This window comes from Acinetobacter sp. 2JN-4 (genome assembly GCF_003687745.1).
Lineage (GTDB): Bacteria > Pseudomonadota > Gammaproteobacteria > Pseudomonadales > Moraxellaceae > Acinetobacter > Acinetobacter halotolerans.
Genome location: NZ_RDNY01000003.1, coordinates 115,344 through 230,686, shown reverse-complemented (window position 1 = coordinate 230,686; position 115,343 = coordinate 115,344). Strand labels below are relative to the sequence as shown.

The window sequence follows — 115,343 nt, the reverse complement described above, 5'->3', positions numbered from 1 at the left end:
TACAAAAACGCAGAAAGCCTTTAAATCACAACCTATTGATAAGCAACGTTTACCCAATCAAATCAATAAAAATTTATTTGATCTTAGTTTGACTGAAGAACAGCAGATGACTGCTGATGCAATGTCACAATTTGCGCAAGAAGTATTGTACACACTGGCGCATGATGCTGATCACCATGCGCAGTTTCCAGAAGAACTATGGCAACATCTTGTGGACTTAGGCTTAAACTACTACGCTCTACCTGAAGCTTTAGGCGGTGTTGCGGCAGAACAAAATATCGTCAGCAATATTCTAATTGCAGAAAGCTTAGCAAAAGGCGATTTTAGTTTAACTGCGGGCTTACTGAGTACATTCAGTGTCATTAATGCCATTACCCGTTGGGGTTCAACTCAAGTCCAGTCGATGTATCTCCCATGCTTTGCTGAAGATACCGATGTGACAGCAAGTTTTGCGGTACAAGAAGCAACGCCTGCATTCAATCCTTTCCAATTGAAAACCACAGCGACAGAATCAAATGGTCAATTCTTCATTAACGGTGAAAAGACATTGGTCGTATTGGGTGATACCGCTGATGTGTTCTTAGTAAGTGCTGAATTTAATGGTCAGCCAGATGTCTTTGTCGTGCAGTGCAATGAAAGCATTTCGATTAAAGCCAATCCAGCTATGGGATTAAAAGCAACAGAAACTGCCACATTACGATTTAATCACACCCCTGCTTTGCGTTTAGGTGATGCAGATTTTGACTACACTGCATTTGTCGATCTCGGCAATCTCATGTGGTGTGCGATGGCTGTAGGTACTTGTGAAGCGATCAAGGAATACTGTATCAAATACGCCAATGAACGTACTGCATTTGGTGAGCCAATCTCTCATCGCCAAAGTGTGGCATTTATGATTGCAGATATGGCGATTGAAATTGATGCTATGCGTATGCTGGTTCTTAACGCGGCAAGCTTGGCAGAAGCAGGCCAACCATTCCACCGTGAAGCATATTTAGCACGTTTACTTTGTGCTGAAAAAACCATGAAGATAGGTACAGATGGTGTACAAATCGTCGGTGGGCATGGTTTCACTAAAGAACATCCAGTTGAGCGTTGGTATAGAGACATACGTGCCACTGCAATTTTACATTCTGGCTTACATGCTTAATTGATGACCTGAGGATAATACAATGAATTTACAAAATCCTAAAAAATTCAAAATGATGGTTGATCAAGCACATGAAGTTGCTTTAAATGTGTTGCGCCCAATTTCTCGTAAATACGACAAAGCGGAACATGCCTATCCAAAAGAATTGGATATGTTAGCCTCTTTGGTTGATGGCATGAATGAAGGTGGTGAAGGCATTAATGCAGGCGCAGCTGTTGGAAAAAAACGCGGTGAAGTTGAAACAGGTAATAAAAACGGCAACAACATGTCGACTGCACTTGGTGTCATCGAAATGTGTTATGGCGATACGGGTTTATTACTCAGTATGCCACGTCAAGGCTTAGGTAATTCTGCTATCGCTGCGGTCGCCAATGATGAACAACTTGAACGTTTTAAAAATACTTGGGCGGCTATGGCAATTACTGAACCAGGTTGTGGTTCAGACTCTGCGGCTATTCGTACCACAGCGACCAAAGATGGCGATGACTATATTCTAAATGGTGAGAAAATCTTCGTTACTTCAGGCGAACGTGCTGACTCGGTTGTCGTTTGGGCAACATTGGATAAAAAACTGGGGCGTGCTGCGATTAAATCCTTTGTAGTACCAAAAGGTACCGTAGGAATGAAGGTAGAGCGTCTAGAGCATAAGTTAGGTATCAAAGCATCAGATACCGCAGTGATTAGTTTCATTGACTGTCGTGTCCCTGCTGCAAATCTATTAGGCAATCCTGAAATTGATGTAGCTAAAGGTTTTGCTGGGGTAATGGAAACCTTTGACAATACTCGACCGCTAGTCGCTGCAATGGCAATTGGTTGCGCTAAAGCTTCATTAGAGCGAATCAAAGAGATATTTAAAGACCAACTTGATCCTGACTATAAAACGCCCTATCTCCAAACTTCAAATTTAGCTGCCCAAATTTATCGTATGGAAGCCGAATGGGAAGCAGCTCGTTTGTTAACGCTAAAAGCAACTTGGATGGCTGACAATAAAAAACCAAACTCTAAAGAAGCTTCGATTGCTAAAGCAAAAGCTGGACGTGTGGGTAACGAAATTACCCTGAAATGTGTTGAACTGGCTGCAAGCCTTGGTTATGGTGAGGATGAGTTGTTAGAAAAATGGGCACGTGATTCAAAAATTCTTGATATTTTTGAAGGTACGCAACAAATTCAGCAACTCATTATTGCTCGTCGTGAGTTAGGTAAAACATCGAGCGAATTGAAGTAATCGAAATCTGTAAAAATATTCCATTAGAAAAGGCTTTCGAGTCTTTTCTTTTTTATTTATTATCTAAGTAATAAGCATAAGTTAATTGATGAATAAAATTCGCCGCCACCCTTTAATTTCATTTCCAACAGTCCATTGCACATTAGACAGTGATATAAATTAGATTCTATATTATAAAAATAAAAATTAGATGAAAGATATTAAAAACATAGGCTAAAAAAATGAAAGTAGATTATACACAAGATGAAATTGATTCTCGCACCCTTAAACTGATTGTGGGGTTAATTGCATTATTTCTGGCGAGTTTAACAAGTTTTTTAACGCATGGAGAAATCCAATCTATTAGTGAATCTTATCATCATGATGGATTAGTGCGTAATATATTCGTAGGTTGTCTATTCGCAATAGCTTCTTTCCTATTCGCTTACAACGGTCAAGAACCTCAAAAAGAAGCTCTCATTAGTAAAATTGCAGCAGTTTCAGCACTTGGAGTTGCATTATTCCCTTGCAAATGTGAGGTGATGGGTAATGTTTGCAAAAATATTAATGAATATAATCAAATAGTTTTTGGAATTATGCATATTATATCTGCGATTGTTATGTTTCTCATTTTAGCTAGATTCTGTCAAATTTTTTACCAAAGGGCAAAAACCAAATTTCTACGAGATGGAAATATCATGGCAAAACGAAGATCTTATATATATCTTATCTCAGGAATTACAATTGTCTTATCAATGTTGATACTGATACTAGATATGTTAATTCAATATTTACCTAATCCCATCATTCTAAATCCTAGACTAGTGTACTGGTGTGAATTTTTTGGACTTGTCGCGTTTGGTATCTCTTGGCTAACATCAAGTAAAATTTTACCATTTATGGCAATGGAACACGAAGAGTTGCACATCTTAAAAAAATAATTATTCTTTCTTGTAGTTCCTGAGAAATATTTCCACACGGGAATTCAGTTTAATTTACGATGATACGGTAAATTAAACTGAGTCTTACCTATCGCATCGTCACAAACTCTTCAGCAGAGGTCGGGTGAATTGCCACGGTATTGTCAAAGTCCTGTTTAGTCGCACCCATTTTCAATGCCACAGCAAAACCTTGCAAAATTTCATCCATTGCCAAACCGATCCCATGAATCCCAACAATCTTCTCGTTTTCACCAACACAAACCAATTTCATTTTAGTCGGCTGCCTGTGTTGCGTGACTGCACTGAACATTGATGTAAAAGATGAACTATAAGTTTTGACGGATTGTTTTCCGTATTTTTCAATTGCTTCAGCTTCGGTGATTCCAACCGTGCCAATCGGTGGATGACTAAACACAACGGTTGGAATATTGTCATAATCCAAATATTCATTAGGTTTATTATTAAACAGTCTTTCGGATAAACGACGACCAGCCGCTACAGCAACAGGTGTTAATTCCATTTTACCGGTAATGTCTCCAACCGCATAAATACCCTCTTGCGAGGTATTCTGGTACTTGTCAACCTCGATATAACCTCTCTCATCTAACTTAATATTGGCTTGATCAAGATTCATACTCGATGTATTCGGCTCTCGTCCTGTTGCCCATATTAAGCAATCAACAGTATGCTGCTCACCATTTTCTAAATGTAACACGACCGAGCCATCTTCATTTTTTGTGACCCGCTTAGGCACCGCCTTCGTATGTACGATGATTCCATCTGTTTGCATCACTTCAAGCAAAGTTTCACTGATGAAACGATCAAAACGACGTACAGGTAAATCCTTACGAATAAACAATTCCACCTTTGAACCTAAGGCGTTCAGTACACCAGCAAGCTCAACTGCGATATAGCCAGAACCCACAACGGCTGTTCTTTTAGGCAAAGCTGTTAATTCAAAAAAACCATTTGAATCGATGCCATATTCAACGCCATCAAGCTTAGGTAAGGCAGGCTGCGTTCCCGTTGCAATTAAAATATGTTCCGCAGTGTAGCGCTCAGCATTGACTTGAATGGTATTTTTATCAATAAAAGTTGCAGCACCATGAATCATATCAACTTTATTATTACTTAGGCTATTTTGATAAGACTGATGAATTCGCTCAATATAGTCTTGTCTATTCTTGATTAAGATCTGCCAATCAAAAGACTCTAGCTTGCTATTGAAGCCATAATCAGCTCCGTATTTTTGGATAGTTTCAGCGACTTGTGCTGCATACCACATCACCTTTTTAGGTACACAGCCAACATTGACACAAGTTCCACCGATTTCGCTCCTTTCAATCAAGGCGCATTTTTTACCGTACATCGCTGCTCGATTCACCGATGCAATACCACCACTACCGCCACCGATCACAATATAATCATAATGTTTTGTCATTTCAGCCTCAATATCAGGATTTTTAGTTTTACGTTATAGATAGATATACAGCAAGAGGATTTAAAAACTGTCCTTTTTTATTTTTTTAATACAAGAAAATAAAAAAACACCGATCATTGCTGATCAGTGTTTTTTCTTTTGGAAGCTTAAAAATTAGTCTGTAACAGCAACTTCAATGGATGCTTGTTCTAAAGACTGGTCAGCCACACCAAATTTTTTCAAAATTTTAGCACGACGTTTTGGATAGATATTGGCTTTATTTAAATCACCTTTGTAATGATCAAATACACGCTTATCCATCATTTTGAACCAAAGTGGTGGAATCAACGCAGGAAGTAACATGCTTGCATAGCCACTTGGTAACTCTGGTGCTTCATCAAAATGACGTAATGCTTGGAATGGACGAGTTGGGTAAGCATGATGGTCTGAATGACGCTGTAACTGATACAGGAACAGATTGGTCACAATATTATTATTGTTCCAGCTGTGTTCTGGCATCGTACGTTGATACTTCCCATCTGCATTTTTCTGACGCTTCAAACCATAGTGTTCGATATAATTAATGATCTCGAACAAAGTAATGCCATAAAATGCCTGAGTTGCTAAATAAGGAATTACACCCTTACCAAATAAACCAATCATCGAGCCATGGAATGCTGCACTCATTCCCCAACCTTGAAGTAATTCATTATCTTTAGACCAGAATTCTAAGCCTTTACGTTTTAAACGATTGGTCTCGATCTCGATTGCTGACTTAAAAGAACCGAAGACTGTACGTGGCCAAAACTCATAAAATGTCTCACCCATTTGTGAAGATGCTGGATCTTCTGGTGTCGCTGCACGTTTATGGTGGCCATAAGGATGTTCTATACGGAAATGATTATAACCTGTCGGTACAAGTGCTAAATGTGACAGAATATGATCAATGCGATCATGTTTATGGCTAAGTTCATGCGCGGTATTAATCGCAATACCATTAATCGCACCCATTGAAATACCAAGGAAAATTTTATCAATGAATGATGTTTCTTTTCGACTTGTTAAGTAACATGCATAAATATTCGCTGCATACTGTATCGGAATGAAGCTTTTAACTAAACGCGAATAGTATGGGTCTTTTTCTAAAAGCTTAATATCTTCTTCAGTTGGGTTATTTGCATCTTTACCAATGATTGTATCAATTGTTGGAATAACAATATGCAAAACAATCGGTCCGCCCAATGCAAAAACTTTTTTCAATGGATGAGGTGCAAATTGATAACCAGCTAAAATTCCAATTCCAATTGCAGGTAAGGCTGGACTAATTGCCCATAAGTAACGTTTACGATCCAACGCTGTCTTTGATTTAGGAATGCTTACTGGCGTAAGTTCTTGCTCAACATTTACTGGCGCATTCATCATCTTTTCCATGTCTTTTCTATATACTTATATTTTCTAGGAAAATGTATTAGAAGACAGTTGCAAGCGTCCAAAAAACCTATGTTAAAGTCTTTGGCATATTTATGCCTGTTTTTGTCCTATAAGCACATAAACATGTATTGAGTTATCTCCATAGCACTCTATAATTTAAAGATAACGACATCATGTAAAAATCATATGGATGCCCTAAGTAAAATTTTTGCTGATATTCATTTAAATCATACTGAGTATATCTACTTGAAAACTCAAGGAGAATGGAGTTTTTTTTGCCAAGATCAAACCGCTTTGATTGTGCATATTGTTTTGGTAGGTTCAGTTTATATTCAAATTGATGCTCAGAACAGTTTAACTGCTCATGCAGGTGAAATTGTGATTATCCCTTCTGGAAAAGCACATATTGGTGCAGACAATGCGATTACCAAGCTCGTTGATGCGATTGATATTTCAAAATTCTTCGATGGTCACAAAGAAGATGCCTTAGAGTTTGGGACAGAATCTTCAAATAAAAATCTAATTTTAACGATCCGTTGCCAAATTGATACCATCATGGCGCGCCCTTTTGTTCAATCACTTCCGTTATTGATTCATCTGCAACAAGGAGATGCGGCTGCACCTGAATGGCTACAAATAGGATTACATTTCCTAGCTTTAGAAACTCAGAATATTCAGGCAGGTCGAGATATTATCATTGACCACTTGGTGAATATTTTATTGATCAAATGTATACGTGATCATATCCAGCAAATATCGACTCAACATGGTTGGCTCAGTGCGCTCAATCACCCTGAACTCAGTAATAGCTTGGCTGCAATTCACAACCATCCCGAAGATGCTTGGACAGTCGAATTATTGGCAGAACAATGCTGTATGTCACGCTCAAAGTTTGCCAGTTTATTCCATGAAGTTATCGGCGAATCACCGCTAGCTTATTTACAACAACATCGGATGCGTTTAGCCAGCCAATATCTACGAAAAAGCAGTTATTCGATTCAACAAATTGCAAATAAAGTCGGATATTCTTCTGAAAATGCCTTTAGTCAAGCATTTAAAAGAACCTTTGAATTATCTCCCAAACAATATCGACAACAATTTGTTGAGGGCGATGACTAAAATGCAAAAAAGACACCTCAGTGTCTTTTTTCTTATCTATTAACCGCACTGAGTCAATTAACGCACAATACCGCGCGTTGATTTTTCTAAAGAGTCAATAAATAGTTGTGCTTCTGGTGTATTCACCAGTACTTCATTACGAATCTGTTCGATAGCCTGTTCAGAGGTAAGACCTGACTTATAAATAAGTTTATAGGCAGCTCTTAAGCCTTGAATGGTATCTCTTGACCAACCTTTACGTCGCATACCTTCAATATTCATACCATATGCATGTGCTGGGTTTCCAGATGCCATCACATAGGCAGGAACATCTTTGAGAATCAATGCAGCGCCACCAATCATACTGTAGGAATCAATACGGCAAAATTGATGAATACCAGCATTACCACCGACAATAATATGATCACCAACATGCACATGTCCTGCGACGCCGACATTATTGGCAAAAATATTGTGATTCCCAATCACACAATCATGTGCGATATGAGTATTCACCATAAATAGGTTATGACTACCAATCTTGGTAATACCTTTATCCTGAACTGTACCTCTATGCAAGGTACAATGCTCACGGATAATATTATGGTCGCCAATTTCCAACCACGTTTCTTCACCTTGATATTTCAAATCTTGGCAAATTTCCCCAACACTAGAGAATTGGAAAATATCATTATTTTTACCAATTCGTGTAAAACCACCAATCACTACATGTGAGTGTAATTTTGTCCCCGTGTCAATACTTACATTTGGGCCTACAATACAATACGGTCCAATCTGCACATCTGATGCGATTACTGCAGATGGATCGATAATAGCTGTAGGATGTATTAAATTTTGACTACTCATGCCTGCTCAATTTTTTGGTGTGAAATAATAATCTCTGCCGTTGCAGCGATAATACCGTCAACGCTTGCAGTACAATTGTACTTGTAAATGCCGCGTTTTTGCATAACAAGTTCAGATTTTAAGACAAGCTGGTCACCAGCAACAACCTGTTTCTTAAATCTTATTTTTTCTGCACCTGCAAATAAGAACAATGAACCTGCTTTTGGCTTTTGATTGGTTAATACAAAACCTAATATACCAGAGACTTGTGCTAACGCTTCAATGATCAATACACCAGGCATAATCGGATAAGTGGGAAAATGTCCTTGAAGAAACTCTTCATTAATAGACACATTCTTATAACCGACAATGCTGTTTTCAGTCACTTCAGTCACACGATCAACTAATAAAAAAGGATAGCGATGAGGTAAATATTCGCGAATGGTAAGAATATCCATTGGCAATTCAGGCATTGTAAATGTTGGTAATGTAGATTCGGTCATAATAAATTATTTACGTAACTTAAGGGTTGATTCAAGGGACTCTAATTGAGCTTGCATATGATCGAGTCTTTTCGTGATTTGGGTCAATGGCACATCTGCTAATTGTCTTAAGCGCACAATGGTCTTTTTCCAATGACTATTTTCAAAAAGTCCAACACCAGAAGAATACGTTCCAGCCTCATAAATATTTTTTGTGACCATTGACATTGCTGTAAGTGTCACATTATCCGTGATTTCAAGATGCCCAACCACCCCACAGGCTCCACCTAGAATACAGTTTTTGCCAATTTTCGTACTGCCAGCGATTCCACATTTCGCGGCGATTGCTGTATTTTCACCAATATGTACATTGTGAGCGATTTGCACAAGGTTATCAATAATGACACCATCTTTCAAAATCGTGTCATCCAAAGCACCACGATCAATACTACAATTTGAGCCAATACGCACGTCATTACCGATCTTAACTGAACCAAGTTGAGCAATTCGATGCCATTTCCCTTCATAAGGTGCAAAACCAAAACCTTCAGTCCCAATCGCAGTATTTGCATGGATTCGAACACGGTCTTTTAATGTCGCTTGTCCAGTAATGGTGACATGCGCATCAATAAAACAATCTTTGCCGATCTCAACACCATCATCGATAAATGAATGAGCTTGAATAATTGTATTTGCTCCAACCACACAGTTTTCGCCAATGATCACATAATGTCCAATATAGACATCATCGGCAATGATTGCTGAGGGATGAATTTGAGCTGTGCTTTCAATACCACGCTGGAGGATTTTTACTTCGAATATATGCGTGAGAACTGCAAATGCTAAATAAGGATTATCAACAACAATAAAGTTTTTCTTTTGTGGAAGTTGCTGCTTCAATGTTTCCGTGACGATATAAACACCTGCATGACTTGCTTCTGCTTGGGCTAAATATTTTTCACCATTCACAAAACTAATATGCTGATTCTGAGCCAGCTCTAAACTTGCCAAATTAGAAATTTGAAAGTCTTTTTCACCAAAAAACTCACCTTTTACAAGGTGAGCAAGTTCTTCTAAACGATAACGACTTCTATTCATTGATTATTTCATTGCATTAACCTTTTGAATCATTTTATCAGTTAAATCATACTTAGCGTCAGAGGCAATCGTAGAATTTTTATTCATAATGAAGTCTAAATTATTTTCTTTACGAAGTTGTTCGGCTGCTTGCTTAACACGATTTTCAAAAGTCGTATTCATTGTTTGCAAACTTGATTGAACTTTAGTCTGTAAACCTTGTTGAGTCGTATTGAACTCATTTACTTTCGCTTGATATTGTGCAGAAAGTTTTTGTAAATCAGCTTGATTTGCAGATTGCGCTCTTTGTTGCAAAGTCTCGATTTCTTTACCTAACTGTTCCAATTTGGTCGATGTCGGTTTTACAGATTGACCTAGACTGGCGTTCTGCTGTTTCAAATAGGTACTACTTTCAACAACTTTTGCTAAATCGACGACAGCAATACTTGCTGCATTACTCATCGCAGATATCGTTAAACCTAAACCGAACATGACAGCGGTTAATGTTTTCATGATTCCATCCTTTGTATATTTTTCAAAAATTAAACAAGGTCGTACTTAGAAAGTACGACCAATTTCAAATTGGATTGATTTGGTGTCATCACCCTTCTTATCATTAAGCGGGAAAGCATAACTGAGTGATAACGGCCCAATCATGGTGATCCATGTAAAACCTGCACCAACACTGTAGCGCATATTGCCAGCATCAAAGTTGTAGTTGTCTTTACAGTATTGCTTTATATCGACATTGCTACCATTTACTGAAATGTTACCTCTAGGCACATCGCATTTCGTATCAAAGACTTGTGCACCTTCAGCAAACAATACAGGTCTGACTTGACGTGCCCAATCACCTTTAAATGGCACAGGCAATGCGAGTTCAGTACCAAACTGAACCAGTGCATTACCACCGACTTCTTCAGGATCTGGGTCATTTCGATTAGTTTCTTGGAAGATGACGCTTGGATATTTTGGACCTAAAGAGCTGTTGTCATAGCCACGAACCGAGCCATAACCACCTGCATAGAAATTCTTGTAGAATGGTAGATCATTACCAAAACCTAACTTACCATAACCCCGAAGTACAAAACCTTTTGGTAATGATTTAAATGCTTGCGCATCATAAGTTAGTTTTTGATAGTCAACATCACTACCTGGAAGACCCACTTCTAGACCAACACGATGCGACATACCTGATGTTGGGAAAACTGGTCGGTTAAGCGTATTATATGACCAACCTAGATTTAAATTATATGTAAGGAATTCACCTTCGAACTGATCACCAAATGTATATTTCTGATCTTCAGGACAAGGTTCATAGCCTGTAATATTACCATCTAGATCTTTAATTGGAATGAGATCAACTCTACAATATTCCCCTGATCTATGAGTCTCCTTACCGCCATTGTTTAATAAGTAGTCGCGAATATAGGTAGATACATTAGGACCTGTTCTTACTTTTGTTTTATCGACACCCAATGATGCACTTAAACTTTGGTTTTCATCAATCGGATAACCAAAGCTTAGACTTCCACCTAAACTATCTGTCACGTAGTTATTGACATTATAATCTTCGTTTAGCTTGGTTTTACGATAGTAAACGTTATAACCACGACTCACACCATCAATGGTAAAGTATGGGTCAGTCACACTTAGGTTGTAATAATCTTGTGTTTCAGAGCGTGATAGATCGACTGCAACACGGTTTCCCGTACCCATAAAGTTAGTTTGACTTAAACCTGCTTGGAAAGTCACACCACCATTTTGAGAGTAACCAACTGCCAAAGTTGTGGTTCCTGAATGTTGCTCCTCAACAGTGACATTTAAATCAACTTGGTCAGGTGTATTTGGAACACGTACAGGCTTAACATCAACAGTTTTAAAGAAACCTGTACGCTCTAAACGAATTTTGGATAAATCAATTTTTTCGTTACTTGCCAATGCACCTTCCATTTGGCGCATTTCACGACGTAAAACCTCATCCGCGGTCTTATTATTACCTGTGAAGTTCACACGACGTACCGTAACTTGTTGACCTGGATTGATATAGTAATTCAGATTTACCAATCCAGTTTGGTTATTAATCTCAGGTACGACATTTACCTCAGCGTAATAATAACCAGCATTACCATACTTTCTCAGTAATAGTTGCTTAACGGCATTCACTCTTTCTTGTGAATAGGTTTCGCCATCTTTATATAGTTTTAGTGCCTTTAGTTCTTCAGGCTTATAAAGTGCGTCACCCAAGAACTTGGTTTCGCCAAACTTAAATTGATTACCTTCATCAACAGAAACTTCGATAAAGATATTCTTTTTATCTTCACTGATATTCAATTGCGAATTAATAATATTAAAATTGATATAACCTTTGTTGAGATACAACGCACGTAAAGCTTCTAAGCTTGCTGCCATTTTCTCACGTGCATAGCGGTCATTACGAGTAACAATAGAAGCCCAGCCACTTTCTTTTACTGCGAAAGCTTGCTTGATATCACTATCGCTAAATACAGTATTACCAATGATATTAATATCGAATACTTTAGCTGCTGTTCCTTCGTTGAAGTTCAATAACAACTCAACACGGTTATTTGGTCGTGCAACTGTTTCTACTGTCACATCAGCATCATAACGCCCTTGCTGGGTATACTGTTGTTCAAGTTCAGTTTCAATGATCTGTAATGCAGACTTCTTGAACACTTCGCCCTCAGCGATTCCCATTTTTTTCAAGCCTTGTTCCAAAGCTTCTTTTGGAATCAGTTTATTTCCTTTAAATTCCAACTTGGAAATTACTGGACGCTCTACGACTTTAAAGACCAAGACATCACTTTCTTTATAAGCTTTGATGTCATCGAATAAACCTGATGCATATAAACTACGAATAGCCTCAGCAATCATTGGATCATTGACACGATCACCCGCATTTATTGGCAACATCGAATAAATACTTGCAGGTGTTAAACGCACTAGCCCATCAATTCGTATATCTCGTGCAAGAAACTCATCTGCTGCGTATGCTTGTTGTACCACTGCCATCGCACTGACCAGTGCCAAAGGCATTAATAAATGTGTGTGACGCATGCCCATATATTTTCCAGTAAGTTAAATTCCATTTGCGTTTTTTATAAACGCATGAAGTCGTTAAATAAAGCCAAAAGCATCATGCTACCGAGCAGTACCATACCAACTTTTAGACCCAATATCTGTATTTGTTCGGAAACAGGTTTACCACGAATAAGTTCGATAAAGTAATAAACCAAATGTCCACCATCAAGCATCGGAATCGGCAATAAATTCAAAATCCCTAAACTTACACTCATGAGTGCCATAAAGGAAATAAATGTCTGCCATCCCATTTCAGCACTTTGACCTGCAACTTTAGCAATGGTGATTGGTCCTGACAAATTATCTAGCCCGATTAGTCCGCGTACCATTTTGACGATCGAGTTAAAAATCATACTTGAAAGCTGTACGGTTTTATCAACCGCGACACCAAAAGCCTGCAAAGGTGAATACTGAATGGTTTGCTTATAGTCATTCGGAATCGTGACTTGACCTGCATCACTCTTCACTCCCAGTACACCAGTCACATTGCCCATATTGTCACGTTGACCACGGGGTATCATCTGTAAATGTACCAGCTCACCTTGACGCATCACATCAATATTTAATAGCTTTTCAGGTGATTTTTGAACCACACTCACCACATCAAACCAGTCTTTCATGGCAACATCATTAATCGCCACAATCTCATCACCTTCTTTCATCCCTTGGCGAATCGCAGTGCCATCAGCAGTCAATTCTTTCACGACTGCCGGGATCATTGGACGATAAGGTAAAAAACCCAATGCATCTAAAGGAGATTGGCTTTGATCTTTAAGAAAGTCTTGAATCGATAAATTAAATTGTTTCTCAGAACCATCACGGTCAACAAGTATCGACACTTGACCAGACTCACCTACTCGATTAATTAAAGCGAAGTTTAATTTTTCCCATGTCGGTGTCGTTTGACCATCCACAGCCAAGACTTTATCACCGACTTGTAGATCGACCTGAGCAGCAGGTGTATTTGGCATGATTTTACCAATACGCGTATTCAACTGCTCTTGTGCAGGTAGGAACAAAATCCAAAATAAAAAAACTGCAAAAATGAGATTGATTAAAGGACCCGCTGCGACAATTGCAATACGTTTCCAAGGAGGCTGTCGATTGAATGTATAAGGAAGGTCTTTTTCTGCGACATTTCCTTCACGCTCATCTAACATCTTGACATAGCCACCTAACGGCAATGCAGAAAGCTGATATTGAATACCTGATTTTTTAGATTGCCATTTCAGTAAAGTCGGACCAAAACCAATAGAATAAACTAAAACTTTTACACCAAGCTTACGTGCAACCCAATAGTGACCGAACTCATGAATTGCGATCAGAGGCCCTAACAATAAAATCGCTGCAACAATCATAAAAAGTGCATTCATACGATTTAGCCTCCTATATCCACAATATACTTCTCTGCGATCTGTCTAGCGATCATATCAGTATGCAAAATGATGTCTATGTTTTCTGCTTTAGCATTTTGTACAGCTTCTAGGGTCTGTTCGACAACTTGAGCGATTTGTGTAAATCGAATGCGCTGTTGTAAAAATGCGGCCACTGCGATTTCATTTGCTGCATTCAAGATGGTTGGTGCTAAACCACCTGCTCTCATCGCCTGACGCGCTAGATTCAAAGCAGGAAACCTAACCTCATCAGGTGCTTGAAAGTCCAATTGAGCTGTCGCAAACAGGTCCAAAGCTGGAACATGTGTTTTTAGGCGCTTAGGCCAAGCCAATGCATGTGCAATCGGCGTACACATATCAGGGTTACCCATTTGCGCCAAAGTCGAACCATCCACATACTGAACCATTGAATGAATAATACTTTGTGGATGAACGACGACTGTAACAAAATGTTCAGATATTGAAAACAAATGACACGCTTCTATCAGTTCTAGACCTTTATTCATCAAAGTCGCTGAATCAACCGAGATTTTTTGACCCATCGACCAGTTTGGATGCTTACACGCCTGCTGTGGTGTTACCGCATTTAATTGTTCTAAAGAGTGATTCAGGAAAGGTCCGCCAGAAGCAGTCAACAAAATACCAGAAACGCCTAGCTGTGGCTGTCCTGTTCGTTCAGTGCTTAAGTAATCATGCGGTAATGATTGAAAAATCGCATTATGTTCAGAATCTACAGGTAATAGTAATGCATTATGTTCACGTGCAGCCTGCATCATGATGTCACCTGACATCACTAATGCTTCTTTATTCGCAAGTAAAACACGTTTACCTGCTTTAACTGCGGCAAGCGTCGGCAATAAACCAGCTGCACCGACGATCGCGGCCATGACAATATCAACGTCAGGGTGTTCAGCAATCTCAATTAAGCCAGTTTCATCCGAAAGAATTTCAATTTGATTTAAATTTTCTTGGTTTAAACGCTGTTGCAGTTCACTGACTTTTTCATTCGGTACAACAACAATTTTAGGATGAAATTTTCTACAAATCTCTAAAAGTTCATCCAAACGACTATAAGCAGAAACCGCAAATACAGTGTATTGCTCTGAGTGCTGCTCTAATACTTTTAAAGTACTCTGTCCAATTGAACCTGTCGCACCCAATATACAAACAGCTTGTGTCATTTATAGATCTACACCAATAAGTTTTAAGATATACAACCCTGTTGCAAAAATAGGTGCAGCGGCCAATAAAGAGTCAATTCGATCGAGTACACCACCATGTCCAGGAAGTACACGGCCAGAATCCTTAATCCCCGCTCGGCGTTTAATCATCGATTCAAACAAATCACCCAATACAGAAGCAAACACAGTAATAATGGATAATATTAAGAATAAGACCAGCTGTACAGTAGTTAAATCTAAGTAAAAATATTGCACAACCAGCATAATAATCACAGTCGTTGCAATACCGCCATACAATCCTTCAAGAGATTTGTTTGGACTTACAAAAGGTGCAAGTTTCTTTTGACCAAATTTACGCCCAACAAAGTAAGCACCGCTATCCGCCCCCCAAACTAGCAAGAACAAATACATCAGCCACCACGGCGAGCTAAACCAAACAGCATACAAAGCGGTAACAGCGGCTGAAATTAAAATAAAGCCTATGATATATAAGGAAGAATTATACCAATTGTCTGATTCTGGAAATTTTTTAACCCAATAAATACTTCCCAACCAAGTGAGAATAGACGCAGCCCAAAGCAAGAGTGCTACATCACCGTAGAACAATGCCAGTGTAGATACAAGTGCTACACAACCACCATACAACCACGCCTTTGGTTTTGGCACAGTGGTTGTAGTACGCGGCATAAGCTTAAACCACTCATAGCCAGCCACCCCCGCAGCTAGAATCATAAGCATAAACATTGGATAATGTGATTGCGTTGCAAACATGCAACTTAAAACAACAGCAACTAACACCAATGCGGTAATAATCCGCTCTAACATTATTAATTCTCTATTTTCGCTTGTTGAATCTGTTCAGATGTCTTACCAAAACGTCTTTCACGTCCTGAAAAAACGCGAAATGCATAATCTAATTCTTTAATTGTAAATTCTGGCCATAAGGTTTCAGTAAAATACAATTCTGCGTATGCTGCTTGCCAAAGTAAAAAGTTAGATAGACGATAATCCCCACCAGTACGAATTAACAAATCAACAGCAGGTAGATCATTTAGACTGACATATTTATCAAATAAATCAACATTTATCTGATCTGTTTGAAGTTTTCCAGCAAGTGCATCTTCAGCAATTGATCTTGCAGCTTGAGCCATATCCCACATTCCGCCATAACTCACGGCGATAGAAAGTGTCATGGAATCAAATTTAGCGGTTTTCTGCTCTGCAAATTGCATTAAATCACGCAATTCATTTGACAGCCGAGAACGATCCCCAATGAAACGCAATGCAATGTTGAATTTTTCCATACGCGGAAGCTGCTCATGAATAGTTTCTTCAAGCAATTGCATGAGCAAATCAACTTCGTATTGGGGACGATTCCAATTCTCGCTGGAGAATGCAAAAACGGTTAACGCTCGAACACCCATTTTTTTACAATGTTCGACGATAGGATCTAAGACATTTTTGCCTTCACGATGCCCATCACCTTTCTGCATTTGCTTTTTTTTGGCAAAACGATTGTTGCCATCCATAATGATGGCAACATGTTGAGGAAGAAGCGGTTCTTCTTGCAAGGTCATAGAATTAGACCTTCATCAATTCTGCTTCTTTTGCCGCAAGACGTTTATCAACCTCTGCAACATATTTGTCTGTAATTTTTTGAATATCATCACCTGCACGACGATCATCATCTTCAGAAATTTCTTTTTCTTTCAATAATGATTTGATGTCACCCAAAACGTCACGACGAATATTACGAATCGCGATTTTTGCATTCTCAGCTTCTGTACGTGCTACTTTTTGCATATCACGGCGTGTTTCCTCAGTCAAAGCTGGTAACGGAACACGAATAGAATCAGCAGTGATTGGATTCAATCCCAAGTCACTTTCACGAATCGCTTTATCAATTGCAGAAACCATTGTACGTTCAAATGGCTGAACGACTAGCGTACGCGAATCTTCTACACCTACGTTCGCAACTTGGTTAAGTGGCACGTCAGAACCATAGTAAGAAACCATTACACCATTTAAAATAGATGGATGAGCACGTCCAGTACGAACCTTTGCAAACCCTTGCTCTAAAGATTCGAGGGTTTTCTGCATGCGCTGTTCGCTATCTTTTTTGAGATCGTTAATCATATGATCTTCCTTACTTATTCAATAGGTATTACAAAAAAATTATGCGTAGTATAAAGAGCTTTATGCTTCACGTATATTAGTTGGTGACGTGAGTACCTTCTTTTTCACCCATTACGACCGAAAGTAATGCCCCAGATTTATTCATATCGAATACTTGGAGTGGAACATTGTGGTCACGACACAAACAGATCGCTGTCAAATCCATAACACCCAATTTCTCATCAAGTACTTGATCGAAAGTTAAGTGATCATATTTAACCGCATCATCATATTTACTTGGATCTTTATTATAAACCCCATCCACCTTTGTTGCTTTCAGGATTAAGTTCGATTCGATCTCAATACCACGCAAACAAGCTGCCGTATCCGTTGTAAAAAATGGGTTGCCTGTACCTGCAACAAATACACATACTTCGCCTTGGCTTAGATAACGAATTGCATCACGGCTAGAATATGACTCAACCACTGTACCAATCTGTAACGCAGACATTAAGCGAGTTTTAATATTGCGGCGAACCAATGCATCTCGCATTGCCAAACCGTTCATTACTGTTGCCAACATTCCCATTTGGTCACCCGTTACGCGACCGACCAAACCATCTTTTTGTAATTGGCTACCGCGATATAAGTTACCACCACCAACCACGATACCCACCTGCACGCCTAAACCAACTAAGTGCGCAATCGACAATGACATTTGATCGAGGACTTGGGCATCAATACCCATATCTTTATTTCCTGCGAGCGCTTCACCAGAAAGCTTGAGCAAGATACGTGCATAACGTGGATTCTTAGAAGTTGACATACTTTTATACTCCAAACCGAACAATCTTAAAAATTCTTAAATTTAATCCAAAATCAAGCAGATTTAATCTGAATCAACTTTGCAAATAAATCATATTCATCTGCATCGGTAATTTCGACTTCAAGCAAATCCCCTGCTTTAATCAGGCTTTTATCAATATCTTCAACAAAAACATTCCCATCGATTTCTGGTGCATCTGCGTATGAACGTGCAACAGCAACAGGAAATTCGTCTTCTAAGTTATCAACAAGTACAGTCATGGTTTGACCAATTCGTTTTTGCAACTTTTCCGCTGAAATTTGCTGTTGGACTTCCATAAAACGTTCATAACGTTGTTGTTTAATTTCTTCAGGAACATGATCTGGAAGATCATTGGCTGTTGCACCTTCTACAGGTGAATAGGTAAAACAACCAACACGATCAAGTTGAGCTTCTTTCAACCAATTCAATAAAATTTGGAAGTCTTCTTCTGTTTCACCGGGAAAACCAACCACGAATGTTGAACGAATCACCAAATCAGGGCATTTTTCTCGCCACAATTTAAGGCGCTCTAACGTATTTTCACTATGTGCTGGTCGCTTCATTAATTTTAAGATACGTGGACTGGCATGCTGAAAAGGGATATCTAAATATGGCAAAATCTTGCCTTGACCCATCAGGTCAATTACTGCATCAACATGTGGATATGGATATACATAATGTAAGCGCACCCAAATACCAAGTTGACCCAGTGCTTCACACATATCATAGAATTTGGTTTTTACTGGCTGACCATTCCAAAAGTCCAACTTATATTTAGTATCCAATCCATAAGCAGACGTATCTTGAGAAATCACCAAGACTTCTTTTACCCCTGCACGTTTCAATGCAGCCGCTTCTTCCAACACCGAACCAACAGGACGAGAAACGAGATCACCACGCATGCTTGGAATAATGCAGAACGTACAACGATGGTTGCAACCTTCTGATATTTTTAGATAAGCATAATGTTTTGGTGTTAAACGAACACCTTGCTCTGGAACTAAATCGACAAATGGGTTGTGCTTTGGTGGTGCAGGTACATATTCATGTACTGCTTCCATCACATCTTGATATGCTGCCGCACCTGTTACTTTAAGAACATTTGGGTGCATTTGGCGTATTTTATCTTCGTCTTTGCCTAAACAACCTGTTACGATAACTCGACCGTTTTCGCTCATGGCTTCGCCAATCGCGTCTAAAGACTCTTGTACTGCAGATTCAATAAAACCACAGGTATTAACAACAACCAAATCTGCACCGTCATAATCTGATGCAACTTGATAACCTTCAGTCTTTAACTGAGTTAAAATTCGTTCAGAATCTACCAATGCCTTAGGACAACCTAAAGATACAAAACCGACTTTGGGGGTCTTCATGAATCTGCGCTCCACTTGAATCGGCGTATTGTATGACTTTTCTTGGCTTACGCATAGCTGCAAAAACATCTCTTTGTGTAATGCACCAAAATACAACCAATCTTTTAAATAAAATCCATTAATGCACTATTTTGGAACATGCTAATATATTAAATTAAAGCGGTGTATGTGAAAAATACCGTATAAATAGATCACTTCATAAATAAGCTATTGAAATTTAGCCAATACAAAGTTGGCGTGCATTTTGCATAAACTACACTTTAGAAGTTAATGGCTATTCATTCAAATTGATATTTATTGCGCCATTTTAAAACAGGACGATTCACAAATGGATCAACACAACACTATCGACTATCGACTCTTAGTAGATAATCTGACAACTGCCATTTTATTGGTCGATAGTAACCTTAATATTTTTTATTTGAATTCTGCTTGTGAAGCATTGTTTGATATCAGTCTACTCCGTGCCTCAAGACAACCCGTCTTGAATTTATTGCACGCTCATGATGATTCATTCAATACACATGAAGCTTTATTAAAAACATTAAAAAGCGGACAACATTACACACGTCGTGAAGCAGTGATCAATGTAAGTTTTAAATCAATTCACGTTGATTATACGGTTTCACAACTTAGTACTGGGAAAAACCATACTCCATTATTACTCATCGAACTCAACCCTATTGATCGCATGCTAAAGATTTCCAAAGAAGAAAACTTAGTTCAACAACATCAAGTCGCTCGCCAATTGGTTCGTGGTGTCGCCCATGAAATCAAAAATCCTTTAGCAGGCATTCGCGGTGCAACTCAACTACTCGCACGTAGCTTAAATGATGATCGTTATGGAGAGTTTACCGACATTATTATTAGTGAAGTGGATCGGCTCACCAATTTAGCAGACACCATGCTCGGTTCACGCCAATTGCCAAGTTATGAACTTGTGAATGTGCACGAGCCTTTAGAGCGCGTTAGATCATTAATCACGAATCAAACCAAGAAGAAGATTAAAATTACACGCGACTACGATCTTTCATTGCCCGATGTTATGGCAGACCGTGATCAACTCATTCAAGTCATGCTCAACATTAGCGTAAATGCCGTTCAAGCCATGACCGAAAATAAAGATTTCTTTGTGGATTCTGAACCTGAACTTATTTTACGAACCCGTATACAACGCCTAGTGACCATTAATGGTTCTCTTCATCGCTCAACCGTTCGTGTTGACATTGAAGACAATGGACCCGGTGTACCTGAAAGTATTTTAGAGTCTGTATTTTATCCGCTGGTCACTGGACGAGCGAAAGGTACAGGTCTAGGCCTCAGCATTGCACAAAACATCATGCATCAACATAACGGAATGATCGAGTGTCAATCCGTTTCTGGAAAAACCGTTTTTAGCTTATATTTACCTTGGGAGTCGGACCGTGTCACGAAATAAAATTTGGGTAATAGATGACGATCGTGCCATGCGCTGGGTACTCGAAAAAACTTTCAAAGAAGAAGGTTTTGACGTTACCAATTTTGAAGAGGCACAAACCGCACTAGATCGCCTACATGAAGATGCACCTGATGTCATTCTGACGGATATTCGCATGCCCGGTATTGATGGTTTAACTTTTTTATCTAAAGTTAAAAACACCCATCCTGACCTACCTGTGATCATTATGACTGCTCACTCTGATCTGGAGTCAGCAGTATCTAGCTATCAAACAGGTGCTTTCGAATACTTACCAAAACCTTTTGATATTGATGAAGCATTAGCACTGGTCAATCGTGCTATTTTGCATATCAATAAACTACAACAGCAAGAAGCGACCAAAACCGCAGCAGCAGCGCCTATTCAATCCACTGAAATCATTGGTGAATCACCTGCCATGCAGGAAGTCTTCCGTGCGATTGGACGTTTATCACAATCACATATTACAGTGTTGATTAATGGTGAATCAGGGACTGGTAAAGAACTGGTTGCGCATGCCTTGCACAAACACTCACCACGACGCGCTAAACCTTTTATTGCACTCAACATGGCTGCAATTCCAAAAGACTTAATTGAAACTGAGTTGTTTGGACATGAAAAAGGTGCATTTACGGGTGCGAACACCCAACACCAAGGACGTTTTGAACAAGCCAATGGCGGTACATTATTCCTAGATGAAATTGGTGATATGCCTTTTGAAACGCAAACTCGTTTACTTCGCGTCTTAGCAGATGGCGAATTTTATCGCGTTGGCGGACATGTACCTGTGAAAGTTGATGTCCGTATTGTTGCTGCAACCCATCAAGATCTGGAAAAGTTGGTGAATGATGGACGCTTCCGCGAAGACTTATATCATCGCCTAAATGTCATTCGTATTCATATTCCAAAACTTGCACATCGTAGCGAAGATATTCCTATGCTGGCGCAACACTTCTTAGCTCGTGCAGGTAAAGAGTTAGGCGTAAGCCCAAAAATCTTACGTACTGAGACAACTGACTATATGCAACAACTACCTTGGCCGGGAAATGTCCGTCAGTTAGAAAATACCTGCCGCTGGCTTACCGTCATGATCACAGGTCGTGAAGTCTATCCAGAAGATCTCCCTGCAGAACTTAAACAAGTTTCTGTGCAGAAAATCTCAAGTGACGCGACTTCAACAACTTCTACTACCAGCCCAGCCTTAGTTGACCGAATGGCAGTTCATCACTGGGATGAGTTATTGTCTCAATGGGCAATTCAAAAACTCAAAAATGGTGAAATGAAGATTCTCGATATCGCCACACCGATGTTTGAACGCACATTGATCACTGCTGCATTGCAACAAACCCGTGGTCGTAAACGTCACGCCGCTGAGCTATTAGGTTGGGGTCGCAACACACTCACCCGTAAGCTTAAAGAGCTAGGGATGGATTCCACCGAGGAAGATGAAGAAGAGGAAACTCGCATAGTCTAGCGATTCAATATATTTAGCAAAAAAAGCGAGTCATTTAGGTGCTCGCTTTTTTTGCTTTGTAGCGGGCGTGACATATACCTCATAAGATCACCATACAATACATATGGTTTTTGCTATAATGAGGATTACCCAACATATGAGTATCGAATACGATGACTGATATTTGTTACCCAAATTGTGAACGACCTCAAACCCGTCGAGGTCAAGAACGTCGCCTTGCCTTACTCCTTTGTGCAACCGACATGTTTCTTGAGAAAGGTTATGATGCTGTTTCTTTGGATGATATTGTCAATCATGCAGGTGGATCCAAGACATCCATCTATAAATATTTTGGAAACAAAGAAGGGCTTTTTAGCGCAATTTGTGATTACCGAAGAGAAGTTTTCTTTAATGGGGTCTGCTTACCTTATGCCTCAGAAAAGATTAGCTTAAAAAACTACTTATCTAAGACACTCCAACGCTTTTACCAACATATTATTCAACCTGAAAATATCGCATTTATGCGTATGTTTACTGAGCAATCTCAAAAAGATGCACAATTAGCGAATTATTTTTATAACAAATGCGCCTCCAACATTCAAAATACGATCGCTTTTGCGCTCGAACAAGCACATTCAGACAATGAGATTTTTTGTTCACAACCCCACTTTTCAGCCACGATGTATTTTGGGATTCTACGTGATGTAGAGTGGCGTATTTTGATGGGTCTAGACGTGTCAGATAATGATGCTGAAATATTTGATTATATTAATTATTCTGTAGAACTATTCTTAAAAGCTCATCAAAAGGTCTAATTCTTTTGCATTTTTTTAGACCTATAGTATAGTAGTCAATTCTTTTTTATTCACCACCCAATAAAGAGCAATTAGTTATTGTTTTTATTCAATAATTATTGTGGGAGTAACTATGGCGCTTCGGCATTTTCTAACTTTACGTGACCTATCTTCTTTGGAACTGCAACGCATTTTAGATCGCGCGCATGAACTTAAGCGTATGCAACATAGCAATACGGTATATCAACCTTTTGTTGGTAAAGTTTTGGGAATGATTTTTGAGAAATCGAGTACGCGTACACGTATTTCTTTTGAAGCTGGTATCGACCAGTTTGGTGGTAGTGCTATCTTTTTATCTCCACGCGATACCCAATTGGGCCGTGGTGAACCGATTGAAGATTCTGCACGTGTTATTTCAAGCATGCTTGATATCGTTATGATCCGTACTTTTGGTCATGACATTGTCGAACGTTTTGCTTCTTACTCAAAAGTTCCTGTCATCAATGGTCTCACTGATGACCATCACCCTTGCCAATTACTCGCTGACTTACAAACCTTCCAAGAGCATCGTGGCAGCATCGAAGGTAAAACAGTTGCGTGGATCGGTGATGGCAACAATATGTGTAACTCATATATTGAAGCAGCACATATGATGGGCTTTAAACTAAAAATTGCTGCGCCTGAAGGTTATGAACCACAAGCGAAATTTTTAGCCGAATTTGCCGATTGTGTAGAAGTTTTCAACAAAGCCGAAGATGCAGCCGTTAATGCTGACTTGATCGTGACCGATGTTTGGGCAAGCATGGGCCAAGAAGAAGAGCAAAAACTTCGTGAGAAAGCGTTTGCTGACTTTCAAGTCAACGAAAAACTCATGGGCTTGGCTCACCCTGATTGCTTATTTATGCATTGTTTGCCAGCACATCGTGGTGAAGAAATTTCTGAAAATATGCTTGATCATAAAAATGCCGTTGTCTGGGATGAAGCAGAAAACCGTCTACATGCTCAAAAAGCATTGATGGAGTTCTTACTAAACGAGAATCTCAAAAAAGACTAAATAGTAAAAATAAAAACAGCATCATTTGATGCTGTTTTTTTGCGTCTTATATTTTTATTTGAGCCTTATAAATTGAACACTTAAATAAAAACACTTATAGTAATCCATGCCCTTTAGATTAAGTTTCTCTTTATAAGAAAACTTCAATGACGACACAGCGGATCTTATGACAACACTTGAGCAAGCTTTATCTGAAATACCAAGTTTCTCCGTGGTGCATGAGCATTTATTTAGCTCTGCTCAACCAACTGCAGAACAATTACAGCAGATCAAAGAGTATGGTTGTAGTACAGTCATTAATCTCGCAACTAGCAAATCAGAGAACCACTTAACTAAGCAAGATCAAATTTGCTTGGACCTTGGTTTAAATTACATTCATATTCCTATTGATTGGGATATGCCTTGTTCAGAACAATGCCTTTTTGTTTTAGATCTCATTGATCATCTGGTACAGAATGAGGTCGTTTGGTTGCACTGTGCTAAAAATATGCGTGTGAGCAGCCTGATGTATTTATATCGCCAATTCTATATGAATATTGACCTTCCCGCTGCCCAAGAGCTGTTACACCAGATTTGGGAACCGAACGAGACTTGGACAGGCTTAATCCATAGTATTGCTTTACAACTTCAAGGTCGTAAAGCAACCCAAGAACTACAGCAAGCATTAATTGATACAGATCATTTTGCTTGATGTGAAATCAATACAGTCGCAGTCGCCAAGATTCCCTCTTGACGACCAGTAAAACCAAGTTTTTCTGTAGTTGTCGCTTTAATACTGACTTGAGTGATCTCTACATCAAGCACATCTGCAATACTTTGACGCATTTCTAGATTATATTGAGCAAGTTTTGGTCGCTCACAAGCGACTGTGATATCGGCATTATTTAAATGATAACCACGATCTAAAATCAGCTGATAAACATGCTTAAGCAGTACACGGCTATCGGCACCTTTATATTCAGGATCAGTGTCAGGGAAATGCTGTCCAATATCGCCTAAAGCCAAAGCCCCCAACAAGGCATCGCTTAGAGCATGTAAGACCACATCACCATCTGAATGCGCTTTTAAACCGTGTGTATGAGGGATTTGAACACCTGCCAAGGTTACAAAATCACCTTCCTCAAAAGCATGTACATCTATCCCTTGTCCAATACGAATCTGAGCAACCATAACATTTTCCTTTTACAATATACCGAACAAATCTTGTATTCAGGCTTTCTATTTCGCTATAGTACGTTGAGCAAATTAGACTGAAAGTATAAGTGATTATGCTGTTGAACATGGTAAGAAATCAATTAAAGAAAGCAGGTTATATCATCGCATTGGGTTGTTTCTGCTCAACATATACATTTGCACAATCTATCGACTGCTCTAGTCGCAATTCTGATCTCAAAATCATATGTTCAAAGCAATATAATGAGCACCGACTAAAACTCAACGATAAATTTTTAACTGCTTATCTGGTCACTGATGCCCCTCTGCAACTTTTACACGATACTCAAAAGTTATGGTTAGGCCAAATACGAAAATGTAAATCGAAAGCATGTTTTCAACAGCAGTTCGATACGCGTTTTGATGATTTGAATTTTTATACTTCAATGAATCAAACGCTCACTCAGCACTATTTAAAATATGAACATGGCAAACTTGCAGCGCAACCTGTTCATTTACAGATTCACCAGCTCGACAAAGATAGACTTAAAATTGAAGGGATCGCTTATCGAAGTCCTAACAATCGTTTGGAAACACAAACAGTATCGTTGCTTGCTTATAGTGCGCCTAATGAGAAAAATCAGATTACCGACAACGAAAAAATGTGCCAATATCAATTTGATTTTCAGAAAGCTTTATTGGTGATAAAAACCGAACAAAAAGGTTGCGAACGCTTTGCAGGCATTTATCGTTTGTATGATTGATATATCAACTTACCAAATGGAAAGCCGATGTCTCCATCGGCTTTCTAGATACTTAGTTTGGAAACTTCTGAGCAATTTCTTGGCTAATTACGACCGCTGTAGCGGCAGATAATGTCCAACCTAAATGACCATGTCCCGTATTGTAAAACACGCGTGATTGCTTACCCTGTCTCACTGCTGGCAACATATTTGGCATCATCGGACGTAAACCTGCCCAAGGCACCACATGCTCAGTTGAAATATCAAAATTTTGATTGACCCAATTAATTAACGGTTGGATACGATCAGCACGGATATCACGATTATAACCATTGAACTCTGCTGTTCCAGCAACACGAAAACGATCAGCGCCCAATCGCGAAGTCACAATTTTTGCACTTTCATCCAATAAACTGACCCAAGGTGCATTGTTTACACTACGCTCGTCTTGAAGCTGCACTGTAATTGAATAACCTTTTACAGGATAAACATTAATCGTATCTCCAAGCATATCGGCCAATTGATAGCTACCTACACCACCACAAACCACAATCAAATCTGCTTCGATTTCAGTGATCTGCTCTGAGTCTGGATGTGTATTTTCCGAACTGTTTTTACACTGGACGATCACTTTATCTTGCAAACATTGAACATCAACTACATCTAGACCAAAGCGATATTTCGCACCATACTCTTGTGTTTTTCTTGCTAAACCCACAGAGTATTTATGAATATCTCCTGTTGCATCTCCAGAAGTGTAATATCCACCAAAATATGTACCTGTTAAATTGGGTTCAATTGCCTTCATTTCTTCAGGTGTGATCGCATTACGTTCCAGTTTCCCTTCGACTAGCACATCATTCACTTTTTTTGCGATTTCAAAGTCTTCTTTGGTATGGTACATATGCAAAATACCACGTTTTTCCAAATCAAAAGAAATGTTCTCTTTCTCTGCAATTTCAAATAAACGCTGTCTCGCCAACAACGCTAAACGCACAGTCTCAATCGTATTGGCTTTATAATTTTTAATATGGGTCAAAAACTCGATTAACCAGCGATATTTGTGCGCACTAAAAGATGGGTTGAGCAATAATGGTGCATCTTTTTTGCCCATCCATTTCATACCTTTGAGCACAGTTGCTTTTTGATTCCATACTTCAGCATTACAGGCGGACAATTGTCCACCATTGGCAAACGAGGTTTCCATTGCTGGAAATAAGTGACGATCTATCACCGTCACCTCATAACCCAACTTAATTAACTCATAAGCAGACGTTACACCCGTAATCCCCGCACCAATTACAACAACATGTGGCATAGCAAACTCCCAGAAATGCATAACATTTCTTAATGCGTAGCCCCATCTGTCATGGTACCTGAGAGTTTTGGCAGATGATTACCAATTAATCATTGAGCCTTCCCCTTCGGTGAGTGTTTCTCGTAGAAGAAATAAATTTAAGTATATGTTTCTACAAATTGAGCACTGCTCTCCAGATTGTATGTCTATTATTACAGTCCTTCTGCCTGAGAGTTTCCGGGGTCGTTGCTCCTTCGGCGAGTTCATTGAAGAACTTCTCTCCCGCAATAATATTTATATCCCTACAAGCAATATATATGCCGCTTAAAAATTCAGACACTAAAATATTGTAATTGTTTGTAGATGAAAATCTTATGTCATTAATCGTTATAGATCAATAAAAAAGCAGACCCTAAGTCTGCTTTCTATCATTAAAATTTACCTTGCAAAATTTGCTCTGCAAATTGGCCTTTCCATTGCTCGCGCAATGTAGGTAAATAGAACTTTTCTCCAATCGTTACCAGTTCTGCATCGATCAACGCATGAATTTCATGCATCAACACATAGTCCAACGCAAGTAATGACAGTTGAGTTTGTTTTTTTGCAATCCGTTTACGTTGAGTTTGGGCTTTTTTTACCAGCTCATTTGCAAAATCTTTATCTTTATATGTGGTAATTGCACTTAAACGCAATTCAATGACACCCCAACCTTCCAATAACTTCTTAAAAATTTCAAAATCTTTTGAATTGGCTTCCCATGTTAAATTTTCTAAGTCGTTATCATCAGGCAATACTGGCAATAATAAATCAACAGTGCTTGGAAATATTTTCTTTAAATTCAACAGAAATTTAACAGGGTTTTCATGAGACAGACCAGAATATTGAATATGAGTTTGAGTATCTGTTAAATAAATATTAAGCATAGTAAAACAATGGTCTAGTCAATCAAACCAATATTGTACGCAGTTCACTTTGTAAAAACCACTCATAAAAAAGTCCTCCCATAAATGAGAGGACGTACCATTAAGATAAAATCACGACTTACTGTTCGGCGATACCATATTTTCAGGTTTCACAACCTCATCAAATTGCTCAGCGGTGACCAAACCTAATTCAACTGCCACCTGTTTTAAGGTTTTATCTTCTTTATAGGCTGTTTTGGCAACTTTGGCTGAGTTTTCATAACCAATCACAGGATTCAATGCGGTGACTAACATTAAAGAATTATGCAAAAAATAATCAATTTTCTCAAGATTTGGCTCTATACCCACTGCACAATGATCGTTAAAACTATTACATGCATCACCAAGCAACTGAATCGACTGTAATAAGTTATAGGCAATCACAGGCATAAATACATTTAATTCAAAATTACCCGATGCACCTGCCACATTGATAGTCGTATCGTTGCCCAAGACCTGAGCAACCACCATGGTCATGGCTTCGCTTTGAGTCGGATTGACTTTACCCGGCATAATGCTTGAGCCAGGTTCATTCTCTGGAATACGAATCTCACCAAAGCCACAACGAGGACCACTCGCCAACCAACGAATATCATTTGCGATTTTATTTAAACTCACGGCCAATGTTTTTAATGCACCCGAAGCAAATACGGCTGCATCACGTCCAGCTAAAGCTTCAAATTTATTCGGCGCAGTGATAAATGGAAGTCCAGTAAGCATAGATAACTGCTCTGCCGCTTTGACTGCATAATCAGGATGGGCATTTAAACCTGTACCGACAGCCGTACCACCCAAAGGTAATTCATATAAACCTGCGAGTGCTTGATGTAGACGCTTAACACCATGCTCTAATTGTGAAACATAACCACTAAACTCTTGTCCTAAAGTCAGGGGGGTCGCATCTTGTAAATGTGTACGACCTATTTTGACGATATCATTAAACTCATCTGATTTACGCTGTAAAGTAACTTTGAGTTTTTCAACCGCTGGAATGAGCAGCTCATTGATTTGAAGACTTGCCGCAACATGAATCGCAGTGGGGAAAGAATCATTGGTGGATTGAGCACGATTGACATGGTCATTCGGATGTACCGGTTTTTGCGCACCGAGTGCTTGTCCCAATTTCTGATTGGCTATATTGGCAATGACTTCATTACAATTCATATTGCTTTGAGTACCTGAGCCTGTTTGCCAAACCACCAAAGGAAACTGTGCATCCCATTGTCCAGCAATGACTTCTTCAGCAGCACCGACAATATATTCGCTCAGATCTTGAGGAAGTTGTTTCAGCTCGGCATTGGTGATTGCGGCTGCCTTTTTGACCAAGCCCATTGCACGTATCATTGCGCGTGGTAAACGCTCTTGACCGATTTTAAAGTTCTGTAAACTTCTTTGCGTTTGCGCACCCCACAAGGCCTCATTAGGAACCTCAATTTCGCCCATGGTGTCGTGTTCAATTCGCATTTGCATAGCATCAACCTCTGATCTATTTGATTAAAATTCTCACGGGCTGAAGCAAATTGATGCTTTGGCTAGCTAAGTCGTAGATTATCTATATAAACGACAACCCATCTCATTATCATCAAACAGTCCATTGATGTAAATAAGAATCATTAAACTAGCCACCCTTCAAGGTATTCAGATAAAATCTCCACTCATCTTCAAGCATTTGAGTTAAAGAACGTTTCGGTTCCCAATTCAATATGTTTTTCACTTTATCAATATTTGCACCTAATTGAGCCAGCTCTTGATTTTGATAAACTGCTGGCTGAACACGAATCTCAGCCTGGGTCACTTTAGCGATTTCATTTAATAAGCTTTGAATAGATGTCAGCTGCGAATGTGCAATATTGAAAGACTCTAAACAATTGCTTTGGGTTTCTAACCAATTCATTGTCATCAATACCGCATCACAAGCATCTAATACATGTAAGAAACTACGTTCTACCGTTCGGTCTTCTGTTTCTGCTTGATTTTGCAACTCAATACAATCTCTTTGCATCGCTGCAACTTGCAAAGCAAGCGGCACAATATTTTTTGGGAGTTGAGTAACATACTCACCCAATACGCCATGCTCAAATGCACCCACAATATTGGATAAACGAAAATTCACGATTTTCCATTCGTGATCAACTTTATAAGTATCAGCAATGATATCTTCAACGATTTGTTGGGTTCGAATATAAGGATTGGCAGAACGATAATTAAATTCTGTTTCTTCAGATAGCTTAGGATCAGACTTCCCGTAAACAGCTAAACTAGACAAATTCAACAACTGCCTAACACCCATCCGCTGCATAGCACGCAATAAACTCATGATACAACTAACGTTATCGTTATAATACTCAAGCGGTTTCAACGCAGATTCTTCGAGAGATTTAAAACTTGCAGTGTGAATAACCGTATCGATTGAATACTGCTCAAATACTTTATTTAGCGCTGGTGTATTACGAACATCCAACTTTACAAATGGAATATACATTCCTGAGATATATTCCAATCGCTCTAAGGTCTGTAAGGTAGAATTAGCTAAATTATCAACAATAACTATTTCTTTCCCCTGAGCCAATAAACTCAGAGCAATGTGTGAACCGATAAAGCCTAAACCACCTGTGACCAAAATCATTGTATAATTACCTTCTTTTTAATTATGCCCACCTTCATTTCGCCTATATGACCATAGTGAATATTCAATGAGTACACTACTGCTAATTACTTCTGCGCCTACTTCAGTAATGGCTTGGCACGCATTCGGTTTAGCGCAAGCATTACGAAATAAGCATGAAGAAATTCGTGTCTTCTTTTACCAAGACGGTGTTCAGGTTGCGAACGATTTACAGTGGTTTCCTGATGATCAACGCAATCTGAAACAAGAATGGCAAAAGCTCGGCATTCGACTCCCTGTCTGTGTCAGTGCTGCCCTTGCTCGGGGAATTACTGATGCGAGTAATGCACAACGCCATTCACTTCAACATTACAATCTAGCGCAGGGTTTTGAGCTAGTTGGACTAGGTGAGCTTGCTGATGCAGTGCAAGGTTGTTCTCGTCTAATTCAATTTTAATTTAAGTTCTTTAATAGAGTGTTGCTTTTAAAAGGTATATTGTGTGAAATCTGTACTCGTCATCCTAACGCAGCCCAATTTAACCAGTTTGCAGGTCAACGAAAGCTTGTCTGCAACTATGGTTTTAGCAACCTTTGGTATTTCTGTCAAAGTTTTATTAAAGGACGCGGCACTAAGTTTATTGAACAATCAGTTAACATTCGATCAACTCAAGCATGCGTTTAAAGTCGCATCAAATATGGTCGAAAGTTTTGAGTTTTATGATTTAACGCCTATTTTGATCGAAACAAAAAATCAACAACTCAGTCTGATTCAAAATACCGAACAAGACATCGAATTTATTGAACTTAATCCACAATTCATTCAATCATTTGACCATGTATTGTATTGGTAAGGAATCTTTCGATGGAAAATACAACTTTATTTTTGATCCAGTCACCCTATTCACAACTTGATAAGTTGTGGGCAGATTTATGTCAAATGGCTCAAACTGATGACTCGATTGTGATTATGGGTGATGCAGCGTTGAATATCCCCCAAACAATTTTAGATCGTTTTTCTCATCTTTATTGTTTAAGCAGCGAGCAAAGTTTATTAAATGCTGAAATTAAAGCGCATGTAAAAATCATAGAATATACTCAATTCGCTGATTTAGTTTTACATTTTGATCGCTGCGTCACTTTGAAATAATCCATTTCCAATTTTACTTAGGCTATTTTATGCAATTAGAGTTAGATCAAGATGGTCATTTGCTTGATTATACGATTTGGAATCAAGAAGTCGCTCATGAGTTAGCTAAATCTCTGGATTTAGAACTAACAGCATGGCATTTTGAAGTACTTCATGCGGTACGTCAATTTTACCAACAATTCGGGCACTCACCAGCAACACGTCCATTGATTAAATTTCTAATGAAAACGGTCAGCCCTGAAATTAATAATGCAGAACTACAACAGCGATTTAATACAGGTTTAGTCGCTCGACATCTGAGTCGTTTAGCGGGCGTACCTAAACCTGCGAATTGTTTGTAATCCTTTTGAATCAAGCAAATTTCTTGGCACAAGTCACACAAGCGATTACAGCTATGGTCACTACAAGCATGGTCATACTCACCTGCTCATGTAGAATGACTGCTGCAATCGCCAACCCAAATATCGGTTGTAATAGCTGTAACTGCCCGACCGCTGCAATACCACCAAGTGCCAGCCCTTTATACCAAAAGAAGAAACCGATAAGCATACTGAAAATAGATACATAAGCTAAGCCTAACGCTGCAGACCATGAAATTTGTTCAAAACTGATAGGCATATAAAAATATGAAATGACGAGCATGACTGGCAACATCAAAATAAGTGCCCAGCAAATCACTTGCCAACCACCTAAATGCTTAGATAGCTTTCCACCTTCAGCATACCCAAATCCGCAAAGTATGATGGCTAGCAGCATAAAAATGTCACCATAATTGAATAGCCAACTTTGTGTTTGAATCAACATATAAGCGAATACAAGCGCAGCTCCTAAGATCGCAAATAACCAAAATACGAAATTAGGTCGCTCTCCTCCTCGCAACACGCCAAAAACAGCTGTAGCTAAAGGCAATAACCCTACAAAAACGATGCTATGGGCAGCACTAACATATTGCAACGCTAAAGCAGTAAACAGTGGAAAGCCAATCACAACACCAATGGCCACATAAAATAAAGGCATCCAGTCTTTTCTATTGGGTAGTTTTTGACGGGATAAGAGAATTAAAATTAAACCTAAAACACCTGCAATTGCAGCCCTTGCAGCAGTTAAAAATGTTGGACTAAAATCCATGACAGCAACACGCGTTGCAGGTAAAGAGCCTGCAAAAATCACCACACCTATAAGCCCATTCACCCAACCATTGCTTAAAAATCTCATTTCTTATCTCCACATCTATATGGAGAATTTAAACTGTGTTATGGTTTCTGCACCATACACAATACAGTACAATTTTAAATAACCGTACTGCATAAAACACCAATACAGTTAGAGAGCGAATGGATGAAAACAACAAAAATTGATTTCGTTATACAACATGTCCATGAGCAGATTAAAAATCGTTCATTGATGCCTGGTTCCAGACTACCGTCAGTACGATCATTAGCAGCTCGACTTAATTTATCGATCTCCACAATTGTCGAAGCTTATGAACGTCTTTCTGCGCAAGGTTTAATTGAAGCTAAAACAGGTTCAGGGTATTTTGTTGCAGGTCCTCTCTCGCCATTATCTATTTCGGAAATTCACCCTAAAATAGATCGAAACATTGACCCATTATGGATTTCAAGACAAGCATTAGAAGCAACACAAGATGTTTTGAAACCTGGATGCGGCTGGTTACCCGATGATTGGATGCCTCATGAAAATATTCGTAAAGCGGTTCGAAAAATTTCAAAAGCCAATGCAAAAATTTTGACCGATTACTCAACCCCGCTTGGTCTGCCCGCATTACGTGAGCTACTGTCACGTAAAATTTTAAGTAAAGGAATCGAAGCAACTCCAAATCAAATTTTACTCACTGACTCTGGCACGCAAGCAATTGATTTAATTTGCCGTTATTTTTTAAAACCGAATGATGTGGTTCTGGTCGATGATCCCTGTTATTTTAATTTTCATGCTTTACTAAAAGTTCATCAAATCCAAATTGTTGGCGTACCTTATACACAAACGGGCCCTGATCTAGCCTCGTTCGCTCAAGCAATCAAAAACCATAACCCTCGGTTATACATTACCAATTCGGCAATTCACAACCCAACTGGCGCTGTATTAACCGCTTCAACGGCTTATCAAATTTTAAAGCTTGTTGAGCAATCCAATTTGATTGTAGTCGAGGATGATATTTTTTCGGATCTAGAACTTCACACAGCGCCACGACTTGCGGCACTGGATGGATTATCACGTGTGATTCATATTGGGAGTTTTTCTAAAACATTGTCGGGCTCTGTTCGAACAGGATATCTCGCCACTAAATCTGAATGGATTGAAGATTTAACCGATATAAAAATCGCAACTTGTTTTGGTGGCAATCAGTTATCAGCTGAAATCTTATATGCTGCATTAACGGATGGAAATTATCGAAAGTATTTAGAGGAACTAAAAATCCGTTTATCAAAAGCAATGGATTCGACCATTAATCAATTAGCAAAAATAGGCATCACAACGTGGGTTAAACCACAGGCAGGAATATTTCTATGGTGCAAATTAGCAGATCATTTAGATAGTACTCGTATTGCCAAAACCTGCCTTGAACATGGTGTGATTTTGGCGCCTGGAAATGCATTCAGCCAAAGCCAAAATTATCAAAATTTCATTCGTTTTAATGTGGCACAATCTTTAAATCCTAAAGTTTTTGAAGTTCTATCCCAAGCGATTCAACTTGAAATAGAACAACAAAAATAATGAATCATGCGCTTTTTTGCTTTTGATCCATAAATGCAAAATAACCTGGCCCAGCTGTCGCCCGTACATCTTTGACTTGAATAGGCTCGTCACATTCTGAGCAGACCATTTGAGGTATCATTTTCTTTCCACAGCGCTTGTGTGTAAACTCAATCGGCTTTCCAAGCCCCATATCCATCCATTTATCTGCCCATTGTATCATCGACAACATAATCGGATAAAGGTCTAAGCCTTTTTCAGTAAGTTGATATTCAAAACGTTCTTGACGTTCAACATAGGGGACTTTGGCTAAGATACCATGTTCAACTAACCGCTTTAATCGCTCAGAAAGTACGTGTCTGGTTAAACCTAAGCTGCGTTGAAAATCGTCAAACCGACGTACTCCCATAAACGCATTTCGCAAGATCAGCATCGTCCAACGATCACCAAGTACTGAAAGTGTTCTCGCCACTGAACATGGCTGATCGCCTATCTCGTCCCATTTCATTATTATCACCAAATCATTATTTTAAAGTTTTAAAAGACATTAAACCTTGTCTTGAACCGTAAGCTTAGAAACTAAGCAATATAAAATATACAGTAACTATCTCAGCGATCAGATGCAATATTGGTACTGAGCTAAAAGTGAAAAAAAACAATTAGTTTACACAATACAATCAAATCTTAATTGTGAATAAATAGCCCAGAAACCAGTTGTCCTGCTTCTATTTTAATATTGGCAGGAATACGGACCAAACAGTTTGCCTGCATGAGATTACTCAGCATATGAGATTGCTGTTTAGCCAAACTTTGTAGTTTAAGTTGCCCGTATTCGAAGTAAGCATGCATTCTCAAAAAACGTTCACGCGCATCTGATTTGAGTTCATGCGTCAGGATGGCGCTAAACCACTCTAATGGCTGATCTTGACTTTGTAGAGCATCTAATAAAGTTTTGCCATAAATCTGCATTGCCACATATACGGCGGCTGGATTTCCCGGTAATCCGAGTAAATAACAAGGATGACCCTCACTATTTAGTGGCTTATATTCTGCAAAAAACAGCGGTTTACCCGGTTTTTGTTTTACTTTCCAAAAAACTTGCTCAAAACCCGTTTCAAATGCACAAGGACGTACAAAGTCATAATCTCCAACTGAAACACCGCCAGTGGTAATAACCACATCATACTGTTGTTTCAACTGTTCAAAGCAGTGTCTGACTTGTTCTGCTTCATCAGCAATATGCAAAATCTCTACATCTAGCCCATAATCATTGAACCATGCTTTCAACAATGGACCATTAGCATCGAAAACTTTACCTGCTTGTAAATCCGCTGGTGTTTCCGCAACTTCATCACCTGTAACCACAACGGCAACTTTGGGCACACTAAACACATCGATGGTTTGTACGCCAGCCATACTCAGCGCAGCAAGTGCACCAATATTAATTTTCTGGTCAACATCAGCCAATTGTTGGCCAACTTGGATTTCTTCACCAGTAAATCGAATATCTGCTTCTGGTTTGATATGTTCAGCTAAGCGGATGTTAGCATCAGACTCAACAATGACGATTTCCTGTCGTGCAACATGTGTTGTACCTTCCGGAATTTTCCCGCCCGTAAAGATCCGAATTGCTTGCCCTTGTTCCAAAGGACGATCCGATACACTTCCTGCTTTGATTTCGCCTTTCAGGTCAAAGCGAGCATCTTGAAGATGCTCAAGCGTGGTATTCAATGCATAGCCATCGACTGCACTTTGAGAAAAGTTTGGTAAATTTACATTTGAATATACCGCTTCAGCCAAATATCGATTAAGACACTGCCCTAAAGGCAATGTCTCTGTCGCAAGTACTTGAGGTCGTGTTTGAATCAGTTGTAATGCTTCATCAATACTGATTAAACCTTTTTCAGCACCACATCCAGACATTATTCATATCCTCCTGGATGAGGTAAGTCACGACATACATCAAAAATATGAACTAAGGCTGGTAAAATTGCGGCCATCGACTCACTTGCACCACCGCGACTACCCGGTAAAGTCACCACCAATGAACGATCAATAAAACCAGCAACACCACGAGACATCGCAGCATAAGGGGTACGTCTTTGACCAAATGCGCGAGAAGCTTCCATTAAACCATCTAATTTACGTTCCATGAGTGGTTCAAGCGTATCGACGGTAATATCGCGCTTACTAATACCTGTCCCACCTACCGTCATAATGCATGCATATGACTTAGTCAGTTCTAAAACCAAATCTTTCAACTGATCTGGTTCATCAGCTAAGATTTGATAATGAATCGGATCAAATCCAGCTTCAGTCAAAGTATCAACCACGGATTTACCCGCAGTATCAGGTTTACGCCCTGCAGCAACCGTGTCAGAAAGAACAATCACAGCAGCAGAAACTGGCTGACGCAAAGTACGTTTAAAGTGAGACTTACCACCTTTTTTCTTCAGCAATTTACACTGATCTAAACAAAGTTCGTCAGGCTCACAATGTGGTTTTAACATATCGTAAATGGTCAACCCAGCTAAACTCGCAGCGGTTAAGGCCTCCATTTCCACACCAGTTGGTCCAATGGTTTCAACTGTTGTCAGAATCACCACGTGATCCTCTTTTAAATCATAATCAACATCAGCACGATAGATCGGTAAAGGATGACACAGTGGAATCAGCTCATCTGTGCGTTTCGCCGCCAAAATACCTGCAATGCGAGCTGTTTTTAAAGCATCACCTTTTTCGGTATTTCCATCTCGCAGTAACTGAATACAATGTGGTGGTGCGTATAAAATTGCTTGTGCTTCTGCAACACGATAACTTTCGGGCTTCATCCCAACATTTTTCATTCATTTTACCTGTTAAATTCTATACTAGACGGATTCTTGCCGACTTCTAATCCTTAATCATGCGAACAATGTTCATGGGTATGAACATGAGGGTGAGTCTCAACTTCAACCGCATCTTTGCGAATACAGCAGCCCTCAACATATTGGCTGGTACCATCCATAAAGAATTCCTCTTTCCAAATCGGCACTTCATGCTTGACCCGTTCCACTGCTTCTTCGCAAGCCTGAAAAGCTTCACGGCGATGAGCAGCATAAGCAATCGCAATAATCGCGGTTTCGCTGACATCCAAATAGCCAATACGATGCATGACACGAACATAAGACACTTGATATTTGTCTTGTATTTCTTGTTCGATTTGACGAATCATTTTTTCAGCAACTGGGGTATAAGCTGTGTATTTTAAGGCTTTGACCGCTTTTCCTTCGTGATGGTTACGCACTGTACCAATAAAAATATCAATGCCCCCACATTCAGGAAAGCTTTGAATTGGATCAAAACAATCTAAACCTAAAGCTTGATCCTGAACCCTAGCAAATTCACGCATTTTTATCCTCCGGCTACTGGCGATAACAACACCAATGTACACGATGAAGCCAGTGCTGTTTGTCGAGTTATGATGTCCTCCCCAATTGCACAAGCACACTTTTCCATCGCAGTTGCAGACTCAGGATACTGCGTCACTAGATGGGACAGCACATCTTGAACCAACTGGCCAGCAGCAAACTCAAATGCAAGTAATTTTGGCAACAATCGTTCTATAGCACCAAAGGCTTCTATTTTAATCTCAATGGTTTGCATTTCTTCTCCAGACCATTTTTTCCTAAACTAACCACCCAACATATGCATACTTATTTTACGCGCTTGTTGGTGTTGAATTGCGTGATAGCCTTGCGCTTTTCGCCAAATATAAGGTTTTACCTGCATATCAAGCTCATTAAAATCAGATATTTGTTTTATTTTCTGTTCTCGAAGTATATTCAACAAATACGGTTTAATATTTAGCCCTTGCTGAGCGAACAGGCAATTGTAGAGCTCACCTTGTGCAGTCAGTCGAATTCGATCACATTCACCACAAAATGAATGGGTAATCGTTGAAATTATGCCGATACGATACTGTCCATCGAGTTGATACTGACGAGCAGGTTCATGCTGCTGTTGGATGAGCTGAATATCATAATGCGGTTTGAGTTGTTCTAAAATTTCCGCCTCACTGACAACCGCCTGATCGGTCCAATGCTGATCACCATCCAAAGGCATAAATTCAATAAATCGTAATTGAATATTGTGATGTTTAGCCCATTTCACCATCGGTAAGATTTGGTCATCATTCTGACCTTTCATCAATACACAATTGATTTTAAATGGCAGCCCTGATTTTTTTGCGGCATCGATACCATTTAAAACTGGAATCAGCTCTTTCTTCGTGAGGCTTTTAAATTGTTCGGCATCTAAACTATCAAGGCTAATATTTAGGTCATCTAAACCTGCCTGCTTAAGCTGCTCAGCATATTTAACTAAGTAGTGAGCATTGGTCGTCATTGAAATTCGCTTCAAACCCAGTGCTCTTAAAGCTTGCAAATCACGGATAAAGTGAACCACACCTTGACGCATTAAAGGTTCACCACCTGTAATACGAATATTTTCAATGCCTTGTTTAACCATATATTGGCAGAATATCAATAAGGCTTCAAAACTCAGTAAATCTTGCTTTTTCATCCATTCAGGATGTTCAGGCATACAATAAATACATTTGAAGTTGCAACGATCCGTCACGGAAATCCGCAACTTTCGTTTCATACGACCATATTGATCCTTTAAGATCGGTACAGTCATGTTGGCTATCTCATGCTTCATTATATGCACTCATATTGTGAATCTTCTCACTACTTTTAGCACAAACTCTGTGCATCCTTATTGGACTAACCCTAGTGAGTCGATTTTATTACAGCAATAACTATTCCAATCTATAACCATTATTGCTTATTGTGTTGCTTATTTATGCAAACAAGTGGCTTTACTTGCTATAAACAACCATTAATCATGTTGTGGTTCATTTTCATCAAAATCACTCCGCACCATTTTCTATCACTTGTCTATAAAAATGATTGAATTTAGTGCGGCAGTCTGATTACTTTATAAAGCCAATACTCGTTCCAACCGCACAGGTACATACTTATGATATGGTGTCTTGGACAAAGGATCACAATGCTGCGTTGAAGTTAGCAGATTCAATTGTGGCCCAATCGGTTCACCTCCGCGATAACGTAAACCATAACCATGTGGTAATGACACTACACCTTTACGCATCCCCTCATCAAGCTCGACGGTGACTTGAATCTGCCCATGCTCAGAAATACATTGAAGGTAATGGCCATTTTCCACTTCTAACCTTGATGCATCTTCAGGATTCATTCTCAAACGTCCTTCCGCATCAACTTTACGCCATGCTGGATCACGATAGATTTGATTGGCGTTATAGCTGCGACGCTCACCAGCCAATAGAATAAATGGATAATCTCCTGTGAATGCCAATGACTGCTGATTTAATTGTGCCAACTCAACAAACATTTCAGGAATGGCTAAGCGAATTTTCTTATCTTTATAAGCAATCAAATTCCATACATCCGTGTACTCATGTTGTGATAAGACCACACCTGAACGTTGTTCTAATATGGTTTGGAATAATTTAACCCCTAGGTTAAGACGATTACCTTCATAACCAGCTCGCTTCACAGCTTTATAATGTTGAGCCGCATACTGCATGCTTAAGGGCAACAACAACGCAGTTGAAGCAGCATCATTTGGCAAAGTCTTGCCCAATGTGCGATACACAATAGAGGCAGCAAATGGAATCAACTTCCTATTTCTCGCAAAGCTCGCGCCAAGTGCAGCAAAATAGGCCAAATAAGCTGTATTTGCAGAAGCTTTTTCCGAAATTTTACTCAAAATAGGAAATGTCTTAGGCATCACCTGCATTGCTTCGAGCAAGCGCGTGTAAATTTCTGCTTCGGGTAATGTATTCCCTTTTGCTTGGAAAAGTGGATGACGTAAATGGAATCCATTTTTAGGAAATTCTAAATTAAAGCCAGTAAATTCCCATTTCTCAAACTGAGTATGTGCAGGCAATACATAATGTGCCAACCGCGCTGTTTCTGTCATCGCCACATCTACGACGACTAAGAGATCAAGCGATTGAAAAGCCTGTTCATAGGCTGAAGTATCAGCATATGTAAGTAAAGGATTACAACTATCGACAAATACAGCACGAACGCGTTTTTCACCACCTTTTAAGATTTCGTCAGGTAAAATATTAGGTGGAAAAAAACCCGAAATCGGAAACATTTTATGATGAACTGTACGTCGATATTTAGGGTTTCGCTCATCAGTATTGGTCAGAATTGGAATAAACATGGTATGCAAATTATTAGTACCTTGTTGACCAAAATGTCCTACCAATAAGTATAAAAGCTTCTCTAAATAGCCATTTAGCGTTGTATTTAACGTATGTTGGATACCTAAATCAATTCGCACACAAGCACTTTTTGCTTTGGCGAAATCGCGAACAATTTGATAAATCAGCTCAATTGGAACATCTGCTTTTTGAATGTATTCTTCCACAGGAATGTTAAGGAAGGCCTGCTTAACTTGTTCAAATCCATGGGTATGTTGTTGAATAAACTGTTGGTCATACAAGTTTTCACGCAGCATGATTGCGATCATCGCTGACATCAGGTATGCATCTGTTCCGGGTTTTAATTGAACATGAATATCTGCTTGTTTGGCAGTTTCTGTAACACGTGGATCAAAAACCACCATAGTCCGATTAGGATCTTTTTTTATGTGTTTTAAGGTATCTCTGGCATTGGGGATACCATGCGCTTGAAATGGGTTAGTTCCAATAAACAAAACATAATCAGCATGTTCAACATCTTCTGTGGTATGACAAGCTTGGCTTCCAAACAAACGACCATTAACCCAAAAATCTCCCGTCTTTTCCTGTGCCAAAGAGTTATAGGCATAAAAACTTTTCATGGCGTACAACAGCTGGCGACCATAGGCTGCGCCTAAGTGATTGCCCTGTCCACCACCACCAACGGAAGCAAATGCAGTTCCGCCATAGGTATTACGGATCTGTACCAGTTGATCAGCGATCTCCTGAATCGCCTGCTCCCAACTCACTTCCTTAAATGAACCATCCGCCTGACGTTTTAATGGAGAGGTTAAACGATCTGCATGTTGTTGATAATGCTGTAATCGTGCTGCCTTTTGACAAATATAACCTTGAGAAAATGGATGTTTATCGTCACCTTTGATTTTCTTAAATTGGTTATTTTCGATTTCAACACTGAGCCCACAATTTCGTGAACATAGAATGCATGCCGTGACGTCTTGTCTAGAAGCTGTAGAGCTTATTGTCATTTGTATTTCACCTTATCATTGTTATGAAAATTGGCCCATTAAACAAATTTTCTTTGCTGAGCTCATAACATCTACAAAATTTTGATTATGTTCAACACTGGTTTCGACTTGATTGTGTTGAGATGGTAATCTCAAGCTTATTTGCACATGTTAATGTGAATTAAAATTAATCGAGTTCCAAAATAGAACTTATTTAGAAAAAGGTCAAGAACACTGGTCTTAAATTTAAAAAAACTTTAGGCTTGGCTGCATTATTCTCATTGTTATTTTATTTAGACCTGATGAGCACACTTATGAATTCAGATCAAATTAAGCTCCTGATTACACAACATCCAATCGTTAAAGATCTGATCGAACTTAAAGAGACGATTTGGTTTAACTCCCAATTCACTTCACTTAGCGAAGGCTTGCCCTACGTTGGACTCGATCAAACAGATATTGATGATGCTCGCGACCGTTTAAAACGTTTTGCTCCTTATTTGATGGCTGTATTTCCTGAAACAATCATCACAAAAGGTATCATCGAATCTGAGCTTATAGACATTCCTGATATGCAACAAACTGTTGAAGCCCACTTCGGGCAAAAGGTTTACGGTAAACTTTGGCTTAAAAAAGATAGCCATCTACCCATATCAGGTTCAATTAAAGCACGCGGCGGTATTTACGAAGTACTCTTCCATGCTGAAAAGCTTGCACTTCAAGCAGGATTGTTAACCGTTGATGAAGATTACTCAAAACTAAATAGTATTGAGTTTAAAGAATTTTTTAATCAGTACAGTATTGCAGTCGGCTCAACAGGCAACCTCGGACTGTCAATTGGAATAATGAGTGCGAAACTAGGTTTTAATGTTACGGTACATATGTCAGCAGACGCACGCCAATGGAAAAAGGATAAGTTACGATCACACGGTGTCACTGTGATTGAATATGAGCAAGATTACGGTGTTGCTGTAGAAGAAGGTCGAAAAGCCGCCTTAGCAAATCCGAATTGTTTTTTCATTGATGATGAAAATTCGCAAACTTTATTTTTAGGTTATGCAGTTGCAGGCGAACGTTTAAAGATGCAGCTAGAACAGAAAAATATCGTTGTGGATCAAGATCACCCTTTGTTCGTTTATTTGCCTTGTGGTGTTGGTGGTGGTCCTGGTGGCGTCGCATTTGGGTTGAAAATGGCTTTTGGTGATCATGTTCATTGTATTTTCGCTGAACCCACACACTCACCATGTATGCTACTAGGCGTTGCTACCGGTCTACATGATGGAATTTCTGTTCAAGACATTGGCATTGATAATATTACCGCTGCTGACGGTCTCGCTGTTGGTCGTGCATCAGGATTTGTTGGTCGCGCAATGGAAAGGTTGTTGGATGGATTTTATACAATTGAAGACCAAACAATGTATCTATTACTTGGCATGCTTAACCAATTTGAAAGCCTCAAGCTAGAACCCTCAGCTTTAGCTGGCATGTTAGGCCCTATATTGATCAGCCAGCATCAAGAGTATGCTACTTTACACCAACTAACAGATAACCAGCTTGAAAATGCCAATCATATCGTTTGGGCAACTGGCGGTGGAATGGTACCTGCTGAAGAAATGGAGAATTACCTCAAAAATCCGAATGCAAGTCGTTTTCTTTTAAAGTGATTGAACAGAAAAGATATACAACCATTAATTCGAAATAAGCATCCGCTTAAAAGCTTTGATCTGCTGATATTGCTGTAATTCATCTAGCGAATTTATGCTATGACAAAATAAACTTTGCTTCTGAAATGAGGCATTTTGTGCATGTAAAAGTTTAAAACACGCACGTAAACTTAACTTATTTGCTGCTATTTGTTGTTCTAGAATCTGCAAACTTGCTCTTTTTAATAAGCAAAATGGATATAAAGCATCACCATTAATCATGACATAAGCGACTTGAGCGAGCGTACTTTTCTGCAAAGCACGATGCAATTTTGCCAAAACCTGATTTGGGATATAAGTCACATCACAAGGAATGAATAGGACATAGTCTGATTGTACTTGTGACCAAGCGCTTTTCATTCCCATCAAAGGTCCAAGGAAACCACTTTGATCATCTGCATAGCACTGAATGTCTGGTTCAATATGTTTATAAATCGAACTATCACGGTGACTATTGACCCAAATATTTTGTACTTCAGCTTTAAAATTTTGACAAATTTTTGTGAGTTGAACTTGGTCATCAAATTGTTGTAAAAGTTTGTTCATACCGTTCATACGGCGTGCTTGCCCTCCCGCCAAGATCACCAGATCTGTAGCGGGAAATTCTGTATTCATACTTCTGCCTCCAACTGACAGGTTTTGATCAAGCCACGAATCTCTGGTAAACATGAACCACAATTTCCACCAGCTTTTAAACATGCGGTGACTTGCTTTTCATGGGTAATATTTTGGGTTTTAATGGCTTCGATGATTTTATTTTTACCTACTTTAAAGCAACTACACACCAAAGGCCCATCGTTGTTCGCCGCTGACATCGGCATACCAGCCAGCAAAGCTTTACGATGTAATGCACTCAATCGCTCACGTTTAAATAGCGTAGCAACCCAGTCTCGATCAGGCAACAACTCTGCTGGTGCGATATATAAACTAGCAATAAGAATGCCATCCTTCAAAATTACACTATGACTCAATTGCGCTGAAACATCATCCAGACTTAACCATTCATAGGTTTCATCGACAAAAGGTAAGAAGTTTTTAAGATTTCGTTGCGTTTGATCAAAATTATGGCGGTCTGCAATCTCATAACGCATTGCTTTTGCCGTCTTAATCTTGGTCCACCAAGCGCAGGTTTGTAGTGAGTTTTTGATGTGATGTTCAAATCCTTCTCGAACATACAATACCCCTTGCCAAGTGGTATGGAAAGGCTGAATCGCCACAGGTGTATGTTTAAATTCAGGTTCACCTGAAATAGCATCTACCACTGGGTTGACCACCTTACCAATTCTGGCATCTGAAGCCACTTGTTCAGTCCAATGAATCGGTGCAAAGATTTGTCCACGGCGTACACCATGAGCCAGCGTCACACGTAATACACAACTGCCCCACACTGAACGTACTTCAACTAAACCTTTATCACGGATACCAAATTTCAAGGCATCATTGGGATGAATTTCACAAAAAGGTTCAGCTCGGTGTGTAGTCAAATTCTCTGATAAACCTGTCCGTGTCATGGTATGCCATTGGTCACGGATACGACCTGTGTTCAATATCAATGGATAATCTTCAGAAGTCGCATTGACAGGATCAATCGCAACCGTTGGAATCAATTTGGCCTTGCTATTTTTATGGCTAAAGCGCCCTTGATCAAAAAGTTGCTCAACCATAATACTCTGGCCTTTTTCCCAAACGGGCCATTGAATAGGTTGTAAGTGGTTATATTCATCTACGCTTAAATTCATTAAGCCTTTTAAGTTGAAATAACGAAAATTTTCGACCTGATCACGCTGATCTAAGCTGGCATTTTCATAGGCGGACAGCGCTGCATGTTCATTAAAAATATCGCAGGCATTATTAAAATCAAAGCCACCAAAACCAAGCTTCTTCGCCACCTCACACACGGCCCACCAATCTGCTTTGGTTTGTTTTGGTGCTGGAAGGAAAGCACGTTGACGAGAAATACGGCGTTCCGAGTTGGTCACTGTGCCATCTTTCTCACCCCAACCTAAAGCTGGTAACAGCACATCGGCATAAGCAGTGGTATCTGTATCTGCACATATATCAGAAACAACCACAAACTCACATTTTTCCAAAGCACGTTTGACTTGATCAGCATCAGGTAAGCTCACCACTGGATTGGTCGCCATAATCCAAATGGCTTTGATCTTGCCACTTTCTACCGCTTGGAACAAATCAACCGCTTTCAAGCCTGCTTGATTGGCAATCACAGGGCTGTTCCAAAAATTTTGTACAAGTGTTTGATGCGATGGATTATCAATATCCATATGCGCTGCCAGCATATTCGCCAAACCTCCAACTTCACGCCCACCCATTGCATTGGGTTGACCTGTCATCGAAAAAGGCGCAGCACCTAATTTACCAATTTTTCCAGTCAATAAATGGCAATTGATAATGCTATTGGCTTTATTTACCCCTTGAGAGGATTGATTGACCCCCATAGAAAATAAGGTGACGACTTTTTCAGTATTGGCAAACTTATCAAAAAACAGTTGTAATTTTTCCGCAGAAATACCCGTACGTTTGACTAAGGCTTTAAAATCTTGTTCGCTGTGACTCGCCTCTAAAAGTGCTGATAAACCTTCTGTATAAGATTCAACAAAATGATGATCTACAAAATCATTGTGATATAAATGCTGCAATAAACCATTAAATAAAGCGACATCCTGCCCTGGTAAAATTGGCAAATGTAAATCAGCTTGTTCACAGGTACTGGTGAATCTTGGGTCAACCACCACCACGAATAAATCTGGATTTTTAGTTTTTGCCTGCATAATGCGTTGATATAAAACAGGATGACACCAAGCCGTATTTGAACCGACCAGTACCACCATATCGGCATGTTCAAAGTCTTCATAACTTGCAGGGACAATATCCTCGCCAAAGGCACGTTTATGTGCAGCTACGGCAGAAGACATACATAGACGTGAGTTGGTATCGATATTCGCCGTACCAAGATAACCTTTCACGAATTTATTAACCACATAATAGTCTTCAGTCAGTAGCTGACCCGACACGTAAAATGCAACGCTGTCACGACCATATTGATCGATACAGGCTTGAAATTGGTCTGCAATTTTCTCAACGGCAGCATCCCAAGTGGTGGCTGTCCGATGATTTTTACGCCCGAACATTGGGTTCAAGACACGTGTTTCTAAACCTAAAGTATCAGCTAAATTACTGCCTTTGATACACAGTCGACCAAAATTTGCTGGGTGTGCAGTATCTCCAGCCACCTGTACAGTTGCACCTTGTGTTTTATGCTGGACAGTAACATCCACACCACAACCAACACCACAATAGGGACAAGTTGTTTTTGTAATGATTTTTTCTACATGATCGGAGCGAATGTGTTCTAAATTTTGAATACTGTTCATGACTGCCCCTTACCTAATTCATTTCTGCCTACATTTCACATTCTATTTTTGGCTTAGGAGGATCACCCCCTAAGCCAAAGAGGATTACCCAGCTTTTTTCATTGCAAAATCTTTACCAAATAACAATTTATTTCTAAATGTCGACACTGGCGTTTGATCCGCAATCAGTTCGGCATACCACATGCCATCTTCGGTATCACCAAATAGAACGGCACCAATCACTCGATCTTTTTGGATAATAATACGCTTGTAAATTTGGCGTTTCTCATCGTTGAGAATAATGTCTTCATAGTCGTCTTTCGGTTCAAAGTTACCCGCCGAGAACACATCCACACCACTGACTTTAAGCTGCGTTGGAACCGTTGGTGATTTGAAAGTCAAACTACCATGCTCTGCCAAATGGGTTGCACAGATAAATGCTTGTCCCCATAGCGGTTCAACCAAACCAAAGGTTTGATTACGGTGCTCAATACACTCACCCACTGCATAGATACTTGGATCAAAGGTTTGCATGGTGTCATTGACCAAGATACCACGATTACAACGTAAGCCTGCGCTTTGTGCCAATGCGATATTTGGACGGATACCGACGGCAAAGATCACTAGATCAGCATCTAAAACAGTCCCATCTTTTAAACGAACTTGTTTAACATGATCATGTTCATCCGCAATCAAGGCTTCTGTATTTGCCTCAGTAATAATATTGATGCCTTTTTGTTCGATACTATGGCGTAACATCGCACTTGCTCGACCATCAAGCTGACGCTCCATGATACGATCCATCAAATGCAATACAGTGACATTCATACCACGCTGTACCAGACCATAAGCAGCTTCTAAACCAAGTAAGCCACCACCAATCACCACTGCATTTTTCTTGCTTTCAGCATATTTGATCATGGTATTTACATCATAAATATCACGGAAGCTGATCACACCTTTTAGATCGACACCTTGAACTGGCGGAATAAATGGCGACGAACCTGTCGCAATAATCAGACGATCATAATCAACACTTTCACCTTTTTGGGTATGTACTGTTTTACGTGTACGATCAATCTTTACCGCAGGATCATCAGCAATAAACTTGATGCCTTTATCGCTGTACCATGCGTGTGGATGCAGCATAATATCATCGATGGTTTTCTCACCTGAAAGTACAGGCGACAACATAATGCGGTTGTAGTTACCCCAAGGTTCTTCGCCAATCACGGTTACTTCATAGCGATCAGGCGCCATATCGAGTAAATCTTCAAGACAGCGCATCCCAGCCAAACCATTGCCGATAAGCACAAGTTTTAACTTTTCTTGAGAAGCACCGTTATTGGTGATGTAAGTCTTTTGTGGAACTGGACTCACCCATACCCGACCTTCTTCAATTTTAGTTGGGAATACTAGGAGCTTTTGATCTTTATCTTCTAAACATCGCCCTGTTGCTAAACTGAAATGCTGCTTATAGATCGGCGATGCAATCACACGCTCACCTTGCAAGTCACCAATAATGCCACGACACATCACATTTGCTTGGCTAAACGGATCTTTATTGCTCAATGCATAAATACGTTTTTCATGACCCACACGGAACAAGGCTACTGTTTGCTCACCGACCAATGCCCCTACGCCGGTATTGGGTGTAATGTCATTTAAAGCACACACATCGACCCATTGATCTTCAGGAAGCATATTTAAATCTTTTAAGTTCGTCATTTTAATTCTCCTTATGCTTCAACCATTGGAATACGATCAACTGAACGCTCAGCATCATTCAACGGGCGGATTTGATCACGTACTTGGGTAAACTGAATGTGTGGATCAGCTTGTTCATCTGCACTTGCATTAATATAAGTTTGGAAGCGTTTACGGATTTCAGGATTTTCCACCGCAGTACGCCATTCATCTTGATACGTACCAATCACATGACTCATACGATTTTCAAGCTCTTCTGCTAGACCCAATGAATCATCGACAATTACGGCTTTCAAGTAATCTAAACCACCTTCCATGTTGTCACGCCATACGCTGGTACGTTGTAAACGATCAGCCGTTTGGATATAGAACATAAAGAAGCGGTCAATATAACGGATCAACGTTTGGGTATCTAAATCTGATGCAAGTAACTCAGCATGGCGAGGTTTCATACCGCCGTTACCACAGACGTATAAGTTCCAGCCTTTCTCAGTTGCAATGACACCCACATCTTTACCTTGCGCTTCGGCACACTCACGCGTACAACCCGAAACCGCCATTTTCAATTTATGTGGTGAACGTAAACCTTTGTAACGATTCTCAAGTTCAATCGCTAAGCCTACAGAGTCATCAACGCCATAACGACACCATGTGCTACCCACACAAGACTTCACAGTACGCAATGATTTACCGTAAGCGTGACCAGATTCAAAGCCAGCCGCGTTGAGTTCTTCCCAAATGAATGGAAGCTCATGGATTTGCGCGCCGAATAAGTCGACACGCTGACCGCCGGTGATTTTGGTATACAAATTATATTTCTTGGCAATTTGACCGACCGCAATCAATCCATCTGGAGTGACTTCACCGCCTGCCATACGTGGCACAACTGAATAAGAACCATCTTTTTGGATATTCCCCAAGTAGTAATCATTACTGTCTTGTAAGCCTGCATGACTTGGTTCAAGCACAAAATCATTCCAGCACGATGCCAAAATATTGGCAGCCGTTGGCTTACAAATATCACAGCCTAAGCCATGACCATGTTGATGAATCAGATCATCAAAAGTTTTGATTTCATTGACACGGACCAAGTGATACAACTCTTGGCGTGAGTACGGAAAGTGTTCGCAAATGTGGTTATTAACCGTAACACCTTGGCGTTGTAATTCTGATTTCAATACTTGTGTCACGAGTGGCGCACAACCACCACAAGCTGTTGCTGCTTTTGTACATTTTTTCAATGCACCGAGTGAGGTTGAACCATCACAAATTGCTTGGCAAATATCTGCCTTAGACACGTTATTACATGAACAGATGGTTGCACTGTCAGGTAGTAAGTCAACACCACTTCCACCAGCTTTCGCGCCTGTGTCAGAGAAGCCTGGCATAATTAAACTTTCAGGCGTTTCAGGTAATGCCAAGCCATTCAACATCATTTGCAATAAATCGTTATATTCGGCTGCATCACCCACCAAAACCGCGCCAAGCAGTTTGGTTTTATCGGCATCGACCACGATCTTTTTATAAACCAAGGCATCTTCATCAGCATAAAAATAGCTAAGAGAGTTTGGAGTCATACCATGTGCATCACCGACTGATGCAACATCGACACCCATCAACTTTAGCTTGGTGCTCATATCAGCACCTGCAAAGCAATGTGTTTCTTCAACCAAAATATGTTTTGCTGCAATACGTGCCATGTCATAGCCCGGTGCAACTAGACCATAAATTTTGTTATCCCACAGCGCACATTCACCAATCGCATAAATGTTTTCATTTGAGGTTTGGCAGTAATCGTTGATTTTAATACCACCACGCTCACCGAGGACTAAACCACTCGAACGAGCCAATTCATCACGCGGACGAATACCTGCTGAGAATAAAATAATATCGGTTTCAAGCTCGCTGCCATCAGCAAACTTCATCACATGCGTTGCTTCTGCACCTTCTTCAATAGACGAGGTTGCTTTTTGGGTGTGAACTTTCACCCCAAGATTTTCAATTTTACGACGTAATACTTTCCCACCCAAATCATCAATTTGCACTGCCATTAAACGTGGTGCAAATTCAACAACATGTGTTTCTAAGTTTAGATCACGTAATGCTTTCGCTGCTTCCAAGCCAAGTAAGCCACCACCGATCACCACACCTGTTTTGGCATTTAAACTTGCTGCGCGAATCGCATCCAAATCTTCAAGCGTACGGTAGACAAAGCAATTTTCACGATCATTACCTGATATTGGCGGAACAAAAGCATAAGAACCTGTTGCCAACACCAATTTGTCATAGTGAATCACATCCCCATGATTCGTGGTAACAGTCTGTTCAATCGTATCAATCGCAGTTGCTTTGGTGTTTAAGCGTAAATCGATTCCGTGCGCATCGGCAAAATCAAAACGTGCAAGTGACAAGTCTTTTGCCGATTTACCAGAGAAGTACTCAGTCAAATGTACACGGTCATAAGCAATACGTGGTTCTTCTGCTAGAATGGTGATTTCCAACTCATCATCAGCTTTCTCTAAAATGGCTTCGATGAATTTATGACCTACCATGCCGTGACCAATCATCACTAATTTCATTGTGTTTCTCCTAAAATCTGATTTCGATTAAGCTGCGCTGTTTTGTTCTGCGTGGCGTTCTACAAGAGCTTGTTCAAATAAGCGTTGTTCTTTTTCTTTATGCTCTACCGAGAATCGAATGAACATCACAGAACCCGCAGTGATCACAACTAAGCCGCCTAAAACCATTAAACATGTTTGGATATCCAACATACCTTTCAATAAAAATCCTGCTGCAACAGCACCAACGTTACCGCCTGCACCGATAATGCCTGCCACACCACCTAAAGCTTCACGATCAATAAATGGGACCAGTGCGTAGGTTGCTCCACATGCCATGTGAGTAAACAATGCGAAGATGGTCATGCTCAAAATTGCTAAAGTAACGCTGTTCATTTGAGAGAAAAGAATCAAGAACAGCCCCTCACCTAAAATCAGTAAAAATAGAATCTTAGTACGTCCGTCCAAACCACGCTTCAATGCGACTTTGTCTGAAACCATGCCACCTAAAGCACGGGCGAATAATGCCAACAAACCAAAGATACCTGCCGCTAAACCCGCTTCTTTTAAACCAAAATCAAAATGTGTGACGTAATACATGGCGATGATGTTATGGATGAAGATCTCAATACCAAAACATGCTGCATAAGAGACAAATAAGATCCACACACGATAGTTACGTGCCGCGTGCATCAGAATCGCCATCCCGCCTTTTTTATCGCTACCAACAGCGATACCTTGTGCCCGAAGCTCTTTAAAGTTGCCTTGCGGGCAATCTTGGGTGTATTTCCAGTAAAGTCCCCCGACAATAACCATCAACAGACCAGGAACAAGCAGTGCGATTCTCCACCCCATTGCCTGCTCAACACCGAACATCACCAACGCCGCCAGCATCAATGGCATCAAGACTTGAGTCGCACCGCCACCAGCATTACCCCAACCAGCAGAAGCAGCATTTGCAGTCCCCACCACATTCGGTGCAAACATAATGCTGGTGTGATATTGCGTAATCACAAAACTGGCACCGATCGCGCCGATCAATAAACGGAAAAATAAGAAAGATTCATAGCTATTTGCAGAAGCAACACCAAATACAGGAATACTCCCGATCAGCAATAATGCGGTATAGGTTTTGCGTGGACCGTATTTGTCACACAGTGGTCCAACGATAAGACGAACGACAATCGTGATCGCGACAGCTGCAATATTGATATTGGCAATTTGATCTATGGTTAAATTGAACTCACCTGCAATCACAGGCATAAGAGGAGCACAAGCAAACCAAGCAAAGAAACAAACGAAGAATGCAAGCCAGCTCATGTGGAATGCACGCATCGCTGGTGCGGAAAAGTTGAATAACTTAATTGATGTGGCTTTTTTGGCCGATAAATCTAAAGACATTGCCATCTCTCCTTTACTGAACGTGTACTGTGTTGTCGACACAAACATTGTGTAAACAAACCGATCAGATCGGACATCGTTGGCCGTCTTACAATTTTTTTTGAAAAGTCGTCTTTGACTCAGTATATAACTAGCAAATGCTGTGCCAAATAAACCAACAAAAAAGTAAAAACAAGGTTAATCACTGTTTTATATGTATTTCTTATTAAATCGTAGATATTATAGATATAAGTAAAACACATCTTTTACCCCTAAAAAGAGGGATGACCTGTTTTAAAGCACAATTCACCTTGCTTCATAACAACACTTTTTACGCACCAAAAAGGCTCATACTCAATTTTTTAACACTTCCAGCCCAGATTTCATTTTTTCAAATAAACGAGCAGCGATACAATAAAGCGCATAAACTATCTACTTCTGGGGCGTTTGCACCGAATCGGAAGTTTTCTGATGGCATTAATATTGCTTAAAAAAATAATAGGGTCTATTAGCATTTCAACAGCCCCTACTCACAGCACTTTATCCAGAATGTGCATATACCGACAGTTTGACTCTTATACTTATGCCGAAACTCAAAATTGTTTTCATAGACGATGATCAGGCTCGGGCGGAATACATTAAAACCTGTTTAACAGAACATGACTTTGATGTAGTCGCTTGTTTTACCTTAGATCATCTTAATATTTTTAATCTAGAGCATCTTCAAGCAGATGTCATTTTGCTTGATATGGATCATCCGCATCGCGATGTGATTGAGAACTGTGTCAGCAGTTTTGACTTACCTACGGTACTTTTTACCAAAAACACGGATAAAGACACCATTAAACAAGCGATTGATGCGGGGATTACTGCCTATATCGTCGATGGCATTGACCCTTCTCGCTTACACACCATTTTAGAAATCTCCATTGAGCAATATAAAAAGCATAAAAAGCTAGAAGGTGATCTTAAAGATGCAAAAACAAAACTTGCAGACCGAAAAGATATTGATAAAGCCAAAGTGTTATTGATGAAACTACATGGTTTAAGTGAAGACACGGCCTTTCAATTACTTAGAAAAAATGCCATGAGTCATCGCATGACCATTGGTGAAATGGCTCGTCGCTTGCTCGATGCGCAACAACTATTAAACAACCAATTGAAGGATGAATAGATGAGCCATTTAGCAAAATTAGAAAAAACTCAATTACAGCTCGGCTATATCCCTTTACTTGACTGTGTTGCATTACTTTGGGCAAAACAACGTGGTTTTTTTGAAGATGTGGGCTTAGATATTAGCTTAGTACAAGAAGCATCTTGGGCAAGCCTACGCGATCGACTTGCCTTTGGTTTGCTTGACGCTGCTCATTGCTTATCGGCAATGTTACCTGCAGCAGCAGTGGCAGCCGATCAAATTGGCATCCCTTTACAAACCCCTTTAGTTTTGAGCGAAAACCGTGCATTTATCAGTCTAAGTCAAAAGCTCTGTTATGAATTAAATATTCAAAAACAAGACTCGGCTGAAACTTCTGCACAGAAATTGGTGCAAAAAATAAAAACAAATCATCCTATTTCCTTAGCCCATGTATTTCAGCACTCTATTCATCACTATTGTTTAAGAGAATGGTTAGCCTTGGCCGATGCGGATTTAGCACACTCCATTCAGGTAAAAACGCTTCCACCGCCCTATATGGCTGAAGCGCTCAACAATCACTTAATCGATGGTTTTTGTGTTGGAGAGCCATGGAATACTCAACCCGAACTGCTTGGATTAAGCCATATCATTTGTTCAAGCCAAGATATTATTCCTAACGTTGCAGATAAAGTATTAGCGGTTACCCAAGAATGGGCACAACAACACCCCAATACGTTGATTGCTTTAACCAGTGCCATTATTAGAGCACAACGTGAACTTAAAGAGATCGAAGATTTTGCACCTGTCTGGCAGCTTCTGATTGAATTTGAGATTATTCAATTCAACTGCTCACCAGAGGTTCATGTTGAAAAATATTTTAATATTCAAAATATCATACGAAACTTCATTCAAGATGATGCTGAACCCAAGCAAAAAGACTTTGCATGGTTATTTCAACAAATGCAAAAATGGTACAGTCCTAATATCAAGGTAGTCTCACATACAGATCCAGCACAGAACTGTTTGTTATTAGATACTTACTCTGCCGCAGTAAATGAAGCAATAAAATCTTAGCGTAAAAAAAGCTGCCTTTAAATATAAAGACAGCGTTGAAAGACCCAAAAGAGACTACGCCAATCAAAGCAGTCTCTTAAGTAATAGTGATATTACTCAAATAAAGCTTATCTTTTTCGGACATTTTCATGTCATTAACTGCCATCGAAAATATAGAAATGCATCACTTTTGCCAATTCATAAACGCCGAGTGATGCCTAACAAACAATCAGCTTGGCAGATTAAGCTAAATGTAGTCGCTGATTCAGCGATAGCATGCTACAAGCCAAGTGCTGATATGCATAAACATCTAAATAAATAGGTTTACCCCACATGTATGCAAAAACATAAAAGCAAATAAAAACAATATATTAAATTAATACACTCAGGCTTATTTTTTAATTTGAATGTACTTAGGCATTATAGATCTATGGATCACAAATTAGTTAAATATCATATTATTTAATGCATATTGACTGTCAAGTTACACAAATCCTCTGAACCAATTGATGTAATTCAGTTTAGAATATTAAAAAATAAAATAAGGTGAATTTTGTCATTTTTTAACATTGCCAATTCCTTGCAAAGTTTTCATTATATGCACCATGCTTGGTATGCGAATTTCTTAATTGATGAAAAGAAATTATAAAAAAATTGTAGAATTTTGTGCCATAATAAGCAAACTTTGCAGACATCTTGCAAAACACATTTGCAGTTTTAGAATTGGAGCAGGCTGAATGAGCTCAACCATTTTGGTGATTCACGGACCGAATTTAAACTTGCTAGGAAAGCGTGAACCAGAAGTTTATGGCCATCTTACTTTAAGTGATATTGACCAACAACTCACCGCTCAGGCTAAAAATGCGTCACTTATACTAGATACATTCCAAAGTAACTGGGAAGGTGCGATTGTTGATCGTATCCATCAGGCACAAAATGAAGGGGTGAAATTGATCATTATCAACCCCGCTGCCCTGACTCATACTTCAGTTGCTTTACGCGATGCCCTGCTTGGTGTTGCGATTCCTTTTATTGAAGTTCATTTGTCAAATGTTCACGCACGTGAAACATTCCGTCATCACTCATATCTATCAGATAAAGCCATTGGCGTGATTTGTGGCTTAGGTGCTAAGGGTTACTCCCTTGCACTCGATTACGCTATCGAAAAAATTCAATCTTCTAATTAATTAAACATTTCAGGAATGCTCACTCATGGATATCCGTAAAATCAAGAAACTCATCGACCTGATGATTGAATCTGACTTACAAGCGATTGAAGTTAAGGAAGGTGATCAATCCATCTCATTGACTCGCCCAACACCTGTCTATGCATCTGTCGCGGCTGCACCAGCGGCTTCAACTCCAGCAGCAGCACCCGTTGTAAAAACGCCACGCGGTGCGGTTGAAACCTCACCAATGGTCGGTGTGTTCTATGCAGCACCAAGTCCTGGTGAAGCACCTTTTGTCAAAATTGGTCAAACGGTATCTGCAGGTGAAACCCTAGGGATCATCGAAGCAATGAAGATCATGAACCCAATTGAAGCAACTCAAAGCGGTGTAATCGAAGAAATCTTAGTGAAAAACGGTGACGTCATTCAGTTTGGTCAACCACTTTTCCGCTACCGCGCCTAATACATCTGGGGATTTCTATGTTGCAAAAAGTATTAATTGCAAACCGTGGTGAAATCGCTTTACGAATTACTCGGGCTTGCAAAACACTTGGTATTAAAACCGTTGGTATTTATTCTGATGCTGACAAAGATTTGATGCATTTACGCTTTGTAGATGAAGCAGTATGTATCGGACCGGGTACCACAAGTGAAAGTTATTTAAATATTCCTGCAATTATTACTGCCGCAGAAATCACTGGTGCTGATGCAATCCATCCGGGTTATGGCTTTTTATCTGAAAATGCCGAGTTCGCTGAGATTATAGAAAGTTCAGGTTTTACTTTTATTGGTCCTCGTCCTGAGCATATTCGTCTCATGGGGAACAAAGTTTCTGCAATTATTGCAATGAAAAAAGCAGGTGTACCAACCGTACCTGGCTGTGACCACGCTGTTACGATTCATAATGCGCTTGCTGAAGCCAAAGAAATCGGCTTCCCACTGATCGTAAAAGCCGCATCTGGTGGTGGTGGTCGTGGTATGCGTATTGTTGAACGTGTGGATACGCTACTTGAATCCGTTCAAGCTGCACAACGTGATGCAGAAATGTGGTTCGGTGACGATACCGTTTATATGGAACGTTTCTTACAGAAACCTCGTCACGTCGAAGTACAAATCCTCGGGGATGGTAATGGTCATGCGATTCATTTATATGATCGTGATTGTTCATTACAGCGTCGCCATCAAAAGGTGCTAGAAGAAGCACCTGCGCCGAATCTTCCTGAACAAGCTCGTGCTGATATTTTAGAGGCTTGTGTAAATGCCTGTAAGCTTATGCAGTATCGTGGCGCTGGTACGTTCGAATTTTTATTTGAAGATGGCGAATTCTTCTTTATCGAAATGAATACACGTGTTCAAGTTGAACATCCAGTCACAGAAATGGTGACGGGTATTGATATTATTGAACAACAACTTCGTATTGCTGGTGGTTTAGGCTTAGACCTTCAACAAGACGAAATCGAAGTCAAAGGCCATGCGATCGAGTGTCGTATCAATGCCGAAGACCCAACCAACTTTATGCCTTCTCCTGGCAGAATTGACAACTTCTACGCACCGGGTGGCGCGGGTATTCGTTTAGATTCTCATATCTATCAAGGTTACAGCATCCCGCCCTACTATGACTCAATGATTGCAAAACTCATTGCACATGGTAAAGATCGTGAAACATCTTTAGCGCGTATGCGTCAGGCATTAGATGAAATGATTTTGACAGGGATTAAAACCAACATCCCTTTGCATAAAGACTTGATTTTGAAAGATAAGAATTTCTGCGAACAAGCAATGGATATTCATTATCTCGAAAAACATTTACTGAAACAGCTTGAACCAAAAGCTGAAAAAATTTAAATAAAAGCTGTAATAAAAAACACCGCTTATGAATCATAAGCGGTGTTTTTATTTATTGAATTAAATGACCTAAGGTAAAACACGGCGTAAGGTTGCAAAGCATTTTTCGCCTTTCTCGTTCGCACAGAAATCAATGGTATGTGGGTTCGACCATTTTACAAAGTATTGAGAAACTTCCCCAGTTTGATCGACTTGCTGACCTGAACAGTCCACTTCATTATTATCATATTTAATTTGTAGTACCAGTGCTGGCAAACGCTCTTTATGATCCTCTGAAGGCTGATAGTCATACATGCCATACGACCACTCTTTGCCACTTTTTACCACAACTTCATTCATTCCACGAAAGTTATAGTATTCAACACATTTTTTATTATTGGGTATTTCCATTCCCCACAACCCCATAATTTCAGGGCGATTGGTGACACGTATATTATTCACCGAAGTCATAGCTTGAGCTGTTACAGTCTTCGCGTTTACTGCTGTTTCAGCGATTGCCCCTGTTGAGCAAGCCAACAATAATCCAATAATATAAATATTTTTCATAGATTTAATTAAGTTATCATCTAAACTTTCCATAGCTTTAACTTAGCATATTTTTGAGTAAAAACACTGAAACATAACCATATCAACACAATATTTTTGTGCTGATATTTATTTGATTGTTCTATCGGTTTTTTAAGGTATTCTTATTGAATACAAATATTTAATTTATAAAAGTTTAGCTTTAGGGATCAAAGCCATGAAATTTTCAGAATATCTTCAATATGATGGTTTGGGTTTAGCTCAATTAGTCAAAGATAAACAAGTTCACCCCTCAGAGCTACTCGAAATCGCATTACAACGCACTGCACAAATCAACCCTAAACTAAACGCTATCATTATTCCTATGTATGAGCACGCTAAACAACGCTCCCAACAACAACTTATAGGTCAATTCGCTGGTGTTCCGTTTTTAGTGAAAGATTTATTCCAAGAATATCAAGGCATACCAACCTCTTTTGGGAGCCATGCCCTTAAAAAAATCAATTATACACCTGACTTTAATGCGGAAATCGTCAATCGCTGGGAACAAACAGGGATTATCACTTTTGGGCGAACCAATACCCCAGAATTTGGAATCAAAGGCATTACTGAACCTGATGCTTGGGGCGCTTGTCGCAATCCTTGGAATTTGAAACATAATAGTGGTGGCTCATCAGGTGGTTCTGCCTCAGCCGTCGCTGCGGGTCTCGTCCCGATCGCAGGTGCTGGTGATGGCGGCGGATCAATTCGTATTCCTGCATCGTATTGTGGCTTATTTGGACTAAAACCAAGTCGTGGACGTACACCATGGGGACCTCAATCGGGTGAAGCCATGCATGGTGCAGCGATGCAGCATGTGTTATGTAAAACCGTGCGCGATAGTGCGGCTATGCTAGATGCGGTGCAAGGTCCTGAACAAAGCTCACTTTTTACGATTCAAGCGCCTGATCAAAAATATTTAGATATTATCCAACAAGCACCGAAAAAACTGAGAATCGCATTTAGCACGCATTCACCGATTGGAACAAAAGTTTCTAAAGACGCGATTCAGGCCGTTCAACAAACGGCTAAACTTTTAGAATCTTTAGGACATATCGTGGTCGAAGATCGTCCAAACATAGACGGCTTAGCGCTGGCTAAAGACTTCATCACAACATGGTTTAGTCAGTTCACTTATATGCAAGCACAAATTAAACACATGTCAGGCTCAACAGATGCTGATTTCGAACTTGATTCATTAACCTTAGCTGCCTTTGGTGCAAAAACAACTGCAACCGAATATATTCACACACTCAACAATTGGGGACTGTATAGCACCCAAATGAATATTTTCTTTGAAAAATACGATCTATACCTAACCCCAACAACTGCATCGGTCGCGCCTAAAAATGGTGAAGTTGCCACACCTGCTTGGCAAAAGCCCATTTTGAAAGCTTTATTAAAAGTTGGAAAAGCGCATTATCTCGCACAAGGCAAACTAGTCGAGAAAATGGTGCAAGATAATTTAAGTTGGGTTCCCTTTACTCAATTAGCCAATGTCACTGGTTTACCTGCCATGTCCGTACCGCTGTATTGGAATAAAAATGGTATGCCTTTGGGTAGCCAGTTTATTGCACCTTTTGGACGTGAAGACCGTTTGCTACAACTCGCCGCACAACTCGAGCAAGCACAACCATGGATACCGCAGTATAAAAATATTCAGATCTAATTAGATTGCTGTGCTGTCGACTCCACCTGATTCGGCAGCCAAACCACAAGCATTAACCCAAACAAGACAACTACACTGGCACACAGAAAAATGGTCGGACCCGAAAGAATCTGCCAATAGTACCCTGCCAACAAACTTCCTGAAGCAACGCCCAGCCCCCACATCGTGCTGTACAACGCTTGACCTCGACCTTGTTGCTCTGCTGAAAAGTTTTGGAAAATCACTTTCATTGCAATCAAATGAAATAGTCCAAAACTAAAGGCATGCAAACATTGTGCTAAAAGTTGCCCGATGAAATTAGTGTCTAATATTCCCACGAGAAACCAGCGAAGACTGGTAAATAAAAGACAAATAACCACCAAGTTCCGCCATGAAAAACGGGTGAAAAACAGTCTTTGTGCCACCGCAAACATCACTATTTCAGCGATAACACCCATTGCCCATAGGCTGCCTATCTGTGTTGTGCTAAACCCGATTTCTTTGAGAAAGTTGCTATAGAAACTATAAAATGGTGCAAGTGAAAATAATAGAATAAACTCGATCGTAAAGAATGCTGCAACCAGTGGTTTTTTTAAAACTGGCCATAAAGGTTCTAATTTTTTCTGAGAACTTGGTGCGTGCTCAGGTTCTTTAATACTGAATGACCATAGAAAAGCCAAAAATGAAATCACTAAAAGTAAAATAGGTAGCATTGAGATGGGGATGATTTCTAATAGTGCCCCTATTGCAAATACCCCAACAATAAAACCGACTGAACCCCATTTACGAACTTTCCCGTACAATTCAGCGCGCTTTTCACCTAACCAAAATAGAGTCACACCTTCAAACTGCGCCAAGATCGCATTTTGAAAAAAACTGAAGATCAGCATCAGCAATGCCACAGATTGAAAGCTATTTGGAATTACAAAAATAGCAAACCAGATACAGGCTTCCATCCATGTGGCAATACGCACCAACAGCATTCGTTTCCCTGATTTATCTGCTATCCAACCCCAAATCAGCGGCGCAAAAAAACGAGTAATGATTGCAATAGAAGATAAAATACCGATTTCTTGATAATTGAAGCCCTGATCTTGCAGATACAGGTTCCAATAAGGCATGAATGTTCCAACGATTGCATAATAAAACAGGTAGAAACCACCCAATCGAGTTTGAATACTTAAAGAAGGAAACAATTCAAAAGCCTTTTGATGAACAACGTGATATCAAGCCAAAAATGCAAACTTATTTTAGATTGATGAACCAACAATTCTAGCTTAGATAAAACAATAATACTTCAACCAAAGCATGGACGATTTGTTGTTATGAACATTGGTAGCCACATTTTAGCCATTACAAAAAAAATAGGGCTGAAAACGAATTCAACCCTATTGATATAAAAACTCAGAAATAGTCTTTAAACATCAGTTCCTAAAGCCATACTTGATTCTGCGTTTTTCAATTTTCTCAGCTTAAAGACATAAGTCAACATTAAGCAGAGGATCCACGCAGGAATCATCATCACAGCAATACGCATATCTGGTGAAAGTGACATCACCACAAGAATACCTAGCATAAATACGATACAAAGATAATTACTAAATGGGTAAGCAATACTTGGAAACTTGGTGCTCTGCCCTTGTATTTGCATCGCTTTACGGAACTTAAGATGTGTCCACGAGATCACGATCCAGTTAATCACAATCGCAGCAACCACCAACATCATCAACAAAGCAAAGGCTTTTTCTGGAAATAAATAGTTGATCAATACACACAAGACCGTCACGAAAGCGGATACCAACACAGCATTGGTTGGGATACCACGTTTATTGATCTGTTTTAAAAACTTTGGTGCATTGCCCTGCTGTGCTAAACCGAGCAACATACGACTGCTGCAATAGCTTGTGCCGTTATAAACAGAAACTGCGGCTGTCAAAATGACAAAGTTCAACATGGTTGCCACACCGTGGCTGTCTAATGAAGCAAATACCATCACAAATGGACTGCCACCCTCGATCATTTGATTCCAAGGGAATAATGCAAACAAGATGAACAGCGTTGCGATATAGAAAATCAAAATGCGGTAAATAATTTGATTTACAGCCTTAGGTAAGGTTTTATCAGGATCACGTGCTTCAGCCGCCGTGATACCAAACAATTCGATCCCACCAAATGCAAAAATAATCACAGCCATCGCCATGACTAAGCCTTCAACACCAAATGGAAAGAAACCACCCAATGCCCAAAGGTTACTAATACCAGCCTGTGGACCTGCCGTACCCGTTGCAAGCAAATAAGAACCGAAGCCAATCATGGCTAAGATGGCTAAAATTTTGACGATAGAGAACCAAAATTCCATCTCTCCAAACAGCTTCACATGCAATAAGTTAATGCCGTTGATTAAGAGAAAAAAGGCCAATGCCGATGCCCAAGTTGGGATTTCAGGCCACCAATATTGAATATAGAGTCCAATTGCCGTCAGCTCAGCCATACAGACGAGAATATTGAGTACCCAATAATTCCAGCCAGACATGAAACCTGCAAACGAACCCCAGTATTTATTCGCAAAATGACTAAATGAGCCACTAACTGGCTCTTGAACCACCATCTCACCTAACTGTCGCATCATTAGAAATGCAATTAAGCCTGCGATTGCATAACCTAAAATCACTGACGGACCTGCCAGCTTAATAGATTGTGAAATACCAAGAAACAGTCCTGTACCAATCGCACCACCTAGCGCGATAAGCTGGATGTGCCGATTGCTCAAACCATGTTTCAGGTTTCCTTGCGATTGTTTTGACATATGATTATTCTCATCCTTGTCACGTAATTTTATTGTATTAAATTACGTATATCATAAATTAATCCAAAATGCCTATAGTTGATCGAAAAATAATTAATTTACTTTTCTCGTAACCGCGCATATAAGCAGAAAATTCAACAAATAACAATAATTATGTTATGTGTAATTAAATTATGTATTGCGTAATTAATTATTTTCAGTATGATAGAAATCATAACGTTCACTCCTCTTGCGAGATCAAGCTGAAAGAAACTTATAATATTTTCAATATATCTATATATTTCAAACAATTGATCAATAAAGTGAGAAGCTTAAAGGTAAACCCTGAAAAAATTAAGACAAGGAAAGCAAAATCATGACACAGCATTTAACTTCTTTTCTTGAGATTGACCCTCAATCAGATTTCACAATGCATAATTTGCCGTATGGTATCTTTAGTGAAATAGCTCAAGCTAATAAACGCGTCGGTGTTGCCATTGGCGACTGGGTGATTGATCTTGCGGTATTAGAAACACACGGCTTGTTGCAACTTGATGGAAATCAAAACTATTTCAATCAACCGACATTGAATACATTTATTGAGTCTGGCAAACAAAACTGGCAAAAAGTGCGTCAAACCCTACAAAACTTATTGTCTGTAGATAACCCAACACTACGTGATAATGCTGAACTACGTCATTCGGTTTTTCACCCACAAAATGCTGTAACTTTACACTTACCGATCCATGTACCTGGCTATACCGATTTCTATTCATCTAAAGAACATGCCACCAATGTCGGTACCATGTTTAGAGATCCTAAAAATGCCCTTCTTCCTAACTGGAGCGAACTTCCAGTTGGATACAATGGACGGGCGAGTTCAGTTATCGTTAGTGGTACAGATATTGTTCGCCCTTCTGGACAAATCAAACTCCCAAATAGCGAACGTCCAATATTTTCAGCAACACGCAAACTCGATTTTGAATTGGAAACTGCATTTATCGTGGGCAAAGCGACTGAGCTTGGTCAACCTATCTCGATTGAAGATGCATCAGATCATATTTTTGGTATGGTTTTACTCAATGACTGGTCAGCACGTGATATCCAACAGTGGGAATACGTACCGTTAGGACCATTCAATGCCAAAACTTTTGCTAGCGCTATTTCTCCATGGGTGGTAACGATGGAAGCACTGGAACCGTTCAAAGTCAAAGGTCCGGCGCAGCAACCACAACCGCTCAGTTATTTACAAGAAAATATCGCCAATAGCTACGACATTCATCTCAGTGTCGAAGTACAAACTCCACAATCGCAAAAATCAGAAGTGATCTGCCAAACCAATTTTAAATATATGTATTGGTCGATGGCACAACAACTGACACATCACACTATCGCAGGTTGTAATGTGCAAGTTGGCGATCTGATGGGCTCAGGTACCATTTCAGGACCAACCGAAGACTCGTACGGCAGCTTACTTGAACTAACGTGGAATACCACCAAACCATTAACCCTTTCAAATGGTGAAACACGTGGTTTCTTAGAAGATGGCGATCGCGTCGTGATGAAAGGTTATTGTGAGAAAGATGGGATTCGGGTCGGTTTTGGTCAAGTCGAAAATACCATCCTTGCAGCACATAAGTTTGAATTTAATCAAACTGAGGAAGAGAGCTATGAAACTGTATAGCTATTTCCGTAGTTCCGCTGCATATCGCGTACGGATTGCATTGAATATAAAACAGCTTGCCTATGAAACTCAGCCGATTCATTTAGTAAAAAATGAACAGCAGCAGGCAGATTATCAAGCACTGAATCCAAGCCAATTGGTACCGACGCTAGTTGATGCGAATCAGACCTTGTTGCAATCCATCAGCATTTTGGAATATTTGGAAGAAGCTTACCCTGAGGTCGCTTTATTACCAAAGAATATTGCTGAACGAGCTAAAGTACGAGCCTTTGCTCAAGCTATCGCCTGTGATATTCATCCACTCAATAATTTAAGAGTGTTGAAGTATTTACAACAGGATCTTGGGCTAAATGATCAGCAAAAAAGTAACTGGTATCAGCATTGGATGTTGCAAGGCTTTCAGAGTTTAGAAGCACAGCTTCAGGATTCTAATGGGCAGTTTTGCTTTGGTACACAAGCCACATTTGCTGACTGTTGTTTGATTCCTCAAGTTTATAACGCAAAACGTTTCAAAATTGATTTAGCTGCGTTTCCAAAGATTGAATCCATTTATCAACACTGTTTAACGCTTCCTGCATTCTTGCACGCAGCCCCAGAACAACAACCAGATTGGGAATAAAGATAAAAGGAGTTTTATGATGAGCTTTGCAATTAAAAAAATTCACCACGTCGCCTACCGTTGTCGAGATGCGAAAGAAACCGTGGAATGGTATAAAACCATGCTGAATATGGACTTCATTTTAGCTTTTGCAGAAGATCACGTCCCTTCCACTAAAGCCTTTGATCCTTATATGCATTTATTCCTCGATGCAGGTCAAGGTAATGTCTTGGCATTTTTTGAACTGCCAACGCAGCCTGAAATGGGCCGCGATGAAAATACACCACAGTGGGTTCAACATATCGCTTTTGAGGTTGAAGACCACAATGCCTTATTAGATGCAAGAGCACATCTTGAAGCCCATGATGTGAAAGTACTAGGTGTTACCAATCACGGTATTTTCCATTCAATTTATTTCTTTGATCCAAATGGACATCGGCTAGAACTCACTTATAACGATATACATGCCGATGCCAAAATTGCGCGTATTACCGAAGAAATGAAGTCAGAAATGCTCGACGAGTGGAGTCGTACTAAACGTGCCCCGCATCATACCCATTTCTTACATGAAGATGAGTTAGGTGCTTAGAGATGCGCTATGCAAATGCAATGCTGAAAGATAATGCCAGTAAAAAGACACGTTTTCAGTATAAACGCATAGCATAAACAATGTATAAATCGGCATTGAAGATATATTTACTTCAATGCCGATTTTTTATTATCTAAATATAGGAAAATTGATAAATGAGAGGCATATTTTGCTGTGATACAAACGAAATGCAATTCCATGCGAAAACAAATGTATGCTTATACGATTCACCTATTTAAGTCATTTAAAAAGATGATTTCTATTTTGCGACCTGCTCAGGCATTATGTGCAGAACTCGTAAAATCGAATACCAAGATCAAACCAATACTGCTAGATGAATTGTAGATGAAGGGTTATTGAATGATTGAAGAAAAGTTATCTGGTGGGGTTCAATCACTTGAGGTGGGATTATCCGTTCTCAATGCCCTTTTGGAACATAATAAACCGATTATTTTAAAAGAGCTGTCCAGTCAACTTGATATGCATCCAGCTAAAGTACATCGTTATCTGGTCAGCTTGATCCGTATGAATTATGCAAAACAGTTGGAAGGTGGTCAGTATGCATTAGGCGACCAAGCTTGGCGTTTAGGGCTTAGTTGCATTCAACATACTGATGTTCTACAACTGGTTCAGCATCTGATCTATGACCTACAGAGTAAAATTGGCTGCGGTATTCAGATCAGTAAATGGTCACCTAAAGGTCCTTTAGTCGTACAATCGATTGAATCAAACCACCCGATTTCAATTGTGACCAAAGTCGGCTCAACCATGCCTTTGGTTAACTCTGCGGCAGGTCGTATTTTTGCATCTTATTTGCCTGAAGCTGTGATTCAGCCGTTGATGTATGCCGAATGGGAAAAAGCGGCACAAAACCACTATCCAATTAAACCATCGAACTGGGATGAATTCTTAGCACTCAAAGAAACCACGCTACAGCATGGCATGGCGATCGCACAAGGTGATCTGCTGGTGGGCATTAATGCGGTTGGTCTACCTATTTTTAATGCACAACATGCCATGGAGTTTTGTATTGTTGCTTTGGATAGTGAAATGTTCCTACCTGTACATGCAGGCAGTGAAAAACTCGAATTATTCAAACGTGAAGTTGCAGCAATCAATCAGTATATTAAAACGCGTTAATTTTTAAACCATCTTTTCATCCTAAAAAATCAAAAAAGCCAAGAATCGATTCTTGGCTTTTTAGTATAGATTTCCGAGATATTTATTTGGTTTCTAATACACCACGACGGATCTGATCACGTTCAATCGATTCAAATAATGCTTTGAAGTTACCTTCACCAAAGCCATCATCATCTTTACGTTGAATGAACTCAAAGAAAACTGGCCCAAGCATATTTTCAGAGAAAATCTGCAACAACAGCTTCTTCTGACCATCCTTAGTATTGCCGTCTAATAAAATACCGCGCTTTTGTAATTCATCCGTCGGTTCACCATGTTCAGGCAAACGCTCTTTCAACATTTCATAATAGGTTTCTGGCGGTGGCGTCATGAACTTAAGCCCTAAGCCCTTCAACTTATCCCATGTCGAAATAAGATCATCGGTAATGAATGCAATATGTTGAATGCCTTCACCATTGAAATCTGCTAAGAACTCAGCAATTTGACCATTACCTTTGTCAGAATCTTCATTTAATGGAATACGAATCAAACCATCTGGTGCAGTTAAGGCTTTAGAGGTCAAACCTGTATATTCACCTTTGATATCAAAATAGCGAATTTCTTGGAAATTAAAGATTTTTTCGTAGAAATTGGCCCAATAATCCATGCGTCCTTTATAGACATTATGGGTTAAATGATCAATTTCATTTAAACCAGCACCGCGTGGATTACGTTCAACATCATCAAAGAAAATGAAATCATTCTCATAAATATCACGATCTACGAGGAAAATCGGCATACCACCGATGCCTTTAATCGCTGGGATATTCAGTTCCATTGGCCCTGATTGAGAATGCATCGGTTCTGCACCTAGCTCGACTGCATTCTTAAAGGCTTTTGCAGCATCACGAGTTCTAAAACCCATTGCACATGCTGAAGGACCATGCTCTTTAAAGAAAAATGAAGCATAAGATTCAGGTTGATAATTCAAAATGATATTGATATTACCCTGACGCCATAAATACACTTTTTTAGATTTGTGTTTTGCGACTTTTGAAAAACCAATTGTCTCAAAAATTTGATCTAATCCATTTTCCGTCGAAACAAACTCAATAAAAGCAAATCCACAAAGTTCTAATGGGTTATCTAAAATGTCCATCTAGTTTCCCTTATCCTTATTGAGATAAATTCATCCGTTTTAATGCTAAGCACGATGATATGGATCTATAGATAATCATTTAATCATGACTATCACCGTTAAAACGATCTAAAAGATCACAACATGTGTAAGCGTTAACAGAAAAGGCATACGGTGTTTTTATATATCGGTCAAAAGCATCCGTGTTAAAACCTTTTCCTTTCCTTAAGTAAGCCAAATACAACGCTAAAAAAGCATGTCTAAGCATTGGCTACCAACTTAAAATTCATGCTACAAGAAAGATTCAATTTATGCAATACATAATTTGATTATGTTATGTGTAATTATTACGATTTATACGAACTCTACTCTGCTTAATCGAACACCCCATATTGCGGGGTCAGCGTGATTTAACGACAAATAGGTTTATATCTAAATCCGACCATGGTCTCAATACAATAAAACATGAATATTCCACTAAATGAATAGCAAAATGTATAAATAACCTCGAAGCGCGTCAGCACGTTAAAAGTTCACTAAGCAATAAAAAGATGTGTAGTAATAACCATCTGAGAAGAATACAAAATTTGATGTATGTACATTGGAATTGATTTTAGCCGCTTTAAGAGAATCATTCTCAGACCTAACAATTCATTACTTGTAGTTATATCTGGTTCTTGGCATGGTTGCTTCATTGTTTAATGATAGGAATCTCTTGCCTATGGCTAGTCCAGCACAAGCGATAAGACATAAATTACTCAACACATTTTTTTCAAGACATTCTGTTTGGTTTCTTTGTATTTTTATCGCTTTAAGTATTACTTGGTTCAAAGCAACGTACACTCCACATACCATTTACTATTTTATTTCTGACACGCTGCTAAATGGGCTTTGGCTAGTAACAACTTTACTCAGTCTAGTGGGATTACATGATTTGCTGCAAAAGAAACATGCCATATTGAGAAACTATCCAATTTTGGGTCATTTCCGTTTCATTTTTGAAGACGTACGTCCTGAAATTCGTCAATATTTTATTGAAGCAGATCAAGACGCATTACCTTTTTCACGAATGCAGCGTAGCTTAGTTTATCAACGCGCCAAGAATGAAAATGCAGATAAACCATTTGGTTCAATTATCGATGTATATGAGCCGAACTATCGTTTTATTGTCCATTCCATCGCACCATGTCCACCTGCTGATCCTGCCTCTTTTCGTGTTCAAATTGGTAATGCTCAATGTCTTCAACCCTACAGTGCCTCCATTATGAATATCTCAGCAATGAGTTTCGGAAGTTTAAGCGCAAATGCAATTCGAGCATTGAATCTGGGCGCAAAAATGGGGCATTTTTATCACGATACAGGTGAAGGCAGCTTGAGCCCTTACCATTTAGAAAATGGCGGCGATATTGTTTGGCAAATTGCCAGTGGCTATTTTGGCTGTCGCACGCCTGAAGGGCTTTTTGACCCTGAGAAGTTTGCGTTACAAGCTAGAAGTCCGCACATTAAAATGATTGAATTGAAGCTATCACAAGGTGCTAAACCAGGTCATGGTGGGATTTTACCGAAGCATAAAATCACTGAAGAAATTGCACGTATTCGCGGTATTTCCAGAGATCATGATTGTGTTTCACCCTCTAAACATCCGAGCTTTAACACGCCAATTCAAATGATGCATTTCATTCAGCAACTAAGAGAGCTGTCTGGCGGTAAACCTGTTGGTTTTAAGCTGTGTATTGGGCAGCCTTGGCAGTTTATGAGTATCGTGAAGGCTATGCTCGAAACAAAGATTGTGCCTGACTTTGTGGTAGTAGATGGTTCTGAAGGTGGTACAGGTGCTGCGCCGATTGAATTTAGTGATTACATCGGCACACCATTAAGAGAAGGTTTACGCTTCGTACACAACACCTTGACCGGTGCTGGTTTACGCAGCCAAGTCAAAATCGGTGCAAGTGGAAAGATCATCAGTGCATTTGATATCGCCAGCACTTTTGCTTTAGGTGCTGATTGGGTCAACTCCGCACGTGGGTTTATGTTTGCAGTTGGTTGTATTCAAGCGCAAAGCTGTCATACCAACCAATGTCCTGTTGGGGTCGCCACACAGGACCCAGATCGCCAAAAAGCGATTGATGTGCCAAGTAAGTCCGAACGCGTGTTTAGTTTTCACAAAAACACCTTACATGCATTATCTGAAATGATAGCCGCCGCAGGCTTAAGCCATCCTTCAGAGATCAAAGCCCATCATTTAGCACAACGTATGAATGATCGAGAAATCAAAAACTATGCACAAATTCATTTCTTTCTCAAAGAAAAAGAATTGCTACAGAGTGACTTAGAGGATGATGAGAATTTCTACTATCGGATGTGGAAAATGGCAGATGCCACTAAGTTTTAATAAAAACTAAGCTAAATAGCAATCACCACTAGTAATAGTGGTGATTTGGTTTGGCATGTAAGAATGCAGGAATGAGCCCTGTCAGTGCAGCACGAATATCGGCACGCTCATTAATCAATTGATGCGAGCCTTCTTCTAGCATTAATAAAGTCTGCAATCTAAACTTACGTCTAATATATTCAATGTTATAACGCCAATCCACAGTTTGATCGAGCGCTCCTTGTGCTAACCAAACAGGGATACGACAAGCTGGTCGCTGTTCCATTTCCAACATCCATTTCGACATTGCGAGTATCCAATCCATCCCCATCATACGAGGCTGTAACGGATCTTTAAGCCGAATAAAACGGAGGAACTCAGGGTTATGATTATTGCGGCGGAAATGTCGTGGCACTTGGCTTTTAATGCGCCGAATAATGCCTAATCCCACTGAGTTATGCCACCACGCTGTTTTCGCAGGTCGAATCAAAGGGGACAATAACAATACCCGATTGACGATCGGATCTTCTCTACGCTGTGCAAATTCCAATAAATGATGCATCCAAATCGCACCACCGGTACTTTGCCCTATTCCCAACCATGGTTTGGGCAATTGCTTTGCATCACGAACCGCATCATAAACCGCATGTAATACCTGTTGATAGTGGTCAAAGTTTTGAATACTTGCCGCTGAACCATCGCTTAATCCATGCCCGGGCAAGTCGTAAGTAATGACACTAAACCCTTGCTCCAATATCTCTTTAATAATCGGCTGATAAATTCCACTATGTTCTAAATACCCATGTAGCAAGCAAACGCTACCTTGTATTTCGGATTGCTTCGGTTGAAAAACTTGTACATGGACACGAAACAATGGCATTTCTACATAACCTTGCCATTGATCACACTCCAGTGTGTCCAATCCATACAATTTTTGATAAGCAAGTAATGCTTTCGGTGCTTCAAAGGGCTTATCGAGATCCAAAGCTTCAAGGATTTGAGGCGTAGTTTCCCGATTGGGAATAGGTAAATCAAGCTGTTTTAAAATTGTCGGATTTAAAAATGGAATATTGGACATTATGGTATCTCCCGACAATCACTTGAACCAACTAACACATCACGAATCGTGGCGAGCATTTCATAATTGGCACGGCGACTATGATCATAGTTTTTCTCACTTGGACGCCAGCGCGTTAAGCTGGTTGGCATCGGTGCAACAACAGGAACAGTCTCAATACCATTCAATGCAAATAAACGTCGGGTACGAGGCATATGATATTCATCAGTAATCAAGATGACTTTAGGTGCTCCCCCTTTCTTTTGAAGCAAAAGTGAACTAAAGCGAGAGTTTTCACAGGTATTCATGCTTCTATTTTCAAGTAATTTCGCTTCGATACCACGCTCTTCTAGCCATGCTTGCATATACGGCGCTTCCACACCACTAAGTACGATAGGTAAATCATATTGCTTCTCAATTTGCAATGTTCGCTCTAAGCGTAACCGCGTGTAATTATTTACCACGATATCTTTGCCATTTGCTCCGAGCGTTAAACCACCGCCCAATACCACAATCGCATAAGGCTCAGTGCTGTTTTTAGCCTCAACAGTCCCGTCTTTATTTTTTTCAAGTTCGAGCAAATCTTCTTTATTTGGTCCCTCTTGCTCCTCAACGATCGGCAACTCAATCGGATATGTTTCTAAAAAAACGACATACTTTTCCATTAACACCAGATTATCAGGTGTATTGAATTGTAAAAAATCAATAGGAGTACTCGCAGCAGCGACACGCTCTTGCTCTTGTTCCATTTGATCATTGCTTAACGGAATAATTGGCTTTTTTTCCTGTTCGTTTTCTTTTTCTTGTTGCTCAACAATAAGCTGTTGTAATAACTTATATCGTGCTTGAATCAGTTTTAAATCTTCAGAACTTTCTGGTTGAAAGCGCTTTTCGATTAATTTGAGATATGCTTGTCGAGCGATCCACAAGTTGGAACCTGGCTCTAAATTTTCATGTTCACTCAAAGCAGCGGATTTTTGACTTTGAGCCGCAACTTCATTGACATCCACTGAAACAAAGTGATTTAACCCCTTGACCATCAGTTGAGAGTAAAATGGTGAATATAAAAAAAGTACAAAACAGCCCAATAGCACGAATAGTATTGTGATTACGCGTACTAAACTGACCATCCAATGTACTTTAGCCATATATCTCCTCATTCACTGTGGGCTTGGATTAAACCTTGTTCACTATATAACACAGGTTCAGGTTCCAATTGAATACTAAACTTTTGTTTTACATCACTTTGTACGGCATTATAGGTGTTTTTAACATCAGCTAAAGTCGCTTCTGCATAATTCACCAACACCAATGCCTGTTTATGAAACATACCAACTGATCCAAGCTGCTTACCTTTCCAACCACTTTGATCAATCAACCAACCTGCTGCCACTTTAACATTGCTATTTGCTTGTGGATAATGAGGAATGTTTGGAAATTGTTGAGCAATTTTGTCAAATTCATTTTGTGTAAGAATTGGATTTTTAAAAAAACTTCCCACATTTGGAAATGCTTTCGGATCAGGCAATTTACTCTGACGAATATGAATCACTTGATTTTGTAGATTCTCTGCCGTTAGTTCATCGCCAACTGCTTGCTTAAGATCGCCATAATTTAACTTTAAATCTGCATATTTCAACAATTTAAAAGTTACGCTGACAATGATGTAACGACTGGGTTGATCTTTGAAAATGCTATGACGATAAGCAAAATGACAATCTTCAGCTAAAATTGAATCGAACTGCTTCAATTCTCGATCATAGACTTGAACAGATTCAATAAACTCACCGACCTCAACACCATAAGCACCAATATTTTGTACAGGTGAAGCGCCCACTAAACCAGGAATCAAAGCTAAATTTTGTAAACCAAACCAGCGTTGCTGTGTGCTATATAAAACAAAATCATGCCACACCTGACCTGCGCCAACCTTCACAGTCACTGTATTTTCATCTTCAGCAAGCAGGTCAATGCCTTGAATATTGAGGTGCACCACCAACGCTTGAAGTTGCTGCGGCAACAATAAATTACTGCCACCCGATAAAACCAAAACATTTAAACCTTGTTGTTCAGCAAATACCAAAGCTTCAATGACATCATGCGGCTGATGAATTTGAACATAGTGTGAAGCGATCGCATTCAGGTTTAAGGTATTTAAATGTTTAAGCTGAACTTGCTGTTGTACATACATGTTGAGTGAGATCCTATTACCCTGCTTTGATTTGCTGTTTAAAAATATTCACCCATGCTTGGCTACTCGACTCACATTGATCAAGCACTCGGTCAAAACCATCAGCCCTACCGTAATAAGGGTCAGGAACAGCTTGTTGGGTAAATAACGGATCGTGTTCACTCATCAATGCTATTTTTGCACGGATTTGATCAGCCCCAAATTGTCGAACGGCTTTAGCCATGAGTGATTGAATATCTTCAAAGTTTTCATGATCCATTGCTAAAATAAGATCAAACTCAATGAAGTCTTCTAATCGCAATTGTCTTGCTCTTTGTGTGGACAGATCATAGCCGCGCTGTATGGCATGTTGCTGACTACGAGCATCTGGCGCTTTATTGGGGTGATAATTACTTGTTCCAGCTGAATCGACCAACACCGCTAAACCATGCGCATCACAATAATGTCTGAGAATCGCTTCAGCTGTGGGTGAGCGACAAATATTTCCTAAACAGACACATAACACCTTATATGGCATCTGGGACGGCATAATCACCTCAACGCTACACATTTTAACAGCGTCTTATGGTAATTTATTTAAGCAATGAAACCTATAGTCACTTTATATAAAAATGTTGTATTTATTAGGGTTTATTAACATTTCACCTATGATCGTGAGAGAGAATATTTTAGCTTAGCGCGCAATTGATTTATAAAGTGAAAATAAAGTTCAAGTATAAGGATGTATCTATGAATCTATTTCAATTTCAAACTGTTCCGAACATTATTGCGGGACTAGGTTCGATACAAGAACTTAAACATGTTTTAACACAACATAATTATCACAAAGCGCTTTTAGTGACAGATGCGGGTATGATCCAACATCAACTACATCAGCCTATCATACAAATATTCAATCAAATCTCTCTCGACTATATCATTTACTCTGATATCCAAGCCGATCCACCAGAACATATCGTATTAGAAGCAGTTGATTTTGCTAAACAAGAAATGATTGATGTGATTATCGGTTTTGGTGGTGGCAGTTCAATGGATGTCGCTAAAATCATTTCTTTACTCGCACACCCAAAGCAACAACAGCACCTCAGTGAAATCTATGGTGTAAATCAGGCCAAAGCCCCTCGCTTGCCGCTTATTTTAGTTCCAACGACTGCTGGAACAGGCTCTGAAGTCACGCCGATTTCAATCGTCACGACAGGTGCGACAACCAAAATGGGTGTTGTATCTCCCATTTTATATGCTGATGTTGCCATTTTAGATGCCACATTTACAGAAGGGCTGCCTGCGCACATCACAGCAGCAACGGGTATCGATGCGATGGTACATGCGATTGAAGCCTATACCTCAAATATCAAAAAAAACTTTTATGCCGATATATTGGCGAAGAATGCACTTCAATTACTCAATCAAAATTTAGCCAAAGTACTCAAAAATGGCGCTGACTTAGATGCTCGTCAAAATATGCTGATCGGCTCCATGTTGGCAGGTCAAGCTTTTGCGAATGCACCTGTCGGTGCTGTGCATGCTCTTGCTTATCCTCTGGGAGGACATTTCCATCTTTCACATGGACATACCAATGCTTTGGTACTTGTTGAAGTATTGAAGTTTAATGTGCCAAAAGCTAAACATTATTACGCCGAGCTAATGCAGCTACTCGACGCACGTAGTACAGGCTGTACGGATGGATTATGCGATCTTTTTATTGATCACATGCAAAATCATTTAGATCAAAGTGGTCTAACCCTTAAATTAAAAGACTTAGATATTGCAGAAGCAAAATTGCCACAACTGGCGAAGGATGCCATGCTTCAAACGCGATTATTGCAAAATAATCCAAGAGCAATGACCGAACAAGATGCTTTACAGATTTATCAGGCGATTTATGCATGAGCAAACCGATTTTAAAAAACCGTGAGCAATTCAAATTCTTTTTGGATATACAAACTCGCTGGGCAGACAACGATATTTATGGCCATGTCAATAATGTGACCTACTATAGTTATTTTGATACCGCAGCCAACTCATTGCTCATTCAAAAAACAGGTTTTGATATTCATCACAGCGACGTGATCGGTCTGGTGGTGGATTCAGCTTGTAGTTTTTTACAAGAACTCTCGTTTCCAGAAATCATTGAAGTGGGGGTAGCAATTGGAAAAATTGGCAATTCATCGTTACGTTATGAACTGGCGATTTTTAAGCAAGGCCAACAGCAAGCCGCCGCACAGGGACATTTTGTTCATGTCTTTGTAGATCGTATAAATCGAAAAAGCACGAAAATTCCCAAACAAATGCGAGATGTCCTTACCGCATATCTACTAACAGACTAAAGCGTTGCTTTAAGTTTAGTTCCGCCACTCGAGCCTTGCGCTCGGACAAAGCTAAGTTTAATTCCGCCACTCGAGCCTTGCGCTCGGACAAAGCTAAGTTTAATTCCGCCACTCGAGCCTTGCGCTCGGACAAAGCTAAGTTTAATTCCGCCACTCGAGCCTTGCGCTCGGACAAAGCTAAGTTTAATTCCGCCACTCGAGCCTTGCTCTCGTCTTGCGCTCGGACAAAGCGTTGCTTTGTCCTCGCTCAGGACTTCAATTGAATATTGTGTAGTTCTGCATCAAAAGTCTCGATCAAGCTTTTGATGGTTGGTTCTTGTTGCAATAATTCCACTGCTCGATTAAAGGCTTTTTCTTTACGCTTGTTTTGTATCGCCAAAGGTGTATTAGAGTGCACTTCACCATACTGCACATTGAACTGGGTATTTGGCCATTGCGAGTTGAGTGCATCCTCTAAACCATGTTGTAACTGCGATAGCATTCCTTCGTATTCTTGAGGGATATGAAAAGTTGATACACCATTTATCTCACCTTGCATGACTCCATGCTGGGCTAACTCCTGAACGGCTGGAGAAAGCTGACTGGTTCTAAACCAATACTCCCACTTCTCCAAATTCCACTCACCCTCTAGCATCTGTTCATGAAGTTTTAGAATGTCTTGTGGCATCAAATCCGTTGCTTCAACAGCAGCTTGTTGAATATCTGTCGAAATCTCAGCCGGTTGTGCCGTTATTTGCTCGACCGCAACAACTTCATCGAATAACTCAGGCTCGACATGTAAACGATTCTGTTCAATATCTTGATGTACAGTTTGATCAGTCTGCGCTTTTGGCTCTACAGGGAAAACGAGAACTTCATCAGATGCAGCTACATCCAACTGACAAACCTGTTGATCTGAGACACTGTCTAATCCGATAAGCTGCCCATCCGCTGCATCAAAAACCATGACCTCACGATTTTCCTGCACGATTGGTTCAGGTTCAGGTTCAGGTTCAGGTTCAGGTTCAACGCTAACCATTTCTTGCTGAACGGCAAGCGACTCTTCAACTACAGTACCTTGTGACAACTGCTGAGTATCTGATGAGATTGTTTCAGCCGAAACCACATCTTTTTGGGATAGCTCAACATGATGTGGGTTTGTCTCAACAACCGTGATCTCACCCACAGATAAAGGTCTAAATGCGAGCAAACGTAAAACACACATTTCAAAGCCTTGCTCTTGCGTTACCGCCAGTTGCAGTTCAGCACGCCCTTTACATGCGATTTGATAATAAAGTTGCAAATCTTGAGCTGAAACCAATTTTGAGAGTTGCAGAATTTTTTGATTGATTTCTTCGCTATATTTCAATGCAAGATCTGGCAAATACTGTAACAAAGCCAATTCATGCAATGTTGAAACCAACTGATCTAGGACCAAAGACACATCTAAAGCTTGCTGTCTAAATTGTAAAAGCAGTTGGCTGACTCGGGCTTGTTGGTTTTGATGAATCGCTAAAATCAAATCATAAATAATCGTACGGTCAATCAATCCAAGCATGTCTTTAACATCTTGGTGGTGAACAGCACCCTGACCATACGCAATCGCTTGATCTGTTAAGGAAAGCGCATCACGCACTGAGCCTTGTGCAGATTCAGCAATTTGCCAAATAGCATCTTGATCAGCATCAATATGCTCTTTATTTAAAATTTCAGTGAGATGCGTGGTTATTTCATCGACAGCCAGAGGACGCAAGGTGAACTGCAAACAACGAGAAATTACAGTAATCGGTAATTTCTGAGGATCAGTTGTCGCAAATAAAAACTTTACATGTTCAGGTGGTTCTTCCAATGTCTTTAACAACGCATTAAATGAATGCGTTGAAAGCATATGAACCTCATCGATCAGATAAACCTTAAACCGTCCTTGAGTGGGAGCATAAGGAACATTATCAAGAAGTTCTCGCGTGTCCTCAACCTTGGTGCGTGATGCAGCATCAATTTCGATTAAATCAATAAAACGACCTTCGTTAACAGCTTTACACGTTGCGCAAACTTCGCATGGCGTTGAGGTTACCCCAGTCTCACAATTTAAACACTTGGCTAAAATACGGGCAATCGTCGTCTTCCCGACTCCACGCGTCCCTGTAAACAAGTAAGCATGGTGCAAACGTCCACGTTCTAATGCGCTCGTTAAAGCACGAGAAACATGGTTTTGCCCCACTAACTCATTGAAATTACGTGGACGGTATTTTCTTGCCAGTACTTGATACATGTATGCTCCCTTTTTGCATCCTAAGCATACTGTTTTTTTGAAAGGACTGTAAACGAATCTGCTTCTAATTGATCAAGATTAAATACATTCCCGCATTATTTATTTCCAGACCGATTACATCGCCGCAACACTTGCGCCAATATTCAACTCCATAGACAATACGCAACAAATTTATATATTTTGGCTTGCTCCCTATGTCTCAAGAATCTTTAACGGTTTTAGGCGGTATCACCGCAGAACTATTTCTAACAGAATATTGGCAAAAAAAACCTTTGCTGGTGCGTAACGCAATGCCTGAAATTATAGGCTTATTAGAACCAGACGATGTGAAAGAACTTGCTTTGGAAGAAGATGTCACTGCTCGCCTAATTCGTCAAAAGAATAAAAATCCAAATGAATGGCATGTAAAGTCTTCTCCGCTCACCAAAGGTGATTTTCAAAAATTACCGAATCTATGGACATTATTGGTTCAAGCGGTTGATCACTATTCATTTGATATCGCTGAACTCTGGAAAAAATTTCCTTTTATTCCCCAATGGCGTCGGGATGACATCATGGTGTCTTATGCACCACAAGGTGGTTCAGTCGGTAAGCATTTCGATTTTTATGATGTCTTCTTGGTGCAAGGCCATGGTCATCGCCGCTGGCAACTCGGTCAAATGTGTGATGAATCTACAGCTTTTGTTCCTGACCAGCCTTTAAAATTATTAGCTGAAATGGATATTCATTTTGATGAAGTGCTTGCTCCAGGTGATTTATTATATGTACCACCTGGTCTTTCGCATTATGGGGTCGCAGAAGATGATTGTTTAACCTTCTCTTTCGGCTTCCGTATGCCAAACCTATCAGAGATGATTGATCAAGTCAGCGATAAGTTTGCTGAAAATGAAATACTCAAAAAACCATTACTGGATATTCCCCGCCAACAGGTAGCACAAGTGGGTGAAGTAAACAGTACCGAGTTTTCATATTTAAAAACTCAACTACTCGACTATCTCACTCAAGCACCTGAGTTCGATACAGCGATCATGTCTTATATGAGTGAATCGAACTATCCAAACAATATTCCAGAGCCAGAGGAAATTGAAGCCAATGATTTAACTGAAATCATTGGAACAGGATTCCAGTTGATCCTTGAACCAGCATCGAGACTACTTTATAGACAACAAGGTGAATCTCTCGACTTTTGGGCAAATGGTGAAAACGTCTGTGTATCAATGGCTTTTGAACAGCACCTAAAGCAAATCGCTGACGGGCAAAGCTTAATATTCGATGAGCAATTCAATGTACCTGAAATGTTAGAAGATATCGCTCAACTGCTAAATAATGCGATTGTGATGTTATTACCACCGAACTAATCCTTTTTACTGATACTTCCAAGTTAATTAATGCTGATATGTGAAAATATATTAAATTAATCTTTTCTCTACAGTTGTTTAATTATACTTGGAAATATCAAAGTGATTATTTTTATAACAATTACATTTTAATGATTGAATACCAATAAAAAATTTATAAAATATTTATTAATAATTTAAAAATATATCTTTCTTCTAAATAAATTTTTGACTTAAAACGGAGCCAAAACATGTTTAAAAAAACATTATTCTGTTCATTTATCGCTTCTTCTATATTCTTACAAACTGTTCAAGCTTGCACGAGAGCTGTGTATTTGGGCAATGACAATCATGTCATCACCGCTCGCTCTATGGACTGGAAAGTCGATGTCGGTAGCAATCTATGGATCATGCCCAGTGGCGCAGATCGAGATAGTAATGCAGGTCCAAAATCATTAAAATGGAAATCAAAATATGGCAGCGTAATCGCTTCAGGTTATGATGTTTCCACCACAGATGGAATGAACGAAGTTGGTCTTGTCGCGAATGTGCTTTGGTTAGTTGAGTCTCAATATCCAGACTCAAAAAAATCAAATAAACCCCATTTAAGTATTTCAGCATGGGCACAGTACGTACTTGATAATTATGCAACTGTTGCTGAAGCTGTTAGTGCCTTAGAAAAAGAACCTTTTATCATCATTACCGATAATGTACCCGGTGAACAACGCTTAGCAACACTGCACTTATCTCTTTCTGATAAAACTGGTGATAGTGCAATCATTGAATACATCAATGGCAAACAGGTCATTCACCACAATAAAAAATATCAAGTTATGACGAATTCTCCAACCTTTGATCAACAACTTGCACTTAACACTTACTGGCAGCAAATTGGTGGCACCGTGATGCTACCGGGCACCAATAGAGCCGCAGATCGCTTTGCGCGCGCCTCTTTTTACATCAATGCCATTCCTAAAAACAATAATCCGAAAGAAGCGATCGCCTCAGTATTTAGCGTTATTCGCAATGCATCCGTACCATTTGGTTTAAATACAGCCGAAGAACCCAATATCTCATCAACACGTTGGAGAACAGTTGCGGATCACAAACAACAACTTTATTTCTTTGAATCAGCTGTATCACCGAATGTTTTTTGGATTGATTTAAAGAAAATCAATTTTAAAGATGGTGTTACACGTAAACTTGATCTCGGAAAAGACCAGCAAAATACCTTTGCCGGTGATGCGACCAATCAATTCAAAATAGCGAAACCATTTGAATTTCTTGGTTCAGCATCACATTAATAAACGTCTAGGCTTAGAATCAACTAGAGAACTTAAATATGAAAAAAACACTGTGTTTACTTAGTATTGCTGTAATGACAAGTGGTTGTACAAGTTTGCAGAATTCGCCAACAACAACGGCGACTCTTGACCATTTGGCTACAGCAGGTTCATTAATTTGTAAGAGCAATGAAATTTGCCCGAATGTGATCGTCGAATGGGATAAACAACAAAAAGAGCAGCTAAAAGTTGATGTTGCCTTGACAAGTACTTATCAATATTACGATATAATAGGTATGACTTTCTTGGTGGATGGAAAGTCATTTAAATACCGTCCTACTGAGAAAACTCAACAGAAATATATAAGTAAACTTATTCCTAAGCACTCAACCAATACCTTTGTTCTCCCAAGCTCCTTTCTTTATGAATTAAGAGGCGCGAAAAACGTTGATCTATCCATTGAAACCGATCAAGGAATGATTCAACGTTCAGTATATACACCAACTCAATCATCTACACTTTCCAAAAACTTCGCTCAACTCATTGCAAGCTTGCCGAAACAGCAACCCCAATAAGGCTCAGACAAAGATGATTGGTCAGTTATTATCTAGTGATAACTGGTCATTTCAGCAATTAAGCCTTAGTTACGTTAATGATTATCATTTTTAATAAAATTTTATTTCTTCGCTATAATACTAAACAACAGAATCATTCAAATCGTACTCATTTCAGCACAATTTTATATCTATTAATAACCACACTTTTTATAACGAGTTCTATTAGCATTATTAAATTCGTACTGCACGTTTTAACTGATCACATGAGTGACTCATTTAAAAATCAATTAAATAAATAGTGTTATTTACCCCTATGATAATTTTTGAATAGCATGTAAAATATCCGCCAAAATTGCATAATGAAATGCAAAAAAATGCTCTTGATGGGGAGCGAACCCGAGGCGTTATATGTCAAAAAAAGAAGATATTATTAGCACAGCATTAAGACTATTTAACTCGCATAGCTACAACTCGGTTGGGGTCGATCGAATTATCAGCGAGTCAAACGTTGCAAAAATGACTTTCTATAAATATTTTCCATCCAAGGAAAAGCTGATTCAAGAATGTCTCATCCAGCGCAACCAAAATCTCCAAGCTTCGCTAAACATCGCCTTAAGCAAAGGCGATCCAACCGACCATATGGGGCAGCTCAAAACGATTTTTGAATGGTATGCCGCATGGTTCAATACCGAAGATTTTAATGGATGCATGTTTCAAAAAGCGCTTGAGGAAGTAATCAAGATCTACCCTTCAACCTTAGAACCTGCAACTCAATATAAAATTTGGTTAACTGCCTTAATTCAAGGTTTACTTGAAAATATAGGAATTCAAACACCAATCCACCTCGCAACGCTCATTGTCAGTATTTTAGATGGTATGACGATTCAAGCGCATGTGAATAAAAACTCTGTTGAAATGAACGAGTATTGGAAGCGAGTTGAACACTTGATTAACTTTGAACAAACACTTGCATAAATAATCTTATCCCTTTACTAGTAAAGGGATAACTATATAAAGCAATGAAATAATTGAATAAAAAATAAAGCGTGATTTATAATTTTTTTTCTGGCTCACGCTTGCGTCTAAATTTAGTTAATAATAACTATTATTACCCTCTGGCGGTCGTGTTTTCACAGTTCCGATCCTTTTTATGCAGACAGATTCTTCTGTCCTAAGTCCAATTGTATACACTTTTATTTGAAGTACAATCAATTTTTAACTTTTTTTAATATTCATTAGTTATATTAATCACTTAATTTTATTGTGTAGTAAATTTAAAAAATCTTACTCCATAGACATGATTTTTTGGTTCTATTTTAGCTCAAATCCACCAAGTGTTAATCAGTCGACATTTATTTAAAAAAAAGCTAAATTATTAACATAATTGCTTATACTTATAACTTTTACTTATATACATTGTCATTAAAAACCATTGTGATTATTCAGTTTTACAACAATTCTTTCTATTACCCATCTTATACTTGGGTCGGTTTTCTGGTGACGAGTGAAGTATGCAAAAAAATCTTGAAATTGAAGCGATGAGAGCATCTGCGGGTAACGTTGTTAATGTACTCAAATCTCTAGCAAATACTGATCGGTTGATTATTTTGTGCCATTTAACTCAAAAAGAACTAAACGTCACACAAATTGCAGAACTCACAAACATTGTTCAACCCACCCTTTCACAACAATTGATGATGCTACGCAAAAGCAATGTTGTTTCTACACGCCGTGACGGCAAACAAATTTTTTATTCAATTCTTGATCCAAAGCTAAATATTATCTTGAATACCTTGTATGAGCATTACTGCCCTAAACCAGAACAATCATAGAAAAAACAAGCACTCGTTTCTTTAGCATTTTTTCTGCATAATATATACGAATTTATGCTTTAAAATGTTAGACATGAAAAAGTTAAATCAAGGCCTCTCTATACTATTCCCTGCGCGGAAATGGTTACGCAACTATCAGCTTCCCAGTTTCAGGTCTGATTTAACTGCCGCTTTAATTGTTTTGGCGATGCTTGTTCCCCAAGGCATGGCCTATGCCATGTTGGCGGGATTACCACCAGTCATGGGAATATACGCCAGTATATTGCCGATGATCATCTATGCATTTACTGGCAGTAGCTCCACACTGTCGATTGGTCCTGTTGCCATTATTTCCATGATGGTTTTCGCAGCGTTAAACCCACTCTTTGCAGTTGGTTCAGCAGCCTATATAGAAGCTGCATGTCTTTTGGCGGTCTTAGTGGGTGTGATATCACTCATTTTAGGTCTATTTCGTTTTGGTTTTTTGATTCAACTGATTAGCCATCCCGTTATTCAAAGCTTCATCATTGCATCTGCATTATTGATCGCACTGGGGCAATTCAAGTTTTTACTCGATATCCCCCTGCAAGCAAATAATATCCCTGAGTTCTTTGTCAGTCTATCTCAACACTTCGATAAGATAAGTCTTACAAATCTCGGTTTTGGAATTACAGCGATTGGCATACTTATTTTATTGCCCAAGTTTATTCAATCCCATTTTATAAATAAAATTATTCCCCTACTGCTTCTTCTCTTATCAATCGTGTTTATTTCTGCCTTAGGAGGAGATCATTATGGTATTCAAACTGTCGGTGCGATTCCTGCTGCTTTACCTAGTTTTCATTTTCCAACATGGAGCTTGACTTTGGTTCAACAGCTACTCCCTAGTGCTTTTATGATTGCAATGATTAGTTTTATTGAGTCCTTGGCAATAGCCCAAGCAACTGCTTTGCAAAAGCGTGATGATTTAAACAGCAATCAAGAGTTGATCGCATTAGGTTTGGCAAATATTGCAGCAGGTATAAACTCAGGGTTTGCTGTTTCAGGCAGTTTATCTCGAACAGTTGTAAATGCGGATGCAGGTGCAAAAACGCCGATCTCTGGTGTGCTTTCTTCATTATTAATGATCCTCGTAAGCTTATATTTTACAGGTCTATTTGAAAATCTACCTTTAGCCGTTCTAGCTGCGACCATTTTTGTTTCAATATGGAAACTTGTAACACTGACTCCTTTTATTGATACATGGCGATATTCAAAATCGGATGGTCTTGCGATGTGGGCAACGTTCTTGGGTGTGACTTGTATTGATATTTCGACTGGGCTTATTATTGGTATTGTTTTAACTTTTATCTTATTACTCTGGCGAATTAGCCGTCCACATATTGCAGTGATTGGTTTAATCGAAGGCACTCAGCACTTTAGAAATGTGTCACGGTATGATGTCATTACGACACCAAACGTTGTGGCATTTCGTGTTGATGAGAATCTTAGCTTTTTAAATGCACATATTTTGAAAGGTCATGTGATTACTGAGCTTAGCCAAAATCCACAGATACAACATGTCGTCATCAATTGCTCAAGTATTAGTAATATTGACCTCAGTGCGCTTGAAATGTTGAAAGATCTAAATCAAGAATTATCACGATTACAGATCCAACTGCACCTCTCAGAAGTAAAAGGGCCAGTAATCGATAAGCTGTCTAAATCCGAGCTGGTAAAGGAGTTGAGTGGTCGAATATTTCTATCACACTACCAAGCAATACAAGCGCTTTCCACTCAACCTCAAGCCGATACAAAAACTTTATAGCTGTTTTTTCGCTCAAAAGGATATCGTATATTTCTATAAAATACTTTTAAAAAACATTACGTTATTTTTTACAGTATTTTTAAAGTAATGCGGTAGTAAAAAAAATTTTAATATTCACAGCGCTTAGGTATAGAATACGGCGCTTGTTTAACCTTAAATCGTGCATAGGTTTATAAGGCCTTCATATGTTTAATGTATTGTCTCGCTTAAGTTTAGTTAGCAAAATTATTATCGCTATTTTTTTAGGGATTGGCGTGGCATTGCTATTCCCTACTTTCACACCTTATCTAAGTTTATTAGGTGAGTTATTTATTAAGGCCTTGAAATCTGTTGCACCAATTTTAGTTTTTGTACTCGTACTTTCTTCAATTGCAAACTTTCAAGTAGGTCAGAATTCTAATTTAAGACCTGTCATGACCTTGTATGTACTCGGCATGCTGTTCGCTGCATTTAGTGCTGTCATTGCAAGCATCATGTTCCCTAGTCAGCTTTTTTTGAACATCGCAGCCCAGTCTGAATTACAAGCACCTGGTAATCTTGCTGAGATCTTAAAGAACTTACTGCTTAGCTTTATTGCCAACCCTGTACAAGCAATCAGTGATGCCAATTTTATTGGTATCTTGGCTTGGGCAATCGGTTTAGGTTTAGCACTGCGCCACAGTTCTGAATCAACAAAACAAGTATTAACCGATGTTTCCAATGCTGTGAATAAAATCATTCATATCGTGATTAGTTTTGCGCCAGTCGGTATTTTTGGCTTAGTTGCAGTGACCTTTGCTGAAGCTGGTTTTGCAACGTTGACAAGCTATGCACATTTATTGATGGTATTGATCGGCACAATGATTTTTGTTGCGCTGGTGATCAATCCAATTCTTGTTGCTGTGACAATGCGCGCCAATCCCTATCCGCTCGTGTTTATATGTTTGAAAGAAAGTGGGATTACTGCCTTCTTTACTCGTAGTTCAGCTGCAAATATTCCTGTGAACTTAGACCTCGCACGACGTTTAGGTGTTAATGAAGCAACTGCAGGTGTTTCGATTCCACTTGGTGCTACAATAAACATGGCGGGTGCTGCCGTTACCGTGACGGTATTAACACTCGCTGCTGTAAATACGCTCGGTATTCAAGTCGATCTCAGCACAATGATTATTTTGTCTGTTGTTGCAGCAATATCTGCTTGTGGTGCATCTGGCGTAGCAGGTGGTTCATTATTGCTTATCCCCGTTGCTTGTAGCTTGTTTGGTATATCAACCGAAGTTGCTATGCAGGTTGTCGCAATTGGTATGATCATTAGTGTATTACAAGATTCAACCGAGACAGCACTCAACTCATCAACAGATGTTCTATTCACTGCTGCTGTAGATTTCAGAGACCGTCTAGACTCATAGGTTTATATGCCACTTCAACGTTTACCAAATTGGATTCAACTGGGTGCTTTTTTATTGGCATTGAATGCAGGGATGGTGAACGTTTTAGGTTTATTCACTCTCCTGCACCAATCCGTTTCTCATATGACCGGTAATGTCAGTTTACTGGCGATGAATGTACTCGATTGGCAACCAGATCATCTGATTTACCTTGGCTTAGTGGTAATATGCTTTGTAGTTGGCTCATTTTATAGTGGCCTAATTCTTGGAAATGGCAATCTTGCCCTAGGGCGACATTATGGATTTCCACTGAGTTTGGTCGCCATTTTTCTGTTTTTAACGTGGTTGCTCATCCCCTATTTTCCTCGCTATGGCTTACTCTGGGCCTGCGTAGCGATGGGTGTACAAAATGCAATGGTCAGCCACTATAAAGGCGCGATTATTCGTACCACGCATTTATCTGGTGTATTAACCGATATTGGCCTAGCACTCGGCTACAAAGCACGTGGGCTAACAGTCGAAAGACGGCGTATTTTGCTACATTTACTCATCTTTACTGGATTTTTAGCAGGCGGACTCATTGCGAGTGTGCTGTATCCATATTTAAACTTACAAACCTTTCTTATCCCGACGGCTTTAAGCTTAGCGATGAGTATGGCATATTGGATTTATTATTTTCGTTCTTCATCAAACTTAAATTTGGATTGAATCATGGTTAAAAATGCATTGCAGGCTCAGTTATTAAAAGCGGGTTTGGTCGACAATAAAAAAGCGAAAAAATTAACCAAACAAGTGCAACATGAGCAACGTACAGGGCAAAACGATGATGCAACATTTAAAGCTGAGATTGATCGTGCCAAACAAGAAAAAATAGCTAAAGACCAAGCGCTCAATTCAGAGAAACAACGGATTTTGGAAGAAAAAGCCCTTAAAGCTTCAATTATCCAAATGATCAAACAACACAAAGTACAGCAAACTGATGGCGATATTGCTTATCAATTTATTGATGATAATAAAATTAAGAAAATCTACCTTGCTCAACAGGTCTATAACGCACTGGTTTCTGGCTCGCTGGTCATTGCAAAAGATCAAGACAGTTATGCTTGTCTTCCTAAAGAATTAGCCGAGAAGATTGATCAAAAAATGCAAGGATTCATCTTAGTCAACAACAATACTGAAAATAATAGTCAGACTACAGATGAAGAAGATCCATACGCAGCCTATGTCATTCCTGATGATTTGATGTGGTAAATCATTTAACTCTGTAAAAACGCCTTACAGATCGTATATAAACTGTGATTAAAAATAACTAAAGCCCTATTACAGCTTACAATTCTCTATTAAAGAATTTTAAGGTGTTTGGGTTTTGGATTATTTAAATTTTATACGCGATATTAAAGCTGAATTAAGCCATTTTCCTTGGCTTGAAATGCTGCTTGCCCTGATCGTTCTAATTTTATTCGCAGCACTGGCAAATTTCATTGCGAAAAGAATTATTGTTCGTGGTATACGCCATTTAATCACCAAGTTTAAATCTCCAAATCAAGCGATCTTCTCACAGCATAGTGTGACTCGTCGTTTTGCCAATATCGTCCCTGCAATTGTGATTATGAATGGGATCTCCTCAGTCCCACATCTTCCAGAGAAAGTGATCAGCCTTGTGCAAATGGGTGCTCAGGCCTTTATTTTCCTCACCATCGCACTCTCGATCAGTGAAGCACTCAATATCTTCAACCTCGTCTATCAGCGTAATCCCAAATCAAGAAATAAACCCATTAAAGGTTATTTGCAACTGGTTAAGTTGGTCTTGTTTGTGGTTTGTGGGCTATTAATTTTAGGTACTTTCCTTAAAAGAGATGTCTTCACTTTACTTGCTGGCTTCGGGGCAATGGCAGCGGTGTTAATGCTCGTATTCCAAAACACAATTCTTTCTTTGGTGGCCAGTGTACAAATTACCTCTTATGATATGGTTCGTATAGGCGACTGGATTGAAATGCCATCCTTAAACGCAGACGGTGATGTCATTGATATGTCATTACATACCGTGACTGTTCAGAACTTCGATAAAACCTTTACCACTATACCCACCAACAAACTTGTAACGGATACCTTTCGGAATTGGCGTGGAATGAGCAACGCAGGTTGCCGTCGAATGAAACGTTCACTTTTCCTTGATCAAAGTAGTGTTCATTTTATGAGTGATGAAGAACAACAAAAACTCAAGGATTTTTTGTTGTTAGATCAATATCTTGATGCAAAGAAATCGGAAATTGAGGAGTTCAATACGCATTTAAGTAATCAGTCCCGATATAACCAACGACGTTTAACCAACTTGGGAACGTTTAGGGCTTATATTGAGTTTTACTTACGTCAGCACCACGGAATTGCACAGAATCAGACAATTTTGGTTCGTCAACTGCAACCAACGAGTGAAGGCTTGCCTTTGGAAATTTATGCATTTACCAATACGATTGCATGGGCATCTTACGAGGCAATTCAATCTGATATTTTCGACCATCTGATTGCTATTATCCCTGAGTTTGGTTTAAGAATTTACCAAGCACCATCAGGACATGACTTCCAGAGCTTTATTCAAGAAGTAAATCCTGAAAAGATCAATTAGATAAAACCACAATGACCTGAAGTTCTCACTCGATCCAAATGAATGGACAGGCGCAGAACTTCAAGCCATTGAGGTATAGATAAAAAATTTCATAGCGACAGCTAGCTAGGTATATTTATTCTTAAACCCTTTCTCTAGTCATCTATTTTATAAACGTTCAAATTTTATAAAATTATTTGTTCCACTTCAGTAAATTCAAATTAAATTCCGATGCCAACAAATACGCTGCCATCATCAAACCTAGTGAAATAGTAATTAAAACAATATCAATAGATGGAGCACCACGAATAAGAAAAAACATACTAGCGATGAACAACAAACAAACACTTAAATTTCCGACTTTTTTTAACATTTAACATCCATATATTCGTGAAGCAAATCACGATTATTGCCGTTTTATAAACATAGTTCTAGTATTATTATCGCTTTATTGTGACCGCTCATCATCTCTCTTTACTGAAATTGAGCCCTACCACCCTATCATCATTTTATATTTCAAATAGATAGCCCTGTTTAAGCTAAAAATCAGTGGCAAAATGCACACTATTAAATTTTTACTATGTGTTTGGTCAATGATGATTAAAAGCCTCTATCTAAAGGCTTTTAATCATCTTACTTATAAATAGATCTCAGGAGGATATGGAGTGTCATTAGCAATTGGAGAATAAAACACTTCTCCAACAAAGAAACCGTTTGGCGCTTGCGTAATATCAATCGTGATTGAATCCGACATCACTTGCGGATATGCCCAAATAAACTGCTTCATCAGTCCTAATGGATGATTATTCTGCATATCCCCAAAAATTCGCTGCCAGATAGGTGCTCTATAAGGCTTGGTGTGATCAAAGCCGTAGAGATGTGCAATTGAAGAATCTGGGACAAATCCAGCTAAGTAAGCAACCCTATCTTCGGGATAGTTCAAATCTTGTGTTGGGATCTCCGCTACCGCTTGATGAGCCAAATCCAGTTTTGCTTCCAAAATCCAATCATAAGCTTCCGTCATTATGTAATCAAAATTCGGATATGAATAATGCTCACGAGGATAGTTAATGTCCGTCACAAGAGTTTCTATTGGTGTTCGAATCGTGGGAAAGAAAATTAATGGACAGACTTGAGCACTAGAATATTTTGCTTTGATCACAGCACGAATGTTTTGACATGTCTGCCCCAATTTATTTCTTAACCACACTTTAAACTCATCATACGGTGTACCTGTTTTATGCACAGCGTCATAGATTGTGCCTAAATCGGGTGCGTATAATCCAGTATCAGCATTAAAAGCGAGTTTGGTGGGGAAATCATAAATACAAGGTAGGTCTGTGCCTTGGTTATACCACCACCAAGGCTCACCAATTTGCATATTTACCTCACACCCACCTACTGCCATCGTATCTGCAAACTCGATAAACACTTTATGTAAATACGCTAGTGCATTTTGATCACATGGACTAAAAAAATAACTCGGGGGTTCATAACCTGTACGACCTAGATTGCTATTCCAGTCTCGCTGTGCCCAAAACTCATTTGCACCTAATGAGTACATTTCAAAACTCACACCAAATACTGGCTGCATATCTGCATGATGAAGCGCTTGTGCAAAATGCTCATGCCATATACGTGTGCATGGATTTACCACATCTTCAAGTGTCATAAGCGTATCTGGAATTTGCCACTTATTCAGATCACTTTTCCAAATTAACTCTGGATATTTGGACATACCACAATAATGATTCATAAAGCCGTGATAGCCCAAAGCTTTCATATTATCAACCAGCCGCTGAGGGTTTAGATCATAGTGGTCATCATAACTGGTACAAATGCCATAATGATGCGGTGGTACAGATACTCGATTTAAAGTCAGCTTTGCATTTGGCCCTGTGGTGATAGAGTTGAATATGCGGATATAACCATCTTCAGCTTGAGCGAGTGGAAGTGTTGAATGTCCATTATATGTGGTTGTATAAGCCGAAAAGGAAATCCGCTGAATATTGGTGACAGGGAAATAGTCTGTGGCTGAGAAACCTGCTCTTACTGTGTCCCAATTGATCTGAATATGTGCTGATCGAGCCGTGGGTTGGTTGGCATAATTAAACAAGACAATATAAGCCACCTTATCTTCACCATGATCACGATAATGAACCGTCAAAGTAGGTGTAAGTGTTTCATGATTAAGGGTTGGCATTGAAGCGGATAATTCAATATCAAAATCCCAAATCACCCCTGAGTAATCGTACTTTGTTTCATATGCTAGAAATTTATGATCTTTAGCATCATGAGAATCCCAGACAATACCTGCTAAATCAGTCGTGGTGCGAGATCGAAATGATGCTTCAAAGCCATTTTGATAATTTGTGATCGCAAAAGACATCGTTTGTGGGCCATCAATCCGCCAGTATTTAGGATGAAAACGATCAATCAATGAAGTTTCAATAATCAGATTACAATCTTGTAGGTATTCAAATTGTTTTTTCATATCATATTTCTCAAGTGTTATATTTCATTAGTTTTTCATATTAGATAATAATGAATTTCAATCAACTTTAGGCTCTTTAGAATGCGCACAAGTTCACTTTTCACGTTTATAACTTAAATTTTCTGCTATTCTATAATCACTATATGTTTATACTTTTTAAACCTAAAGGAAAAAAACAATGCTGCAGTGGTTTGAGAAATTAGTCGATCCATATCCAAGCAAAGACTTAAACAAACCATTACCCACCACTTTCTTTGCATTTGTCTGGAAAGCGACGCAAGGCATTCGTCCCTATTTATTCTTACTGGTCGCCTGTACAGCCGCAGCAGCTTGTTTCGAGGCACTGTTTTTTTCTTATATTGGTAAATTGGTTGATTGGCTGAGTAACAGTCAACCAAATACGTTTTTTGCGACCAACCAGCAAAACCTAACCATTCTAATCAGTATATTATTTGCCAATATTTTCTTTGTCAGCATTCAAGCAATTATTAAACATCAAGTTTTGTTTAGTAATTTTCCTATGCGTATGCGTTGGCGCTTTCATAATTTATTGTTGCAACAAAGCTTGGATTTTTTCCATACCGACTTTGCAGGACGTCTTTCAGCCAAAGTAATGCAAACAGCGTTAGCTGTACGCGAGTTTTGGATGATTCTTGGTGACATGCTGGTTTATGTGGTGATTTATTTTATTACCATCAGTATTGTACTTGGCTCTATATCGCCTATTTTGATCGCACCATTGATTATATGGTTAGTGTTGTTTATTGCGATTGCCAGTTATTTTATTCCACGTCTAGGGAAGATTTCTCAAGCACAAGCAGATGCACGATCTATCATGACAGGTCGTATCACAGATGCGTATACCAATATTCAAACCGTCAAACTTTTTGCACATGCAGGTCGAGAAAGTCAGTATGCCAAAGAGTCCATGAAAGAATTCATGGAGACTGTTTATAAGCAAATGCGTTTAGGAGTGAAATACCAAATTAGTATTCGCCTGTTGAGCGCTTTTCTTTTTATTGGTGTCATAGGCACTTCTGTATGGTTATGGACTCAAGGTCAAGCCGCGATCGGTGTAATAGCCGCAACAACCGCCATGGTGTTGAAGCTCGATAGCCTAGCTGAATTTATCATGTGGCATATCACCATGCTCTTTGAAAATGTCGGTACCATTCAAGATGGAATGAAAACTTTAGGCAAACCGATTCAGATCCAAGATAGGAAAGATGCAACTGAATTAAAAGTTCAACAGGGTGAGATTCGTTTTGAAAATGTGAGTTTTGCTTATAATCAGAAAAATGTGATTGATCAATTTAATTTGACCATTAAACCTGGCGAGAAAATCGGTATTGTGGGCCGTTCTGGCGCTGGTAAGTCAACGTTAATTCAACTACTACTGCATTTTTACCAAATTAATCAGGGCCGTATTTTGATTGATGGACAAGATATTCAAAACGTCACTCAAGATAGTTTACGTGCCAATATTGCATTAGTGACTCAAGATACCTCACTTTTACATCGTACTGTGGCAGAGAATATTAAATATGGTCGTCCAAATGCGAGTGAAGCTGAAATTCAACAAGCAGTGAGCAAAGCACGTGCTGAAGAGTTCATCCCTCAACTGAGTGACCAAAAAGGTCGTGTCGGATTTGATGCCTATGTAGGCGAACGTGGTGTCAAGCTCTCTGGGGGACAACGCCAGCGTATCGCTATTTCACGTGTTTTTCTTAAAGATGCCCCTATTCTCATCCTTGATGAAGCCACCAGCGCGCTTGATTCTGAAGTAGAAGCTGCTATTCAATCCAGTTTAAATGACTTGATGGTTGGCAAAACGGTCATTGCAATTGCGCACCGTTTATCTACTATTGCACAAATGGACCGTCTCATCGTCCTTGATCAAGGCAGAATTGCTGAGCAAGGTACACATGAAGAACTGATAGCGAATGATGGTTTGTATGCCCAACTTTGGAAACGCCAAACAGGTGGCTTTTTAGTTGAACAAAGAGTGACTCAGGACACCGAATAATGTTGTATTTAGAAGATTTGAATATTGGTGATCGTTTCATCAGTCGTGAATATGAAATAACCCTTGAGGAAGTTAAACAATTTGCAGGTCAATTTGACCCTCAGCCTTTCCATTTAGATGCAGAGGCGGCAGCACAGCACCCTATCTTTCAAGGTTTAGCTGCTAGTGGATGGCATACTTCCGCTGTAGTGATGCGTTTATGGACTGAGTGTTTCCCAATCGCAGGAGGGTTATTGGGTACTGAATCTAGTCTACGCTGGCCCCGTCCCACCCGTGTTGGTGACAAAATCCATGTCGATGTTGAAATTACCGCCATTGTGCCCTCTAAAACTAAACTTGATCGTGGTATCGTTAGCTATGTCACACAAGCTTTGAACCAACACGGCGATGTGCTATTAATATCTACAACCAAAATTATGGTCTTTAGAAAACCAACTTAATTTTTGAGGATTAGGTGACCGTCTTGTCCAACAATTTTTATGATTCATTCTTTTATTTCATGCAAAGATGTTTGAAAAGTACTTGTAAAGATCGATGAGCCGCCACGGATAGCACATGAAAACGACCTCAACTCGACAAGATCAAGGAATACCAGGCGTCTATGGCTTATTGTTATTAGATGTTGTTTCACGCTGGGGCTATAGCGATGAAACTTTATTTGCTCCGTTTCACTTAACGAGCGAACAACTGGCTGATCCAAACTATCGAATTCCAACGCCGATTGCCAATGAATTGGTAAAGCATGCTTTACGCCTCACAGGTGAAAGTACACTTGGCTTTCATTTGGGTACGCAAATGCGTATCTCGATTCATGGCTTTATTGGTTATGCAATTATGACCGCCCATGACATCACTGATGCGATTGCACTTGCGAGCCGTTTTATTCAATTACGTTTGCCTTTTCTCCAACTTTATTTTTCTACTTTCGGTCCTAAAGCAACTTTACAACTACAATGTGACATCGAAGTTGAGCCTTTGCGAACTGAAATTATTCTGGGGCTAACTATTGGTATCATGACCATGGCTAAAGCTTTGACAGGAATCGAGGACTTAAGTGGTGAAGTCGATTTAGATTTTCCTGAGCCAGATGGGTTTGATAAATATCGTGACAAATTGACCAGTACGGTTCGCTTTAATCAGCCACATTTGATATCGAGTTTTGATAAAAAATATCTAGGCTTGAAAATGGTCAATGCAGATCCTATTGCCAGCCAAATTGCGATTAACCAGTGTGAAACTGAGTTATCTGCTTTGGGTGAACGCCGCCGTTTAGCGATGCGTGTCCGTGATATTCTCACCAACTCTGAACAACATTATCTAAGTATTGAAAACGTGGCTGATCGTTTACATATGTCAGATCGTACATTGAAGCGTCAGCTTGCAGCAGAAGGAACATCATTTTCAACATTGGTAGATGAAGTACGCTATCGTCATGCAACTTCCCTACTTTCACGAACAGACTATAGCCTAGAACAAATTGCTGATGAATTAGGTTATTCCGATGTTGCAAATTTTAGCCGCGCTTTTAAACGCTGGAGTGGTCGTAGTCCAAGTAACTGGCGTAAAGATCCGTATTTGTAATATCGGGCTTAATTGATAAAACTTTTGTTTTTAATCAAAACCCTGTATAAAACGAAACAAAAATGATGAGATGGATTATTAAGGAGTTGTCATGAATCATCCAGTAGATTTGAAGTATGCGCGTACACATGAGTGGGTAAGAATTGAAGGCGACTTAGTTGTGACAGGGATTACTGACCATGCACAAGATGAATTGGGTGATTTGGTTTACGTAGAAACACCTGAACTCGATAGCCAAGTCACTGCAACAGAACAAGCTGGTATTGTTGAGTCTGTGAAAACCGCTTCAGATATTCACGCACCTGTTTCAGGTACAGTTGTAGAAGTAAATACTGATCTTGAAGATGATCCTGATTTTGTCAATGAAGACCCATATGGCAAAGGTTGGATCTATAAAATCAAACCAGACAATATGGCTGATGTTGAAAAACTTCTTTCAAATGAAGAATACGAATCAGGTCTATAAGACTTTATAGACTGATCTATGAAAAAGCCTAGTTTAATTTAAACTAGGCTTTTTCATTAAAACTCAAATTCCAAATCAATTGAAATTGCGCCTACTTCTAAGCACAATTTTTTCAAGACAAAATTTCTTTACCTTGCGATTGTGAAAAGCTAGAAAACACCTTTTCATTGGCAAAACTGCTTAATATTCGCTGCTTTTTATAATGGAATTTCTCTGGATTCCCACCTTTGTAACTTCATATTTCATATATTCCAGCTATATTTCGCCCTTCCAATACCATATTTTGATCATCTAAGCGTCTTTTTTGTAAATTTCCAAAATTATTTACTTATTTATTTATAGATAGAGCTAAATTTTTATACAAAACCACCTGTTATTGTAAATTAAAAGCCTAATATTCAACCATCTATGTTAATTTACACAAAGAATACAAATAACACACACGTATATTACAGTGTTTCAAAAAACAATCGTGCTTGAATCTGTCACCTTATCAATCTTATTAGAATAGTAAATCATTTTTGGGCTATTCAGATGGGATTGTACCGTTATGGATATATAAGGATGAGCATCCATTATGAATTTCTCTAATCCCACTGTTGTTGTGTTCGTGGTATATATTATTGCCATGTTGGGTATAGGTTTATACGCCTATTTTTCTACCAAAAGTCTTGATGATTATATTCTTGGAGGACGAAGTTTAGGTAGTTTTGTCACCGCTTTATCGGCGGGTGCATCAGACATGAGTGGCTGGCTACTCATGGGTTTACCTGGCGCAATTTATCTGGCTGGACTATCTGAAGCATGGATTGCGATCGGCTTGATTATTGGTGCGTGGCTCAACTGGTATCTCGTTGCAGGACGGTTACGTGTACATACCGAAGTGCAGAATAATGCCCTCACACTACCTGATTATTTTACAGGTCGTTTTGATGATCAGAAAAAAATCTTACGCGTAACATCCGCATTGATTATTTTGGTCTTCTTCGCGATTTATTGTGCTTCTGGCATGGTCGCTGGTGCACGTTTATTTGAAACATTGTTCGAACTACCATATGGCACAGCCTTGATGTTAGGCGCATTTGCAACAATTGGTTATGTTTGTATTGGTGGGTTTTTGGCAATCAGTTGGACTGACACCTTCCAAGCAGGTCTAATGATTTTTGCATTGCTATTACTCCCGATCATCACCTATCTCTCTTTGGATGCAGGTGCTGCTCAGTTTACTGCATTAGTTGAAACCGCACGTCCTCAGGCATATGATTTTGCTTCAAACTTAAGCTTAGTCGCTATTCTTTCAGCGGCCGCTTGGGGTTTAGGCTATTTCGGTCAACCACATATCCTCGTTCGCTTTATGGCGGTCAACTCAGTTAAATCAATCCCTGCTGCTCGTCGTATCGGTATGACATGGATGATTTTATGTCTAGCGGGTGCAGTTGGTTCAGGTTTTGTTGGTATCGCATATTTCCAACAACATCCAGAACTTGCAGCAGCAGTCAGCGCTAACCCTGAAACTGTGTTCATGGAACTGACCAAGATCTTATTCAATCCTTGGGTCGTTGGTATCGTTCTTGCCGCAATTTTATCTGCGGTAATGAGTACATTGAGTTGCCAATTATTGGTATGCTCGAGTGCATTGACAGAGGATTTGTACAAAGGCTTGATCCGTAAAAATGCTTCGCAAAAAGAGTTAATTTGGATTGGTCGTGCGATGGTATTTGCTGTCGCTATGCTCGCTCTGTTCTTAGCACAAAACCCAGAAAGTAAAGTTCTCGGCTTAGTTGCTTATGCTTGGGCTGGCTTTGGTGCTGCATTTGGTCCACTGATTATTCTTTCATTGTTCTGGAAACGTATGACCTTAAACGGTGCGTTGACAGGTATGATCGTCGGTGCTGTGACGGTTATCGTTTGGAAAAACTTCTTTGGCGATACAGGCATTTATGAAATCATCCCTGGTTTCCTTTTCGCATTGATCAGTATCGTTGTGGTGAGCTTACTTGGTAAGGCACCGAACTCAAATGTAACAAGTCGCTTTGAACAAGCTGATGAACTCTATGCAAGAGAAATGAAATAATCATTTTTAATAAAATTTAAGGGGCTTTCGAGCCCCTTTTTTTACTTTAAAATTTGCTTCGCGATTTGATTTTTATTTTAGAACTGTCCTTAATGACCTGCATAACCGGATAACTACGAGTCTCTTTTACACCGGGTAATTGCCATAAAATCTGACCCGCAATACGGCGAAACTCCTCCATTCCAGCACTACGCAGCTTGATTAAGAAATCAAAACCACCACTGACCATGTGACATTCGATGATTTCTTGGTATTGCGTCACTGCATCAATAAAATCCTCTAAAACGTTGGGTGTGGTTTTATCTAGAAGCACTTCTACGAAGACTAAAAAACTTGCATTGAGCTTATTGGGATTGAGTTTTGCCTCATAGCCCAAGATAAATTCGTCCTTCGTCAATTTCTGCACACGCGCCATAACCGCTGTTGGTGAAAGATTCACTAACTCGGCCAACTTACTGTTAGAAATCCTTCCATCTGTTTGAAGAATATCCAGAATTTTCAAATCAGTACGATCCAATGTATAAATAGGGCTATCCAACTGAATTTTCCTCTAAAAAATGGGCTAATTATAGTGAGTTATACGGGTTTTATTCTGTAATCATAAATTATCTAAACCTCTATACTCAATAGAGTATTGTTATCGGAATTTAGCAATGAATACATTGGATACCCACGCACAAATGGACACGACTCACGACAAGGGTGGTTATATCACCGAATTTAAAGAAAAAAGTGAGTTTGAGCAAAGTATTAATACTGCTTGGCGACGTGCAGAACCTGAATCAGTAGCGGAACTTGCTGAAGCAGCAAATATCTCTCCTGATCTTGATCAAAAAATTTATGAACTAGCGTTTAACCTTGCGCATAATTTACGTGAACGTAAAAGCTCAACAGGTAAAGCTGGTATTGTTCAAGGTTTACTTCAAGAATTTTCACTGTCTTCTCAAGAAGGCGTTGCGCTCATGTGTTTGGCGGAAGCTTTGCTTCGTATTCCAGATACAGCAACCCGTGATTTGTTGATCCGTGACAAAATCAACCAAGGCAACTGGAAAGAGCATCTCGGTCAAAGTAACCTGATGTTTGTAAATGCTGCTGCTTGGGGTTTGATGTTAACGGGTAAGTTAATGGAAACGCCGAAACAAACCAGTTTATCTAGCGTGTTAACAGGACTTCTAGCCCGTAGTGGACGTGGCATCATCCGTAAAGCGGTTGACGTTGCCATGCGTATGATGGGCGAACAGTTTGTCACTGGTGAAACTATTGAAGAAGCGCTTGAACATGCTAAGCCACTAGAACACAAAGGTTTCCGCTACTCGTACGATATGCTTGGTGAAGCGGCACTGACTGATCATGATGCTGAACGCTATTATGATGATTATACTCAAGCAATTCATGCGATTGGTAAAGCATCCAATGGTCGTGGTGTTTATGAAGGTCCGGGTATCTCGATCAAGCTTTCTGCACTACACCCTCGTTACCAACGTGCGCAAATCGACCGTGTTCACCATGAACTTTACAACAAAGTATTTGAACTTGCTTGTCTAGCAAAACACTACGACATCGGTTTAAACATCGATGCCGAAGAATCTGAACGCTTGGAAATCTCACTCGAATTGCTTGAGCGTTTATGTTTTGAACCAAAACTTGCCGACTGGAAAGGTATTGGTTTCGTGATTCAGGCTTATCAAAAACGTTGTTTCTACGTGGTTGATTATATTGTTGATCTTGCAAAACGCAGTAACAAACGTTTAATGATTCGTTTGGTGAAAGGCGCATATTGGGATAGCGAAATCAAGAAAGCGCAAATTGATGGCATGACTGATTACCCAGTGTTTACACGTAAAGTTCACACGGATTTGTCATACATCGCTTGTGCTAAAAAATTACTGGCTGCACCTGAGCAAGTATATCCTCAGTTTGCAACACACAATGCACAGTCACTTGCAACGATCTACACGCTTGCAGACCCAAGCAAATATTATCCGGGACAGTACGAGTTCCAATGCTTACACGGTATGGGTGAGCCATTATATGAGCAAGTTGTCGGTTCAAAAGCAGATAATAAACTGGGTATTCCATGTCGTGTTTACGCACCAGTAGGTAACCATGAAACGTTATTGGCTTATTTAGTACGTCGTTTATTGGAAAATGGTGCAAACACATCATTCGTAAACCGTATTGCAGACAAAACTTTAAAAGTTGAAGACCTCATCCAGTCTCCAATCAAAGATATTCAAACTGCGGCAAAAGAAGAAGGTCAATTAGGTTTAAAACACCCTGCGATTCCACTTCCGCACGATTTATATCCATTACGTCCAAACTCGAATGGTTTTGATTTAAACAACGATCAACCATTAGCAGACTTAGATGCAACGGCACAAAAACTACGTCATCACGTTTGGAAAAGTGCACCACTACTTGGGTTTGAATCGACTGTTCATGACATTGGTAATGCAATTGCAATTACAAACCCTGCACAAAATAGTGAAGTGGTGGGTCATGTCAATGAAGCGACTAGTGCTGACGTACAGCTTGCTTTGGAAGCTGCCGAACAAGCACAAAAAAGTTGGTCTGTAACAGATAAAATCGAACGTGCTGCATGCTTGAAACGTGCTGCTGATTTGATGGAAGCACGTATCCAAGAGCTTATGGTTCTGCTTTGTCGTGAAAGTGGCAAGACCTATGCCAATGCAATTGCCGAAGTTCGTGAAGCTGTAGATTTCTTGCGTTACTATGCTACTCAAATTGAAAACTTACCTGTAAATGCGCAAGTAAAACCATTGGGTACGGTACTGTGTATCAGCCCTTGGAACTTCCCGCTTGCGATTTTCTCTGGTCAAATTGCAGCGGCATTGGTCAGCGGTAACTGTGTGATTGCAAAACCTGCGGAACAAACCCCTCTCATCGCAGCTCAAGCCGTACAAATTTTATGGGAAGCTGGCGTACCACACGGTGTCGTTCAACTTCTTCCAGGTCGTGGTGAAACAGTTGGTGCGCAACTCAGCCAAGATGATCGTATCCAAGGCATCATGTTCACTGGCTCTACTGAAGTTGCAAAAATCTTGCAAAAGACTGTCGCTAAACGTTTATCAGCAAATGGGCAACCAATTCCGTTAATCGCGGAAACGGGTGGTCAAAATGCGATGATCGTAGATTCTTCTGCACTTACTGAGCAAGTTGTGTTAGATGTTGTAAGCTCTGCATTTGACAGTGCGGGTCAACGCTGTTCTGCACTTCGTATCTTATGTGTACAAGAAGATAGTGCTGCAACCGTCATCCAAATGCTGAAAGGTGCAATGAAACAGTTGATCGTAGGTCATCCTGCTATCTTGAAAACTGACATTGGTCCTGTGATTGATCAAGAAGCAAAGCAAACAATTGATACTCATATCCAAAAGATGAAATCTAAGGGCTACCCTGTTCATCAATTGATGTTTAATGATGCCGCTAGTCAACAAGCACTTGCGCAAGGTACGTTTGTTCCACCTACAGCGATTGAATTACCAAACCTTGATGACTTAGAGCGTGAAGTCTTTGGTCCTGTATTGCATATCATCACTTATAAATATGGTGAACTTGAGCAATTAATTGATCGTATTAATGCAAAAGGCTACGGCTTAACCATGGGTCTGCACACACGTATTGATGAAACAATTAATACCGTGATCCAACGTGCTGAAGTGGGTAACTTATACATCAACCGTAACATCGTTGGTGCTGTCGTAGGCGTGCAACCATTTGGTGGTGAAGGTCTATCAGGTACAGGTCCAAAAGCTGGTGGTCCTCTTTATATGTACCGCCTGATGGAACATTGTTCTGAGAAAGTTTTGGCAACGCCATTTGCAATGAAAGCTGAAATTTCAAATTTTGATGCAGTATCAAATGTTGCTTACCAAAACTTGTTGTCTTGGGCAAACCAAAATATGCCTCAAGCCATAACAACAATTCCTGCATTTGGTGTTGGTAAGTTCTACGAATTGCAAGGCCCTACTGGTGAGAGCAATCAATACATTATCTTACCTCGTCATCGTGTTCTTTCAATCGCAGATGATGAACGTGGTCAGTTACAACAACTTCTCGCAATATTTGCGGTAGGTAGTTCAGCGGCCGTGTTGAAAGACAACGTATTCTTGGCTAAACACCAAGCTTCTCTACCAAAAGAAGTATTAGCCGCAATTAAAGTTATTGCACGTGTTGAAACAGATCACTTTGATGCCGTATTGCATCAAGGTTCAGTTGATCAACTACAAACCTTACAACATAAAATTGCGAACCGTTCTGGAGCAATCGTGGGTATCACTCATCTTCAAGTAGATGAACAGATTCCTCTAGAACGCCTCGTCATCGAACGTGCCATTAGCGTAAATACTGCGGCAGCAGGCGGTAATGCAAGTTTGATGACTTTATCTGAAGACTAGTTTTAGTCCTCAATCTCCTAGCCCGAATCATGTTTACATGGTTCGGGTTTTTTATTACTTATAGAAGATCATTACGGTGTTTTTCTGAAAGGCACGACTCTTCATAGTCAAAAAAAACCTTATATTCATCCAGAAAGTTTTTCAACACCTTATAGTTAACATTTTTAGGTACGTTAATTGCGTAATAAGGTTTATTTTCTAAGCCCTCCCATTCAGCTAAATAAGATTCAATTTTTCTTAGTAGCTCATAAATACTCTTTGAATCATCTTCAAAAAAGATGATCCTCAAAGTTGAGTTGTTGGAAGGTTCTACTAAGTCATTAAAATATAAACTACCTTCTTCATTATTAACTTCTATCAAATCATCAAATGAAATGTTTGGAGCAAAAAAAGGGATGTTTTGTATATAATATTTATCATTTTCAAACTTCTTCCCCCAAACTATTTCTCTTGATAAAGAACCATTTTTATCAAGATAATCTACAATAATTTTCGCATTACTCATAAATCAAACCTAACTTCATTAACCTTATTTCAAAAAATATATTACCCAGCCAACGCATTATAGTGGTCTTCATCTCTAGGTATTTCGATTTTTATATACTCAATCATAGCTAGGTCAATCCATAAAATTTTGATACCATTCACAGCTAAATTTGTTTTGTATTTTTGCTAGTTATGACCGTATCTTATCAACAGCAACTTCAAGAGAAAGTTGAACGAATCACCACACAATTTGCTTCGTTCAATTCACCTACTTTAGAAGTATTTCAATCACCTGAACAACACTTTCGTATGCGTGCCGAGTTTCGCCTTTGGCATACAGAAGACGATTTGTTCTATGCCATGTTTGAACGTGCTGAAGATGGTAAACAAAAAGACGTGATTCGTGTCAATGATTTCCCGATTGCAGATCGTAGTATCAACGAACTCATGCCACGATTACTACAAGAATTAAAAGCAACCCCAATTTTATCTCAACGTATTTTTGAAGCTGACTTTCTTTCAACATTGAGTGGAGAAATGTTGGTGACGCTGATTTATCATCGTAAATTAGATGCAGATTGGGAAATTGCTGCGAAAGCTTTAGCTGAAAAGCTCAATATTAAAATTATGGGTCGTAGTCGCGGTCAAAAAGTCATTATTGGTGATGACTATGTCGTTGAACAACTCAACATACATGGACGAACGTTTAAATATAAACAAATTGAAAGTAGCTTTACTCAACCAAATGCTCAAGTTTGCCAACATATGCTTGAGTGGGCGTGTAACGCTGCGGAAGGTGCTCAAAAAGACCTTTTAGAATTGTACTGTGGCAATGGTAACTTTACTCTACCACTATCATTAAAATTTAATCGCGTCCTCGCGACAGAACTTGCTAAATCTTCTGTTTATGCAGCGCAGTGGAATATTGAACAAAACCATATTGAAAATATTCAAGTCGCACGTTTATCCGCTGAAGAATTTACCCAAGCCTATCAAGGCGAACGTGAATTTAGACGTTTACAAGAAGCGAATATTGATATTCAAAGCTATGATTTTGATACCGTTTTCGTTGACCCACCACGTGCAGGGATTGATGATGAAACCCTTAAATTACTACAAGGTTTCGAACGTATTATTTATATCTCTTGTAACCCCGATACCTTACACGACAATTTAAAAATCTTGGCCCAAACACATCAAATAACCAAGTTTGCGATGTTCGATCAATTCCCTTTCACTCACCATGTTGAGTCAGGTGTTTTACTCGAAAAAATTTAAACAAATTATTTCTATGTAACACCACAAAATAAGGAGTCTAATAACTCCTTATTTTTTAATTGAATTTTAAAACAAAATGCAGTTTTCCATAAAGATCAAGTCATTAAGCTGTCATAATTTCGTTGATCTCACCCATATCCATCGGAAAAATTTGAGTCTAACTGCTGCTTTTATCACTGCTTTAGGCTTGTATTTTATTTTAGATTGGTTATATTTCGATCTATGTTAGTTTCGATAAGAAAGGCTCTATGAGTTTTTGGGAAAAACTGTTCTCTGCTGAACAACAGTATAATGAACACAAAAATCAAACCGCTTGCGTCGAGAATGATTGTTCACGTAAATCGGATGAACAACTACTCAATGCTTTAGTAAAAGCCACTGATGAAGATGTTATTAAAGGCATCAAAAAAGTGCTCATTTCTCGAGGTTATACGCGTAAAGAACTTCTTGAAATGATCAATCCCCCAATTCAATAAAAGTCTCACCCTAGTCTCTTTGCAGAAAAGAGACTAGGGATTTATTTACACGCACTACGATCCACTTCCGCTACAATCGGTCCCAAATTAAACGCTTTATCATGCTGTTTGGTTGATACTGAATATAGACTGGAAATTGAACCATCCAAATACAAAGCATGATCTATTTTTAATTGTTGTTTAAAAAATTGCGCAAATTGATAAAAACTAACTCGCTGCCGAGAAATCACAAAATACAACTGATTATTTTTAACGCCGACACCATTTCTAATCTTTAAAGAATTAGAATCGATTAAAAATCTGCGATTGATTTCTCCATTATAAATCAACATTGGTCCTGACTGTGTTGCATACAAAGCTTTAAATCCTTGTTGTTTATAGTCTTGTGTGGTTTTGATTGTGGCTTGCTGATGATTCCAAGCCAATACACCATTCGGTTGCATAAAGAAATTACCAACGCCATTCGCTTGATTGAGCTTTGAAAGCTGTTGTCCTTGTTCTACATAAAGCCCCACTGGCTGAAAGTCAGCGTGGTACATCCCCGCATTCATGGCGAATTTAAGCTGCGCGCATTTAGGCAACTCTTGGTGAATGTTTGAAAATTTTTGATAATAACGATTCGTTTGAGGATTTTTTAAATAAAGCTCCAATTGACTGAGATCCGTTACTTTGATTACATCATAAGTCACATGATCCGTATCGATCGTTTGATACTGCATTGCATGTGCCATGGGCACAAGGAAAAAGAGCAGTCCTGTCAGAAGCCATTTTTTCATCAAATTCCACATATTGTTATCGATCAGAGCTTATATTTATAGCACTACATATCGCGTTAAAAAAGTGGAGACAACCTCGACACATATTCTGCTACATCTGTGCATAAATATACTCGATTGCTCCACCTTTTTTGATTAGAATAGTTGCGTAAATGCAAAAACCTCGTATCAGTATGCAGCAAAAACATCCACATTATCCGCTCGGTGCACATCTCATTGTTAAACACTTTGGGTACAGTCATCATGGGATTTATGCAGGTCGCGGACGAGTCATTCATTATTCAGGTTTTGCCCATATTTTTAAAAAGCATCCGATTGAAATGACCTCATTACAACGTTTCGCGCGGAATAAAGTCATTTATATACGAAACTATCCTACCCCCCGCTATAAAGCCAAAGCTGTGGTACGTCGTATGCGTTCACGCATGCATGAAAATCACTATCATCTAATTATTAACAACTGTGAACATTTATGTACATGGGCTATCACAGGAATTGAATCAAGCACGCAAGTTGAACGCATGCAACGGCGTCTTGCGACCATTGGTTATGTCAGTTCAATGATGAGCTATATGAATAGCCTGATGCTCACGGTCGCAACAGCCTGTTTTGCGATTGTGTTGTACATCAAAATGATGCTGCGTCGACAAGCAAAGAAATCGACACCTGCTTATTTATTGTTAAAAGAAAAACAGTCAAAGAAATAATTAGACGTGCAAGCAGCATATCTACTTAAAAAAAACTCACGATGGTTGCATCGTGAGTTTTTTAACATCTTGAATAATTAAAAAATATTACTTCGCAGCAGTCGCTTCAGTGGTAATATTTACAGTGATCTTATCACCAACATTCGGTACATAACTTCCAATACCAAAAGCAGAACGATCAAATGAAGTTGTTGCATTGAAACCAATTGCTGGAACTTTTGCCATTGGATGCTCACCTTGTTTATTCAATACTGCATCCAACACAACGGGTTTAGTTACACCCTTCACGGTTAAATCACCTGTGATTTTAAAGTGCTTTTTGTCTTTTGTTTCCACTTTGGTACTTTTGAAAGTAATGTTTGGATATTTTGCAGCATTGAACCAAGCCTCTTCTTGAAACTCTTTATCAAGCGCAACAACATTTGAATTTACACTACTTACAGGAATGGTCACATTTACTGAAGAATTTGCTGGTTTTGCTTCATCTACTTTAATAACACCTTGAATGTCAGTAAAGTTAGCGCTTGGTGTAGAAAAACCAAAATGATTCCAGCTAAATACAGTAGCTGTATGTGTTGGATCAATTTTATAGTCAACAACTTTTGCTTGAGCCAATGTTGAACCTAGCACCAAACATACACCGAATGATAAAGCCTTTAAGTTTTTCATGTATTCCTCAATTCATTTTTAAATTTAGTAAATTGTATTAGAAAACGACAACAATAGAGTGTGGGGATTTATGACACAGTGTTTTGTTTTTGCAACGAAGTACCATAATAAAATAACGCGATCACTTAGAACGCATCTTAATGACAACTAGATTAAATTTAGCCTGTACAAAACTTATCAATTTTTAACCTTTGTACTTAGCAAACAATGTTATAAAAAATAATCAACTTTAAAAAAATTTATATTTTTATTTGGAGGAAGTAGCATGAATTTACAACAAATATTTGATCAATTAAACATAACGCAAGCCAATCCTGCTATCAGCATTTTTGTTCCAACCCATCGAACTTTTCCTGACAATCAACAAGACGCTATTGCTTTAAAGAATGCAATGAAAGAGTTGGAGACACGATTATCTGAAAATTATGACAAACGTGAAGCGCAAACACTGGTGCAACAAATCGAGCAAAAACTTGCCGATCACAACCATAACTACAACTTGGATACTTTGGCTATTTTCGCAACTGCTGAAGATACACAAATTCTAAATTTCCCTTTTAAAGTTAAGCCAAGAATTATCCTCGATCAGCATTTTGCAACGCGAGATATCCTTCGGGAACTAAACAATTCTGTTCACTATTATTTAGTGGTCGTTTCAAGAAACCAAGGACGTTTATTGGAAGTATTCAATGACCAATTAGTACGAGAGCTTAATCAAGAAGATGAATTACAAGGTTTAAATTTTCCAATTGAAAACACACATCTTTATACAACCAACTCTGATGACCGCTCAAATGCTACAAAAGAGGAAAATTATATAAAAGAATTTTTAAACCGTATCGATAAAAGTGTTCAAGAAGTTTACAAGCAAAATCCTTTACCTATTATTGTGGTTGGGGATGATCGAACAGTATCGTTCTATGAGCAAGTTTGTGATAATCCAAGTGCCATCTTTGCAACTGTGACCAATAGTACCAATTTAGAATCCGAAGCTCGCCTATTGATTGATGATGCTCAGGATAAAGTTAACTTATATAGAACAACGCTTCAGCAAGCATCACAAGCTGAAATAAGTCAGGCGAAAAGTCAAAATCTATTAATAGAAGACCTCTCCTCGATTTATCGTGCCGCCAAAGAAGGTCGTGTTGATCAGATCTTTATCCGTAAAGGTTATGTGCAACCAGCAACAATTGAGGAGGAAACCTCAAGTGTTGAACTTAATTCTGATACCACCAATACTGATGATATTGTAGATGATGTTTTATCTATTGTGATTCAACATGGTGGTAAAGCCAACTTCCTAAGTGGCGAATTTTTAGATGATAATATCAATTTATTAGCCAAAGTCCGCTATTGATTTAATGAGCTAAAAATAAGAGCATTGTTGCTCTTATTTTTTTTCAAGCTAGAATTTATTAACGCAGCTAAAATCATCAAGTGGATAACAAGGTAAAGTATGACTCACTCCGTTCAAGCCCAAAGCACCGCAACGCCCTTCCGTGTCACGCTAACAGATTCCTCTGGTCATCACTGGTATGCAGATGAACCAGCAGATCAAGGCGGTCAAGATACTGCACCAAACCCAATTCAAATCTTGCTTTCTGCTTTAGGGGCTTGCACAACCATTACGTTAGAGATGTATGCAAAACATAAAGGTATTGTGCTTACTCATGTTCAAGTCGACTTGGCTTTAAATCCAAATGGCAAACCTGAAGCAGGTCAAAATAATATTGAACGAAAAATCGTATTAACAGGTGAATTTACCGAAGACCAGCACAAGCGACTCCTTAAAGTTGCAGAAAGCTGTCCTGTTCATAAATTACTGACTTCTAATATTTCGATTCAGACGGAATTAAGTATTGGATGAGTAATATAAATATGGTTTTTATTATAAAAGCCATATTTATAAAAAATTAATATTGAATTGATAATTCAGTTCCTGACATTCAAATTCTTCCAACATATTTTGAGGAATGATCTGTTTTGCTTCTGGACTTATAATCATATAAATTAAGTCATACCAATTCACTTCACTTTTGTCATCTGGACAGTAGAAAAGCCCCTGTTTCGGGTCCAACTTAATGTATTTTTCATCAACACTTCTTAACTCATAACCATATTTATTGACTAAAAGAATGTTAATCATTTCTATAATTTTAGTCTTATATTGAGGAAAAAATTCTGGTTTTTCGAAATTATGAACCATATCCAAGCTTGCTATCTTCAAAAATTGTGTTTCATATTCATTAACACAATCAATTCCAAAAAATCGCCAATTGTATAAATTTTCGATTTCTTGCAAACTCTGAATTAAACAGTCTGTATATTTAAATAGTTGATATTTACATAAATTCTGTTTTGGGTCTTCTGTGAAAAGAATTTCCGTATCAAAACCCATATTGAGTTCAGCCATAGCACTTTGCTCAAATAAAGCATTTCTAAGTTTTAAACGCCAGTCATCAAACTCAAAATAATAAGCACGGTTGGCAGCGACTCTACAAATCATTGAGAATAAATGTGGTGGTATGTAAGTCATAATAATTGTTATTAACCTATAAAATTAAGAGATTATTTAATAATTGCTTTAATTATATATCAACATTGATTTGAGAAACTCAATTTACATTTACGTAAAAAAGCGCTCTTCATCAGAGCGCTTTTTAATACCACTTAAATCATTAAGCAGTCAGTTCTTTAACCGCAGCAACAACCACTTCAGTCGTAATACCAAAGAATTGGAACAAGTCTTTCGCTGGAGCAGATTCACCATAAGTGGTCATACCGATCACTTTGCCGTCTAAGCCAACAAATTTCCACCAGTAGTCGACATGAGTCGCTTCAACAGCAACACGAGCGCGGATATGCGCAGGTAGTACCGCTTCACGGTAAGCAGCATCTTGCTTCATAAACTCTTCAGCACACGGCATAGAAACGACACGTACACCTTCAAGTTGTGCATAAGCTTCCATTGCCAATGAAACTTCAGAACCCGTTGCGATGATGATTGCCTTTAACTCACCTTTTTCTTCAGCAAGCACATAACCACCTTTAGCAGCATTTTGAATTTGAGCTTCATTACGCGCTTGGAATGGTAAGTTTTGACGAGAGAAAATTAACGCTGTCGGACCATCTTTACGCTCAAGCGCAGATTTCCAAGAAATCGCTGCTTCAACGGTGTCACATGGACGCCAAGTATTTAAATTTGGTGTACCACGCAAAGATGCGATTTGCTCTACAGGTTGATGTGTCGGACCATCTTCACCTAAACCAATTGAGTCATGCGTATATACATGAATCACACGTTGTTTCATCAATGCAGACATACGTACTGCATTACGTGCATATTCCATGAACATCAAGAATGTAGCAACGTAAGGAACAAAACCACCATGTAAAGCCACACCATTCGCGATGGCAGTCATACCAAACTCACGTACACCATAGTACACATAGTTACCCGCTGGGTTTTCTTGTACGCCTTGGCAACCTTTCCAAAGTGTTAAGTTTGAACCAGCTAAGTCAGCAGAACCACCTAATAATTCAGGAAGTAATGGACCGAATGCTTGTAAAGTGTTTTGGCTTGCTTTGCGTGTCGCAATGGTTTCTGCTTTGGCATTGGTTTCAGCAATAAATGCATCTGCTTGTGCAGCAAATTCAGCAGGTAAATCACCATTGATACGACGTAATAATTCAGCCGCTTCAGTTGGATATTTTGCTTGGTATTGGGCAAACAATTTATTCCAAGCTGCTTCAGAGCTTTGACCTTTGGCTTTTGCATCCCAAGCTGCATACACATCTTCTGGGATTACAAATGCGTCTTCTTTCCAGCCTAAAGCTTCACGCGTTAAAACGATTTCGTCTTTGCCAAGTGGCGCACCGTGGCAATCTTCTTTGCCTTGTTTATTTGGCGAGCCTAAACCAATAATTGTTTTACAAATAATAATGGTTGGTTTATTTGTTTCAGCTTTTGCGTCAATCGTCGCTTGACGAATCGCAGCAGCATCATGACCGTCTACACGAAGTACTTGCCAGCCATATGCATTAAAACGTTGTTCTGTGTCATCACTGAACCAACCCTCAACTTCACCATCAATCGAGATACCGTTGTCATCATAGTAAACAACAAGTTTGCCTAAACCTAAAGTACCTGCAAGTGAACATACTTCATGGGAAATACCTTCCATCAAGCAACCATCACCTAGGAAACAATAAGTGAAATGATCAACAACATTTAAGTCGTCTTTGTTGAACTGTGCAGCTAGCGTTCTTTCTGCTAAGGCGAAACCAACAGCGTTCGCAATACCCTGACCTAATGGGCCAGTTGTTGTTTCGATTCCAGGTGCATAACCCAATTCTGGATGGCCTGGTGTTTTAGAGTGTAATTGACGGAATTGTTTTAAATCTTCAATTGATAATTCATAACCAGTCAAATGCAATAAAGCATATTGCAACATAGAGCCATGACCATTTGACAATACAAAGCGGTCGCGGTTCGCCCATTGTGGGTTTGTTGGATTATGATTCAAAAATTCACGCCAAACTACATCAGCGATATCTGCCATCCCCATTGGAGCACCAGGATGCCCTGAGTTTGCTTGTTGCACAGCATCCATAGCCAAGACACGAATTGCATTTGCAATACGACGTTCATTTAAAGGGGTTGTCATAAGTCAGAATCCGATTAAATCAATTAGATGAGAGAAGATGAGAAATCACCTTTCAAAAGATGTGACTATTGTCTTAAAAAAACGACATGGGGTAAAGCCTAATACACGATATTTCTTATTTTTCATTCGTTCATCTCGGATTATAAGTACAAATGTTCATGCCTTAAGCAGAAAATAAAACCATCATGTTCAAAATGAAAGAATAGTCCAACCGAAATTCTAGAGCGAAGGAAGCTCGTATATTAGTTTTGTTGATACATATATCAATAAAAACACGGTGAAAATGAAATAAATTCATGCTTTTTAGTCAGCTTGTGCTAGTCCTATAAGCTAAGTCGATGTAACATACTCTGTCTTTTTGAAAATACCAGTGATAGGACGTTCATGCGCGAGTATGCTGTTTTTACTTCAGAATCTGTAAGCGAAGGTCATCCAGACAAAATGGCTGACCAAATTAGTGATGCGATTTTAGATGCAATCATCAAAGAAGACCCGTATGCGCGTGTCGCTTGTGAAACATTAGTAAAAACAGGTGTCGTTGTTCTTGCTGGTGAAATCACAACGACAGCCAATGTCGACTTTGAAGCGATTGTACGTCAAACCGTAAATAGTATTGGCTATCATCACTCTGATTTAGGTTTTGATGGATCAACTTGTGCGGTCATCAATATGATCGGCAAGCAATCACCTGAAATTGCGCAAGGTGTTGACCGCCAAAAACCAGAAGATCAAGGTGCAGGCGACCAAGGTTTAATGTTTGGTTACGCCAGCCGTGAAACTGATGTGCTTATGCCTGCCCCTATTTCTTATGCGCACCGCTTAATGGAACGCCAAGCTGAGTTACGTCGTTCAGGTGCTTTGCCTTGGTTACGTCCAGATGCAAAAAGCCAAGTAACGTTTGCCTATGAAAATGGCATGCCAGTTCGCTTAGATGCAGTTGTATTATCGACCCAGCATGATCCTGAGATTTCTCAAATTCAACTCAAAGAAGCTGTAATTGAAGAAATCGTCAAACCGATCATTCCTGCTGAAATGTTCCATGCAGGTACTAAATTCCACATCAATCCAACAGGTATGTTTGTGATTGGTGGTCCAGTTGGTGACTGTGGTTTAACAGGTCGTAAAATCATTGTAGATACCTACGGTGGTATGGCTCGTCACGGCGGTGGTGCTTTCTCAGGTAAAGATCCATCTAAAGTAGACCGCTCTGCTGCTTATGCAGGTCGTTATGTCGCTAAAAATATTGTTGCTGCAGGTTTAGCGGACAAATGTGAAATTCAAGTCAGCTACGCAATTGGTGTTGCTGAGCCAACTTCAATTTCGATCAATACATTTAATACAGCCAAAGTATCCGAAGAGTTGATTATTCAACTTGTTCGAGAACACTTTGACCTACGCCCATATGGCATTACACGTATGTTGAATTTGATTCAACCGATGTACAAGCAGACTGCCGCTTACGGACACTTTGGTCGCGAAGGTTCGGATACTGCATTTACTTGGGAAAAAACAGATAAGGTTGAGATCTTGAAGGATGCTGCTGGATTATAATCCCTCCGCTACAATCCGATTTCATACCCAAAGCTCACAGTGACAACACTGTGAGCTTTTTTAATTCCACAGCAAATTTCTATCTATTTTTAGGATTTACACTCTCGTGCTTAAATATTTCAAACAATGAATTTTTTTGCATTGCTTGATCTTCATGATGTTGCTGTAAATAAATATGTACAACTTTGACGATCACCACAACCACAAAACAAGCTGCAACGCACAACATCCATAAACCATAAGGGCTGCGAATATGTTGAGAGCCACAATAAGGGCACGATTTATCTGTTGATGCAACAACCTTGTCGCAACATGCACAATGATATTGAGATAACATCATTCACTCCTCCATTTATTCTTTTTTATTTTCTTAGCACAACGATCAAACCGTCATACTTTTATCCTATGAGAAAAAAAATCAGAATACAATCTTGTTTTCGAACCAATACTTTAAAAGTAACACAACTTTATGACAGCTTAATACATTTCTAAGAACACCCCAGTCACGTTAATAACACGCTAATTACGAACTTTTATATAATTTGTTAGAATAGTGTTTTAACAATCTCAGAAATATCATCATGACCCAATTGATTAATAAAGGTGGATTTCGTGAACGAGCTAACCGTAGCCGCAAATATAAAAACTCAGAAAATGAGATAACGATACTCCCGCCGAGCGAATATCAACCACCAAATAAAGAGAAAGATAAGCAAACCCAAGTTGACCAAAAACCTGATCAGACATCTGAACAAGATGCATAAAAAAACACGCTTTAAAGAAGCGTGTTTTTAGTTCATTCTGCTATGATTAATTTACATCTTTAAACTCTATTTTCTTCTGATTTGGCTCTACTTCACGTGCTTCACCATCGATGATCGTAGAATCACGATACTGACCACCACCCTGTTGCTGATTCTGCATCTCTTGCATTTGACGCATCATATCAGCGAAAGGATTTTGTCCAGCAGCACCGCCGCCCATACCACCCATCATTTGTTCCATCATCGCTTGTTGACGTTTTGCCATCGTTTTCATCAAGGCATTACGAAGCGCAGTTTGAACAGCAGGGATCAATACGAGGATTGCAAGCACGTCCGAAATTAAACCTGGAATCATCAATAGAAAACCAGACATCACAAGTGCCAGTTTTTTAGTTACGGCTGGATCACCACCAAGCTGCCCAGTCATTTGCATCTGCTGCAATTGCGGCATGATACTTGATGTACTTGAACGAACAAGATTTAGACCAATAAAGAATGCGAAGATGAACCAAAAGAATACGTACCACATACTCCCTACAAGGTCGCCCACGCCGATCCATACTAAAACTTCAGCAATTGTGCCAAATACCACGATAAGAAGTAGATTCATGTCAAAGCTTCGTCTATCTCAGAAAAATTGAAAAAATGTGCAGCACAGAGTGTATAAAAGTAAAGCTTACACAGCAAATAAAAAATCATGCTAAATAAAATGATGGGTGCATTTTTTGAATTATCAAGGCTTGAGAGAGCAAGTTATATAAAAAAGCACTCAATTAAAGCCAGTTTAATTGAGCGCTATAGTTTCTTTTAATAATTAACCACAGGTAGCATTAGTAATCTTTTTAGATTTTGGATCAACTGTGACCGTCACTCGGTTTTCACGATAATCCATCGTTACAGGCTGATTCGGACCAATACTACGCACGATTTCAGATTTTGTTTTTTGTTTGATTTGGTCTTCGCTCAACCCAGATTGGCCAATGAGTTTCTGTGCTTCATCTGCTAAACACTTAGGTTGACTCGAACGGAACAGCTCCCATTCCTCTACAACTTGACCATTCGGTAACTTACAGTAACCAACCTGACCATTTGCCTCATTTCGAATTTCTAACTGACCGCCCTGATCAATACAGAATTTGCTTGCAGGATTTGCCATACCAATTTTTGGTGGCGTAAGTTCTTGATTTGGTGTTGAAGAACAAGCTGCCAGCGAGGTCAGGATTAAACCTAAAAATAAAAAGTTTTTCATATGTTTGTTTTCTTGCAAAAAAAATAAGATAACAAAAAAATTAATATTTTATGTCTATGATTTGAAACAGAAAGCGACTTTATGAGCTGTTCTTATAATTTTTTAAGTGCTTCTATAATATTTTTAAATACACTGGTTTTAGATTTCACAACTTTAGGAGGAGAAGTTTTATATTCCTCAATGCGTCTTAAGCGGTATTGCATTTCTGTTGCTATCTCTTGATTTTCACTTTGTGCATATCGTTTTAATAAAGCAGTTGCTTCTACTGTACCAATATCCGCTAAGGCATGACTAAACCATTTTGCTATTACTCCATCCTCAGAAGCAGTATAAGCAAACCTTTTAAAATCCAACTCAAGCACCTGAGCTA

104 protein-coding genes and 1 riboswitch (2 of these 105 cut by a window edge) are annotated in these 115,343 nt (G+C 39.3%); of the genes, 52 read left to right on the top strand and 52 right to left on the bottom strand.

The window, feature by feature from the left end; genetic code table 11:
• The 3 genes from EAH57_RS06280 to EAH57_RS06270 form a co-directional block, all read left to right on the top strand.
• Positions 1 to 1,150: the 3' portion of an acyl-CoA dehydrogenase family protein gene (locus EAH57_RS06280; protein ID WP_171407403.1), read on the top strand. The gene continues 137 nt to the left of window position 1, outside the view; 1,150 of the gene's 1,287 nt are visible here — the last part of the coding sequence; its start codon lies beyond the left edge, outside the window; its stop codon occupies positions 1,148 to 1,150.
• Between the two features lie 22 nt (positions 1,151 to 1,172).
• Complete coding sequence (locus tag EAH57_RS06275; protein WP_121929300.1) at positions 1,173 to 2,375, top strand: acyl-CoA dehydrogenase family protein; 1,203 nt, start codon at positions 1,173 to 1,175, stop codon at positions 2,373 to 2,375.
• Between the two features lie 221 nt (positions 2,376 to 2,596).
• Positions 2,597 to 3,295 carry a hypothetical protein gene (locus tag EAH57_RS06270; RefSeq protein ID WP_004670983.1) on the top strand — a complete coding sequence of 233 codons (699 nt, stop codon included), beginning with the start codon at positions 2,597 to 2,599 and terminating at the stop codon, positions 3,293 to 3,295.
• Positions 3,296 to 3,383: 88 nt separating this feature from the next.
• Here the strand turns inward: EAH57_RS06270 and gorA are convergent, their stop codons facing one another.
• Complete coding sequence (gorA, locus tag EAH57_RS06265) at positions 3,384 to 4,736, bottom strand: glutathione-disulfide reductase (RefSeq protein WP_121929299.1); 1,353 nt, start codon at positions 4,734 to 4,736, stop codon at positions 3,384 to 3,386.
• Positions 4,737 to 4,889: 153 nt separating this feature from the next.
• Complete coding sequence (locus EAH57_RS06260; RefSeq protein ID WP_121929298.1) at positions 4,890 to 6,134, bottom strand: alkane 1-monooxygenase; 1,245 nt, start codon at positions 6,132 to 6,134, stop codon at positions 4,890 to 4,892.
• A gap of 198 nt (positions 6,135 to 6,332) precedes the next feature.
• On the opposite strand from EAH57_RS06260, the gene EAH57_RS06255 reads away from it, so the two are divergent.
• Positions 6,333 to 7,265, top strand: coding sequence for an AraC family transcriptional regulator (locus tag EAH57_RS06255; protein ID WP_121929297.1), 933 nt, complete (start codon positions 6,333 to 6,335; stop codon positions 7,263 to 7,265).
• Positions 7,266 to 7,322: 57 nt separating this feature from the next.
• On the opposite strand, the gene lpxA is transcribed toward EAH57_RS06255, so the two are convergent.
• The 12 genes from lpxA to rimO all read right to left on the bottom strand — a co-directional run bounded on the left by lpxA (position 7,323) and on the right by rimO (position 19,664).
• Positions 7,323 to 8,111, bottom strand: coding sequence for an acyl-ACP--UDP-N-acetylglucosamine O-acyltransferase (lpxA, locus tag EAH57_RS06250; protein ID WP_004670976.1), 789 nt, complete (start codon positions 8,109 to 8,111; stop codon positions 7,323 to 7,325).
• Positions 8,108 to 8,593: a 3-hydroxyacyl-ACP dehydratase FabZ gene (gene fabZ, locus EAH57_RS06245; RefSeq protein WP_121929296.1), complete on the bottom strand. Its 486-nt coding sequence runs from the start codon at positions 8,591 to 8,593 to the stop codon at positions 8,108 to 8,110. The genes lpxA and fabZ overlap by 4 nt, the downstream gene beginning before the upstream one ends.
• 6 nt (positions 8,594 to 8,599) lie before the next feature.
• Positions 8,600 to 9,670 (bottom strand): UDP-3-O-(3-hydroxymyristoyl)glucosamine N-acyltransferase, encoded by a 1,071-nt coding sequence (gene lpxD / locus EAH57_RS06240; RefSeq protein ID WP_121929295.1) that lies wholly within the window; start codon positions 9,668 to 9,670, stop codon positions 8,600 to 8,602.
• A 3-nt stretch (positions 9,671 to 9,673) separates the two neighbouring features.
• The gene (locus tag EAH57_RS06235) at positions 9,674 to 10,162 is read right to left on the bottom strand and encodes an OmpH family outer membrane protein (protein WP_121929294.1); all 489 of its coding nucleotides are present in this window, start codon (positions 10,160 to 10,162) and stop codon (positions 9,674 to 9,676) included.
• Positions 10,163 to 10,207: 45 nt separating this feature from the next.
• On the bottom strand, positions 10,208 to 12,733 hold the full coding sequence (bamA, locus tag EAH57_RS06230) for an outer membrane protein assembly factor BamA (RefSeq protein ID WP_121929293.1): 2,526 nt from the start codon (positions 12,731 to 12,733) through the stop codon (positions 10,208 to 10,210).
• Between the two features lie 35 nt (positions 12,734 to 12,768).
• Positions 12,769 to 14,124, bottom strand: a complete 1,356-nt coding sequence (rseP, locus tag EAH57_RS06225; protein WP_121929292.1) for an RIP metalloprotease RseP — start codon at positions 14,122 to 14,124, stop codon at positions 12,769 to 12,771.
• A 5-nt stretch (positions 14,125 to 14,129) separates the two neighbouring features.
• Positions 14,130 to 15,326 (bottom strand): 1-deoxy-D-xylulose-5-phosphate reductoisomerase, encoded by a 1,197-nt coding sequence (ispC, locus tag EAH57_RS06220; RefSeq protein WP_121929291.1) that lies wholly within the window; start codon positions 15,324 to 15,326, stop codon positions 14,130 to 14,132.
• On the bottom strand, positions 15,327 to 16,151 hold the full coding sequence (locus tag EAH57_RS06215; protein WP_121929290.1) for a phosphatidate cytidylyltransferase: 825 nt from the start codon (positions 16,149 to 16,151) through the stop codon (positions 15,327 to 15,329).
• A gap of 2 nt (positions 16,152 to 16,153) precedes the next feature.
• Positions 16,154 to 16,903: a polyprenyl diphosphate synthase gene (uppS, locus tag EAH57_RS06210; protein ID WP_121929289.1), complete on the bottom strand. Its 750-nt coding sequence runs from the start codon at positions 16,901 to 16,903 to the stop codon at positions 16,154 to 16,156.
• Between the two features lie 4 nt (positions 16,904 to 16,907).
• Complete coding sequence (gene frr, locus EAH57_RS06205; protein WP_004670967.1) at positions 16,908 to 17,462, bottom strand: ribosome recycling factor; 555 nt, start codon at positions 17,460 to 17,462, stop codon at positions 16,908 to 16,910.
• Between the two features lie 76 nt (positions 17,463 to 17,538).
• Positions 17,539 to 18,267: a UMP kinase gene (gene pyrH / locus EAH57_RS06200; RefSeq protein ID WP_004670966.1), complete on the bottom strand. Its 729-nt coding sequence runs from the start codon at positions 18,265 to 18,267 to the stop codon at positions 17,539 to 17,541.
• Between the two features lie 53 nt (positions 18,268 to 18,320).
• Positions 18,321 to 19,664, bottom strand: a complete 1,344-nt coding sequence (gene rimO / locus EAH57_RS06195; RefSeq protein WP_004670964.1) for a 30S ribosomal protein S12 methylthiotransferase RimO — start codon at positions 19,662 to 19,664, stop codon at positions 18,321 to 18,323.
• Positions 19,665 to 19,992: 328 nt separating this feature from the next.
• Between rimO and glnL the strand changes: the two genes are divergently transcribed.
• The 5 genes from glnL to EAH57_RS06170 all read left to right on the top strand — a co-directional run bounded on the left by glnL (position 19,993) and on the right by EAH57_RS06170 (position 25,112).
• Positions 19,993 to 21,102, top strand: coding sequence for a nitrogen regulation protein NR(II) (glnL, locus tag EAH57_RS06190; protein WP_005197090.1), 1,110 nt, complete (start codon positions 19,993 to 19,995; stop codon positions 21,100 to 21,102).
• Positions 21,089 to 22,594: a nitrogen regulation protein NR(I) gene (gene glnG, locus EAH57_RS06185; protein WP_004670959.1), complete on the top strand. Its 1,506-nt coding sequence runs from the start codon at positions 21,089 to 21,091 to the stop codon at positions 22,592 to 22,594. Before glnL ends, glnG begins: the two co-directional genes overlap by 14 nt.
• Positions 22,595 to 22,746: 152 nt before the next feature.
• On the top strand, positions 22,747 to 23,388 hold the full coding sequence (locus EAH57_RS06180; RefSeq protein WP_121929288.1) for a TetR/AcrR family transcriptional regulator: 642 nt from the start codon (positions 22,747 to 22,749) through the stop codon (positions 23,386 to 23,388).
• A gap of 112 nt (positions 23,389 to 23,500) precedes the next feature.
• On the top strand, positions 23,501 to 24,421 hold the full coding sequence (gene argF / locus EAH57_RS06175; protein ID WP_121929287.1) for an ornithine carbamoyltransferase: 921 nt from the start codon (positions 23,501 to 23,503) through the stop codon (positions 24,419 to 24,421).
• Between the two features lie 166 nt (positions 24,422 to 24,587).
• The gene (locus EAH57_RS06170; RefSeq protein WP_121929286.1) at positions 24,588 to 25,112 is read left to right on the top strand and encodes a protein tyrosine phosphatase family protein; all 525 of its coding nucleotides are present in this window, start codon (positions 24,588 to 24,590) and stop codon (positions 25,110 to 25,112) included.
• Here EAH57_RS06170 and ispF read toward each other — a convergent pair.
• Complete coding sequence (gene ispF, locus EAH57_RS06165) at positions 25,100 to 25,591, bottom strand: 2-C-methyl-D-erythritol 2,4-cyclodiphosphate synthase (RefSeq protein ID WP_121929285.1); 492 nt, start codon at positions 25,589 to 25,591, stop codon at positions 25,100 to 25,102. The two genes, EAH57_RS06170 and ispF, sit on opposite strands and share 13 nt — an antisense overlap.
• 98 nt (positions 25,592 to 25,689) lie before the next feature.
• Here ispF and EAH57_RS06160 point away from each other — a divergent pair, with 98 nt between their 5' ends.
• Positions 25,690 to 26,337 carry a hypothetical protein gene (locus tag EAH57_RS06160; RefSeq protein ID WP_121929284.1) on the top strand — a complete coding sequence of 216 codons (648 nt, stop codon included), beginning with the start codon at positions 25,690 to 25,692 and terminating at the stop codon, positions 26,335 to 26,337.
• 52 nt (positions 26,338 to 26,389) lie between these two features.
• On the opposite strand, the gene EAH57_RS06155 is transcribed toward EAH57_RS06160, so the two are convergent.
• The 4 genes from EAH57_RS06155 to EAH57_RS06140 all read right to left on the bottom strand — a co-directional run bounded on the left by EAH57_RS06155 (position 26,390) and on the right by EAH57_RS06140 (position 31,201).
• Positions 26,390 to 27,634: a D-amino acid dehydrogenase gene (locus tag EAH57_RS06155; protein ID WP_121929283.1), complete on the bottom strand. Its 1,245-nt coding sequence runs from the start codon at positions 27,632 to 27,634 to the stop codon at positions 26,390 to 26,392.
• Between the two features lie 184 nt (positions 27,635 to 27,818).
• Positions 27,819 to 27,908: riboswitch (glycine riboswitch) on the bottom strand.
• Positions 27,909 to 28,044: 136 nt separating this feature from the next.
• On the bottom strand, positions 28,045 to 28,536 hold the full coding sequence (locus tag EAH57_RS06150; RefSeq protein WP_121929282.1) for a hypothetical protein: 492 nt from the start codon (positions 28,534 to 28,536) through the stop codon (positions 28,045 to 28,047).
• A 111-nt stretch (positions 28,537 to 28,647) separates the two neighbouring features.
• Positions 28,648 to 30,045 (bottom strand): class II fumarate hydratase, encoded by a 1,398-nt coding sequence (gene fumC, locus EAH57_RS06145; RefSeq protein ID WP_121929281.1) that lies wholly within the window; start codon positions 30,043 to 30,045, stop codon positions 28,648 to 28,650.
• 148 nt (positions 30,046 to 30,193) lie between these two features.
• Positions 30,194 to 31,201 carry an SDR family NAD(P)-dependent oxidoreductase gene (locus EAH57_RS06140; protein WP_121929280.1) on the bottom strand — a complete coding sequence of 336 codons (1,008 nt, stop codon included), beginning with the start codon at positions 31,199 to 31,201 and terminating at the stop codon, positions 30,194 to 30,196.
• Between the two features lie 67 nt (positions 31,202 to 31,268).
• Here EAH57_RS06140 and tusD point away from each other — a divergent pair, with 67 nt between their 5' ends.
• Genes tusD through EAH57_RS06120 form a run of 4 tightly spaced genes read left to right on the top strand, consistent with a single transcriptional unit; the run spans position 31,269 to position 32,668 of the window.
• The gene (gene tusD, locus EAH57_RS06135; protein ID WP_121929279.1) at positions 31,269 to 31,637 is read left to right on the top strand and encodes a sulfurtransferase complex subunit TusD; all 369 of its coding nucleotides are present in this window, start codon (positions 31,269 to 31,271) and stop codon (positions 31,635 to 31,637) included.
• Positions 31,638 to 31,680: 43 nt separating this feature from the next.
• On the top strand, positions 31,681 to 32,031 hold the full coding sequence (locus tag EAH57_RS06130; protein WP_121929278.1) for a hypothetical protein: 351 nt from the start codon (positions 31,681 to 31,683) through the stop codon (positions 32,029 to 32,031).
• An 11-nt stretch (positions 32,032 to 32,042) separates the two neighbouring features.
• Entirely contained in the window at positions 32,043 to 32,327 is a 285-nt protein-coding gene (locus EAH57_RS06125) for a hypothetical protein (protein ID WP_121929277.1), read from the top strand.
• Positions 32,328 to 32,356: 29 nt separating this feature from the next.
• Positions 32,357 to 32,668 (top strand): TusE/DsrC/DsvC family sulfur relay protein, encoded by a 312-nt coding sequence (locus EAH57_RS06120; RefSeq protein WP_004670930.1) that lies wholly within the window; start codon positions 32,357 to 32,359, stop codon positions 32,666 to 32,668.
• A gap of 10 nt (positions 32,669 to 32,678) precedes the next feature.
• Here EAH57_RS06120 and EAH57_RS06115 read toward each other — a convergent pair whose 3' ends face one another.
• Entirely contained in the window at positions 32,679 to 33,542 is an 864-nt protein-coding gene (locus EAH57_RS06115; protein ID WP_121929276.1) for a DMT family transporter, read from the bottom strand.
• Positions 33,543 to 33,665: 123 nt separating this feature from the next.
• Here EAH57_RS06115 and EAH57_RS06110 point away from each other — a divergent pair, with 123 nt between their 5' ends.
• Positions 33,666 to 35,060 carry a PLP-dependent aminotransferase family protein gene (locus EAH57_RS06110; protein ID WP_121929275.1) on the top strand — a complete coding sequence of 465 codons (1,395 nt, stop codon included), beginning with the start codon at positions 33,666 to 33,668 and terminating at the stop codon, positions 35,058 to 35,060.
• A 4-nt stretch (positions 35,061 to 35,064) separates the two neighbouring features.
• Here the strand turns inward: EAH57_RS06110 and EAH57_RS06105 are convergent, their stop codons facing one another.
• The 7 genes from EAH57_RS06105 to EAH57_RS06075 all read right to left on the bottom strand — a co-directional run bounded on the left by EAH57_RS06105 (position 35,065) and on the right by EAH57_RS06075 (position 42,305).
• On the bottom strand, positions 35,065 to 35,547 hold the full coding sequence (locus EAH57_RS06105; protein ID WP_121929274.1) for a winged helix-turn-helix transcriptional regulator: 483 nt from the start codon (positions 35,545 to 35,547) through the stop codon (positions 35,065 to 35,067).
• 176 nt (positions 35,548 to 35,723) lie between these two features.
• Positions 35,724 to 36,962, bottom strand: a complete 1,239-nt coding sequence (locus EAH57_RS06100) for a molybdopterin molybdotransferase MoeA (RefSeq protein WP_121929273.1) — start codon at positions 36,960 to 36,962, stop codon at positions 35,724 to 35,726.
• Positions 36,962 to 37,885: a bifunctional molybdenum cofactor biosynthesis protein MoaC/MoaB gene (gene moaCB, locus EAH57_RS06095; protein WP_121929272.1), complete on the bottom strand. Its 924-nt coding sequence runs from the start codon at positions 37,883 to 37,885 to the stop codon at positions 36,962 to 36,964. Before moaCB ends, EAH57_RS06100 begins: the two co-directional genes overlap by 1 nt.
• Before the next feature lie 53 nt (positions 37,886 to 37,938).
• Positions 37,939 to 38,430 carry a molybdenum cofactor biosynthesis protein MoaE gene (locus tag EAH57_RS06090; protein ID WP_121929271.1) on the bottom strand — a complete coding sequence of 164 codons (492 nt, stop codon included), beginning with the start codon at positions 38,428 to 38,430 and terminating at the stop codon, positions 37,939 to 37,941.
• Between the two features lie 2 nt (positions 38,431 to 38,432).
• Complete coding sequence (locus tag EAH57_RS06085; protein ID WP_121929270.1) at positions 38,433 to 38,684, bottom strand: MoaD/ThiS family protein; 252 nt, start codon at positions 38,682 to 38,684, stop codon at positions 38,433 to 38,435.
• A gap of 27 nt (positions 38,685 to 38,711) precedes the next feature.
• On the bottom strand, positions 38,712 to 39,740 hold the full coding sequence (gene moaA / locus EAH57_RS06080; protein WP_121929269.1) for a GTP 3',8-cyclase MoaA: 1,029 nt from the start codon (positions 39,738 to 39,740) through the stop codon (positions 38,712 to 38,714).
• A 279-nt stretch (positions 39,741 to 40,019) separates the two neighbouring features.
• On the bottom strand, positions 40,020 to 42,305 hold the full coding sequence (locus EAH57_RS06075) for a molybdopterin-dependent oxidoreductase (protein WP_121929268.1): 2,286 nt from the start codon (positions 42,303 to 42,305) through the stop codon (positions 40,020 to 40,022).
• Between the two features lie 293 nt (positions 42,306 to 42,598).
• Between EAH57_RS06075 and dsdA the strand changes: the two genes are divergently transcribed.
• Positions 42,599 to 43,948 (top strand): D-serine ammonia-lyase, encoded by a 1,350-nt coding sequence (gene dsdA / locus EAH57_RS06070; protein WP_121929267.1) that lies wholly within the window; start codon positions 42,599 to 42,601, stop codon positions 43,946 to 43,948.
• Between the two features lie 24 nt (positions 43,949 to 43,972).
• On the opposite strand, the gene mobA is transcribed toward dsdA, so the two are convergent.
• The 5 genes from mobA to EAH57_RS06045 all read right to left on the bottom strand — a co-directional run bounded on the left by mobA (position 43,973) and on the right by EAH57_RS06045 (position 53,024).
• Positions 43,973 to 44,602 (bottom strand): molybdenum cofactor guanylyltransferase, encoded by a 630-nt coding sequence (mobA, locus tag EAH57_RS06065; protein ID WP_121929266.1) that lies wholly within the window; start codon positions 44,600 to 44,602, stop codon positions 43,973 to 43,975.
• Positions 44,599 to 47,379, bottom strand: a complete 2,781-nt coding sequence (locus EAH57_RS06060) for a nitrate reductase (RefSeq protein WP_121929265.1) — start codon at positions 47,377 to 47,379, stop codon at positions 44,599 to 44,601. The genes mobA and EAH57_RS06060 overlap by 4 nt, the downstream gene beginning before the upstream one ends.
• 84 nt (positions 47,380 to 47,463) lie before the next feature.
• Positions 47,464 to 49,086: a nitrite reductase small subunit NirD gene (gene nirD / locus EAH57_RS06055; RefSeq protein ID WP_121929264.1), complete on the bottom strand. Its 1,623-nt coding sequence runs from the start codon at positions 49,084 to 49,086 to the stop codon at positions 47,464 to 47,466.
• Positions 49,087 to 49,097: 11 nt separating this feature from the next.
• A complete protein-coding gene (gene nirB / locus EAH57_RS06050) occupies positions 49,098 to 51,644 on the bottom strand; it encodes a nitrite reductase large subunit NirB (RefSeq protein ID WP_121929263.1) in 2,547 nt (848 codons plus the stop codon).
• A 27-nt stretch (positions 51,645 to 51,671) separates the two neighbouring features.
• Positions 51,672 to 53,024, bottom strand: coding sequence for an MFS transporter (locus EAH57_RS06045; RefSeq protein ID WP_121929262.1), 1,353 nt, complete (start codon positions 53,022 to 53,024; stop codon positions 51,672 to 51,674).
• 562 nt (positions 53,025 to 53,586) lie between these two features.
• Here EAH57_RS06045 and EAH57_RS06040 point away from each other — a divergent pair.
• The 5 genes from EAH57_RS06040 (at position 53,587) to accC (ending at position 58,205) form a co-directional block, all read left to right on the top strand.
• A complete protein-coding gene (locus EAH57_RS06040; RefSeq protein WP_121929261.1) occupies positions 53,587 to 54,177 on the top strand; it encodes an ANTAR domain-containing response regulator in 591 nt (196 codons plus the stop codon).
• On the top strand, positions 54,178 to 55,212 hold the full coding sequence (locus EAH57_RS06035) for an ABC transporter substrate-binding protein (protein WP_121929260.1): 1,035 nt from the start codon (positions 54,178 to 54,180) through the stop codon (positions 55,210 to 55,212).
• A 716-nt stretch (positions 55,213 to 55,928) separates the two neighbouring features.
• Positions 55,929 to 56,378, top strand: coding sequence for a type II 3-dehydroquinate dehydratase (gene aroQ, locus EAH57_RS06030; RefSeq protein ID WP_121929259.1), 450 nt, complete (start codon positions 55,929 to 55,931; stop codon positions 56,376 to 56,378).
• 25 nt (positions 56,379 to 56,403) lie between these two features.
• On the top strand, positions 56,404 to 56,823 hold the full coding sequence (gene accB, locus EAH57_RS06025; RefSeq protein WP_004670891.1) for an acetyl-CoA carboxylase biotin carboxyl carrier protein: 420 nt from the start codon (positions 56,404 to 56,406) through the stop codon (positions 56,821 to 56,823).
• Positions 56,824 to 56,840: 17 nt separating this feature from the next.
• Positions 56,841 to 58,205, top strand: coding sequence for an acetyl-CoA carboxylase biotin carboxylase subunit (gene accC / locus EAH57_RS06020; RefSeq protein WP_121929258.1), 1,365 nt, complete (start codon positions 56,841 to 56,843; stop codon positions 58,203 to 58,205).
• A 69-nt stretch (positions 58,206 to 58,274) separates the two neighbouring features.
• Here accC and EAH57_RS06015 read toward each other — a convergent pair whose 3' ends face one another.
• Positions 58,275 to 58,751: a hypothetical protein gene (locus EAH57_RS06015; protein WP_121929430.1), complete on the bottom strand. Its 477-nt coding sequence runs from the start codon at positions 58,749 to 58,751 to the stop codon at positions 58,275 to 58,277.
• A gap of 196 nt (positions 58,752 to 58,947) precedes the next feature.
• Between EAH57_RS06015 and EAH57_RS06010 the strand changes: the two genes are divergently transcribed.
• The gene (locus EAH57_RS06010) at positions 58,948 to 60,438 is read left to right on the top strand and encodes an amidase (protein WP_121929257.1); all 1,491 of its coding nucleotides are present in this window, start codon (positions 58,948 to 58,950) and stop codon (positions 60,436 to 60,438) included.
• On the opposite strand, the gene EAH57_RS06005 is transcribed toward EAH57_RS06010, so the two are convergent.
• Positions 60,435 to 61,613: an MFS transporter gene (locus tag EAH57_RS06005; protein ID WP_213071143.1), complete on the bottom strand. Its 1,179-nt coding sequence runs from the start codon at positions 61,611 to 61,613 to the stop codon at positions 60,435 to 60,437. The genes EAH57_RS06010 and EAH57_RS06005 overlap by 4 nt on opposite strands.
• A 221-nt stretch (positions 61,614 to 61,834) precedes the next feature.
• Positions 61,835 to 63,223 (bottom strand): amino acid permease, encoded by a 1,389-nt coding sequence (locus EAH57_RS06000; protein WP_121929256.1) that lies wholly within the window; start codon positions 63,221 to 63,223, stop codon positions 61,835 to 61,837.
• Between the two features lie 355 nt (positions 63,224 to 63,578).
• Here EAH57_RS06000 and fahA point away from each other — a divergent pair, with 355 nt between their 5' ends.
• The 4 genes from fahA (at position 63,579) to EAH57_RS05980 (ending at position 67,213) form a co-directional block, all read left to right on the top strand.
• Positions 63,579 to 64,886 carry a fumarylacetoacetase gene (gene fahA, locus EAH57_RS05995; RefSeq protein ID WP_121929255.1) on the top strand — a complete coding sequence of 436 codons (1,308 nt, stop codon included), beginning with the start codon at positions 63,579 to 63,581 and terminating at the stop codon, positions 64,884 to 64,886.
• Positions 64,873 to 65,505 carry a maleylacetoacetate isomerase gene (maiA, locus tag EAH57_RS05990; RefSeq protein ID WP_121929254.1) on the top strand — a complete coding sequence of 211 codons (633 nt, stop codon included), beginning with the start codon at positions 64,873 to 64,875 and terminating at the stop codon, positions 65,503 to 65,505. Before fahA ends, maiA begins: the two co-directional genes overlap by 14 nt.
• A gap of 19 nt (positions 65,506 to 65,524) precedes the next feature.
• Complete coding sequence (locus EAH57_RS05985; RefSeq protein WP_121929253.1) at positions 65,525 to 66,073, top strand: VOC family protein; 549 nt, start codon at positions 65,525 to 65,527, stop codon at positions 66,071 to 66,073.
• A 360-nt stretch (positions 66,074 to 66,433) separates the two neighbouring features.
• The gene (locus EAH57_RS05980; protein WP_005196748.1) at positions 66,434 to 67,213 is read left to right on the top strand and encodes an IclR family transcriptional regulator; all 780 of its coding nucleotides are present in this window, start codon (positions 66,434 to 66,436) and stop codon (positions 67,211 to 67,213) included.
• An 82-nt stretch (positions 67,214 to 67,295) separates the two neighbouring features.
• Here EAH57_RS05980 and hppD read toward each other — a convergent pair whose 3' ends face one another.
• Positions 67,296 to 68,351 carry a 4-hydroxyphenylpyruvate dioxygenase gene (gene hppD, locus EAH57_RS05975; RefSeq protein WP_121929252.1) on the bottom strand — a complete coding sequence of 352 codons (1,056 nt, stop codon included), beginning with the start codon at positions 68,349 to 68,351 and terminating at the stop codon, positions 67,296 to 67,298.
• Between the two features lie 700 nt (positions 68,352 to 69,051).
• On the opposite strand from hppD, the gene EAH57_RS05970 reads away from it, so the two are divergent.
• Entirely contained in the window at positions 69,052 to 70,722 is a 1,671-nt protein-coding gene (locus EAH57_RS05970) for an FMN-binding glutamate synthase family protein (protein WP_121929251.1), read from the top strand.
• A gap of 28 nt (positions 70,723 to 70,750) precedes the next feature.
• On the opposite strand, the gene EAH57_RS05965 is transcribed toward EAH57_RS05970, so the two are convergent.
• The 4 genes from EAH57_RS05965 to EAH57_RS05950 are packed head-to-tail and all read right to left on the bottom strand — an operon-like array spanning position 70,751 to position 74,478.
• On the bottom strand, positions 70,751 to 71,779 hold the full coding sequence (locus tag EAH57_RS05965) for an alpha/beta hydrolase (RefSeq protein ID WP_121929250.1): 1,029 nt from the start codon (positions 71,777 to 71,779) through the stop codon (positions 70,751 to 70,753).
• Complete coding sequence (locus EAH57_RS05960; RefSeq protein WP_121929249.1) at positions 71,779 to 72,906, bottom strand: YdcF family protein; 1,128 nt, start codon at positions 72,904 to 72,906, stop codon at positions 71,779 to 71,781. Before EAH57_RS05960 ends, EAH57_RS05965 begins: the two co-directional genes overlap by 1 nt.
• 8 nt (positions 72,907 to 72,914) lie before the next feature.
• Positions 72,915 to 73,949, bottom strand: a complete 1,035-nt coding sequence (murB, locus tag EAH57_RS05955; RefSeq protein WP_121929248.1) for a UDP-N-acetylmuramate dehydrogenase — start codon at positions 73,947 to 73,949, stop codon at positions 72,915 to 72,917.
• Between the two features lie 16 nt (positions 73,950 to 73,965).
• The gene (locus EAH57_RS05950; protein ID WP_121929247.1) at positions 73,966 to 74,478 is read right to left on the bottom strand and encodes a low molecular weight protein-tyrosine-phosphatase; all 513 of its coding nucleotides are present in this window, start codon (positions 74,476 to 74,478) and stop codon (positions 73,966 to 73,968) included.
• 200 nt (positions 74,479 to 74,678) lie between these two features.
• Here EAH57_RS05950 and EAH57_RS05945 point away from each other — a divergent pair, with 200 nt between their 5' ends.
• Both EAH57_RS05945 and EAH57_RS05940 read left to right on the top strand, forming a co-directional pair.
• A complete protein-coding gene (locus EAH57_RS05945) occupies positions 74,679 to 75,839 on the top strand; it encodes an iron-containing alcohol dehydrogenase (protein ID WP_121929246.1) in 1,161 nt (386 codons plus the stop codon).
• A complete protein-coding gene (locus tag EAH57_RS05940) occupies positions 75,836 to 76,276 on the top strand; it encodes an acyl-CoA thioesterase (RefSeq protein ID WP_121929245.1) in 441 nt (146 codons plus the stop codon). Before EAH57_RS05945 ends, EAH57_RS05940 begins: the two co-directional genes overlap by 4 nt.
• A gap of 247 nt (positions 76,277 to 76,523) precedes the next feature.
• On the opposite strand, the gene dnaX is transcribed toward EAH57_RS05940, so the two are convergent.
• The gene (gene dnaX, locus EAH57_RS05935) at positions 76,524 to 78,527 is read right to left on the bottom strand and encodes a DNA polymerase III subunit gamma/tau (RefSeq protein WP_121929244.1); all 2,004 of its coding nucleotides are present in this window, start codon (positions 78,525 to 78,527) and stop codon (positions 76,524 to 76,526) included.
• A 194-nt stretch (positions 78,528 to 78,721) separates the two neighbouring features.
• On the opposite strand from dnaX, the gene EAH57_RS05930 reads away from it, so the two are divergent.
• The 10 genes from EAH57_RS05930 (at position 78,722) to EAH57_RS05885 (ending at position 89,312) form a co-directional block, all read left to right on the top strand.
• On the top strand, positions 78,722 to 79,885 hold the full coding sequence (locus EAH57_RS05930) for a cupin domain-containing protein (RefSeq protein ID WP_121929243.1): 1,164 nt from the start codon (positions 78,722 to 78,724) through the stop codon (positions 79,883 to 79,885).
• Positions 79,886 to 80,115: 230 nt separating this feature from the next.
• A complete protein-coding gene (locus EAH57_RS05925) occupies positions 80,116 to 81,168 on the top strand; it encodes a linear amide C-N hydrolase (RefSeq protein ID WP_121929242.1) in 1,053 nt (350 codons plus the stop codon).
• 38 nt (positions 81,169 to 81,206) lie between these two features.
• Entirely contained in the window at positions 81,207 to 81,722 is a 516-nt protein-coding gene (locus EAH57_RS05920) for a hypothetical protein (protein WP_121929241.1), read from the top strand.
• Between the two features lie 390 nt (positions 81,723 to 82,112).
• Positions 82,113 to 82,679, top strand: a complete 567-nt coding sequence (locus EAH57_RS05915; protein ID WP_121929240.1) for a TetR/AcrR family transcriptional regulator — start codon at positions 82,113 to 82,115, stop codon at positions 82,677 to 82,679.
• A gap of 536 nt (positions 82,680 to 83,215) precedes the next feature.
• Entirely contained in the window at positions 83,216 to 83,536 is a 321-nt protein-coding gene (locus EAH57_RS05910) for an ArsR/SmtB family transcription factor (protein WP_004670843.1), read from the top strand.
• 73 nt (positions 83,537 to 83,609) lie between these two features.
• Positions 83,610 to 85,322 carry a SulP family inorganic anion transporter gene (locus tag EAH57_RS05905; RefSeq protein WP_121929428.1) on the top strand — a complete coding sequence of 571 codons (1,713 nt, stop codon included), beginning with the start codon at positions 83,610 to 83,612 and terminating at the stop codon, positions 85,320 to 85,322.
• A gap of 185 nt (positions 85,323 to 85,507) precedes the next feature.
• On the top strand, positions 85,508 to 86,710 hold the full coding sequence (gene sstT, locus EAH57_RS05900; RefSeq protein WP_121929239.1) for a serine/threonine transporter SstT: 1,203 nt from the start codon (positions 85,508 to 85,510) through the stop codon (positions 86,708 to 86,710).
• Positions 86,711 to 86,716: 6 nt separating this feature from the next.
• The gene (locus EAH57_RS05895) at positions 86,717 to 87,397 is read left to right on the top strand and encodes a YoaK family protein (RefSeq protein ID WP_004670837.1); all 681 of its coding nucleotides are present in this window, start codon (positions 86,717 to 86,719) and stop codon (positions 87,395 to 87,397) included.
• Between the two features lie 3 nt (positions 87,398 to 87,400).
• Positions 87,401 to 87,940 carry a DUF2058 domain-containing protein gene (locus EAH57_RS05890; RefSeq protein ID WP_005196718.1) on the top strand — a complete coding sequence of 180 codons (540 nt, stop codon included), beginning with the start codon at positions 87,401 to 87,403 and terminating at the stop codon, positions 87,938 to 87,940.
• 115 nt (positions 87,941 to 88,055) lie between these two features.
• On the top strand, positions 88,056 to 89,312 hold the full coding sequence (locus EAH57_RS05885; RefSeq protein WP_121929238.1) for a mechanosensitive ion channel family protein: 1,257 nt from the start codon (positions 88,056 to 88,058) through the stop codon (positions 89,310 to 89,312).
• Positions 89,313 to 89,928: 616 nt separating this feature from the next.
• Here the strand turns inward: EAH57_RS05885 and EAH57_RS05875 are convergent.
• Complete coding sequence (locus EAH57_RS05875) at positions 89,929 to 91,785, bottom strand: phage capsid protein (protein ID WP_121929236.1); 1,857 nt, start codon at positions 91,783 to 91,785, stop codon at positions 89,929 to 89,931.
• 178 nt (positions 91,786 to 91,963) lie between these two features.
• Between EAH57_RS05875 and EAH57_RS05870 the strand changes: the two genes are divergently transcribed.
• The 5 genes from EAH57_RS05870 (at position 91,964) to putP (ending at position 97,932) form a co-directional block, all read left to right on the top strand.
• Positions 91,964 to 93,811, top strand: a complete 1,848-nt coding sequence (locus EAH57_RS05870) for an ABC transporter ATP-binding protein (RefSeq protein ID WP_121929235.1) — start codon at positions 91,964 to 91,966, stop codon at positions 93,809 to 93,811.
• Positions 93,811 to 94,251, top strand: a complete 441-nt coding sequence (locus EAH57_RS05865; protein ID WP_004670825.1) for a MaoC family dehydratase — start codon at positions 93,811 to 93,813, stop codon at positions 94,249 to 94,251. The genes EAH57_RS05870 and EAH57_RS05865 overlap by 1 nt, the downstream gene beginning before the upstream one ends.
• Positions 94,252 to 94,366: 115 nt before the next feature.
• Complete coding sequence (locus tag EAH57_RS05860) at positions 94,367 to 95,392, top strand: AraC family transcriptional regulator (RefSeq protein ID WP_121929234.1); 1,026 nt, start codon at positions 94,367 to 94,369, stop codon at positions 95,390 to 95,392.
• 91 nt (positions 95,393 to 95,483) lie between these two features.
• Complete coding sequence (gene gcvH / locus EAH57_RS05855; RefSeq protein ID WP_004670821.1) at positions 95,484 to 95,858, top strand: glycine cleavage system protein GcvH; 375 nt, start codon at positions 95,484 to 95,486, stop codon at positions 95,856 to 95,858.
• A 577-nt stretch (positions 95,859 to 96,435) separates the two neighbouring features.
• Entirely contained in the window at positions 96,436 to 97,932 is a 1,497-nt protein-coding gene (gene putP / locus EAH57_RS05850) for a sodium/proline symporter PutP (RefSeq protein WP_121929233.1), read from the top strand.
• A 46-nt stretch (positions 97,933 to 97,978) separates the two neighbouring features.
• Here putP and EAH57_RS05845 read toward each other — a convergent pair whose 3' ends face one another.
• The gene (locus EAH57_RS05845; protein WP_121929232.1) at positions 97,979 to 98,470 is read right to left on the bottom strand and encodes an Lrp/AsnC ligand binding domain-containing protein; all 492 of its coding nucleotides are present in this window, start codon (positions 98,468 to 98,470) and stop codon (positions 97,979 to 97,981) included.
• A 115-nt stretch (positions 98,471 to 98,585) separates the two neighbouring features.
• Here EAH57_RS05845 and putA point away from each other — a divergent pair, with 115 nt between their 5' ends.
• Positions 98,586 to 102,350: a trifunctional transcriptional regulator/proline dehydrogenase/L-glutamate gamma-semialdehyde dehydrogenase gene (gene putA / locus EAH57_RS05840; protein ID WP_121929231.1), complete on the top strand. Its 3,765-nt coding sequence runs from the start codon at positions 98,586 to 98,588 to the stop codon at positions 102,348 to 102,350.
• 58 nt (positions 102,351 to 102,408) lie between these two features.
• On the opposite strand, the gene EAH57_RS05835 is transcribed toward putA, so the two are convergent.
• Positions 102,409 to 102,855 (bottom strand): DUF4265 domain-containing protein, encoded by a 447-nt coding sequence (locus tag EAH57_RS05835; RefSeq protein ID WP_121929230.1) that lies wholly within the window; start codon positions 102,853 to 102,855, stop codon positions 102,409 to 102,411.
• A gap of 173 nt (positions 102,856 to 103,028) precedes the next feature.
• Here EAH57_RS05835 and trmA point away from each other — a divergent pair, with 173 nt between their 5' ends.
• Together trmA and EAH57_RS05825 are read left to right on the top strand one after the other, a co-directional pair.
• Positions 103,029 to 104,114, top strand: a complete 1,086-nt coding sequence (trmA, locus tag EAH57_RS05830; RefSeq protein WP_121929229.1) for a tRNA (uridine(54)-C5)-methyltransferase TrmA — start codon at positions 103,029 to 103,031, stop codon at positions 104,112 to 104,114.
• A 248-nt stretch (positions 104,115 to 104,362) separates the two neighbouring features.
• On the top strand, positions 104,363 to 104,590 hold the full coding sequence (locus EAH57_RS05825; protein WP_121929228.1) for a hypothetical protein: 228 nt from the start codon (positions 104,363 to 104,365) through the stop codon (positions 104,588 to 104,590).
• Between the two features lie 41 nt (positions 104,591 to 104,631).
• Here EAH57_RS05825 and EAH57_RS05820 read toward each other — a convergent pair whose 3' ends face one another.
• Positions 104,632 to 105,366 (bottom strand): phosphodiester glycosidase family protein, encoded by a 735-nt coding sequence (locus tag EAH57_RS05820; protein ID WP_121929227.1) that lies wholly within the window; start codon positions 105,364 to 105,366, stop codon positions 104,632 to 104,634.
• 173 nt (positions 105,367 to 105,539) lie between these two features.
• On the opposite strand from EAH57_RS05820, the gene EAH57_RS05815 reads away from it, so the two are divergent.
• Entirely contained in the window at positions 105,540 to 106,073 is a 534-nt protein-coding gene (locus tag EAH57_RS05815; RefSeq protein WP_121929427.1) for a lecithin retinol acyltransferase family protein, read from the top strand.
• Between the two features lie 87 nt (positions 106,074 to 106,160).
• On the opposite strand, the gene EAH57_RS05810 is transcribed toward EAH57_RS05815, so the two are convergent.
• On the bottom strand, positions 106,161 to 106,742 hold the full coding sequence (locus EAH57_RS05810; protein WP_004670804.1) for a YceI family protein: 582 nt from the start codon (positions 106,740 to 106,742) through the stop codon (positions 106,161 to 106,163).
• A 265-nt stretch (positions 106,743 to 107,007) separates the two neighbouring features.
• Here EAH57_RS05810 and EAH57_RS05805 point away from each other — a divergent pair, with 265 nt between their 5' ends.
• Together EAH57_RS05805 and EAH57_RS05800 are read left to right on the top strand one after the other, a co-directional pair.
• Entirely contained in the window at positions 107,008 to 108,099 is a 1,092-nt protein-coding gene (locus EAH57_RS05805) for a hypothetical protein (RefSeq protein ID WP_121929226.1), read from the top strand.
• Between the two features lie 99 nt (positions 108,100 to 108,198).
• On the top strand, positions 108,199 to 108,609 hold the full coding sequence (locus EAH57_RS05800) for an OsmC family protein (protein WP_121929225.1): 411 nt from the start codon (positions 108,199 to 108,201) through the stop codon (positions 108,607 to 108,609).
• A 36-nt stretch (positions 108,610 to 108,645) separates the two neighbouring features.
• Here the strand turns inward: EAH57_RS05800 and EAH57_RS05795 are convergent, their stop codons facing one another.
• Both EAH57_RS05795 and tkt read right to left on the bottom strand, forming a co-directional pair.
• Positions 108,646 to 109,278 carry a hypothetical protein gene (locus tag EAH57_RS05795; RefSeq protein WP_121929224.1) on the bottom strand — a complete coding sequence of 211 codons (633 nt, stop codon included), beginning with the start codon at positions 109,276 to 109,278 and terminating at the stop codon, positions 108,646 to 108,648.
• 142 nt (positions 109,279 to 109,420) lie between these two features.
• Positions 109,421 to 111,409: a transketolase gene (gene tkt, locus EAH57_RS05790; protein ID WP_121929223.1), complete on the bottom strand. Its 1,989-nt coding sequence runs from the start codon at positions 111,407 to 111,409 to the stop codon at positions 109,421 to 109,423.
• Positions 111,410 to 111,793: 384 nt separating this feature from the next.
• Here tkt and metK point away from each other — a divergent pair, with 384 nt between their 5' ends.
• Positions 111,794 to 112,960: a methionine adenosyltransferase gene (gene metK, locus EAH57_RS05785; protein ID WP_004670787.1), complete on the top strand. Its 1,167-nt coding sequence runs from the start codon at positions 111,794 to 111,796 to the stop codon at positions 112,958 to 112,960.
• Positions 112,961 to 113,039: 79 nt separating this feature from the next.
• On the opposite strand, the gene EAH57_RS05780 is transcribed toward metK, so the two are convergent.
• A complete protein-coding gene (locus EAH57_RS05780) occupies positions 113,040 to 113,300 on the bottom strand; it encodes a hypothetical protein (RefSeq protein WP_171407391.1) in 261 nt (86 codons plus the stop codon).
• A 241-nt stretch (positions 113,301 to 113,541) separates the two neighbouring features.
• On the opposite strand from EAH57_RS05780, the gene EAH57_RS05775 reads away from it, so the two are divergent.
• Positions 113,542 to 113,724 carry a hypothetical protein gene (locus EAH57_RS05775; protein ID WP_004670783.1) on the top strand — a complete coding sequence of 61 codons (183 nt, stop codon included), beginning with the start codon at positions 113,542 to 113,544 and terminating at the stop codon, positions 113,722 to 113,724.
• Between the two features lie 46 nt (positions 113,725 to 113,770).
• Here EAH57_RS05775 and EAH57_RS05770 read toward each other — a convergent pair whose 3' ends face one another.
• The 3 genes from EAH57_RS05770 to EAH57_RS05760 form a co-directional block, all read right to left on the bottom strand.
• Entirely contained in the window at positions 113,771 to 114,334 is a 564-nt protein-coding gene (locus tag EAH57_RS05770; RefSeq protein ID WP_121929222.1) for an FxsA family protein, read from the bottom strand.
• Positions 114,335 to 114,538: 204 nt separating this feature from the next.
• Positions 114,539 to 114,973, bottom strand: coding sequence for an I78 family peptidase inhibitor (locus tag EAH57_RS05765; protein WP_121929221.1), 435 nt, complete (start codon positions 114,971 to 114,973; stop codon positions 114,539 to 114,541).
• Positions 114,974 to 115,065: 92 nt separating this feature from the next.
• Positions 115,066 to 115,343: the 3' end of a hypothetical protein gene (locus EAH57_RS05760; RefSeq protein WP_121929220.1), read on the bottom strand. The gene runs 301 nt beyond the window's last position; the window shows 278 of its 579 coding nt (coding positions 302–579); its start codon lies off the right edge, out of view — the gene reads right to left on this strand; its stop codon occupies positions 115,066 to 115,068.

Coding starts and splice junctions, on each gene's coding strand:
- EAH57_RS05815 (WP_121929427.1), top strand. CDS start 105,540: ATGCAGCAAAAACATCCACATTATCCGCTCGGTGCACATCTCATTGTT.
- EAH57_RS05950 (WP_121929247.1), bottom strand. CDS start 74,478: ATGCCGTCCCAGATGCCATATAAGGTGTTATGTGTCTGTTTAGGAAAT.
- accC (WP_121929258.1), top strand. CDS start 56,841: ATGTTGCAAAAAGTATTAATTGCAAACCGTGGTGAAATCGCTTTACGA.
- EAH57_RS06115 (WP_121929276.1), bottom strand. CDS start 33,542: ATGAGATTTTTAAGCAATGGTTGGGTGAATGGGCTTATAGGTGTGGTG.
- EAH57_RS06125 (WP_121929277.1), top strand. CDS start 32,043: ATGGAAAATACAACTTTATTTTTGATCCAGTCACCCTATTCACAACTT.
- sstT (WP_121929239.1), top strand. CDS start 85,508: ATGTTTAATGTATTGTCTCGCTTAAGTTTAGTTAGCAAAATTATTATC.
- EAH57_RS06275 (WP_121929300.1), top strand. CDS start 1,173: ATGAATTTACAAAATCCTAAAAAATTCAAAATGATGGTTGATCAAGCA.
- EAH57_RS05915 (WP_121929240.1), top strand. CDS start 82,113: ATGTCAAAAAAAGAAGATATTATTAGCACAGCATTAAGACTATTTAAC.
- EAH57_RS06075 (WP_121929268.1), bottom strand. CDS start 42,305: ATGACAATAAGCTCTACAGCTTCTAGACAAGACGTCACGGCATGCATT.
- EAH57_RS05920 (WP_121929241.1), top strand. CDS start 81,207: ATGAAAAAAACACTGTGTTTACTTAGTATTGCTGTAATGACAAGTGGT.
- EAH57_RS05805 (WP_121929226.1), top strand. CDS start 107,008: ATGAATTTACAACAAATATTTGATCAATTAAACATAACGCAAGCCAAT.
- ispF (WP_121929285.1), bottom strand. CDS start 25,591: ATGGTTGCTCAGATTCGTATTGGACAAGGGATAGATGTACATGCTTTT.
- EAH57_RS06105 (WP_121929274.1), bottom strand. CDS start 35,547: ATGAAATGGGACGAGATAGGCGATCAGCCATGTTCAGTGGCGAGAACA.
- maiA (WP_121929254.1), top strand. CDS start 64,873: ATGAAACTGTATAGCTATTTCCGTAGTTCCGCTGCATATCGCGTACGG.
- pyrH (WP_004670966.1), bottom strand. CDS start 18,267: ATGTCAACTTCTAAGAATCCACGTTATGCACGTATCTTGCTCAAGCTT.
- gcvH (WP_004670821.1), top strand. CDS start 95,484: ATGAATCATCCAGTAGATTTGAAGTATGCGCGTACACATGAGTGGGTA.
- EAH57_RS06140 (WP_121929280.1), bottom strand. CDS start 31,201: ATGATTTTGGTCACAGGTGGTTTAGGCTTTATCGGTTCACACATTGCT.
- EAH57_RS06060 (WP_121929265.1), bottom strand. CDS start 47,379: ATGAACAGTATTCAAAATTTAGAACACATTCGCTCCGATCATGTAGAA.
- gorA (WP_121929299.1), bottom strand. CDS start 4,736: ATGACAAAACATTATGATTATATTGTGATCGGTGGCGGTAGTGGTGGT.
- EAH57_RS05780 (WP_171407391.1), bottom strand. CDS start 113,300: ATGATGTTATCTCAATATCATTGTGCATGTTGCGACAAGGTTGTTGCA.
- moaCB (WP_121929272.1), bottom strand. CDS start 37,885: ATGAAAAATGTTGGGATGAAGCCCGAAAGTTATCGTGTTGCAGAAGCA.
- EAH57_RS05985 (WP_121929253.1), top strand. CDS start 65,525: ATGAGCTTTGCAATTAAAAAAATTCACCACGTCGCCTACCGTTGTCGA.
- trmA (WP_121929229.1), top strand. CDS start 103,029: ATGACCGTATCTTATCAACAGCAACTTCAAGAGAAAGTTGAACGAATC.
- aroQ (WP_121929259.1), top strand. CDS start 55,929: ATGAGCTCAACCATTTTGGTGATTCACGGACCGAATTTAAACTTGCTA.
- EAH57_RS05800 (WP_121929225.1), top strand. CDS start 108,199: ATGACTCACTCCGTTCAAGCCCAAAGCACCGCAACGCCCTTCCGTGTC.
- EAH57_RS06255 (WP_121929297.1), top strand. CDS start 6,333: ATGGATGCCCTAAGTAAAATTTTTGCTGATATTCATTTAAATCATACT.
- uppS (WP_121929289.1), bottom strand. CDS start 16,903: ATGACCTTGCAAGAAGAACCGCTTCTTCCTCAACATGTTGCCATCATT.
- EAH57_RS06270 (WP_004670983.1), top strand. CDS start 2,597: ATGAAAGTAGATTATACACAAGATGAAATTGATTCTCGCACCCTTAAA.
- EAH57_RS05765 (WP_121929221.1), bottom strand. CDS start 114,973: ATGAAAAACTTTTTATTTTTAGGTTTAATCCTGACCTCGCTGGCAGCT.
- EAH57_RS05770 (WP_121929222.1), bottom strand. CDS start 114,334: ATGAATCTACTTCTTATCGTGGTATTTGGCACAATTGCTGAAGTTTTA.
- putP (WP_121929233.1), top strand. CDS start 96,436: ATGAATTTCTCTAATCCCACTGTTGTTGTGTTCGTGGTATATATTATT.
- rimO (WP_004670964.1), bottom strand. CDS start 19,664: ATGAAGACCCCCAAAGTCGGTTTTGTATCTTTAGGTTGTCCTAAGGCA.
- EAH57_RS05810 (WP_004670804.1), bottom strand. CDS start 106,742: ATGAAAAACTTAAAGGCTTTATCATTCGGTGTATGTTTGGTGCTAGGT.
- EAH57_RS06015 (WP_121929430.1), bottom strand. CDS start 58,751: ATGAAAAATATTTATATTATTGGATTATTGTTGGCTTGCTCAACAGGG.
- EAH57_RS05835 (WP_121929230.1), bottom strand. CDS start 102,855: ATGAGTAATGCGAAAATTATTGTAGATTATCTTGATAAAAATGGTTCT.
- EAH57_RS05905 (WP_121929428.1), top strand. CDS start 83,610: ATGAAAAAGTTAAATCAAGGCCTCTCTATACTATTCCCTGCGCGGAAA.
- argF (WP_121929287.1), top strand. CDS start 23,501: ATGGCGCTTCGGCATTTTCTAACTTTACGTGACCTATCTTCTTTGGAA.
- EAH57_RS05925 (WP_121929242.1), top strand. CDS start 80,116: ATGTTTAAAAAAACATTATTCTGTTCATTTATCGCTTCTTCTATATTC.
- ispC (WP_121929291.1), bottom strand. CDS start 15,326: ATGACACAAGCTGTTTGTATATTGGGTGCGACAGGTTCAATTGGACAG.
- tusD (WP_121929279.1), top strand. CDS start 31,269: ATGAGTACACTACTGCTAATTACTTCTGCGCCTACTTCAGTAATGGCT.
- EAH57_RS06180 (WP_121929288.1), top strand. CDS start 22,747: ATGACTGATATTTGTTACCCAAATTGTGAACGACCTCAAACCCGTCGA.
- putA (WP_121929231.1), top strand. CDS start 98,586: ATGAATACATTGGATACCCACGCACAAATGGACACGACTCACGACAAG.
- EAH57_RS05970 (WP_121929251.1), top strand. CDS start 69,052: ATGGCTAGTCCAGCACAAGCGATAAGACATAAATTACTCAACACATTT.
- nirD (WP_121929264.1), bottom strand. CDS start 49,086: ATGACGAACTTAAAAGATTTAAATATGCTTCCTGAAGATCAATGGGTC.
- EAH57_RS05825 (WP_121929228.1), top strand. CDS start 104,363: ATGAGTTTTTGGGAAAAACTGTTCTCTGCTGAACAACAGTATAATGAA.
- fahA (WP_121929255.1), top strand. CDS start 63,579: ATGACACAGCATTTAACTTCTTTTCTTGAGATTGACCCTCAATCAGAT.
- EAH57_RS05980 (WP_005196748.1), top strand. CDS start 66,434: ATGATTGAAGAAAAGTTATCTGGTGGGGTTCAATCACTTGAGGTGGGA.
- moaA (WP_121929269.1), bottom strand. CDS start 39,740: ATGAAGCATGAGATAGCCAACATGACTGTACCGATCTTAAAGGATCAA.
- EAH57_RS05910 (WP_004670843.1), top strand. CDS start 83,216: ATGCAAAAAAATCTTGAAATTGAAGCGATGAGAGCATCTGCGGGTAAC.
- EAH57_RS06170 (WP_121929286.1), top strand. CDS start 24,588: ATGACAACACTTGAGCAAGCTTTATCTGAAATACCAAGTTTCTCCGTG.
- EAH57_RS06150 (WP_121929282.1), bottom strand. CDS start 28,536: ATGCTTAATATTTATTTAACAGATACTCAAACTCATATTCAATATTCT.
- EAH57_RS05820 (WP_121929227.1), bottom strand. CDS start 105,366: ATGAAAAAATGGCTTCTGACAGGACTGCTCTTTTTCCTTGTGCCCATG.
- EAH57_RS05965 (WP_121929250.1), bottom strand. CDS start 71,779: ATGTCCAATATTCCATTTTTAAATCCGACAATTTTAAAACAGCTTGAT.
- EAH57_RS06110 (WP_121929275.1), top strand. CDS start 33,666: ATGAAAACAACAAAAATTGATTTCGTTATACAACATGTCCATGAGCAG.
- hppD (WP_121929252.1), bottom strand. CDS start 68,351: ATGGACATTTTAGATAACCCATTAGAACTTTGTGGATTTGCTTTTATT.
- EAH57_RS05860 (WP_121929234.1), top strand. CDS start 94,367: ATGAAAACGACCTCAACTCGACAAGATCAAGGAATACCAGGCGTCTAT.
- frr (WP_004670967.1), bottom strand. CDS start 17,462: ATGATTAACGATCTCAAAAAAGATAGCGAACAGCGCATGCAGAAAACC.
- EAH57_RS06010 (WP_121929257.1), top strand. CDS start 58,948: ATGAAATTTTCAGAATATCTTCAATATGATGGTTTGGGTTTAGCTCAA.
- EAH57_RS05960 (WP_121929249.1), bottom strand. CDS start 72,906: ATGGCTAAAGTACATTGGATGGTCAGTTTAGTACGCGTAATCACAATA.
- EAH57_RS06085 (WP_121929270.1), bottom strand. CDS start 38,684: ATGCAAACCATTGAGATTAAAATAGAAGCCTTTGGTGCTATAGAACGA.
- EAH57_RS06040 (WP_121929261.1), top strand. CDS start 53,587: ATGCCGAAACTCAAAATTGTTTTCATAGACGATGATCAGGCTCGGGCG.
- rseP (WP_121929292.1), bottom strand. CDS start 14,124: ATGAATGCACTTTTTATGATTGTTGCAGCGATTTTATTGTTAGGGCCT.
- murB (WP_121929248.1), bottom strand. CDS start 73,949: ATGTATGTACAACAGCAAGTTCAGCTTAAACATTTAAATACCTTAAAC.
- EAH57_RS06155 (WP_121929283.1), bottom strand. CDS start 27,634: ATGCCACATGTTGTTGTAATTGGTGCGGGGATTACGGGTGTAACGTCT.
- EAH57_RS06100 (WP_121929273.1), bottom strand. CDS start 36,962: ATGTCTGGATGTGGTGCTGAAAAAGGTTTAATCAGTATTGATGAAGCA.
- EAH57_RS05795 (WP_121929224.1), bottom strand. CDS start 109,278: ATGACTTACATACCACCACATTTATTCTCAATGATTTGTAGAGTCGCT.
- glnL (WP_005197090.1), top strand. CDS start 19,993: ATGGATCAACACAACACTATCGACTATCGACTCTTAGTAGATAATCTG.
- EAH57_RS05875 (WP_121929236.1), bottom strand. CDS start 91,785: ATGAAAAAACAATTTGAATACCTACAAGATTGTAATCTGATTATTGAA.
- EAH57_RS06045 (WP_121929262.1), bottom strand. CDS start 53,024: ATGTCTTTAGATTTATCGGCCAAAAAAGCCACATCAATTAAGTTATTC.
- EAH57_RS06160 (WP_121929284.1), top strand. CDS start 25,690: ATGCTGTTGAACATGGTAAGAAATCAATTAAAGAAAGCAGGTTATATC.
- EAH57_RS06000 (WP_121929256.1), bottom strand. CDS start 63,223: ATGTCAAAACAATCGCAAGGAAACCTGAAACATGGTTTGAGCAATCGG.
- lpxA (WP_004670976.1), bottom strand. CDS start 8,111: ATGAGTAGTCAAAATTTAATACATCCTACAGCTATTATCGATCCATCT.
- dnaX (WP_121929244.1), bottom strand. CDS start 78,527: ATGTATCAAGTACTGGCAAGAAAATACCGTCCACGTAATTTCAATGAG.
- EAH57_RS05775 (WP_004670783.1), top strand. CDS start 113,542: ATGACCCAATTGATTAATAAAGGTGGATTTCGTGAACGAGCTAACCGT.
- nirB (WP_121929263.1), bottom strand. CDS start 51,644: ATGAAATTAGTGATGATTGGTCACGGCATGGTAGGTCATAAATTCATC.
- EAH57_RS05865 (WP_004670825.1), top strand. CDS start 93,811: ATGTTGTATTTAGAAGATTTGAATATTGGTGATCGTTTCATCAGTCGT.
- EAH57_RS06090 (WP_121929271.1), bottom strand. CDS start 38,430: ATGCGTGAATTTGCTAGGGTTCAGGATCAAGCTTTAGGTTTAGATTGT.
- lpxD (WP_121929295.1), bottom strand. CDS start 9,670: ATGAATAGAAGTCGTTATCGTTTAGAAGAACTTGCTCACCTTGTAAAA.
- EAH57_RS06260 (WP_121929298.1), bottom strand. CDS start 6,134: ATGAATGCGCCAGTAAATGTTGAGCAAGAACTTACGCCAGTAAGCATT.
- metK (WP_004670787.1), top strand. CDS start 111,794: ATGCGCGAGTATGCTGTTTTTACTTCAGAATCTGTAAGCGAAGGTCAT.
- EAH57_RS06235 (WP_121929294.1), bottom strand. CDS start 10,162: ATGAAAACATTAACCGCTGTCATGTTCGGTTTAGGTTTAACGATATCT.
- dsdA (WP_121929267.1), top strand. CDS start 42,599: ATGAATTCAGATCAAATTAAGCTCCTGATTACACAACATCCAATCGTT.
- EAH57_RS05890 (WP_005196718.1), top strand. CDS start 87,401: ATGGTTAAAAATGCATTGCAGGCTCAGTTATTAAAAGCGGGTTTGGTC.
- EAH57_RS05940 (WP_121929245.1), top strand. CDS start 75,836: ATGAGCAAACCGATTTTAAAAAACCGTGAGCAATTCAAATTCTTTTTG.
- mobA (WP_121929266.1), bottom strand. CDS start 44,602: ATGAATACAGAATTTCCCGCTACAGATCTGGTGATCTTGGCGGGAGGG.
- EAH57_RS05870 (WP_121929235.1), top strand. CDS start 91,964: ATGCTGCAGTGGTTTGAGAAATTAGTCGATCCATATCCAAGCAAAGAC.
- EAH57_RS06120 (WP_004670930.1), top strand. CDS start 32,357: ATGCAATTAGAGTTAGATCAAGATGGTCATTTGCTTGATTATACGATT.
- EAH57_RS06035 (WP_121929260.1), top strand. CDS start 54,178: ATGAGCCATTTAGCAAAATTAGAAAAAACTCAATTACAGCTCGGCTAT.
- EAH57_RS05895 (WP_004670837.1), top strand. CDS start 86,717: ATGCCACTTCAACGTTTACCAAATTGGATTCAACTGGGTGCTTTTTTA.
- fumC (WP_121929281.1), bottom strand. CDS start 30,045: ATGCAAATGCGAATTGAACACGACACCATGGGCGAAATTGAGGTTCCT.
- tkt (WP_121929223.1), bottom strand. CDS start 111,409: ATGACAACCCCTTTAAATGAACGTCGTATTGCAAATGCAATTCGTGTC.
- EAH57_RS05945 (WP_121929246.1), top strand. CDS start 74,679: ATGAATCTATTTCAATTTCAAACTGTTCCGAACATTATTGCGGGACTA.
- EAH57_RS06215 (WP_121929290.1), bottom strand. CDS start 16,151: ATGTTAGAGCGGATTATTACCGCATTGGTGTTAGTTGCTGTTGTTTTA.
- bamA (WP_121929293.1), bottom strand. CDS start 12,733: ATGGGCATGCGTCACACACATTTATTAATGCCTTTGGCACTGGTCAGT.
- EAH57_RS05930 (WP_121929243.1), top strand. CDS start 78,722: ATGTCTCAAGAATCTTTAACGGTTTTAGGCGGTATCACCGCAGAACTA.
- fabZ (WP_121929296.1), bottom strand. CDS start 8,593: ATGACCGAATCTACATTACCAACATTTACAATGCCTGAATTGCCAATG.
- accB (WP_004670891.1), top strand. CDS start 56,404: ATGGATATCCGTAAAATCAAGAAACTCATCGACCTGATGATTGAATCT.